The following is a 115,343-nucleotide window of genomic DNA, read 5'->3' as shown; positions in this document are numbered from 1 at the left end:
TTTGCGCGCGAGCCGACGAGCGCCTTAAACCGTTGGGCTTGACTGCGGCGCAGTATGGCGTGATCGCCAACCTGACTCGCGGGTTTGAAACCCCGGCTCAGCTGTGCCAGCAAATGCGTTACGACCGTGGCGCCATGACCCGCTTGCTTGACCGTATGGAGGCCAAGGGCCTTGTGGTGCGCAAGCCGCACCAAAATGATCTTCGCTCCGTACGAGTCTGCTTAACTGGAAAAGGGCGGGCCATTCAGCCCGAGATTGCCCCGGTCATCGACCAGCTTTACCAACAGGCACTGGCCGGCCTGTCCGACTCCGAAGCCCGTCAGCTATCCATACTGCTTAGCCGGGTAATTGCCCGATTAAAGTAACCGTACTGGAGGGGGGCGCCATAGAGCCTGCCCTACACAGTCAATTAAGGAGAGGTATCATGCGTCAGCCTCGCTCTGAGAAAGTGAAGGATATGTCCAGGGATATTATCGAACGCCTGAGATTTTTTGCTGGCGTTAATGGTGAAGGCCATCTTGAACTGCTGCACCGAGGACGCTTTGCCAACGCCAACGTCTACCGTTATAGAGCGGAAGGGTTGGATTGCGTCATCAAGGACTACTCGCACTGCCATCCGCTGATTCGCCAAACGCTCGGTCGGTTTTTTGTGCGCCGGGAAGTCACCGCTTTGCGTCGGCTTACAGGGGTGAGCGGTGTCGTGTCCAATTTTTGCCGTTTGGGAAACTTCACTCTGGCCTACCCTTATGTCGAGGGGTTGTCGCTGCGGGAGTTGCAGAGCCGGGGCGAAGTGCTGTCGGAAGACTTTTTTGGTGAGCTGGAAAAAACCATCATCCAGATGCACCGGCGTGGCGCATCTGGATTTACGAAATTTGGGCAATGTATTGCGTGACCCCGACGGCAAGCCGCACATTATTGATTTTCAGTCGTCCATCAGCTTCCGCTGGTTGCCCCGCTGGTTACAAAGTGCCATGCGCGGTGCGGATGTCTCCGGAATTTATAAAGGCTGGCAAGCCGTTTGCGGTGTACCCCTGCCGAAACTGAAACAGCGCTTTTTCAACAGCTTCAATGATTGGCGGAAAATCTGGGTGTTTCGCGGCTACGACACGTTCACTGCTCCTTTCAGAGGGCTGTTTCGCTGGACGCCGCTGAAAGCAATCTCCATCAGCATGGCGGTGATGTATCTGGTCGGATGCTTTTACCTGTTGCGATGAGAACCACCGCAGGTCTCCGCTTATTGGATGAATAATGAGTAAACTGGATCAAAGACAACGTTGCCTTTGGGTGGCATTTACGTCACACTACCTCTCTGTACAGCGAGCTTTTCGGGGATAATGGATATTTTTAAGGCTTTATTGATAAAGGTACGAGAATAATGATCCGACATTTCACATTCTTGGTAGTAACGCTGGCCCTTTGGGGCTGCGGTGATAACTCGACGCCCGCTCCAGAAACGGCTCCCGAGCCGGACAAGGCGGCCGAACAAACGCTGATGCCGCACATCGTGCCCGCCCCCCAGGATATCCGTATGATGGGCAAGCAGTTGATGTTCGGCAATGAGGTCAACCTCGTGGTGGACTCCGGGGCTCCCGACAGTGCGGCGGCGATCAAAGCCTTGCTGGAAAGACTGAACATCCGTCACAGCGATGATGCAGACACGATCGTTCAGTTGCTTCTGGACAGCCGTGTTGATCGAGGTGATGAAGGTTACGAAATGATGATCACGGATGACATTATTGTTCGCGCACCGACCGACACTGGATTGTTCTATGCGGTCCAAACGTTGCGTCAACTGCTGCCTGCCACCGAACAGAAGGCGTACCTGCTGCCCTGGATGATGATCGCGGATGAGCCTCAGTACGAATGGCGCGGCAGCATGGTGGATGTGGCCCGTAACTTTTTTGAACTGGAGTACCTGAAAACGCACATCGAACGCATGGCGCTGTTTAAGCTCAACCGCCTGCACCTGCATCTGAGCGATGATCAGGGTTGGCGGTTTGAGGTGAAAAGCTGGCCCAAGCTGACGGAAGTCGGGGGTTCTTCCGCGATTGATGGTAACGACGGAGGGTTTTACACCCAGGAGCAGATGCGCGAGCTGGTTGAGTTTGCCGCGCGCCATCAAGTGGAGGTTGTGCCTGAAATTGACCTGCCCGGCCATACTCAGGCGGCGATTGCGTCCTACAATGAGCTGGCCTGTGATGATGTGGTGACCAGCCCCGTGCAGAATAACTGTGAAGACGCGGCCGGTGAGGCGCGCCTGGAGCTGTACGAAGGCACCTGTGTAGGTTTCAGTGCGCTTTGTGCCAGCGAAAAGCCGGATCTGGTTTACGGCTTTGTCGAAGATGTGCTGCGAGAAGTCGCTGATGTCTTCCCTTTCGAATACCTTCATATTGGCGGTGATGAGGTGTTGAACGAGGAAGCTGACGCTTTCCCGGAGTTCATTACCCGAACGGATCAAATCGTGGAAAGCCTGGATCGCAAACTGTTGGCGTGGGAAGAGGCCTCGGCGGGGGATATTCGCTCCAATTCCCTGTTGCAATTCTGGAATGACGACTATGACATTGAGCCAGCGCTGGAGCAGGGCATTCATCGCGTGTTGTCGCCCTGCAGTTATGCCTACATCGATCATGGTAATTATGACGGGCAGCCAGATGTGTATACCTGGTGTCGTGCCGAAGGGGTTCCGCTGGAGCGGGTGTACAGTTTAGTGCCGGAAGATTACTCGCAATCGGTGGGTGTGGAAGCGGCGATGTGGAGCGAGCTGGTGGATAGCGAAGCGAAGGCCGACAATCGTTTGTGGCCACGACTGGCTGCGACCGCCGAGATATCCTGGACGCGCCAGGACGGGCGTGACTACGACGCATTCACGGAGCGTCTGTCAAAATTACGTGGACACTTTGATGCAATGGGTATCGAGTACTATCCGGCGCCAGAACTTGGCTGGGATGAGTGATACGTTTGCTGCCCCGAGCCGATAGCGACTGACCCATAAAAAAAACCGGAGCCTGCAGGCTCCGGTTTTTTTATGGAGAAGCACGGCAAGCCTTAGTCTTGTTGTTCCCTGGCGATAGCTCGGTAGGCAATATCGTTGCGATAGTACACGCCGTCCCACTGGATTTTTTCCACCAGTTCATAAGCGCGTTGCTGCGCTTCACTGACGGTATCGCCCAGTGCCGTAGCGCACAGCACCCGCCCACCGTTGGTAACGACCTGGCCGTCGACTTCCTGAGTGCCCGCATGGAAGACACGCTCTCCCGGTGTTTCTTCGGTGGGCAGACCTGAAATTGCGTCGCCTTTGCGATAGCTTCCCGGATAGCCGCCAGCGGCGAGTACAACGCCAACCGCAGCGCGTTCGTCCCACTCGGTCGTCATTGAACCCAGCTTGCCTTCCAGCGCGGCCAGGCACAGTGCTGTCATATCGGATTTCATGCGCAGCATGATCGGCTGGGTTTCGGGGTCACCAAAGCGGCAGTTGTATTCAATAACTTTGGGTTGCCCGTCTGGTGTGATCATCAGTCCGGCGTAGAGGAAGCCTGTGTAGGGATTGCCCTCAGCGGCCATACCTTCCACGGTGGGGACAATCACCTGCTGCATGATACGCTCGTGTACTTCGGGTGTAACCACGGGCGCGGGGGAATAAGCGCCCATGCCGCCCGTATTGGGGCCAGTATCACCATCGCCCATGCGCTTGTGGTCCTGGCTGGTGGCCATGGGTACGATATGCTTGCCATCGACCATGACGATAAAGCTGGCTTCTTCACCGGTCAAAAATTCTTCGATCACCACACGACAGCCAGCATCGCCAAACGCATTGCCAGAGAGCATATCGCGCACGGCTTCCTGAGCCTGCTCCAGGGTTTCGGCGACGATGACGCCTTTACCCGCCGCCAGGCCGTCAGCCTTGACCACAATCGGCGCGCCTTTCTCGGCAAGATAGGCCAGTGCGGGCTCCACCTCCGTAAAGGTCTGGTAATCGGCGGTTGGTATCTTATGGCGGGCGAGAAAATCCTTGGTGAAGGCTTTCGATCCTTCGAGCTGCGCTGCGCCTCTGCTGGGCCCGAAGCAGGGTAATTGTCGCTCCGTAAAATAATCCACCACACCTTCTACGAGTGGCGCTTCCGGGCCGACGATGGTCAGGCCGATGTGATTATGTTGCGCAAACTCAGCCAGTGCCGGAAAATCCAAAACATCGATAGCGACGTTTTGCAATTTGTTTTCCAGTGCGGTGCCGGCATTGCCGGGCGCCACGAACACCGTTTCCACGTCAAGGCTTTGTGCGGCTTTCCAGGCGAGGGCGTGTTCTCGACCACCGCCACCGATGACCAGTAGGTTCATGGTTTGGACCTTTTGGTTATGAATCGATAGAGAAGAGCGGATGCCGACTCAGGCCGCATCCGCTCTCCGGGTTTATGTCAATGCCGGAAGTGTCGCATGCCGGTGAAGACCATGGCGATGCCATGCTCATCGGCGGCGGCAATCACTTCTTCGTCGCGCATGGAACCGCCGGGCTGAATCACCGCTGCGATGCCAGCAGCCCCGGCGTTATCCAGTCCATCGCGGAACGGGAAAAAGGCATCGGAAGCCATTACCGACCCCTGTACCTCCAGGCCGGCATGTTCAGCTTTTATTCCAGCAATGCGAGCGGAGTTTACGCGGCTCATCTGACCGGCGCCGACGCCAATGGTCTGGTTGTTCTTCGCGTACACAATGGCATTGGATTTAACAAACTTGGCCACTTTCCAGGCGAACAGCAAGTCGCGAATTTCCTGTTCGGTGGGGGCGCGTTTGGTGACGACTTTCAGGTCGACTTCGGCGACCATGCCGTTGTCGCGATCCTGTACCAGCAGGCCGCCATTGACACGTTTATAGTCCAGGCCAGCAACGCGCTGCTTATCCCATTGGCCGCAGACCAGCAGGCGAACATTTTTCTTGGCGCTCACCACCGCAACGGCGTCGTCCGACACGCTGGGAGCAATGATGACCTCCACGAACTGTCGCTCGACAATAGCTTTGGCGGTGTTGCTGTCCAGTTCGCGGTTAAACGCAATAATGCCGCCGAAGGCCGACTCCGGGTCGGTGGCAAACGCCAGGTCGTAGGCGGTCTTCAGGTCCGCTGCTGTGGCCACGCCGCAGGGGTTGGCGTGTTTGACGATCACGCAGGCGGGTGTCTCAAAGCTTTTCACACATTCCAGTGCGGCATCCGTATCCGCCACATTGTTGTAGGACAGCTCTTTACCCTGAAGCTGCCTGGCGGTGGCGATGCTGGCTTCTGCGGGATGTTTTTCCACGTAAAAGGCGGCTTTCTGGTGCGGGTTTTCGCCGTAGCGCATTTCCTGGGTTTTCAGGAACTGGCTGTTGAAAGTGCGCGGGAAGTGCTCGCTTCCGCCCTCGACCTGGCGACCAAAGTAATTGGCAATGGCGCCATCGTAGGCGGCCGTATGCTCGTAGGCTTTGATGGCCAGATCGAAACGGGTGGCGTAGGTCGTCTTTCCGTCGTTGGCATCAAGCTCGGCCAGAAGGCGAGAGTAGTCGCTGGCATTGACAACGATGTTGACGTGGGCATGGTTTTTGGCGGCAGCGCGCACCATAGTGGGCCCGCCGATATCAATATTCTCGACCGCATCTTCCAGGCTGCAATCAGGGTTGGCCACGGTTTGCTCAAAGGGGTAGAGGTTAACCACCACCATATCGATAGCGCTGATGTCATGCGCCTTCATTACGGTATCGTCCTGGCCGCGCCGTCCGAGAATGCCGCCGTGTACTTTCGGGTGTAGTGTCTTGACACGCCCATCCATCATTTCCGGGAAGCCGGTATAGTCGGAGACTTCCACGGCGGGGATACCACTGTCTTTTAACAGCCGGAAAGTACCCCCAGTGGACAGGATTTCCACGCCGCGCTCATGCAGGGCCTGGGCGAATTCCACGATGCCGGTTTTATCGGAAACACTGATGAGCGCCCGGTTCACGGGTGCGAGTTCGTTAGCGCTGGTCATGGTTGGCGAAAATCCCCCAATGCCTGTTTTAAAATAGGTGGTTACAAATGCAAAGGGGGTGGTTGTACCCACCCCCCTTAAAACCTGTGTGTCTGCGTGTCAGAGCAGGTCGTATTGCTTGAGCTTCTTGCGCAGCGTGCCGCGGTTCAGGCCCAACACCTGAGCGGCGCGAGTCTGGTTGTGGCGAGTATATTTCAGAACGATTTCCAGCATGGGCGCTTCCACTTCTGCCATGACCATGTTGTAAACATCGCTGACAGGCTGGCCATCGAGATTTTGGAAGTAGTTTTCCATGGCCTGCTCCACGCAACCGCGAAGCGATTGTCCTTGCATGGTGGTGGTCGTGGCGGGACCGGGGTTGTCCATAGGAACGTCTGCCAAAAGGTTTTCTGCTGTGTTCATGCCGCTTTGTCCTCTCTTTCTATCAGCTGTTCAAAGTATTTCTGAACGCTGTCGAGTTGTTCTTGAGCGTTGTCCATACGGTTAAAGGCCTGGCGAAACCCGTCGCTGTCAGGCACCGTCTGCAAGTACCACCCCAGGTGCTTGCGTGCGATGCGAGGGCCCATAACGGTGCCGTAAAAACCGTAAAGATCTCGCAAATGACTGCTGAGAATGTCGCCGATTTCAGTCAACGACGGTTCGAGAAATAGCTTGCCATAACGCAAGTAATGATCGATTTCCCGAAAAATCCAAGGGCGTCCCTGTGCCGCACGACCGATCATTACAGCCTGAGCGCCGGTTTTATCGAGAACCTCACGCGCTTTGCGCGGAGAGTCGATGTCGCCGTTGGCGAATACCGGGATACTGACAGCCCTTACTACATCGGCCAGTGTGTCGTATTCGGCGTCGCCGTTATAACGGTCGGCGCGAGTGCGACCGTGTACGGCCAGCGCCTGGATGCCGAGCTCTTCGGCCATGCGGGCAATGTGCACCGCATTGCGATGATCGCGATCCCAGCCGGTGCGAATCTTCAACGTTACCGGCAGATCCACTGCCTTGACCACGGCCTCGAGAATGCTCGCTACCAGTGGTTCATCGCGCAAAAGCGCAGATCCGGCGGCCTTTCGACAGACTTTTTTGGCCGGACAGCCCATGTTGATATCAATAATCTGCGCGCCGTTGTCGGCGTTCAGACGGGCTGCGTCCGCCATCATATCCGGATCGCCACCTGCAATTTGTACCGAAATGGGTTCGGCTTCACCAGTGTGATCCAGGCGCAAGCGGCTTTTACGGCTGTTCCAGAGCGAGGCGTCGGAAGTTACCATTTCGGACACTACCAGCCCGGCTCCCAGCTGCCGACACAGTTGCCTGAAAGGGCGGTCTGTCACGCCCGCCATGGGAGCGAGGATCACCTGGCTGTCAATCCGGTGGGGGCCTACCTGAAACACGCGATTTTACCCTGATCCAAAAGTGCCGGAAACGCGCTGCCTGTCTGTTTCAGCACTTTACCGACCGCCTCAGAAAAGGGGGGCTATGATACCCGTTTGATGCCGAATTGGGAACGAGCAAACGCGTAAAACTGGTGTTTTTTTGAGCGAATTTACTAAGGTGCGGAAACGGTCGGCCCAGGGAGGGTAAATCAGGCGCCAGGAATATAGGCGCGATAGTTGACGGCGTCGGGACCGGGATCGATCAGCTCCAGCGTGAGGTGGATTGGCTGGTTGGCGGGCATGATGCGGCGCCCGGACAGCTCTCCGGAGAGGTACTCAGACGGTTTGAACTGTCGCACAGCGAGCATTTCGCCGTCGAGCCCGCTGAATTCCAGCACCAGGTCCGGGAAGGGTTGGGAGAATGGGGCGGTATTGAGCAATATGGCATCCACCATCAATGCACCAACGCGCTCTGGATGATCGCGGACCACCAGATTATAGGCGCGGATACGCGACGGATCGGTCAGGTCCGGCACGGTGCAGCCTAATACGGAGCAGACCGAAACGTACAGCGAGCGGTAGGGTTCCTGCCGACTCAATCGATCAAACTGCAGCCAGGCCATCTGGACGACGGTAAGCGATAAAGCAAGGACTACCAGGGTAGGCCACAACCAGCGCCGTTTGCGTCTCGGCTTGCGATGGCCCTGCATTTCGACGGGGCCGGGATCGAAGTGTGCGAGAAACGGTGTGTCGACCTCTTCTTCGGGGAGGGCAGTCTCTTCTTGGCTTTCGTTGTCGCTGCCTTTGTCGCTATCGGTCAATTGAAATGGCAGGCTGGGGTCGTGTGCCGGGCTGTCGACTTGGGGTTCCGTTTGGGGTGCGGCTTGACTCTCTGGAGGGGCGGGTGCTTCGTCAGACTCTTCCTCCAGCAAACTCATAGCCCAGGATTCGTCGGCGTTCTCTTTTTCTCCAGAGTCCTCCTCCTCCTGAGGCGCACGCTCGAACAGGGACCGAGTGGAGTGAGTGTGCAGTGAGTCACCCACACCGTAGGGGTCACGGACTTCCGGATCGTCCTTCTGATCCATATCATCACTGATCAGAAAGTCATCGTCATCCCCGAGTTCAGCATCAATTTGTGACTGGTCGAACAGGAAGCGGCTGTTTTCCTCCGGCTGGGGGGAAGACTCGGTCGGGGAACTCTGGCTGGTTTCCGAGGGTGATGCCGGGGTTGTAGGCTCGTTCCCGATCAGGTGCTCCCGCGCCTTGAATACACACAGGCAGGCACCGCACCGAACGGCGCCGCGGGCCGATTGCAGTTGCGCAGCTGTAATGCGAAATGAGGTGCCGCACTGAGGACAGCGGGTGACCATTTTGACGGCGGTGGTGTTATTCGGGCCCGGTTGGTGTTGATCCATGGTTGTGTGCCAGTGCTCCCCCGGAGGACGTTCAATGGCGGCGTTTTATGCCGGTCAGCCGAACCCACTCGTCACGCTCGGCCACCGGATCGAAATCAAACCAGGGGCGGTAGGCATCCATGACGGCTTCGGCCTGAGTGGACAGAATGCCAGACAGGCAAATACGGCCGCCCGTCTTGGTCATTTGTTGGAGCTTGGGAGCGAGTTTAACCAGCGGGCCAGCCAGAATATTAGCAAGCATGATGTCAGTCTGTACATTGGGGCAGCGCTCCGGTAAATAGACCGGCATGGCGTCTTCGGCCAGTGCGTTACGGCCTGCGTTGTCCCGGGTGGCAGTTAAGGCTTGCGGATCGATATCCACACCGATGACACGTTTGGCCCCCAACAGCAACGCGGCTACCCCCAGAATGCCGGAGCCACAGCCATAGTCCACCAGTTGCTGTTCTGTCACGTCCTGTCCGTCGAGCCACTCCAGACACAGAAATGTGGTGGGGTGGGTGCCGGTGCCGAAAGCCAGGCCCGGGTCGAGCATTAGGTTGACCTTGTCTGGCTCTGGCGGCGACTGCCAGCTCGGACACACCCACAACCGTTCGCCGCAACGAATGGCGTGGTAGTGGCTCATCCATTCGCGTTCCCAGTCCTTGTCCTCGAGCGGTTCCCAGCGGTATTGAGGGAGTTCGCGGCCCCAGGCATTAGTGATCCGTCCGGTCACCGTAGCGGTGTCAATTTCGGCATCGTACAGGCCGGTCAGACAGACCTGATCCCAGAGCGGCGTCTCCCCGAGTGCCGGCTCAAGAATAGGTTGGTCAGCGTTGTCTTCCAGCGTCACCGAGGCGGCGCCGCTCGCCAGAAGCAGTTCTTCGAGCGATTCGGCGCAGTCCCGGTCAGTGGTCAGTTTCAGTTGCAACCAGGGCATAGTGTCAGCTATTCAGCTTCTTCTCCAGGTAGTGAATGTTGACGCCACCTTTGCGGAACTCATCGTCCCGTGTCAGCCACTGTTGCAACGAAATATTGGTGCGAATGCCTTCGATGATGGTTTCATCCAGAGCGTGACGCATCCGGTTCAGCGCTTCCTCCCGGGTTTCGCCGTGCGTAATAATTTTGGCGATCATCGAGTCGTAATTCGGTGGCACGGTGTAGCCACTGTATAAGTGAGAGTCCACGCGAACACCAAAGCCACCGGGTGGATGGAACCCTTTTACCAGCCCCGGGCAGGGCATAAAGGTTTTCGGGTCCTCGGCGTTGATCCGGCACTCGAAGGCGTGGCCGCGAATAACCACATCCTCTTGCTTGATCGACAGTTTTTCGCCGGAGCAGACACGAATTTGCTCCTTGATAATGTCGATGCCGGTGACCATTTCGGAAACCGGGTGCTCTACCTGAATACGGGTGTTCATTTCGATAAAGAAGAAGCGTCCGTCTTCGTACAGGAACTCGAAGGTGCCGGCGCCTTTGTATTTCATGTTAATGCAGGCTTGCACGCAGGCTTCAGCAGTCTGCTGGCGAACATCGTCCGGGATGCCCGGCGCGGGTGCTTCTTCGATGACTTTCTGGTGGCGGCGTTGCAGGGAGCAATCGCGATCGCCCAGGTGAATGGCGTTGCCCTGGCCATCGGAGAGTACCTGAATTTCCACGTGGCGCGGATTCTGCAAGAATTTTTCCATGTACACCGTATCATCACCGAACGCGGATTTGGCCTCGTTCTGGGTGATGTGTATGGAGTTCATCAGGGACGCTTCGGTGTGCACCACACGCATACCGCGGCCACCGCCGCCAGCGGCCGCTTTGATAATCACAGGGTAACCGATGTCGCGGCCAATCTGCTGGCAACGCTCGCGATCATCGCTCGGCAAGGGGCCGTTGGAGCCGGGCACGGTGGGGACGCCGGCTTTTTTCATGGCGGCAATCGCGGCCACTTTGTCGCCCATGGTGCGAATAGTGTCGGGATCCGGGCCGATAAAAACGAAACCGCTTTTTTGCACCTGCTCGGCAAAATCGGCGTTTTCCGCCAGGAAACCGTAGCCGGGGTGTACCGCCACGGAGTCGGTGACTTCCATGGCGCTGATAATGGCCGGAATGTTCAGGTAGCTCTGCGGCGACGGGTTGGGCCCGATACATACGGATTCGTCGGCCAGGCGGACGTGCTTCAGATCGCGATCCACTTGGGAGTGCACCGCCACGGTTTTGATGCCCATTTCCTTGCAGGCGCGCAGAATGCGCAAGGCAATCTCACCGCGGTTGGCGATTAATATTTTGTCAAACATAAACCATATCCTCGACGCGGGATTTAGACGATCGTGACCAGGGGCTGATCAAACTCAACCGGCTCGCCATCTTCCACCAGAATGGCTTCCACCACGCCGGCTTTGTCCGCTTCGATTTGGTTCATCATTTTCATCGCTTCAACGATGCAGATGACATCGCCGACTTTAACGTGCTGACCCACTTCCACGAATGAAGGAGAGCCCGGGCTCGGTGCACGATAGAATGTACCTACCATGGGCGATTTCACGACGTGACCGTTATGGTTGGCGGCGGGTGCGGGTTCGCTGCCGTTATCGGCCGCCGGGGCTGCCGGGGTCGGCGCAACGGGAGCGGCTGGCGCGGCCGGGGCGGGCGCCGCCGTGTAATAGGTCGCGTTTGGATTATTGCGGCTGATACGGACGGATTCCTCGCCCTCTTTGATTTCCAGCTCGCCGATGTCGGACTCTTCCAACAACTCAATCAGTTTTTTAATTTTGCGAATATCCATTGGGTCCTCTCTTTAATCAACGGATGAATAATTAACGACAGCAGTGTGCCATAGCGTCATGGCGCCTCTGCTCAGGATGTTGATGTGTCCAGTTGGCGAATGGCCGCAGCCATTGCCAGCTCATATCCCTGGGCACCGAGTCCGCAGACCACACCCCGGGCGATATCGGAAAAATAAGAGTGCTGGCGAAACGGTTCCCGCGCATGCACATTAGATAAGTGCACTTCGATAAAGGGAATGGCTACGCCGAGCAGAGCGTCCCGAAGCGCCACACTGGTGTGCGTGAACGCGGCGGGATTAAACAGGATAAAGTCCACGCCCTCATGACGGGCATCATGAATGCGGTCGATCAGTTCGTATTCGGCGTTGCTTTGCAGGCTGAGGCAGTGGTGTCCCGCCGCATGGCATTGTTCGGTCAGGGTCTGATTAATGGTTTCAAGGGTTTGGGCGCCGTAAATGCCGGGCTCGCGCTGCCCGAGCAGATTCAGGTTGGGGCCGTGTAAAACCAGAATGGTCGCCATGATCAATCCCATATCGCCGTTGGCACATTATGGAGGCGAGTTTGCCGGAAAATTGTCACAGTGTCCACGGCCTAATTGGGGTTTTGCCAAATTCTCTCCAAATGGCTGCAAGATGGCAGACGTTCGGCTGTTTATTTTGCTTGTAATACGATTTGAGATGAAATTTGCGCGGGCCGAGTCGTCATTTTGAGCGACAAACCCGGCGTATTGCAGGCAAGATGGGCGATGATGTTCGAAAATTCCAAAAAATGCTGCTAATTTCTCGAAAATTGATAGAAAAAGGCGTTATTGGGGGCGGGCTCCTTCGGCCAAGCGTTCCAGTAAATCCCCTTTTCGTAAAATTTGCGGCAATATGTGCCCCGGCCCCTCGTGGTCGGCGGGGAACCAAAGGTAAAGAGGGACACCACTCCGACCGTAGTCGCTGAGGACTTGAGTGACGGCGGCGTCCCGATTCGTCCAGTCACCTTTCAGGGTTGCGACGTTGTGGCGGTCAAACGCGTCCTGCACCTCCTGAGTATCCAGTGTCACGCGTTCGTTGGCCAGACAGGTCAGGCACCAGTCGGCTGTCAGGTTGATGAATACCGGCTTTCCCTCTGCCCGTAGGGCAGCGAGCTTGGTGGCGGAGTACGCTTGCCAGCGCTCCTCGTTCGCGTCGGGCTGCAGCGCTCGCCACGGTAAAATAATGACAGCCGCCCAGGCAAAACCCACCAGAGCAACGCGCAGCCACTGGGTGGTGGGACGCCGGGGCTGGCGGGTCAGCAGCCAGCCAGCGAAGGCTATGGCCACCGCTCCGGTTCCGACGGCGGCCACTGCGTCGGCGCCCGCCTGACGACTGAGTACCCACAGCAGCCAGACCGCCGTCAGGTACAGCGGAAATGCCAAAAACTGCCGAAGGCTCTCCATCCAGGGGCCGGGGCTGGGGAGGTGGCGGACCAAGGCGGGCAAGTAGCACAGCACCAATAGTGGCAGTGCCATGCCAAAACCCAGGGCGATAAAAACGCTCAGGCTGGTGAGTGCCGGCTGTGTCAGTGCGTACCCCAGGGCGGCACCCATAAAGGGAGCGGTGCAAGGGCTTGCTACCACTGCCGCTAAAACGCCGGTAAAGAAGGAGCCGCTCAGGCCGCCACTGTGTGTCAAACGCTCACCGACGCCCATCCAGCGCGATCCCATCACCAGCAACCCGGACAGGCTCAGCCCAAGAATAAAAAAGAGGTAAAACAGAGCGGCGATCAGCCCGGGTGATTGCAGTTGGAAACCCCAGCCGATGGCCTCGCCGCCGTGACGGGCGGCCAACAGTATGCCGGCGAAGAGGGCAAAACACAGAATCACCCCGGCGGTGTAGGCCCAGCCGTGGAGCGGCAAGCGCTTGCCGTGCGCCTGAGCCAGCCCCATGACTTTAATGGACAGTACCGGGAACACGCAGGGCATCAGGTTCAGGATCATGCCGCCGAGGAGCGCGATCAGTAAAATGTAAGGAAGTGACGCGGACGGGGTCGAAGGAGCGTTGTTGGCGCCACCGCTTGAGGTGGGCGCGGCGTCGGCCGGAAAACCGTCAGTGATTGTTACGCGGCTCTCGGCAGGGTTTATCTGCAAATAATCGGTGTGTGGCGGGTAGCAAAGGCCCGCATCCGCACAACCTTGCGATTGCACCGCCAGAACGAAGGGCGGTGCGTCTTCGGGAATCGTCAGGCGAAGGGTGGCGCTGCCGTAATACACCGCCATGTGTTTCTCAAAGTACTCGTCATACTTTTCCGTTGTGTTGTCGCTAAAACGGGGGGTGAGGGTGAACGGCTCTGGCTGCGCTGTAAACCCGAAACGCTCCTGATAGAGATAATACTCTGGAGCGATCTCCCAGTTCAGGACCAGTTCTCCTTCATAGAAACGGGTTTCGAGCTGGAAGGCTTCGGTTACCGGCAAGAAATCATTGTTTCCGCCGAGCAGGTTGCTGCCCCCGGTGCTGGACTGTTGGTCCCCGAGCAAATTCTGGGACAGGGCTGACTGGCTCCACACGCCAAGTACGGTAAAAAGCACGGTAAAGAGCACGAGCAAATGGCGACGAAGCGCGATCAGCCCCCTGGCGGGGCGAGCATCGGTAACCGGCATGAGGGAGCCGTCTCCTTAGTTTGGGTGACGAAGGGGACACCGGGCGGTATGATGACCTTCGGTATCCCCTGATGTTCACTGTCGTGGGACCCTGACTCTACCGGATAAGTTCGAGTTCGGCCGAATCCAGAGCCCCGTTGATGTACTCAAAACGGATACGCGTGCCCAGGGTCTTGCCGCACAGGTACGCAGGGGGTAGTGTAGCGAATTCCGATCCGAAAAGCCGCCACTGGTTACAGCGGAGACCAAGTTTGTGAGCCGTCTTTGGACACTCTTTCAGCGCGTTCTTTATTGGCGTTCGGCCATAGCGGGCCTGCGCACGGCTGGTACAGGGCTCGCTTTATCCGCGTTTTTAATGGCTTGTGCTGGTCCGCAAGAGAGACCGGTTGTAACCCAGGCCAACACGCCTGCGCCCACGCCTGCGCCCACGCCTGCGCCCGCACCCTCTCGAGAGCCACCGATCCAGCAGTGGCTGGATCAGGCTGATCGAGCACTGTCCGCTGACCGCCTGCTTTCTCCATTGGGCGATAACGCCCATGATCGCTACCGCGCGGTATTGCTCTATGAGCCAGACAACCGTCGCGCCATTTCGGGGTTGCAGGCGATCGCGTTGCGCTATCTGGAACTGGCCCGCCTGGCGGCGGCACGAGGGGCGTTCTCCCAGGCCGAAGGGTATTTGGGGCTGGCCGAGGAGGTGGACCCGGGCAATCCTCTGGTCGCTGAGTTTGCCGAGAGGGTCGACTCCCAGCAGGTGCATCTTCAGCACATCGATATCGAAGCGGAATCGGTAGTTCGTCTCGATCCTGGCGCCTTGGGCGCTCGCTCTGGCCTGATCGTCGCGCAACTGCAAGCGTTGGCTAAACAGGTGCGTGATTCGGGTGAGTTCGTGTTGATTGTGAGCCGCACCGACGCCGAAGGCCGGTGGATTTATCAGCAAATGCGGGACGCGGTGCCGAATCATCTGCTAAGGGGAGATATCCAGCTGGGCTCTCCGCCGAGGGTGGAGCTGCAGCCACCGCTCTGACGTCACGGTTTACGACAATAATAACGGAGGTGTCTTTATGTCGAGCGCTAGCATCAGGAATTTGACCGTAGCGTCGATGCTGGGCGCCCTGGGTTTGCTCGGCGTGAGTGTACTGAGTGTGAGTGCGCTGGCTCAGGATCATCCGGTGAGCGTTGACAATGCGACATTGCGTGAACCCTTGCCCGGTAAAAACGTAACCACTGCCTACTTCGACGTTATCAATGCCTCCGGGAAACCCCGTGAGTTGGTGGCGGTAGAAAGTGGACTGACGGATCGTGTGGAGCTTCACCAGCATCGCCACGAAGGTGGCATGATGCAGATGCGAGAAGTGTCATCCGTTGCGTTGCCGCCAGAGGCAACGGTGCGTTTCGAGCCCGGGGGTTATCACATCATGCTATTTGGGTTGAGTGAACGGCCCGAGCGAGGCCGCCCTGAAACGCTGGTGTTGCGCTTCGCGGATGGTGAAACCCTGGCGGTGGAGGCCGAGGTGGTGAGTGTCATGGATGAAAAGGGTCAGGGCGACGACGGGCATTCGCACCACCACCGCCACTGACCTTGCTTTACCATCCACGCGTTATCCCACGCTTTATCGCCCTTATAGTGGATCGATGATGCTATTCAATGGCCAGATAGGGGCGAAGGGCTTGCGCCCATAACTCATACCCTTTGGCATTCAGGTGTAAACGGTCGTCAATAAACAGTTCCTCGCGGGGTTCGCCTCGCTCATCGAGCAGGACAGAGGCAAGATCCACATAGGTCAGCTGTTCATGGTCGTCGCAATATTCGGCGATGGCCTGGTTTACCGACTGGCTTTTTGCCCAGAGGTGGGCGCGGCTGCCACTGGGCTTGATGCTGATAAACAGGATTTCCGTGTCCGGGAAGCGCTGCTGAACCAGGCCGGCAAATTCCTTGAAGTTGGCCTCAATGGCCTCGGCGGAAAAACCGGCCGCCACATCGTTATCGCCTTCATACAGCACAATCTGTCGGGGCGCGTAAGGGGTGACCATGCGGTTGAAATAGTGCAGCGCTTCGGGGAACGTGGAACCTCCGAACCCGCGGTTCAACCGGTCCACGTTTGGAAAGAAGCTATTCAGGTCCCATAGGCGGATGCTGGAGCTGCCGTAAAAGAGGATTTGTCCTTTTTCGGGGGCGTGCTTTTTGTCCCAGGCTTCGTAGCGAAGGATCTCGTTTTCATACCGGTCCAGATCAATATCGGGCTCCGCAGCCTGCAAGGAGAGGGAGAACAAGAGCAAGGTCAGCAATGCGCCAACAGTGGGGAGGGAGGGGTTCATGGTTGGGCTCCTCAGATGTCACTTGATTGAATTTGCGCTGGACTCACCAGACAACTGTCTACTAAAGTTGGAGCACACTCGCGCATCGGAAAACAAAGGATAGCATTATGCCCGTCTCCAGGTTCAAAGCGTTTTGGTTACACTGGCAGCGCAAGCTTCGCGACGGCGTCTCCGACGCCCGGGAGGATGCTTCCCGCTCCAGCTTATGGTTGCGCGGTGGTATTGCGCTTATCGCCGTATACCTGTTGGTGATGGCGTTGCTGGGCGTGTACTGGAGCCAGACGCCGGATAGCTTTGTTGTAGAGGAGTTCGTGACTCGCCAGGTGGAAGACCGCGGGGGTGAGCGCGAGCGTGGGGCGGTGATGACGTCGGCATTAATCGGCGTCGCTCAGACGTTGCTGGAAAAACCCGGCGGTTACCTGACCAATGATATCACCCCACCAGGGCTGTGGCTGGATAACATGCCCAGCTGGGAATATGGCGTAGTGATTCAGGTGCGGGATGCCAGTAAAGCCATGCGCGAGGCATTCAGTCGCTCTCAGTCTCAGTCCCGTGAAGATCAGGATCTGGCGTTGGCCGAATCGCGCTTCAATTTCAACACCGACAGCTGGATCATGCCCGCCACCGAGGGGCAGTATCGAGAAGGTATCGAATATACCCGCCGCTACCTTGATCGGTTGACGGGCCTGAACGATAACCGTGCTGAATTCTATACGCGTGCCGATAATCTGCGTTACTGGCTCAGTACCGTTGAAACCCGGCTGGGCAGTCTCTCGCAGCGGCTGAGCGCCAGTGTGGGCCAGCGTCGCCTCAACACCGATCTCCCTCCGCGTCTGAGCGAAAGTCAAGCGTCGAACACAACAGATTCCGGGGAAGTAGTGGTGAAAACGCCCTGGCATCAACTCGACAATGTTTACTACGAAGCACGGGGTTCGGCATGGGCTCTGATTCACTTGCTTAAGGCCGCTGAAATTGAATTTGCCGATGTACTTGAAGACAAAAATGCCCGTGTCAGTCTGGGTCAAATTATTCGGGAATTGGAAGCGACGCAGCGCTCCCTGATGAGCCCCATGATTCTCAATGGCAGCGGCTTCGGGCTACTGGCAAACCACTCTTTGGTGATGGCGTCTTATATCTCTCGTGCCAATGCGGCACTGATCGATTTGCGAAGCTTGTTGGATCGGGGGTAGGGTATTGCGCGTTATTTCTCGACGCTGATGGGAGTACCAGCGACGGGAAATAGTTTGCTCAGGGCAACGTCCAGGTAGAGCGCAGCGGCGGGTAATAGTAAGCAAAGCGACAAAACCATAAACCATACCGCATGCTTGGCCAACTCTTTCGTCATAATTTACTTTACCTCATGTTCATGTCGTCGCTTTCTTTCTTATTTATGCGTGGATTGTCATTCCCCTTAAGTCTTTGTTTTACGATGATTTAATCCCATATGACAAACTGACTTTGTAAAATTGTGTCAAGGTTTCACTTGCGGGGCCTGGGCTTCTGTGTCAACAGAAGTCTTACATTAGGCGTTGCAAGCGTTGGCCCTTTTTGGTACCTTTGGTCGCCCCATTCGACCTGGAGCGCCCACCAGCGCGTGTAACGGTCTCCGTTTCCGGCGTCGTCCCCTGAATCCAAGCTGCAGATGTAACCTGCTGGATGAATTTTTTGAACGCAACTAGCTCCCCTCTATTGCTGAACGATTCCACCGCGATGGGCTCTTGCTTGAGCCAGCGAAGCGCGGCGGGCTGGTCGGTGTTGATACTGATTGCAGCGGTAGTGGGAATGGTTGAGGTACTGGCCTACTCTGGGCTGCTCTTCGATATGGGAGAGCTGATGCCCGCCCTGCGCAACACCATTGCGCTGGAGGGGTTGGCCAGCATGGGGTTGGCGGCGTTGTTGCTGTCTGACCTGTTAATTTATCGACATTACCTGTTATTTCTTTCCTTTTTTAAAGCGTTGCGTTCGGCGTTTTTACGCACGCTTCGCACTCTGTATCCGCCGGCTCCAGCGGCGTATACGGCACCGCGCCATGCGCACGGCTGCCGTGCTCCCCCCTCTTTTAGCTGATTCCTCAGCGCTCTACCGAATGCTGCATCGTCACGTGCGCTGAATTGGCGTCAATGTTTCGTTGCGCTTTCTTTCTGCCTGTGTGTGCGTAGGCAGGCCTAGTCAACTTCTGTCTTGAGAGGATATTTCCTCGTGTTAGTTCGTAGCCTTAGAAATGCTGCGCTGGCGATCGCTACGTGTTTAGTGGCGGGTTGTCAGGGCGGCGTGCTCGACCCCAAGGGCCAAGTGGGCGTCGATGAAAAATATCTGATTATCGTGTCAACGCTGTTGATGCTGCTGGTCGTGATTCCGGTCATTGTCATGACGTTGTACTTTGCCTGGAAATATCGCGAAGGAAGAGACGGTGAAATTTATGCACCGAAATGGGCGCACTCCACCCGGATTGAAACCACGATCTGGCTGGTGCCGGTTGCGATTATCGTGGTACTGGGGGGGATAACCTGGTACTCGACCCATGCCCTGGACCCCTATAAACCGTTGGAACATCCGAGTGAGCCGCTGACGGTTGAAGTGGTTTCCCTGGACTGGAAGTGGCTCTTTATTTATCCCGAACAGAACCTGGCATCGGTGAATGAAGTGGTTTTCCCTGTGGATGTGCCGGTGCGTTTCAAGATCACGTCGGAATCCAATATGAACTCGTTTTTCATCCCCCAGCTGGGCAGCCAGATCTACTCCATGACGGGCATGGCGACCGAGGTAAACCTGATTGCCAACGAAGCGGGGAGCTACCAGGGGATATCGGCCAATTTCAGTGGTGAAGGATTCTCGGATATGCAGTTTCGGGCAATCGCAACCGATAAAGCTGGCTTTAACCAGTGGGTGGCTTCAGTGAAAGAGACAGGTGAATCCTTGAGCAAGGCTCGCTATCGAATGTTGGCGCATCCCAGTGAAGATCACCCGATTGAGCACTTTGGTTCGGTCAGCGATGGGCTGTTCCACGAGATCGTTGATCGCTACATGAAGAATTACAACGACTGGAATCGCGACCGTCATATGGAACACGGTTCTCACTCCGGTGACCGGTCCCACGATAATTCCGCGACTCACAAACATCCGGCCGCTGCGCGTGGCACAGATAACGCAGAGGAGGCCTAGGAACTATTATGTCTATATTCGGCAATTTGACGCTTGAGGCCATCCCGTTCCACGAGCCCATCATCATGGGAACGCTGGCGGTGGTGGGTCTGGTAGGGCTGGCGATTGCGATCGCCATCACCCGTTATAAAAAGTGGGGGGTGTTGTGGTTTGACTGGCTGACGTCGGTGGACCATAAACGTCTCGGTGTTATGTACATTGTGCTGGCCCTAGTGATGCTGGTGCGCGGTTTTTCTGACGCGATCATGATGCGAGCTCAGCTGGCGCTGGCAACGAATGGCGCGGAAGGGTACTTGCCGCCGGAGCATTACAATCAGATTTTCACCGCACACGGTGTGATCATGATTATGTTCATGGCCATGCCGTTTATGATCGGACTGATGAACATTGTCCTGCCGCTTCAGATCGGTGCTCGTGATGTAGCTTTCCCTTTCCTGAATAACCTGAGCTTCTGGCTATCCGCAGGCGGCGCTGTGCTAATCAATATTTCTTTGGCGCTGGGGGAGTTTGCCAAAACAGGCTGGATGGCGTATCCGCCGTTGTCGGAGTTGTCCTCCAGTCCGGGGGTAGGGGTCGACTACTACATATGGGCGTTGCAAATATCGGGCATTGGCACCTTGCTGACGGGGGTGAACTTCCTGGTAACGGTATTTCGTATGCGCGCGCCCGGCATGAAACTCATGGATATGCCCATTTTCACTTGGGCGTGCACCTGGGCGAATATTTTGATTGTGGCTTCGTTCCCCATTCTCACGGCTGTCCTGGGACTGCTGACACTGGACCGTTATCTGGATTTTCATTTCTTCACCAAGGCCGCTGGCGGCAACGCCATGATGTATATCAACCTGTTCTGGGCGTGGGGCCATCCGGAAGTCTACATTCTCATTTTGCCCGCCTTTGGTATTTTTTCCGAAGTGATTTCCACATTCACCGGTAAGCGGTTGTTCGGCTACAAATCCATGGTATGGGCCAGCGGTGCCATTTCAGTGCTTGGCTTCATCGTTTGGTTACATCACTTTTTCACCATGGGTTCCAGTGCCGACGTCAACGCCTTCTTTGGCATCATGACCATGATTATTGCGGTTCCCACCGGGGTCAAACTTTTCAACTGGCTGTTCACCATGTATCGCGGCAGGCTGCGATTAACCGTGCCGGTGCTGTGGACGCTGGGCTTTATGGTGACCTTCACTATCGGGGGTATGACCGGGGTGTTGCTGGCCGTACCGGGGGCGGATTATGTGCTGCACAACAGCCTGTTTTTGATTGCCCATTTTCATAACACCATCATTGGCGGTGCCGTGTTTGGTTATCTGGCTGGGTTTTCGTTCTGGTTTTCCAAAGCCACGGGTTTTCATTTGAATGAGCGCTTGGGAAAAGCCTCTTTCTGGTGCTGGCAGGTGGGTTTTTACATCGCATTTATGCCACTGTACGTGCTCGGCTTTCTGGGTATGACCCGACGATTGAACCATACCGATAATCCGGACTGGAACCTCTGGTTGTACATCGCCGGCGTAGGGGCCGTGATTATTATGGCCGGTATCGTGTTGCAGTTCGTTCAGCTCTATGTGGCATTTCGAGACCGCGAACAGAATCACGACCTCAGTGGCGACCCCTGGAATGGCCATACGCTGGAGTGGTCGACCGCCTCCCCGCCGCAGTTTTACAACTTCGCTGTGATACCGCAGGTACATGACATTGACGCTTTTACGGAGAGTAAAGAGCGAGGTATCGCTTATCAACAGCCCGAGCGCTACGTCCCTATTCATATGCCGAAAAATACCGCCGCCGGGATGTTGATCGCCGGTGCATTGACCCTTTTCGGCTTTGCGGCCGTCTGGCACATCGGCTGGTTGTCGGTGGTAAGTCTGGTAGCGGCTCTGGTCTTTTTCCTGACACGGGCCTATAGCCGCAATGTGGATTACTACGTTCAGCCCGATGAGATCGAACGTATTGAAGAGGCCCATCTGGCGCTGGTACAGGAGGCTTCCGCATGAATACCATGAGTCAATCAATCCCCATCAGCCCGGTGGCTGGCGGTGCTAATGGGCCAGAGCACGAGCATCACGATACGGGTGAAACCACACTGTTTGGCTTTTGGCTCTACCTGATGACTGACTGCTTGCTGTTTGCTTCAGTGTTTGCCACGTACGCCGTTTTATTTATGAATACCGCTGGCGGCGTGAATGGTCGGGAAATTTTCGAGCTGAATTATGTGTTGGTTGAAACGGCGGCACTGCTATTGAGCAGTATCACTTATGGATTTGCCATGATTGCGGCTCATCGACAACAGCGCCCGGCCACCCTGGGATGGCTGCTGGTGACGTTTGCACTCGGTGCCGTTTTTATTGGTATGGAGATCAATGAATTTCACCATTTAATTCAGGAAGGGAATGGTCCGTCCCGCAGCGCATTTCTCTCCTCGTTTTTTGCACTGGTGGGAATGCATGGTCTACACGTGACGGCTGGCCTGGTTTGGATGGCGATTATGATGCTGGAAGTCATCAGGCGCGGGCTTGGCAGTAGTACCATCACCAGGCTGAGTTGCCTTAGTCTGTTCTGGCACTTTCTGGATATTGTATGGGTGTGTGTCTTTACCGTGGTTTATTTGATGGGGGTTCTGTAATGAGTGGGCATTCCGCAACTGGACACGACGTTGACCATGGCAGTGTGTCTTCCTATTTGGTTGGATTCGCGCTGTCCGTGATTCTGACGGCTATTCCATTCTGGGCGGTGATGACCGGCGCTTTTAGCAAGAGCGTTACCATTCCGTTAATTGTCACCATGGCCGTGGTGCAGGTGATCATTCACCTGAAATATTTTCTGCACCTTAACTTTTCCATTGCCGGACGTGCCAACAGCTTTGCCTTTCTGTTTACGGCGCTGATCATCATTATGGTGGTGGGACTGTCCGTGTGGATTATTTACAGCGCCAACAGCATGATGATGCATTGAGGGGCATGCACATGAACCGCTATCTCACCGTTATCAAGCCTGGCATTGTGATGGGCAATCTCATTTCAGTCGCAGGCGGTTTCTTTCTGGCCTCGCGTGGTGAGATCGACTGGGGGCTGTTTCTCGCGACGGTGATAGGGCTGTCGCTGGTGGTGGCGTCGGGCTGTGCGATTAATAACCATATTGACCGGGACATTGATGCAAAAATGCGGCGCACCTGTCATCGTGTGACGGTGACGGGTGAACTGTCCGCTTCAGCAACACTGTGGTTTGGCATTGTCCTGGGCCTTGCCGGTGTCGGCCTGTTGGCGGCGTGTACCAATACGACCAGTGTGAACTTTGCCGCGCTGGGGTTTGTCGTTTACGTGGGGGTTTACAGCCTCTACATGAAGCGGCATTCGGTATACGGCACGCTGGTGGGGAGCCTGGCTGGCGCTGTGCCACCGGTTGTTGGGTATTGCGCGGTCACCGGGCAATGCGATGCTGGCGCGTTGATTCTATTGGTGATGTTTTGCCTTTGGCAAATGCCGCACTCTTATGCCATTGCCATCTTTCGCTATCAGGATTATGAGGCAGCCAATATTCCGGTGCTGCCGGTCGCGAAGGGGATCGGTAAAGCCCGGCGTCATATTGTGCTTTATATTGCCGTGTTTGGTTTGGTGACAGTATTGTTGCCGCTGAGTGGCTATACCGGGGGCGCGTTTATGCTGGTGGCTTGCTGCACCAGTCTGTGGTGGCTGGCGATGGCGTTGCGGGGTTATAGGCCGGAGGTGGATTTTGCGGGCTGGGCTCGTCAAGTCTTCGCATTTTCCATTGTCACCATCACCGCATTAAGTATAACGATGGCGCTGGACTTCAAAGCGGTGGCGCCGCAGCTATTGGTGCTAAACCCATAGCGCCCAGGCCAGGCGCCAGGGCGCTATCTCACTTACAACCAGCGCGGCACTCGGCGCTGGTACTCAAGGTATTGCTGACCATATACCGAGGCCAGTGAATCTTCTTCTCGGTGCGCCTGACGGATGATCACGGATACCCCCACCACGAGGCAGATGAGCGTAAAAATGCTGGGAAGCGCCAGGAAGAATCCTATCTGGCCGAGGATCACACCGATGAACAGCGGGTTGCGCGAGCGAGCAAACGGCCCCTGGATCAGTAAAGGTTTAAGCTTGGTGGAATCGATGCCCGAGCGCCAGTCTTCACGCATATAGGAGTGTACGTAACCAATCACACTATAAGCACTCAATAAAATGGCGACACCCAACAGAAGCACAGGGGCTTTGTAAAGGGGGCTGATGATGCCGAGCCAGGGATCGACAGGGAGAAAGATACGGATCACGCATACGCCGAGAATTGCGGCGCGGAACAGGTTGAAAATATGCCGGTTCCACCAGGTGCAAGAGCCTTTTTCCCCGTATTGGATATGGCTCAGTTCTGAGCGGCGCCATAAGCCGAGGCAAATACTGGTATAGCTCAAGCCAATCAGTAAAAAATAAATACCGAGGAAGTGTCGGGTTAACAGCTCGACATCGGGCATAAAATCGCTCTTCTTCTGAGATTGAACCACTATCGCAACGCCGATCGCTTCCTTCTTCAGGCTTATGAGTGTTCCGTCCTGACGTTAAGTCCGGTTGGATAATAGTCTATCGGCTGTATAAAACGCCACAACCTATGTTAAGTCACTCTCCCGGCAACCCTGGTCGTGATGGCGATGCCCGAGAGGTTGGAAAATTTCAAAATCTTCCGTGAAGCCTTGTCAGCCCAAGGGGTGGGCGCTAGGATTAACGGTTCGTTTCGCAACCGAGCATGAGCCGTTCATGGAACAGACTTTAGAGCGCCTCCGCAGGGCGCACCAACCGGTTCCCGTCCCGTTGGAGCTTCCCGGCGAGGATGAACTGGTTGAAGTGGAAGAAGAGTTGTTGCTGCCGATTCCCCGGGAGATGCGGCGCTTTTTGCTGACCGCCAGTGATATTGTGACGGGCTCTCTGGAGCCGGTGACCGCTGCCGACCCTCATTCCCATACCTATTTACCGGAAGTCGCTGCTGTGGCCTGGTCGATGGGGCTGCCACGTTACCTGCTGCCGTTGTGCGAAAGTCACGGAAATTACTACTGTGTCGAGCCGGAAGGTGAGGTTCTGTTCTGGCGCGAAGGTGAACTGACGGACGAGGCCTGGGATGATGTCTGGCAGTGGGCCCGGGAGGTCTGGCTGGAGAGCTAGCCCTGTCCCCACTGCTTTGCAAACCTGTGAAACAAAGCCGTGGGGACAGGGGTCGGCTGACAGATTAATGCCCGCTGGGATTTCCGGCGCCTTGGGGGAAGCGGATGCTCTCCACCATATCCTGTACATGCGGAGGCGCATCGGGGGTGAAGTACCGTACGGTCAGTGCCACCGCCAGATTCAGCAGCATTCCCACAAAGCCAATCCCCTCCGGTGAAATACCGAGTAACCAATATTCCGGTGTGTTGGGCAGCAAGGGGGCAAAAAAGACCCCCTTGAAGATCAGGATATAAGAAGCGGTAAAAACGAGGCCGGTCAACATCCCCGACACCGCGCCCCATTTGTTCATAGGCTTGAAGAATATCCCCATGATGATGGCAGGGAAGAAGCTCGCCGCTGCCAGCCCAAAGGCAAAAGCCACCACTTCGGCCACAAAGCCCGGCGGATTAACCCCCAAATAGCCAGCCAGGCCAATCGCTCCCGCTGCTGCCAACCGTGCAGCCAGTAGCTCGTGTTTTTCGGAGATGCGCGGCATGAGGTTGCGTTTGAGCAGATCGTGGGAGATCGATGTGGAGATCACCAGCAGCAAACCGGCGGCGGTCGATAACGCAGCGGCAAGACCACCGGCGGCGATCAGGGCCACCACCCAATTGGGCAGTTCGGCGATTTCCGGGTTGGCCAGTACCATGATATCGGGGTCGATGGTCATTTCGTTGCGCGCATCATTGCTGTAAAACATCCGGCCATCGCCGTTGTGGTCTTCCCACTGAATCAGCCCCGTCGTTTCCCAGGTTTCCACCCAGTTGGGCATTTCCGAACGAGGCACCCCCTGGCTCTCAGGGCCGTTGAGGGTTTCGATCATATTGGTGCGGGCGAAAGCGCCGATAGCGGGTGCCGTGGTGTACAACACCGCGATAAACAACAGTGCCCAGCCGGCGCTTTTGCGCGCATCCCGTACCTTAGGGACGGTGAAAAAGCGCACAATGACATGGGGCAAGCCTGCGGTGCCGACCATCAATGCGGCGGTGATACAGAACATATCAATGGTGGACTTCTTGCCTTCAGTGAAAGCCGTAAAACCCAGCTCCCGGCTGAGGCCGTCCAGTTTGTCCAGTAGATAGGTACCTGAGCCATCCGCCACGGTATCGCCAAAGCCCAGCTGTGGAATCGGGTTGCCGGTAATCATCAGGCTGATAAAGATCGCCGGTACGGTGTAGGCGAAGATCATCACCACATATTGGGCGACCTGGGTGTAAGTGATACCTTTCATACCCCCCAGAACCGCGTAGAAGAACACAACGCCCATCCCGATAAGCACACCGGTGGTGACTTCGACTTCCAGAAACCGGGAAAATACCACGCCCACACCGCGCATCTGACCGGCGACATAGGTAAAAGACACGAAAATCGCACACACCACGGCCACGGTCCGTGCCATTTGCGAGTAGTACCGGTCGCCAATAAAGTCCGGCACCGTGAATTTGCCAAATTTACGCAAGTAGGGCGCCAGGCATAGTGCCAACAGCACATAACCGCCGGTCCAGCCCATCAGATACACGCTGCCATCGTAACCGAGGAACGCGATCAGGCCCGCCATGGAAATGAAAGAGGCGGCGGACATCCAGTCGGCCGCCGTGGCCATGCCGTTGGCGACCGGATGCACTCCGCCGCCAGCGATATAGAATTCGCCCGTGCTGCCAGCACGAGACCAAATGGCAATACCAATATAGAGCGCGAAGGTCGCGCCAACGACCAGATAGATCAACAGTTGAGCAGACACGGTTTATTCCTCGTCTTCCCGGACACCAAAGCGGCGATCCAGCCGATTCATCTGGTAAACATAGACGAAAATCAGGACAAGAAACGTGTAAATAGCGCCCTGTTGGGCAAACCAGAACCCTAGTTTGAAGCCGCCAAGACGAAATTCGTTAAGCCAGTCCACCAGCAAAATACCGGCGCCGAAGGAGACGATAAACCAGATACTCAGGAGAATGGCCAGTAGCCGAATGTTGGCCTGCCAGTATTGCCGGGCGGCCTCTTTGGATGCAAATGCCATAAAACAGTCCACTTCTTATGATTATTTAGACCGTAAGTGAAAAGCAAAACGCCCCCGGTGTCAATCCACGGTTAGGGTGACGGCGGCTCCTCCAAAGGCGGCAGCTCGGTCGGGATCTCGATAGAAGGTTCAGCGGGCGCGATGGATTCGGTCGACGCCTCAGGTTCCGGATTCGCTGGCGATTCAGAAGCAGATTCAGGTGGCGAACTACCCTCAGGCTGGAAATGTGGTGTTGATTCAGGTGAAGAGTCCGGCTCTCGTGGTGGGGGCAGATCTTCTTTAAGGACGGGCTCCGCATTCGCACCGACTACCTCGAAACGCAGTACGCCAATCATTTGGTTCGCCTCGGTGACCACTTGCACCTGCCAGCGACCGATTGAGTCGGCCGGGAAATTCTTTTTGTGCGTCCAGGCCCGATAACCCTCCTGGCGGCCACCGCTGATGTCCAGGGCAATGCGATCCACTACCTGACCATTACGCCGCCACACGTGATAGATTCGCTCGTTCAAACCGCGGGGCGCACGAATGGCGGTGTAAGCGTACAGCCCCTGGCGGTGCAAGGTTTCATCCGTGAGGGTTTGTACGGACTCACCCGGAGTTTTCTCCAGGACGTCGATATCAAAGCTGATGGACACATCAGTTAACCACAGTGTGGCGGGCGGCACCCACAATCGGCCATACCAGCCGACAACGCCCAGCGTGGCGACCACGGCCACCAGCGCGAGACCCCGCCACCAGCGCCGTGGGGGCAGCGCCTTGATCACACTGGGAATGGCCAGCACGACAGCAGAGCCCAGCGCCCAGGGATAGCTTTGGGCGGTGCTCAAATGCAGGATGATCGGGAGCGCTGTCAACAGCACGGCAAACAGCGTCAGTGAGTGAAACGCTAAAAAAATCCAGCGACGCCTTGCCAAGTGGTTGTAATAAATTGGGTCGATTACCGAAACCAGCGCGGCGGCACTGATCAGCCCCATAAACACAAGTTGACCGCTGTTCCAGGTCAGTGTGAAAAAGAAAAAGGGCAACACAAAAAACAGACTTTCCTGATGCACCATTTGCGTTAAAAAGTGCAGGGCAGGGCGAGGAACCCGCACCCGCAACAAACGCAACGCATTGCGGCGCAAGGTGTTCTCGAACATCAGCCCCAGCCAGCTGGCCAGCATCATCAACGCCACTACCTGCGCGAGCACCGGTTTGCGCTCGACCAGCAGGAAGCTGGCCGCGCCGGAGATAAAACCGGCCAGCGCCAACGCCCGCGGGTGGCGACGGGCCAACTGCACCAGTCCGCTGACCAAGCGGCGATACAAGGCGGGAGGTGGGTTTACGGCCTCTTTGATGGAGTGGTTGTTACTCATGCGATCCATGGCCCTTATTATTGCACAGCGAGACGGGAACCAAGATCACAGCGTGTTTATTGTGTGAATTCGGCGAGTGTTTTACGTCTTGGGAAACACGATACACGGTGGGGTTCATAGCCATAACCAGCCCAGCAGCAAAAGTAAACCGCTGATCCAGGCGCTGAGCAAGACTGGCTCTTGCTGCCAAAATCGGTTCCAGCGCCGCTCCCAGTGTCGCCAGCGTCGTTGCCGTCCGGCCGTGGAAGCCGTAAGGGAGGCACCCAGACCGCCGCGCAACCATCGATGCAGACGCAGAGACAGTATCGGACCCGGGGAGGGGAGCTGTTGGAGTACCGTGGGCACCCGGCCCAACGTGCGTTGCCAGCTCCAGGCGATGACCGCCGCCAGCCCCAGCGGCCATATCAGCGCGAACAGGTTTTCCAGGGAAAAGCTGTACCAATGTGCCTCCCGCAACGGTGGCCAGCTCCAGGGCAGCACTACACTGGCCAGTGCTAATAGGAACACCGGTGAAGTCTGCGTCGCGGCGGTGGGCATGCCATGTGGCGCAGGTCGCATCAGGTAGAGCGCCCGCATCACAACAAGCGCCGTGCACAGTGACCCGACGCTCAGTAGCGCAATGCCAGCCTCCCAGCTCGTTTCGCCCAGTAATGACTTCAGTTCCACCTTGGCGGCCGCCCCGGAGGTCAGTGGCAGCCCTGCCAACGCCAGGGCCGGCAGCCACAACACGAGCCAGAGCCCGCGCGACAGACTACCCGCGGCGGCAAGCCCCGCACCGAGAAACAGAGAGCCTTTGGCCAAACCGTGGTGGACGGCGTACAAACCCAGCAGTGTTGCCCAGGCAGCGCGTTCCTCGGGAAAACGCCAAGCCAGCGCCACAATGATCAACAGATACCCCATCTGACTGACCGAGGAAAACGCCAGTGCGGTTTTGGCCTTGGTGGTCAACAAGCCCACCAAGGCGGCGTAGAAAGCCCCCGTGAACCCAGCCGCCAGAAGCCAGGGGCTCCAGACGGAGAGCACGTCGCTCTGTACGGGCAAAAACTGCCACAGACCCAGAAAGCCCGCTTTGAGCATGGCGCCGGAGAGTACGGCACTTGCCGCGGGTGGCGCGACCGGATGGGCCTGTGGCAACCAGAGGTGAAGCGGCCAAAAGCCCGCTTTGAGCCCGAAACCGACCAGCAGCAAGGCGGCGGTCAGTGGCTGCACGGCGATGTTGTGCCAGTCGTTGAACGCACTGGCACCGCCCGTTTCGTGCAGGCGCAGCATCAGTCCGCCGTAGAGCAGCATTTCCCCAAGGACCGCCAACTGCAAATACAGCCGTCCAGCGCGGCGAGCGGACGGGGTGCGAGGCTGGATAACCAGGCCATAGGCGGCCAGGCTCATGAGGGTAAATCCAATGTAGAAGCTGATGGCATCCGCCGCGATGATCAGCAACAGGTTTCCGGTTAAGGCAAGCAGCCAGAACCCGCAAAAGGGGCCGGGCCGGGGTTCGCTTTGCAGCCGCTGCCCAGCATACAACCCCGCCAGTGACCAGAGCGTGGCGGTAAACAGCAGCAGGGTACGTCCCAGCGAACCGGTATCCCCCCACTCGGCACCGGGCCATAACGCGGTGGCTGGCAGGGCGTCAGGCCAAAGAATGCCTGCCAGCAGGGCGGGCCAGGGGGCCACCGTCAGGTACAGGCGCATCCGTTTCCAGTGCGCCTGCCCTGACAGGTGACCCGCCAGCGTCAGCCACGGAGCCAGCGCCAGTGGCAGCAGTATCACGATAAGCCAGAGCAGCGGCATCAGACGTCAAACTCCCGTTCCACAATAAAGCGTGCCCAGGCCAGTGGGCTGATGTCCAGGCCGGCCAGCAGCCCGACCGCCAGCGCCAGGCCTGCGGTGAACACGGCCGGCCACAGCATCATCCAATGGCACTCCCGTCCCAGTGCGCGACGCGGCGCTTGTGCGATGTCCCGGGAGGGGACGGCAAACCAGCCGCGATACAACAGCGGCAGGAAGTAGGCGGCGTTGAGCAGCCCGGAGATAATGAGCACGCCCAATACCCAATCGTACCCGGACTCCAGGGCACCGAGGCCCAAGTACCACTTGCTGATAAACCCCGCGATGGGCGGTACACCAATCATGCCGAGCGCGCCGATCGTGAACGCCAGCATCGTGAGCGGCATACGGCGGCCCGCGCCGTCGAGTTCCCGAATTCGGTGAATGCCCAGCTGTTCGGCGAAACTGCCGGCACAGTAAAACAGCGTCACTTTCATTAACCCCTGGTGCACCAGGTGAACCAGAGCACCGGTCGCCGCGAGCGGGCTTAGCATGGCAATACCGAGCGCGATATAGGACACTTGGCTGACCGTGGAAAATGCCAGTCGTTTTTTCAGCTCCTGTTGGCGCAAGGCCTGAACCGAGCCGTACAAAACGGTAAAAGCAGCCATCCACAACAACGGTTCGTTGAGTCCCAACGCCGAAACGGTTTCCACACCGAAGACATCGTAGACCACCCGGATCATGCCGAACGCGCCCGCTTTTACCACCGCGACGGCATGCAGCAATGCACTCACTGGCGCGGGGGCGACCATGGCGTTGGGCAGCCAGCTGTGCAACGGAAACAGCGCGGCTTTGACACCCATGCCCGCGATCAACAACACAAACGCCAGCGCTAAATGAGCGCGGTTCTCCGAGGTGGCGGCAAGATAACCGCCCTCCACGAAGTTGGGGGTCCCGACCAGACTGTGCAGCACCGCCGCGCCCAGTAAAACGAAGGCACCCCCGGAAACGGTGTAGGCGAGATAGCGCCGCCCGGCGCGCAACGCTTCCGGCGTGCCTTTGTGCACCACCAGCGGAAAGGTGGCCAACGTCAGTAACTCGTAGAACAACAAAAAAGTGACCAGATTGCCCGCGAGGGCCAGCCCTACCGTCGTGCTGACACACAAACTAAAATACCCAAAGAAGCGCGATTGCAGCGCTGTGCCTTTGAGGTAGCCGATGGCATAGAACGTGGTAGCCAGCCACAGCACCGCCGATAGCGTGACAAACTGTAGCGCCAGCGCGTCCCCTCGCAGAACCAGACCGCCGCCGGGCAAAAACGGTAAGGAGAAACGATAGCTATGCCCTTGGCTCACGCCATACAGCATCCACACGACCAGCACCAGCTTGATGAACACCCCGGCGATATTCAACGCGGTACGCAAGGTGGCTTGCCGGTCAGATAGTGCAAAGATCAGTAGCGCCGGAATCAGCGAACTGAGCACAATCGCCAACGGCAGAAACTGAGTGCTCAGCGGCAGAGACTGAAGGAAGGGAAACGTCACGGGGTTCCTCCCAGCCAGACAATCAGGGACTCGCTGTTGAGCGCCATGCCCCACACCAGCAATGCCGGGAGCATCGCCAGCCACTGCCCGAGCGGATCGGCGGAGAGCGGGCGGCGGCTGTCATCCACCCGGTAAAAGGCCGCCGCCACCGGACGAAAAACGTAGGCGGCGCTGGCCAGTGTGCCGAGTAAGACACCCATTGCCCACCACCAGCGCACCGGTTCGGCAAACAGTGGCATCAACAGCTCCCATTTGGCGATAAAGCCACCACTGGGGGGTAGGCCGATCAAGCTGCCTCCGGCCACGGCAAACGCGAACATGGCCACGGGTAGCCGCTGGGTTGCACCGCGCAGAGCGCTGACGCGGCGGCTGCCAACGGCGGCTTGCAGCTCCCCGGCGGAGAGAAACAGAGAGACTTTGGCAAGGCCGTGGGCCATGACAAACAACCAGAGCGCTTGCTCCAGTGAAGGGGTTTGCCAGCGCAGCAGCAGACCGAGTGCCAATAAGGCATAGCCCAGCTGTGCGACTGTGGAATAGGCCACGAGATTTTTGATAAACGGGGTGCGCAGGGCTGCCCAGCCACCCAGCAAGAGCGCCGCGATACCGGCTACGGCCATCATCAACCCCGCAGTGGGCCGCAGGCTTTCCGGGGCCACCTGGGTCCACAGCAGCCAGAGAATATACAAAGGCCCTTTAACCACCAGGGCAGATAGCAGAGCGCTGACGGCCGCAGGCGCACTGGCGTGCGCGCCCGGAAGCCAGGCATGAAGCGGCCACAGGGCTCCTTTGATAAACAGGCCCAGCGTCATGGCCAGCAGTGCCATTTGCGTGGCTGGTGTGGCGTCGGTGTGGCCGGCCAACGCATCAATATCCATGGTTCCGTACTGGCCATACAGCAGTGCGACACCAAGTAGGTAACACAGCGATCCGGCCAGAGAGAGCATCAGGTAACGCAGCGCCGGGATGTAGGCCTTCGGGCCGGAGAGAGTCACCATCGCCACCGCCGCCAGCCCTAGCAGTTCCAGGGTGACGTACCAGTTGAACAGATCGCTGGACAGCCAGAGCGCATTCAGACAGGCGTGCAGTAGCGAGGACAGTGGCCAAAAATCGCTGTCACGGGTTTTGCTATGGCGTGCCAGCCAGGCGTAAAGCGCCACCAGTACCTGTACCAGGGCGGTGAACACCAGCAACAGCGCGTTGACCGGAAACAATGAAAAACGAATGCCCAGGGGGGAGTCCCAGCCTCCCAGATTCAGTGTCTGGGGGCCGCCATCGAGCACCGATTGCAGAGCGAACCCGGCGGCGACAAGACTCAGGAGTGCCCCGGTCAAGGCCAGCGCGCCAGAGCGCCGGTTTAGCAGTAATAACAGAAGCGCCGTGACCAGAGGGGCGCTCAGGCTCACCAGTGCCCAGTTCATTGGCCACCCTCTGAAGCGCGCTTATCGCGAGACTGAGCACCGCTGATCAGGCGCAACGCAAAAGCGGTAGCACTGGCAGCGACCACCAGCCCTGTTACCACCATAGCCTGTAACACGGGATCGACCGACTCACTACGCCGCGCCAGTGCGATCATAACCGTGAACACGCCTGTGCCCATGATGTTGATGCTCAGCAGGCGTCGAATCGGTTGCTGCAAGCGCAGCAACCCGTGCAGCCCGACCACCCATAGAGCGACACCAATGATTAGAAACCACAGGGGTTGAGTCATGAGCGCAGTTCCTTCTCGTCGGCGACGGCCAGCAGCGTCAGAGTGATGGCAATGGAGAGCGTGGCGGCGATCTCAATCAACAGAATCAACGGTTTCGCCCAACCATCGGGGTAATTCAGCCATCCGGGCCCGATCATCGCTGTGCCGATGGCGACCAGTACAAAGAGGCTCAATCCAGCCAATACGCTCAAGCGGAGTAGCCCTCGCTGCCAGTGCAGCGAAGGGAAAAAGCCGTTTAGTCTCAGAATGATTGCCCCGGCGGCCCACAATGCGCCCGCCTGAAATGCACCGCCCGGTGCGTCAGCGCCTCGCCACAGCACATAGGTGCCCAGCAGCAGGGAAATTGTTGCCAGCCACTGACTCCAGCCCAAGAGCAATGGCCACGGAGGAGGCAGACGAAGGGCGGGCAGCTGAACCTGACGGGTGCCGAGCAGGGCCAATAGCACCACCAGCAATTCGAGCAAGGTATCCCAGGCTCGAAAGTTCAACAGCACGGCGGTTACCGGGTGGCTTACGCCACTGGAGTTCAGGGCGTCTGCCACGCGTTCGGTCATGGACGTATCCATCGTGGCCAGCGGCCATACGGCGTAAACCAGCAGTCCGAACAAGACGATGCCAAGTCCGGTGGCCAGTAATGTGCGAACATTCCAGGCATCGTGTGTATGCTCGGGCCGACTGTACCTGAGCGCGTTCATCAGCAATACGCCAGTGAGTCCCGCCCCGATGGCCGCTTCGGCCAGTGCCAGATCGGGCGCGTTCAATCGCGCCCAGGTAAAAGCGGCGAGCAGTCCGAAGCCAATAAAAGTGACCACGGCGGTGAACAGGGTTCGGGCATGCAGCGCCGCGATGGCCACGCCGATTAGCAAGGTGCCGAGGATGATATCCAGTAGCCACTCAGCCATCGTTGTCCTCCCGTTGGCGCTGATAGCGCGCCAGCACCTGGCAGGCGGTGGCACCGGAAGCCATGACCAAGAGCCATACCAGCAGCATTTGACCCGCCGAGTGCCAGTGAGGCTCACGCAGGATCAGCCCCAGCACGATCAGGCCCAAACCGAGGGTGTCGGCTTTGGTGACGGCATGTAAACGGCAAAAACTGTCGGGCAAACGCAATAAGCCCAGCGCGGCGACCAAAGAAAAGGCCGTACCGATCAGCAGGAAAATCGCGCCGATGATGTCAAGCATCGGACGAGCCCCCGTCATCCGGCCCTTGTTCGGTTGATCCTTTCAAGAGTTGCACCAGCGCCGCCGATAACACGGCGGCCAGCAAGGCAAGGATCAGGGCCACTTCGCGCAGGGCGGGGGTATTGGTGAGTGGGGCAAGCAACAGCAGGGCGGCGGCGCCAGTGGTGCCAAACAATTGGACAGCCAGCAGGCGATCCGTGCGAGTGGGGCCGCGTAGAATTCTCCAAAGGGCCGGTACCAGTGTGAGAAGCAGCAATGCCGCCAGTACCCACAGCAACGTCATAAGCGCTCCCCTAGTAACCGCTCCAGGTGCCACTCCAGCCGGGCGACGGTGGATGACCAGGGTTGCCGACTGTCGAGGATATGCAGATGAAGAATGCCATTGTCAAAATGCGAGGCCATGGTGCCGGGTAGCAGACCGACCAGCGCGGACAGCATTAAATGCACTCGGGGATTGTGGCTATGTAAAGAATACGTGTGCCAGGCCGGATCAATGGGGACTCGGGGATGAAGTATGCGGCGCGCTACGTCCCAGGCGCCCAGGGTGAGTTCACGTAAAAAGAAAGCGATGAACGCGGGCAGGTGCCTCCAGCGGAGCGAGGGCCAGGGCAGGGGCAAACGCCAGGCCAATGTGGCGGCGGCTAACGAGGCGGGAACGCCAAAGGCCCACCCTTCGGCGCCGCTGATTACCGCCCACAGTGCGGCAAACAGCAGTAGCCAGCGAATGAAAAAACCGGCGCTCTGGCCTTGAGGCATTGCGGTCACTCCGACTGTCATAGCCGGAAATATTACGCAACACTGAGTAACAACTCAATTGTTAACGGCGCTCCAGGCTGGCCTGAAAGCGAGAAAGTAACTGAGTATATGTCGGGTCCGCCACCGCGCTGACTGACAGCCATTCGCGTAACAATACCGCCGGTTCGTCGGAGGACTGGCCCAGCCCCTGCTGTAGTTGTTCCATTTGGAAGGCCATGCGCCGGGCTTTGTCTTCCTCGGGCGTGGGCTGTTCAGCGAGGATTTCGGCACGGATGCACAGTCGGCGCAGGGTTTCCTCGTTGTCGGAAATGGCCGAGGCAGATAAACGTTGCGCTTCTTCCAATCGATGCCGAAGAGTGGCTTCGGCGTCTGCTGGCCAACGTTCTACGGCATCCATGGCGATCTCGGCTTCTTCCCTCGCGGCGGTTGCATCACCGCCTTCCAGTGTGGCCAACTCCAGGGCACGGATCGCCTCGGCGGCATTGAACAACTGTTGCCGTTCCCGCTCTTGCTGTTCGGTGCGGGCAGCGCGCTGTTGTTGCTCGATGGACTTCAGCGCTTTTTGAAACGCACTGTTCAGTGCCGGAGCCTGACTGCGGGGTAGATTGTTGAGGTTGCGAAACGCGGATTTTAGCTGTTCGGTTTGGGTGCGGCGCTCTCCCGGCGATTCACTGCCTCGGGTCGCCAGTGATTGTGCCTGCTCAATCAACGCTTCCGCTTCCTTCGCCTGGGCCTGGCGCGCTTCGTCGGCCGCCGCAAACTGTTCCTGACGCCGCGAGAAGATCGCGTCGCAGTGTTGCCGGAACTGCTTCCACAGGGCCTGGTCTTCTCGGGGACGACATTGTCCCGCTTGTTTCCACTGGGCCTGTAGCTGCTTGGCCCCTTCGATAGCGCTGCTCAGATCTTGCTGCTCGCTCAATACTCTGGCCTGTTCTACCAATGCTTCCTTGGTGGCACGGTGAGCATCGTAGGCCTCGCTGAGTTTGGCGTGCAAGGTGTCCATCAATGGCTCGAAGGTTTGCTCCTGGGCTTTGATCGCCTGTCTCGGCACTGGCCACGCATCGCGCCATTCGCGACGGGCCTGCTTGAGCGTGTGCTCGACATCTTTCCATACCGGCGTGTCCCAGTGATAGTTGTCGAGGTACAGCCGGACCTGAGCGATCAATTCATCGCGTTTGGCCTGATTGTGTTCCCGCTCTCGAGATTGGGCTTCGAAGAATTCCTTGCAAGGCTCAAACGCGCGGTGAGACGCTTCCTGAAATTGTTGCCAAAGGTCTTCATCGTGGTGGGGCACACCTTTGCTGACTTCCCGCCAGTCATCCTGCAAGTGATGAATTTTGCGGGCCAGCTCCTCCGGATTCATGGCGTTGTGCTCCAACGCCTGCATTGATCGAATCAGTGCCTCTTTTTTTGGGGTAACGGCAAACTCGTGCCAGTCGCTCAAGCGTTCAATGGCGTTGTCCAGCTCTTCCAGTTTACTCGACAGGTGCGGTGGGAGGTGGTCCAGCTCTGCGCGTTTTTCTTCGGTCGCTCGATGCAACCCTCGCGCCCGACGTACCTGTCCACGACCGGCGGCACTCAGACCCTGGCGGGTCAGCCCCTCAAGTTCGCGCACCTGTTTGCGGCGGAGGCGTTCGTTGGCCCGCACGATTTCTTCGGCGCTGCGCAACGCTTCCAGCGCGGAGCGGATAGTGTCCGGAGCATCATGCCACTGGCCTGCGCCTTTGAGTAAAGGTTTGAGAGCATGTTGAGCCTGTTCGCGCTGTGTCTGATCGTCGCTGTTCAAGCGTTCGACCCAAAGCGGTACGCTACCGCGCTCTCTCAGACGGGCCAACAGGGCGGTGACATGCCGATGTTCCTGCTCTAATGAGGCGAGCGCTTTGTGGGTCGGAATGGTGTGGTGCAGGGCCGCAATGGCGTCGCCAAGGGTTTGTAGCTGCACGTCCCAGTCGGACTGGTTCAGTTGCTCGGTGGTGGCTTGATACAGTGCCCAACGTTGCTGCTGCAATTCGGCTTCCAGGGCGTTTAGCTGAGCGTGTGACTCGGCGAGGTGGGCGGCCTGGGCCTCATCCCGAGCTGCCAGTTCCGCCGTTTCGGCGGCGCGCGCATCGCACTGTTGTTGCCAGAGCCCTAGTGCGCGTTGATAGCGGTTGACCATGGCCTCTGGTGCGGTGATCGGCAGGCCGCTCCAATCCTGTTGCAGTTTGGCGAGTTTTGCGTCGAACAGCGGGTCGTTTTCCAGGCGAAGAAGCTGTTCCAGTTTGTCACAAATAACCCGTGCCTGAGCTTCGGCTTGCGCTTGTTGTGCGTCCTCCGCTTTGAAAGCCTCGAGACGCTGTTTGGCCAGTTTGTACACGGTTTTGTCACGACCCTGGGCGGCTTTTTGCAGTCGTTCCAGCTCGGGGCGAGTGGTGATTTTTTCGGCGGCGGCGAGACGAATCTGAATACTGGCGCCGTGCTCGGCCACATCCAGCAGCAAGGCAGGCTCACTGAGCCGGGCCAATACTTCCTGGCCAGCACGCAGGGAGTAGCTGCTCAGGGTCAGTAATACCTTTTCATCGTTGACGGCGGCGGCGAGCGTTTCCAGTGAGAGGGCTTCATCCTCCAGCAATTGACCGAGACGCTTGCGGGCCGCCTGCTGAATTCGGTGGTTGCCGGTGTCGTCCGTCGCGATGGTGAGCAGTGCGGGGCTGTAGGAAAGTCGTGCCACCACGGCTTCACGTAGCGCCTCCTGAGCATCACTCTGCGCCAGGGCCACAAGCTCGGTGTCAGTGCGGCCGTCCAGTGACTGAACCTGTTCTTCCAGGGACGGTTGGCGGTTACGACCGCCCAGTAAACGCTTCAATGGTGACATAAGAATCCAGGCCTGCTCAGTCGATCAAGTCGTATTGTTCCTGCAGGGTTCCGATGATTTCGGCGCGCGGATGCTCTGGCCGAGGCAGCGGGCGCCCGGTGATCTTTTCCGCCAGTGCGATATACGTATCGGATACACGTTGCATGATATCGCGAGGCAGCACCGTGTTCTCTGCCAGGGTGGTGCGCTCTTCCATGCGGGACTTGTCCAGCAGAACATCCGGGTCGTCGAAGTAGTGTAGCAACTCCTGGCGAAACGCCTCTTTGGATTGCTCTACGACCTCGCCCGTCCGGTAGTGGGCACCATCCCAGATACGGGAGGAATCGGGTGTGCCGACTTCATCCATATAGATGAGTTTTTCCTGTCCCTCGGTATCGCGGACATAACCAAACTCGAATTTGGTATCGACAAAAATCTGGTCGACATTGGCCAGCGCATCGGAAATCACCTTGAAGCCCTGGCGCAGCAGGGTTTCGTAGGCGTCGATATCCTCTGGCCGACGGAAACCGAACGCCTGATGATGGCGCTCAAGGTCGGCGCGGCTGACGTTGACATCATCGGCCTCCGGGACGCCTTCGAGCCCTTTGAGAACCCCTTTGGTCGACGGTGTAATCAGCAGTTCGGGCAGCTTCTGGTCGCGCTCCAGCCCCTCCGGCAGGGTAATGCCGCAAAACGCGCGTTCGCCTTTGGCGTACGCGCGCCACATGGAACCCGTAATGTATTGGCGACCGATGGCCTCTATCATCACCGGGTTGGCTTTCTGCACAATCCACACCAGTGGGTGAGGGATATCGAGAATATGGCTGTCGGCCAGACCGGCTTCCCGGAAGCACTGGAACCAGTGATTGGAAATGGCGTTGAGCGCTGCGCCCTTACCGGGAATACCGTCCAAGCCGCCTTCACCTTTCCACAGGCATTCGAAGGCGGAAATCCGGTCGCTGATCACCATGATGGCCAGCGGTGTATCCGGCGCGACCGGGTAGTTTTTCTCCTGGATTAACCGGGCGCTGTCGGCGGCGGTCAGCCAGTAGACCGAGCGTACCTTGCCGCTGTGCACGGGTTTGTGCGTGCGAATGGGCAAATCATTATTGACGGCCAGTACGGCATCGGCAATAGGCATAGCGTCGAATTCCGGGTTGGTCACAAGCGGTCGCGGCCGAGGCCGCCTCAGCGCCGGATGATAGCAGATTTGCGGCGGGCGGTGTCTTCCTTAGCTTTGTTGAATCGCTGCTCCAGGGATCCGGGAGTGGTGGCTGGAGAGTTCGCCAGTGGTGGGCCACCGTAACGGCGGGAAGTGGCGGGTCAGGGTTGCGCTCCCGGCCTCTGTCGTGGCCTGCTGATAATCGGCTTGAGCCTCGGGGCTCAGCTCCAGCGTTACGCTGTTCAGAATAGCGTCTTGAAGTGCCTGTATGGGGGCCGTGTCGAACGCGGGGTTCAGGTGTTCATCCAGGCTGTAGATGTCCTGGCGCATCGAAATTTCGACGAAATGTTCTTTGGTGATTGGGAAAAAAAGTAGCTGTCTGGGGGACAAGCTTTTACTGCCGTTCGCGTTTTGATTATAGATTTTGCAGTTGGCACTGAACACAGGAAGGTGGTCATGGACTTGCCACTCTGCGGGTCCCCAATGGCGAGCAACGCCGTTGTCCCACTGTCGATGACCAAACCGATCGTTAAAGTAAGTGGTCAATAGGGTTTCAAATGCCCTGGGGTGGAAAAAGGACGCGTCAGGGAGCGCGTGATCTTTCTCGCGGCCCACAATGTTAACGCTCATAAACAGCTCGGCTTTTGCCCCGGTCATCCAGGGACCCCAAAAAGTCCAGGCTCGAAAAAACGGACAAACGGCTCCCCAGTGATTGTTGGCCATGACACCCGATGAATAGTTTCTGAAAACGCCCTCGGATAGAGCGTTACTATCAGGCAGTATCCGCTTTTGCTGAATCTCTCTGTACGACGGACGGTGTGAGGGTGCTCGGAAGCGCAAGTGGCTCTCTGAGATGAGTAAGTCTATGAGCGGTGTCCTTCGTCCGAAGGGTGGCCCCTTAGGTGTGCAGTCAATCTGCTGTTTACGCCACTCAATAGGTAAATACTTGATGCAGTTCCACATGGTGTTATGTCCGCTGCTACCGTTTGAATTGGTGGGTGATGCGTTCCTTCAGGCTTTGACCAATACTGTACGCTGTACCGGATGCACCCACTACGCCGCTGGTTCCGGTCACAATTGTGGCAATGCTTGCCACCACAGGGATGGATGCGCCGAGGCTCGCAGCGCCCATGCCTGCCAAGCCAGTCACGGCAGCTGCACGGGTGATGCCATTGATCCAGACGTTGGTGTGGTAATGGCGATCATAAGAGTCTCTTTTATGAGCCAGCCGCTCAGAGGCCACTCGAGCTTGGCTGAAGGCGCCGACAGGGCTCCATCCTGTATTGGCGGCCTTTTTACCCAAGTTCAAATCCAACTGATGAGCCAGTCGCACTGCGTCCCCTGGCGACGTGGTGGCATGATCCAGATAGATGGTGTGACCGTTAAGTGTTACGCCTTTATCCGCAAGCATTCGCATGGCTTGGGTTAATACGCTGGAACCGCCACGGTCGGCGACCCATTTGATCCCTGTGAGAGATTGGGCGTCCCCCATGCTTTTCGCGAGTAGTACCGCTGAGCCGTAGGTGTTGGTTTGACCAACGGCATTGTACCTGAGCAGCCCCCCTTGTCGATGGTGGCCAGGGGTGAAGTGTAGATCGCATCCGCCTTCTTTGATATCAATGGCGGCCAAGCCCAGCGCTTTAACGATAGAAGGCATGATTTTATTGGCCGCTTTTTGGGCGGAGCTGTAGCCGGAGTCTGATATTGAGACTGTTCGGTTGTCTTTGGCTAAAACATGGCCGTTTTCAACGAGTGAGGTTTGCCAGTTATCGAGATCGGCTTCAACCCTGTAAAGTCCCATCTTGGTGTCATTTTGGCTTGTCGCGTCGAAATACATCGCATCCAGCGCAAGATCCACCAAAATATACTCATCGTTTGGCCGCCGTTCCAGTGTGGCTTTCAGCCCGGGCAGGAAGACATAAAACGAGCCGTCATACCGACACTGGTCGGTGGGTTTGACGTAAATATTGGTTTTCTCGGAGAGTCCGCTGCTCAGAGCCGTTAGCTCTTTAATGGCAATTCTCGCCCAGTGGTTCTTGTGTTGATGGGCGTGAAGTTTATCGTACGCGGGCTTGATGTTCGGTGTGCAGCGAACTTTCTTGCCTGCATGTTGACCAGCAATGAGCGGGTATTGGGATGAGTGAGTGATGTCCATATCCAGTCCTTTTGCGATCCGTTGGTGTAGCCACGAATTGTAAACCCGAAGGTTTGTGAAGGGCTACGCCGTTAACCGTGGGTTGTGAAATCTGTCACAGCCCACGGTTGGGGGCTTCGCTCCTGGCGGCGGGTTAATTGCGCTACGTGCGCAGCGCGGCCAGAATCTCCAGCGCCTGGCTGCGGTGAGCGGGGTCGTAAATATCGATGGTAAACATAAACTCATCCACCGGTAATTCCCGGCACACGGTTTCCAATTGTTCGCGAACGGTGTCGGGTCCACCGACAACCGCCAGGCCCAGGAAGTCTTTAACGGCCGCTTCTTCCTCCGGTGACCACAGCGGGGTCATATCGTCCACGGGTGGTTTCAGCCACAAGGGGTTGCCACGCAGCAAAGAGAGGATGCGCTGGTGGCTGGTGGTGGCCAGGTGGCGTGCCTCCCGGTCTGTGTCGGCGGCAATGAGGGGAAGGCCGAGCATGGCATAGGGTTTGTTTAGGGTTTCAGAGGGCTGGAAACTCTCGCGATAGATGTGCAGTGCTTCGCGTACCAGCCGTGGTGCGAAGTGGCCGGCGAACGCATAAGGCAGTCCACGTTGTGCAGCCAATTGGGCACTGAACAGGCTGGAGCCCAGTAGCCAGATGGGCACTTCGGTACCCGCGCCGGGAATGGCTTTGAGCTTCTGGCCGGGCTTTAGGGGCGCCAGCAGTTGTTGTAACAGCCCGACTTCCTGAGGGAAATCATCGGCGGCGCGCATGTCGCGACGCAGCGCTCGCATGGTGATGGCGTCGGTGCCGGGGGCGCGTCCCAGGCCGAGTTCGATACGCCCCGGATACAGGCAGGCGAGGGTGCCGAATTGTTCAGCGATTACCAGCGGTGGGTGGTTGGGCAGCATGATACCGCCGGAGCCGACTTTGATGCGTTTGGTGCCGCTGGCAATATGTCCAATCAGCACCGAAGTGGCGGCGCTGGCGATGCCTTCCATGTTGTGGTGTTCGGCGAGCCAGAAGCGCTCAAAACCGAGCTCATCGGCTCGCTGGGCGTAGCACAAACTGTGACGCAGTGTATCGGTGATGGTCTCGTCCTCTCGGACAGAGGCGAGTTCGAGCAGGGAGAATTTCTTGTCTTGGAGCAGCATACATCGGTCTCCTTCACATCTGGGTCAGCAACACCTGTAACGGATGTGGAATGGTTACATCATCAATACGCTTAACCTGTGAACGACAGGAATAACCCGTCGCCGTCAGTTTTCCCTCGTGCGCGGGGTTCGCTACCACCTCGGCCCAGGAGAGGCCATAAATCGTTTTCGAGGTATCCACATTGCTGGCTTCATGTCCGTAAGTGCCTGCCATCCCGCAACAACCCGTGTCGATCACATTCAGCGTTTGCCCTAACGTTTGGAACACCGTTTGCCACTGTTTGATGGACCCGGCGGCATTGGTTTTTTCGGTACAGTGAGCGAGCAGAGAAAAATCGCCAGGGCGGAACAAGTCGGTCCGTGCTTCAAGGGTAGCCGTCTGCTGAGAGAGCCACTCCTGCACCAGTGCCACCTCGGGCGCTTCTTGTCCGAGGACTTTGCGGTATTCGCTGCGGTAGGCGAGCGTCATGGACGGTTCGAGCCCTACCAGAGGAATGCCGCTGCGCGCCAGCGCGTTGAGGTGGTTGGCGTTCTTCACGGCCGCCTTGGCAAAGGGGCCGAGAAAGCCGTGGACGTGCAGCGGTTTGCCATTGGGCTTGAAAGGCGCGAGCAGTGGGGTGAAGCCCAGCTTGGTGAGCAGGTCGAGGGTGTCCAGCACCAACTGCGTTTCAAAGTAGCTGGTGAACGCGTCCTGTACGACGATAACGGCTTTTTCCCGCTGTTCCTGACTCAGCGCATCGATATTGGCCGGGCTGGCGTAACGGATGCGGCGTTCCTGCAAGGCGTTATCCAGGGAAATGCCGGTAAGCAGCGGGCTGTCCACCATTCCGGCTAACCGGGCGATGATCGCTTGCATCAGTCGGGGTTTCATCAGGCCGTTGTAAAGCCACGGCGCGCGCGCCAGAGTCGGCATCATAAATTCCAGACCACCAATAAAATAATCCTTTAGCGGTCGCAAATAACGGCTGTAATACAGCTCCAGAAATTTGCTGCGGAAGCTGGGTACATCCACTTTAATAGGACATTGTCCGGTGCAGGATTTGCAGGCCAGGCATCCCATCATGGAGTCGTGGACTTCATGGGAGAAGTCGTAATCCCCGCGCTTTTTGCCCAGCGTGTTTTTTAAGCGTGCAGGGAAACTCAACAAGAACGATTGTTGTCGGACGGCTTCGGCTTCCTCCAGCGGATTGACGTCACGCTCACTTAATTGTTTCAGCCACTCTCGGACCAGTGACGCGCGTCCCTTCGGAGTGTGTGTGCGCTTGCGTGTCCCTTTCCAGGAAGGACACATGGCATCGTTGGGATTCCAGTTGTGACACAGGCCATTGCCGTTACAGTGCATACCGTCGCTGTAGCCTTCCCACACCTGTACGGGAATTTTCCGATCCTGTTCCCCACGCGTGGTAACCCCATCGATTCTCAACAGCTCCAGCTCGGCGGTTGGCGTGGCGATTTTGCCGGGGTTTAATTGATTGCGCGGGTCAAACGCGGCTTTTAGTCGTTGCAATTGCGGGTAGAGTTCGCCGAAGAATTCCGGAGCGTATTCGGAACGCACGCCTTTGCCGTGCTCGCCCCACAGCAGACCCTTGTATTTGCGTACCAGCGCGACCACTTGGTCGGTGATGGGGCGAATCAGGGCGGCCTGCTCGGGGTCTTTCATATCGATGGCCGGGCGCACATGCAAAACGCCCGCATCCACGTGGCCAAACATGCCGTATGTCATGCCGCGCTCGTCCAGCACCTGCCGAAACTCGGCAATAAAATCGGCCAGGTTTTCCGGCGGTACAGCGGTATCTTCCACAAAGGGAATCGGGCGCGCCTCGCCTTCGGCGTTGCCCAGCAACCCCACTGCTTTTTTGCGCATGCCCCAGATTTTTGCCACGGATGCTGAACCCCAGGCGAGACTGTAGCCCAACCTCCCAGGCGAATCGGAGGCTTCCGCGTCCAACTGGTGGGTGAGTCGCTGGACAGCGGTGTTTAAGGAGTCCTCGTCATCGGCGGTGAACTCCACCAGATTGATGCCCTGAATAGACTCGCCGGTGTCCGACGGCGGAAAAAATTCCGAAACGCTGTGCCAGACGATATCGTTCATCGCCAGGTTAAGAACCTTGGAATCCACCGTCTCGATGGATGTGGGCTCGGACTTCATTAATTCGGTGGCATCGCGCAGTGCTGCGTTGAAGTCCCGATAGTTGACCGTGACCAGCGCCGACACCTTGGGAATGGGCAGCAGGTTCAGCTTGGCCTCGGCGATAAAGCCCAGCGTGCCCTCACTGCCGCACAGTACGCTGTTCAGGTCGAACCGGCCGTCCGGGGTGCGCACGTGCGCGAAATCATAACCGGTCAGGCAGCGGTTGAGCCGTGGGAACTTGGCATCGATCAGTGCGGCGTGGTCGGTGTGGATGCGGTTCAGGGTGCGATGTACCTCACCGACCCGGTCATCGCGCTGACAGATGTCGTGCAGCCCGGCATCGTCGACCGGTTGTGAGATCCAGTCGGTGCCGTCGAGGAGCACGGTGCGCAGCGCCAGGACGTGATCGCGGGTTTTGCCGTAGCGACAGGAGCCCTGTCCGGACGCATCGGTATTGATCATGCCGCCAATGGTGGCCCGGTTACTGGTGGACAGGTCCGGTGCAAAAAACAACCCGTGGGGTTTGAGGGCGGTGTTTAACTGGTCTTTAACGACACCACACTGCACACGAGCCCAGCGTTCCTCGATGTTGATTTCGAGAATCTGGTTCATGTATTTGGAGGTATCCACTACGAGACCGTCGGTCAGGGACTGACCGTTGGTGCCGGTGCCGCCGCCGCGAGGGCTGATCACCAGATCGCTGTAGCCCGGCTGGCCGCTCAGTCGAGCCAGGCGAATCAGGTCGTCGACGGTTTTCGGGTAGACGACTCCTTGAGGCAACACCTGATAAATGGAGTTGTCGGTGGCCAGGACGGTGCGGTTGGCGTAGTCGGGGCTCAGGTCTCCCTCGAATCCGGAGTCTTTGAGTGCCTCGATAAAGGCGAGGTAGCGGCTCTGGACCGGGGAGGTATGGCGGATACTCGGTATCATGCGTCGAATGTACAGCTCTTGGGTGTGGGACCGGTATTTTACGGGTTTGGCGGGCTTTCTCCAACGCCCTTCCTCCAATGCCCCTCATCCACGACTTCCCAACTGTAGGGCAATAGACGCCCAGATGGCGATCAGCAGGAGATTGGCGGCCATAAACGCCGCGAAGCGATGGCGAACGTTGTTGTAGCTGAGGTGGATGAGGCCGTGAATGACGCGCAAAACCACAAATCCCCAGGCCAGGGCGATGGGGCCATTCAACCCCAGAGCGAGCGTCGTCACACAGGCCAGATAGAAAAGGACAGGCACCTGAAAGAGGTTGTCGTAGTGCCGGGCGGCCGCCAGCGCTCGGTCTGACGGGGCGCTGGGACCGCTGTTGAGGCGGAAATAGCCCAGTGACACCTCTCCCCGCCGGACTGACCTCACTCGCAGAGCCAGCAGGTACAGGGCGACAAGCAGGGTCCAAAGCATCAAGGTCAGCATGGGTTGCAACATACGTTTTTCTCCGTATCGTCTGTTCTACTGATACAATAGTGCCTTTTCGCCCCGCTGAGCGGCGTTGGGGGCGGTTGAACATCATGATTGCGACAGGACAATAGTAGGACATTTATGATTATCAAACCCAAAGTACGTGGTTTTATCTGCACCAATGCCCACCCCGCCGGCTGTGCCGCCAATGTGCGTGAGCAGATTGATTACACGAAGGCTCAGGGCGACATCAACAATGGCCCCAAAAATGTGCTCGTGATCGGCTGCTCTACCGGCTATGGACTGGCCTCGCGAATTACCGCCGCGTTTGGTGCCGGTGCGAAAACGCTGGGCGTGTGTTTCGAAAAGCCGCCGACCGAGAAGCGCACTGCCTCAGCGGGCTACTACAACACCGCCGCGTTCCACGAGTTTGCCGAGTCGGAAGGGTTGTACGCTCATACGATCAATGGCGATGCGTTTTCCGATGAAATCAAAGCGCAAACCGTTGAACAGATCAAAAAAGATCTCGGCACCGTTGACCTCGTGGTTTACAGCCTGGCCTCTCCGCGTCGCACCGACCCGAAAACCGGCGAGACCTATAACTCGGTGTTGAAGCCTATCGGTCAGGCTTACACCTCCAAAGGGTTGAACACCGACACTCTGAAAATTACCGAGTCGACGGTTGAGCCAGCCAACGAAGAAGAAATTCGCAATACCGTCAAAGTGATGGGCGGTGAAGACTGGGAGTGGTGGATGGATGCGCTGAGCGAGGCGGGTGTGCTCGCTGAAGGGTGCCAGACCACGGCCTACACCTATTTGGGTGACAAACTCACTTGGCCGATTTATGGCAAAGCCACGATTGGCAAGGCCAAAGAAGATCTGGACCGCGCTGCCAAAGCGATTGATGACAAGCTCTCCGGCTTGAACGGTCAGGCGCGTGTGGCGGTGCTCAAGGCGGTCGTCACGCAGGCCAGCTCGGCGATTCCGGTCATGCCGCTGTACATGTCTATTTTGTTCAAGGTGATGAAAGCGCAAGGTACCCACGAAGACTGCATTGAGCAGCTGCAACGTTTGTTCGTGGAGTGTCTGTTCAGCGCTAACCCGCGCCTGGACAGTGATGGCCGTTTCCGCGTCGACGAGTTGGAGCTGGACCCGGCGGTGCAGGCCAAGGTCGAGGAAGTCTGGCCTCAGGTGACCGAGGAAAACCTGTTCGAGCTGACCGACTACAAAGGGTACAACGACGGCTTCCTGAGGCTGTTTGGCTTTGGGGTCCCCGGTGTGGACTACGAGGCCGATATCAGCCCCTTGGTTAAAGCGCCTTTTTAACCACTGGTGAAGAGGTTTGGGGCGGGGCATCGTTCCCGTCTCCCTCTCTCCGTACCCCTGCCGCTAAGTACGCCCTGAAACTACAGTGCCATAACGATTTATGCGTCTAATTCAATTGATTGCCGGTGCGCTCGGTTTTTTTCTGTACGGGCTGACGGTGGCCCTTGTCTTCATCCTGATCATGCCATTGGCCTTGATCAAGTGGGTCGTTCCTGCCTGGCGTCGGCCTTGTAACCGGCTGCTTGATGGCATCGCCAGCGCCTGGATTGAAGTCAATAGCTGGCACCAGCGTTGGCTGACCGGCACGGAGATTCACGTCAGCGGCGATGTGAATGCGCTGAGCCGTAATGAGTGGTACATGCTCATCGCCAATCACCAGAGCTGGGTGGACATTATGATCCTGCTGCGGTTGTTCAATCGCCGCATTCCTTACGTGAAATTCTTTTTCAAGCAGGAATTACTCTGGGTCCCGTTTTTCGGCCAGGCGATGTGGGCATTGGACTTTCCCGTTATGCGTCGGCGCAGCAAAATGTCCCGCCGTCCCGGTGAGGATGATGATCTGGCGCGCACCCGCCGCGCTTGTGAGGTCTATCGTCACAGTCCGGTGACGATTATTAATTTCCTGGAAGGTACGCGTTTCACTCCGGAGAAGCATGCCCGTCAGATGCGTCAGCGCAATGGCGGCACGTTTCAGCATTTGCTCAAGCCCAAGGCAGGGGGCTTTGCCTTTACGTTGGCGGCGATGGATGGTCAGCTTCACAAATTGTTGGATGTCACACTTCACTACCCCGATGGGCCGCCGTCCTTCTGGGATTACGCCTGCGGTCGTGTGCAACGTGTTAATGTGCATTGGCGAGTGCTGCCCATCCCCGATACGATGATTGGCGACTACCCTGGCGATAAGGAATTTCGTGCCCGTTTTCAGCAATGGGTTAACCAGCTGTGGAAAGAGAAAGACCAGCAGCTCGACACAATGAATAACACGCCCAAACATACTGGGGCTGACCTTGGATGAGATCGAACACTGTCTATGGCCGATAATCGCTTTCCGCGTCACTTGTTGAAACCCCGCCACTGGCCGACCTGGCTGGGTTTTGGTATGTGGTACCTGCTGGCGCAGTTACCCTACCGCCTGCAATGGAAGTGTGCCAACGTGCTGGCTCCCTTGTTGCGTCGCAACAAAAAGCGTTTGAAGTACGCGCGCCGCAACCTTGAACTGTGTTTTCCGGAAAAGAGCGACGCAGAGCGTGAGCAATTGCTGAACGACAACATTGCCTCCACCGCGATGACCGTGTTCGAGACCGGCATTGCCTGGTTCTGGCCTAAATGGCGTTTCAAGAAACTCTACACGGTAAGCGGGCTGGAACACTTGGAACAGGCACAGCAAGACGGGCAGGGCGCCCTGTTGCTCAGTTTACATTTCACGACACTGGAAATTGGCACCGCGCTACTGGGGCAAGAAGCGGATTTCGACGGTATGTATCGTCCCCATGGCAATGCCGTCTATGATTACATCCAGCGACAACGCCGTCAGCGTCACACACAGGACGCCATCGCCATCCCCCGGGAAGGCGTGCGCACCATGATCACCCGGCTGCGCAAGGGCCACTTTATCTGGTACGCACCCGACCGCGACCTGGGCGATAAAAACAGCCTCTTCGTTCCCTTCTTCGGTGTACCCGCAGCCACCGTGAGCGCCACCGGTAAAATCATCTCCATGGGCCGCGCCAAAGTCATTCCCTTCTCGCAATACCGTTTGCCGGACGGGAAGGGCTACGAACTGGTTATCCATCCCCCCTTCGAACATTTTCCGACCGGGGATGACTACGAAGACACCCTGCGGGTCAACCAGTTTATGGAAAAGGAAATTCGCAAGCACCCAGCGCAATACTTCTGGGCCCAGCCCCGCTTCAAAAGCCGCCCGGAAGGCGAATCTCCTCTGTATTCCTAACACAAGAGATGAAGCGGTTTCAGACAGAGGCCGGGGAGGTGGCACAGAGGCTCAGGGGCGGATGGGGGCTTACGCAACCCTCGTTTCAGGGAGAAACGTGGGAGCTCCAGGGATGGATACATGCGTTTGCGTAAGCCCCCATCCGCCCCTGAGCCGGGCTCTCTGTACCGGCATTTATCGCAGATAGACGCGCTTTGTTAAGCCTCCGCAATCGCCCCTTTATTCATCCCCTCAAACGCCTGCACCCGAATAACACTCGTCGGATACTCAGACTTCGTCACCGCCGCGATATGCGCCGCAATCAACTCCACCGTTGTGTCCGTCTCCATCAGGTAGCAGCAACGCTGCGGTAAGGTGATCTCGAACTCTCCCTGTGGCGCGGTGTAGGCAAAGCGGTACGTATCGTCCTCTTCTGCGACCAGATCCTCACGCGTCCCGAGATAAATGTCCCGCAGTCGGCTAGCCCAGTCGCCTTCCAGAGCGGGGGAGGGAATATCATCCGCCCAAATGGCGATTTTCGAGCGATGGCCATGAGCAATACGCTGGCAGTTGCCGTCGTGTTTCTTCAGCCCGTGGCTGTAATGATAAAACGCGCTTTCGATAAGCTCGGTGGTAAACGTGAGCTCCAACTGTGTGCCGGTCGGGAACAGCGCGGCGGCCTCAAGCTCCCGGCAGCACCACTGCGCCACACTCTCCCGTGTCAGTTCAACAGTATCGATCAGTGCCACAGCCTGGTGTGGGCAACGCAGCGAGAGCGTTTCGCCACGGTCTCCAAAACGCCAATTGAGTGTTAGGTAATCCCCCTTTTCCTCTAGCGTCAGATTGGGGGATTGCCGGGGCACCAGCAGACGGTGGTCGAGTTCGTTATCCAGCCAGGTTTTCAGTGCTTTTTTTACGGTACTGAAGTCACACACCATGCCCTGATCATCCAACTCGCCCTTCAGTTTTACGTCCGCCAGCCAGGTTTCGCCCAGCAGTCCGCGTCGAGCTTCCAGAAAACTGAAATCAACGGTGGCCAGATTGTCGACAAACAGCAGCATAGAACATCACTCGGGGTTGGATGGGGAAGACGCCATGATAACAGTTGAAGATGTGGCTGTGCAGGGCGGGCGGTTCAGGGGAGGGGGAGATGGTTCACAAACAGGCAGTGCCCGGACGCACAAAACGTCCGGGCTGGAGGGCTTTTAGTAGAGGTAGACCGCGCCTGAATCCGTTGCGCTGTCGTCACCGCGGTCACCATTAATACCGGTGGCGGCACTGTCCTCGCGAGGGGCGCCTACCGCGAGCATCTTGCCGTCGCCGGAGAGGCTGAGGCCGTTGCCAAAGCTGTCATAGGTGTCCGTATTGGCGGATTTAATGTAGGCCGTTTCTGACCAGCCATCGTTACCGCGCTCAAAATAATACACCGCGCCACTGCGTTCTTTGGAGGCATCATCAGAAACCCCGTTTATGCCGGTTTCGGCACTGGCATCGCGCAAGCTACTGATCGCCAGCTGATCGCCGCTGGCAGACAAACGGACCAGATGACCAAAGCGCAAGTTGGTCATGCTGTTGGACGCTTTCAAGAACGCGCCTTGTTCCCAACCGCTGCTGTCACGCTCGAACACATAGACAGCGCCGCTGTAGAGGGCGAGTGTGTCCAGATTGCCAAAATCATGCGCATCGGAGCCATCGCTGACGCCGGTTTGGGTGCTTAAGTCGCCCGGCATTGATACGGCCAGTGTATTGCCGTCCGAGGAAAGACTCAGCGCGGCCCCAAAGTTCTGCCGGTAACCATTGTTAAAGTAGAGGCTGTTGGGAATGTCGTTGTAGGTGCGATCCGGCTTGAGATAGGCGGACTGGGACCATTCGTTATCTGTCCGGTCAAAGACAAACACGGCGCCCGTGCCGGGGCGGTTGGTGTTGTCCTCATCGCCGTCCACACCAGTGGCGATGCTTGAGTCCCCGGGAGCCCCTACCGCCAAGCGGTTGCCCTCGGAGGACAGTGCGAGCGATTCACCAAAGAGGTGATTTTGAACGCTGTTCGAGGGCTTGATATACGCCTGTTGAGCCCATGTGTCACCGCTGTCGGTAAAGACATACACCGCGCCGACGTTGCCGAGATCATTCAGGCTCTCGTCGCCGTTGATGCCGGTGGCGCTACTGGCCTCGTAGATGGCGCTCACAGCCAGGGTAAGACCGTCTCCGGAGATCGCCACACGGTGACCAAAGCGATCACTGGCATTCGGCGGTGGTTCGTTCGCGTCCTCGTCACCGCTGCCATCCTCTGTGGTGTCCTCTTCTTCCTCCTCGCCCTCTTCGGGCGCTGCATCGGCATTGGAGGCTTTCAGGAACGCATTTTGGGTCCAGCCGGACTCATCGCGCTTAAAGACATAAACCGCCCCGGTGTTAACGGCGTCATTGTCGTCGCTGTCCGGGTTTACACCGCTGCCGCTGCTGTCCTCTAACGGAACACCGACAGCCAGTACGTCACCGTTGGCGGAGAGGGAGAGCTGGGCGCCGAACCGGTCGTTGTAAACCGTTGTATCACGGCCGTCCTCATTCTCGGAGGGTGCTTCGGTGTTGGAGGCCTTCAAGTAGGCCTCCTGTAACCACAAGCCGTCGTTTAGATGGAATACATAGACGGCGCCTGCCCCAAAGACGGCGTCGTCGCTTTGGTCGCCGTCGACGCCCCGCGCCTGACTCGCTTCACGAATGGCGCCCACGGCTAACGTTCGGCCATCTTCCGACAGGGCCAGACTCCAGCCGAACCAGTCGGCCTCTCCCGTGTTGGAGGCTTTAATGTAACCAATGGCATCGAGCATTGCGGTTGTGGACAGCTGCGCATTGGAGTCCTGAGACTCGTTGCAGTCCGCGTCCAGACAGGCTTCCACAATGTACATGGCGTCCTGCCACTGGTGTTGATGCACGGCAATCGTGTCCGTGGCTGCTGCGGTGGTCAGGTTGCCCTGTCCTTCCACGACGGAGTAGCCACTGTTGCCATCGGGGTCTTTCAGTAGTCGGTAGTGGTCCGCGCCTTCAACGGCAGTCCAGGAAAAGTGCAGCTGTTTGGGCTCGGTGGAGACGACATTGATGTCGGGCCACTGCGCGTCGGTGATCCCGCCGGTGTTGTCGGCGTTGTCGATGCCGCCACTGTAGCTGGAGCTGGAAGAGCTAGGGCTGGAACTGGAAGAACCGCTGGAGTTGTCGTTATCGCTGCCACAGGCGCTCAGGGTGAGCACCAGCATGAAGGGCAACCAGTAACGGCCCGAGGAAAACATACCTTTGTCTCGAGTGTTGCGCATGCCTGTCTGTACCTGAAATGGGGAGAAGCCCGCGATTCTCGACGCCTGCGAGTCTCGTGTCAAATCAAAGAGGGCGCCGAGGCGTTTGGACCCCCTGCTACGCCAGAAAATTCCCTCCTGCACTGGGAAATCCTAAACGGTGGGCCTGGCTGGGTCTGGGTAGCGGGGGGTGACGGAAAGTTGTCAAGATGCAGATGAATTCGACGACAATTGTGCTAGTATGTCCGATCTTTGTCGTCGTGCCCGGCTTCAAGCCAGGCATAATTTAGGTCCGTGGTTGGCTGGATGCGGAAGCGGAGTCCGTGATGATAACCGTTCGAGAGCTAATGACGTCGGTGGGGACTCAGGTTCGCCCTGACCAACGTTTGACCGAAGTGCTGGTGCTGATGCGACAGAACCGGCACTCTTGCGCTGTGGTTCGCGCCGCGCCGCCAGAGACAGAAAAAGATCTCGGGTCCTGTGAACGTGGCGTTCTCGGTCTTATTCGCGAACAGGACCTGCTGAATGTTCTGCATGAGGTGCTGATCTCTGGCGAACTGGATGTCGGCTGTGCACGGGATGTGATGATGGCCGACCCGATGTGCGTGCCCGCGTCGGCGTCGTTGCTGGATGCCCTCAAGTTGGCGCAGGAATCTGGGCAACGTCAGATGCCGGTGGTTGACGAGCGTCATCAGTTGGTCGGCATGATTACCCAAACCGATATCGCCCAGGCCTATATCCATATTCTGGAGCGTCAGTCCGAACTGGTGACGGCCAACCGTGCGCTGAAGGCAGAGTCGCTTCAGGACTCGCTACTGACGATCGGTAACCGCCGGGCCATGGAACGCGACTTGAAAAGGCTGTTCGCTCAGCCCGGGCGACAGTTTGCGTTGGCGTTGCTCGATCTCGACTGGTTTAAAAAGTACAACGATCTATACGGCCACCAGGCGGGAGACCGCGCGCTGCAACAAGTCAGTGGCGCGATTAAACGACACATGCGCCAAGGCGACTCTTTGTACCGGTACGGGGGCGAGGAGCTGCTGTTGCTGATGACGGATACTGACCTGGAGGGAGCATGGCAGGGAGCCAACCGGGTGCGCGAGGCCGTGCAGCAGCTGGGTATCGAGCATGCGGACAGCCCGCTTCAGATGTTGACGCTCAGCGCTGGCGTGGCCAGTGACCCCAAGGCCGATTTACAGACATTAATTGCCTATGCTGATGCGGCCCTCTATTTTGCCAAAACGCACGGTCACAACTGTGTGGTTCGCTCCAGTGACCAGGGTGTAGAAGATGTGCTGGAAGGCACTCATCCATGAACTCCGCGCGATAAAGCAATCCCCATTCGATTTTGCAAAACGCTCTCCCGACGATCCGTTTACCCATTTACCGCGTATTAGTGATCGATTTTAATCGCGGCGGTGGTTTGCAATCGGTTTCGTACAAAATTCACACAATTTTCACTTGTAGTTCCGGTAGCGATGCGTACACTGCCGCCCTTCAATGATTCCGAAGGAACGCTGTTTTATGTTTCATCCAGCAGTAGAAACGTTCTCCATGACCAACCGGCTGGGGCAGCCGGTAGACTTGGGCGTCAGATTTCTCCCCGGCGAGCATCGCGATACGTTGTTCGTGAGCGCTCCCCGCCAACAGGCCTCCAGCTTCTTTGGTAAAAACGCTGAGTCTTTCCTGAAACAGCTGATGGATTGCCTGCCGTTAAAACCCTCACGCCTGCATATCATTGAACTACGAGGAGAGCCGACGGCGCCCGAATTCTGGCGCTGGCGGGCGGCCGAGTGGGTCGGTACGTCGCCGGTGGCACTGAGCGCCGAACCCGTTGCCACCTCTGGATTGCGCGCTTCCCTGGAGACGCTATTGGCCGACTGCTCGCCGACGGAGGTTATGCGCGCAGAAGCGGGCTAACGCCAAGCGTGCCCGTGCACACTCGGCAGAGGCGCACTACAGCGTGGTTTCACTCGCCGTCAATATTTTGATTGGTGGTGTGTCCCGTGCTGTGTTGGCGGCGCAGTTGTCGAGCGGCGGCCACCATATGGGTCAGTGCGGCTTCGGTTTCCGGCCAGCCCCGGGTTTTCAAACCGCAGTCGGGGTTAACCCACAAGCGCTCTTTCGGTAAGCGACGTTCGGCCCCTTCCATTAATGACACCATGGATTCTACTTCCGGTACATTGGGTGAGTGAATGTCATACACGCCCGGGCCGATGTCATTGGGGTACTGGAATTGCTCGAAAGCGTCCAGTAATTCCCCCTGTGAACGAGAGGTCTCAATGGTGATGACATCGGCGTCCAGTGCCGCGATTGCATCAATAATGTCGTTGAACTCGGAATAACACATATGGGTGTGGATCTGGGTTTCGTCGTTCACGCCGCAAGCGCTTAATCGAAAGGCGTCCACCGCCCAGTCCAGATACGCCTGCCACTCACTACGATGCAGAGGCAACCCTTCGCGCAATGCCGGCTCATCGATCTGAATGATTTTGATATCGGCAGCCTCGAGATCGGTCACCTCATCGCGCAGAGCCAGCGCAATCTGACGCGCCGTGGTGGCACGGGGTTGATCATCTCGCACGAAGGACCAAAAGAGCATGGTAATGGGGCCGGTCAACATGCCTTTTACCGGCTTTCGGCTCAGGGACTGCGCGTAGCGGGCCCACTGGACGGTCATCGCTCGCGGTCGGGACACATCGCCGAAAATGATCGGCGGTTTTACGCAACGCGAACCGTAGCTTTGCACCCATCCAAAGCGGGTAAAGGCGTAACCATCCAGTTGTTCGCCGAAATATTCGACCATGTCATTGCGCTCGGCCTCGCCATGAACCAGTACGTCCAGGCCGATCTGTTCCTGGCGGGCAATGGTGTCGGCAATCTCTTCGCGCATCCGGCTCTGGTATTCCACGGGCGAGAGATCCCCACGCTTCCAGTCACGCCGGGCTTGGCGAATAGCCGTGGTCTGTGGGAAAGACCCAATGGTGGTGGTGGGGTAAAGCGGCAGTTGCAGCAGCGCTTGCTGTTTTTTGATTCTCTGCGCAAATGCGCTGTGTCGATGAGTGTCCCGGGCGGTGATCGCGCAGAGGCGTTCTTGCACCGCTTTGCGGTGGATGCGCCCGGAGGTGCGGCGGGACTCGGCCGCCTTGTCGCTCTCGGCCAAAGCGGCTTTTGCGGCGTCGTCCGGCGCTTCGGACAACAAGCGGGACAGCACAGACACCTCCCGGGCTTTTTGCAGCGCAAAGGCCAGCCAGCTTTTCAGTTCAGGGTCCAGTTGATCCTCTCTGTTGAGATCGACCGGCACGTGTAACAGCGAGCAGGAAGTCGACAGCCACAGGCGCTGCCCCAGACGTTCGTGAATTTCGGACAGTTCATCGCGTACCCGGCGCAAGTCGGTACGCCAGATATTGCGGCCATTGACGATTCCTACGGAAAGAATTTTGTGGGTGGGCAGGCGATCGACCACGTTGCGTAACGGTTCCGCAGAGCGAACGGCATCGATATGCAAGCCTGCAACGGGAAGTTGCACCGCCGTCGCCAGGTTGTCCTTCAGGGCGCCGAAATAGGTGGCGAGCAGTAGCTTTGGCGTGTGAGTCTGAAGTGTGTGATAGGCGTGTTCAAACGCTTGACGCCAGGCATCTGGCAAGTCCAGCACAAGTATCGGCTCATCAATTTGCACCCATTCGGCACCCGCCTCAGCCAGCGCGGCGAGCAATTCGTTGTAGGCGGGGAGCAGGTTATCCAGCAGGCTGAGTCGATCAAATGACCCCGACTTTTCCTTCCCCAGCCACAGGTAGCTCAAGGGCCCCAGAATAACGGGTTTTACGGCGTGGCCCAGGGCGATGGCCTCACGGGTTTCGTCGATGATTTGCGTATAGCTGAGAGCAAACGTCTGCGCGGGATGAAGCTCGGGCACCAGATAGTGATAGTTGGTATCGAACCATTTGGTCATTTCGCAGGCGGCGCTGGGCTCGCCAACTGGGGCGCGTCCCCGTGCCATGCGGAATAGAGTGTCGATATCCACATCGCGGCAGGGCGCCCTGGGAGCGACCACCGGATCGCCCTCGCTGGAGGCAGGAGCGCCGTTGCGGTGACGGCTCGGGACATTTCCGAAGGTTGCCGACAGCGTCAGCACCTGATCGTACCAGGCAAAATCACCAGTGGGCACCAGATCAAGGCCAGCGTCGGCCTGTAGGCGCCAGTGGTGTTCACGCAAAATACGGCCGGTTTCTTCGAGCGATTCCAGGGAGGCTTCGCCACGCCAGTAGGCTTCCTGTGCCCGTTTCAGTTCGCGGTCCGCGCCGATTCTCGGAAAACCAAAGGAGTGAGTGTGAACGTGACTCATAGTAATACTCGACTGTGGGGAAGAAGAGAAAGTGCTTAGCGGGTATTGTGGGAAAAGTGCTATGATGAATCAAACGGGGTTTTTTCAGATTTATTATGAATTTTATTAATTTTTATGTGAGTGCTTGCTAAGCACAAGCGCGGTAGGATTTTTGAGTATGCTGGAAATACGTCATCTGAAAACACTGGTTGCGTTAAGAGAAACCGGCTCCCTGGTCGAGGCCGCTGAGCGCGTACACCTGACGCAATCCGCTTTGTCACATCAGCTTAAAGACCTTGAAGGGCGCTTGGGGGGCGAGCTGTTTGTACGCAAAAGTCGCCCGGTGCGTTTTACCCCCGCCGGCAAGCGCGTGTTGGCACTCGCCGATGACGTGCTCGAGAAGCTGGAGCACGCCGAGCGTGATCTCAATAAGCTATTGCACGGTGAAGCCGGGCGCTTGAATATGGCCATCGAGTGCCACAGCTGTTTCAACTGGTTGATGCCAACGATTGAAAGTTATCGGGATCACTGGCCCGCCGTGGAGCTGGATTTTGCGGGTGGGTTTACCTTTGAACCGCTTCCCGCGCTGGTGCAGGGGGATATCGATCTGGTAGTGACGGCGGACCCACAGCTGATTCGCGGTGTTGAATATGTGCCGCTGTTTTCCTATGAAATGCAATTCGCGCTGGCACGTACCCACCCTTTGGCGAAGCGTGAGTGGTTGAGCCCGGAGGATCTGCGGGACCAGACGTTGATCACTTATCCTGTTGAGCGCGGTCGGCTTGATGTGTTCAAGCAGTTTTTGGAGCCGGCGGGAGTGGAGCCGGGCGCGGTGCGCACAGCGGAGCTGACGTTGATGATGGTGCAATTGGTCGCCAATGAGCGCGGTGTGGCGGCGCTGCCAAACTGGGTGCTGGCGGAGTACGCCTCTCAATCGTTGATTACCGTGCGGCCCGCTGGGGCTCAAGGCATCTGGCCGATCCTGTATGCGGCCATCCGGGAGAGCCAGGTGGATGCGCCCTATATGCAGGACTTTCTGAAACTGGCGCGAGAGCATTGTCTGAAGCACTTGTCCGGGGTCCGGCGCGTCTCTGGCCAGGGGTCGCAGGATGTTGTGAAGGAGTGATCTTTTGAGGGGGGCGTAGACCGGGGCTCTTTGTGCGAGCCCTCAGTTCACGCCGGGGTTTGCTAGCCTAACGCTTTGATAGCGGCTTCATAATCCGGTTCGTCGGCTACTTCGCTCACCAGCTGTGTGTAACGCACTTTTCCTTCCTCATCCAGGACCACAACGGCTCTCGCATCAAGACCGGTGAGTGGTCCTTCTGTCATTTTCACCCCATAGTCTTCTGCAAAAGACGAGCGAAACGCCGAGGCGGGAATAACCTGATCGAGGCCTTCGGCTCCGCAAAATCTCGCCATGGCAAAGGGCAGGTCCTGAGAGACACAAAGCACCACGGTGTTGTCCAGTTGGCTGGCCTGCTCGTTAAAAGCCCTCACCGACTGAGCGCAGGTCGGCGTATCTACGCTCGGAAAAATATTCAGCACTACGCGCTTGCCTTTAAATTCACTGATGCGAATCTCGGACAGGTCGGTTTTTACCAGAGTGGCATCAGGGGCTGAGTTGCCTTTTGCCGGTAAATCACCACTGGTTTTGAATGGGCTGCCTTTGAGTGTAACGGTTGCCATGCTGTGCTCCTTCCGGATGGTATGTGAGGTGGGGCAAGAAACGCTCTGCTGGACAGAGCGCCAAAGTTGCATTACAACGCTGGTGCGATACGAATGCAAGTTTTCCTCGGGGGAATGTCGGCAATGAAAACGGAGCACCGGGCGATGGAGTCCGGTAAAGGTTTTTTGGGGTGGGTAGCGCGCTCGGGTAATCGTTTGCCGGTGCCTGCGCTGTTGTTTCTGTGGTTGTGCCTGTTTTTGATGGGACTTTCCGCGCTGGTGGCCGCGTTTGGTGTGTCTGTCGTACTGCCTGGTCAGGCCGAGCCAGTCAGCGTACGCAGCCTGCTCAGCGCTGAAGGAATACGCTGGATTCTGACCCATACGGTGGATAATTTCGTCACCTTTGCCCCGGTAGGAACGGTGCTGGTGGCGATGCTCGGGCTTGGGGTGGCGGAGCACTCCGGCCTGCTGAAGGTGCTCTTACAGGGGTTGGTGAGACGCACGCCTCGCTGGCTGCTTACCTGGGTGGTGGTATTGGCCGGTATTCTGTCCAACCTTGCCATGGATGCGGGTTATGTGGTGTTGATTCCACTGGCCGCGCTGATGTTTGCCGTGGCGGGACGGCCGCCACTGGCGGGTATTGCCGCCGCGTTCGCGGGCGTCTCGGCCGGGTACAGCGCTAACCTTTTCCTGGGGCCTGTGGATGTCATATTGTCGGGAATGAGCACTGAAGCGGTGGCGATTGTCAATCCGGATTACCGAGTGCCGGTGGCAGGAAATTACTACTTTATTGTGGCGTCCACGTTGTTGTTGAGTGTGCTCGGTGCGGTGGTGACAGAGCGCTGGGTGTTGCCGCACTTGCGGGCGGAAAGCAAAGAGCCCGAAAATGCACAGCATGAGAATGGAGAGTCCGAGGCACGGGTGCCGCCAGTGCTGACTCAGCAGGAGCGTCACGCGCTTTGGGCGGTGGGGGCCTGGACGCTGGTGTTTTTGGTGGTTGTACTGGGGACCACGTTACCTGAGGGGGCGCCATTGCGCGATCCGGCCCGCGAGGGGCTGGGCGGGATGGTGGCTATCCAGGGCGTTGTCGTGCTGATTGCGCTGTATGCCGCTGTGGCCGGGTGGCTGTTTGGTCGTCTCAGTGGGCAGTTCCGCGATGGTGCGGCGGTGATCACCGCGATGGAAACCACGATGAGCACCATGGCGGGTTACCTCGTGCTCATGTTTTTTGCGGCTCAGTTTGTGAACTTCTTCGCCTGGAGTCATTTGGGAACAGCATTGGCGGTGGCGGGCGCCAACTGGCTGGGTGAACTGGCTTTGCCCGGTGGTTTTCTGTTGGTGATTTTCGTGGCGTTGGCCGCTTTTATCAATCTGTTTATCGGAAGTGCGTCGGCGAAGTGGGGTCTGCTGGCTCCCGTGTTTGTGCCCATGCTGTATTTGCTGGGACTGAGCCCCGAAGCCACGCAAATGGCCTTTCGTATTGGTGACAGCACCACCAACATTATTTCACCATTGATGCCGTACTTTGGCGTGGTAGTGGCCTTCGCCCAGCGCTATAAGTCGGACCTGGGAATCGGTACGCTCATGGCCATGATGCTGCCGTACAGCATTGCCTTTCTGCTCGGTTGGAGCGGATTGCTGCTGGTGTGGTTCTGGTTGGGTTGGCCGCTGGGTCCGGATGCACCGATACTGCTTCTCTGAGGGTTTGGCGGTTGCAATGCAGGCGTAAACTGCGGATAATGCGCCCCTCTCGACGCGGAGAGGTGCTCGCGCACCGCGGTCGTGTCGAGCTGCTATGGTGGCCTTGCCGGTCCCCTCGCAACGATCAGCTGTGAACCCCGCCAGGCCCGGAAGGGAGCAACGGTAGCAGTCAGTCGTGTGCCGGGGTGTGGCTGGTAAGGTCGCCTCCTTAAATACCTGAGACATTTCCTTTCCCTTTCCTGTTATCGTTTGTCCGCCCCTTAACCCTCGCAGTGAACAATGGTACATTGGCGCGCTGATTAAGGCGGCTGGCCGAATACAACACGCTGGCTAAACCGTGTCGCCGAACCTCGTGGAGAGCAGCGATGACGCAAGTACAGCGGAAAATTGATCTGGACACCAGTTGGCTGGAACACCTGGAGCCCGAGTTCCAGCAACCCTACATGCAGAGTTTGAGAGACTTTTTGCGTCGGCAAAAACAGCAGGGCAAGGTGATTTTTCCGGCCTCCGAGAACATGTTCAACGCCTTCAACTCAACCCCGCTGGATCAGGTCAAAGTCGTCATTCTCGGTCAGGATCCCTATCATGGCCCTAATCAGGCGCACGGGTTGTGTTTTTCCGTGCAGCCGGGTGTGCCTGTCCCCCCTTCGTTGCAGAACATCTTCAAGGAATTGCAGCGCGATCTCGGTTGCCAGCCCCCGGGTCATGGTTGCCTGCAGAGTTGGGCTGAACAAGGGGTGCTGTTGCTCAATGCGACGCTGACCGTGGAACAAAGCCGCGCCGGATCGCATCAGCGTCAGGGCTGGGAGACGTTTACGGATAAAGCGATTGAAGTGCTGAACCGGGAGAGGGAAGGGGTGGTGTTTTTGCTTTGGGGCAGCTATGCACAAAAGAAAGCCCAGTTTGTGGATCGCCAGAAGCATTTGGTGTTACGTGCGCCACACCCATCTCCTTTGTCGGCGCATCGGGGATTTATCGGCTGTGGCCATTTTTCAGAAGCCAATCAGTATCTTAAGGGTCGAGGGGAGTCAGCGATTGATTGGTGCCTTCCCCCGCGTTGAAAAACAGTGCGCTCAGGCGGTCCGCCCGAACCACCGGTGTTTGGTGCGAGTCAGTTTTTGGAGGTGTTCGAAGCGCTGTTCATCCGACACGTAAAAGTAAAAGTCGTGCTTAGGTTTGCGGGTCAGCCAGGGGCGGATCGTCGAAATTTTTTCAATGGAAAGCTTGGGCAGACCCGCCTTGCGATCCGCGTTAAAGCTCTGGTTCCACTGGACCAGAATGTCGCGCTTGGCGGTGGCAATGGCCAGCTCTTCGGATTCGGCTTTCAGTAACCGGCAGGCCACAAACCCTACGATCGGCTCGGTGCTGCCGTAGTGGTCCACCAGAATGCTGCTTCCAGTCATCACAATTTTAAAGTGTGTCATGTTCAACAATCTTAATCCAATTCGGTATCGCGTCGGTCGGGCTGGGCACTGGCGTAGAGCGGCTCCGTTTGCGGGAGCTGACTGAACAGCTGGTTGAAATGCCGCTGCACGCGGGCAATATTCATCAGCGATAAGCTGCTCGAGAAGCCAAACCATACGTACAGGCCGTTCATGTCGCGAAACATGGGCGGAATGTACCGTGGCGCGGAGATTACACCCTCCAGATAGCGTTCGTACAGCAGTGGTAAATCGTCCAGCGTCACCTTGCCCACGAACAGCATCGGAATAATCTCCGGCACCCCGGATTGAATCGCGCTGCGGATAAAGTTAACGTTCTCAACAAACCCGCGCACGTAGGAAATATCCTTGGTAAACACTGAGCCCTGATCCCCAGCGACCTGCCCGCCGCGAAACACCCGCTGGGTGACGCGATAGCTGTCGTGCTCAGAGATTCCTTTGTCAATAAAATAGCGGTAGACCTCGCAAAAATCCGCTCCCTGCTCCGCGAGATCCACGGCCACCACGCGGTCACTGACCCGCCGGGCGCGCTGGGGAAACGAGCTGAATGTCAGTGTTTCCATCAATACCGCCATCCCTTCCTGAATGGCGGTAATGCGCGGTGATCCCACGCTCAACCAGGTTGCCCAGGGCTGCTCCCGCCCGTTCAGGGTGGTGCCGATATGAACCCAGCCTTCGTGAACTTCCAGCACCTGAATATCTAATTCGGAAAAAAACGCCCGACGGTTCACTTTGATGCCATCTCCACCGGCAGCGGCGTCGGAAACGATGTCGTCACTAATGGTCACGCGCACTCGGTTAGGCCCAAAATAACGCTCCATTCGCTGTCTGAGCATCAAAACGGCGCTCTCGGCGTCAATATCGTTGCTGTAAGGGCGATTCAGGTGCGCTACGGCGGGCAAAGAGAAAATATCACACAGGCGCTCTCCCAGGTTGCGCAACGTCTTCCGGTCGCCCCGGATACGGTCGCTGGCAGAACCATACAGTTGTCGGCTGTAGTCACCAAACTCGGGCCGCCCGCGATGACGAAGAAGCTGTACCACGAGCTGGTACTGCGCCACAGTTGCACGCAGGATGCGTCCCATGGCATCGCCATGCCCCAGTTGGCGGCGAATATCTTTATCCAGTTCCAGCAGCGCCTGGTCGAGCCGTGCCGGGTCAAAACTCAAGGGTTGGCGCTGGTAATAGTCGGCGTCGACCCTGGGTAACGCCTGGCCACCCTTTGCTTTGAAGGCGTGCTCAATCTCCGGCCCCCATTTGATCGCGTCCAGGATGCGGATAGGTCGCTGTAGCGCCACGAGGCGATTGGACAGGGCTTTGAGCGTATTCAGGTAAGGCTGCAACGACATGCAAAACTCGGGCGACGTAACGGTTATTGGGCGGTGTAGAAGCTAGGCATGCGGGTCTTCAGGCCGTAGTATGCTCACAGGATCTAGTGTAGCCTAAACCGTTGGAATTCGGGGGAAAAGCATGGCTTATCAAGTGCTGGAAACCTTGCATCAGTTGCACGATGGCTATCGCCGGGTATTTCGTGTGGCAGGGATGGAGCTGCTGCTGATTCAGGAGGAGGGAGGTACCTTCTTGCTTCGCAATCGTTGCCCGCATATGGCGGCGCCTCTGCATAGATCGACCGTCTTCGGTGGGATCATCCGCTGCCCAACACACGGTATCGAGTTTGATTTGCGCTCCGGCCAGGCGCTGAATGCGCCCGGGGGGTGTGCTCCTCTGGAGCGGATCCCGATCGCCTATGAGGGCAATACGCTGGGGGTCGATCTCGGGGGCGCCGTGTAAACGTGGCGCCCCGGTTCTCGCTGGGCGTTCAGTGGGGTATAATCGCGCGTTTTTTGCCCCCTGTGGGACATTACCCGTGTGCGATTGAGTGCGCCGGTGGGTTTGGTAGCTCCTCCGGAGCGTTTGATTGAGGATCACGACAGTGCCCATCTACGAATATCAATGTCAATCCTGCGGTCATGATATGGAAGCATTGCAGAAGCTCAGTGACGAGCCGTTGGTGGATTGTCCGGCCTGCGGGCAGGCCAGTTTGAAGAAGAAAATTTCGGCCGCCGGGTTCCGGCTCAAGGGCGGTGGCTGGTACGAAACGGACTTCAAGAAGTCCAACCAGAAAAACCTCGCGGGCGAGCGCAAGAGCGCGGGCAGCAGCGGTTCTGAGGCGAGTAAGGGGGGCAAGGGCGCCTCGGGCTCCGGAAACGCGCCGGCCTGACGGCCTCGGGATACATACATTACGACGTAAAACGACGGGAAAGCATTATGCGCAGTGATTACTGTGGCACTCTGACAGCCAAAGACATCGATCGCGAAGTGACCCTCTGTGGCTGGGTTGATCGCCGCCGTGACCATGGCGGTGTCATTTTCATCGACCTTCGTGACCGCGATGGCATCGTTCAGGTGGTGTTTGATCCAGACGCTGGCGAGCACTTTCACTTGGCCGACCGGGTGCGTGGCGAGTATGTGTTGCAGCTGACCGGGAAGGTTAGGGCGCGTGATGCCGCTACGGTCAATCCCAACATGGCAACCGGTGAAGTCGAGGTTTACGGCACGGCATTGACCATCCTTAATGAAGCGGAAACAACCCCTTTCCCGTTGGATGCGCACTCCTCAGTGGGTGAAGACGTGCGGCTGAAGTTCCGCTACCTGGATTTGCGCCGTGCGGAAATGCAAAAGAATCTGCGTTTTCGCTCCAAGGTCACCAGCGTCGTGCGCAACTATCTGGACGATGAAGGTTTCCTGGATATCGAAACACCGATTCTTACCCGGGCGACGCCAGAGGGCGCACGCGATTATCTGGTGCCCTCGCGCACCCATGAAAACAAGTTCTTTGCACTCCCCCAGTCCCCCCAGCTGTTCAAGCAGCTGCTGATGGTGTCGGGTTTTGACCGTTACTACCAGATTGCCAAGTGTTTCCGGGATGAAGACCTGCGCGCGGATCGCCAGCCGGAATTCACCCAGATCGATATCGAAACGTCTTTTATGGACGAAGAAGGCATCATGGCCGTGACGGAGGGCATGGTGCGCAAGCTGTTCAACGAGCTGAAAGAGGTGGATCTGGGCGAGTTCCCGCGCATGACCTACGCCGACGCCATGGCGAAGTACGGTTCAGACAAACCGGACTTGCGGATCCCGCTGGAACTGGTCGATGTGAAGGATCTGATGGGAAGTGTTGAGTTCAAGGTGTTCTCCGGTCCCGCCAAAGATCCCAAAGGCCGTGTGACAGCACTGAAAGTGCCGGGCGGTAATGATAAGTTGACCCGCAAGCAAATCGACGACTACACCAAGTTCGTGGGTATTTACGGTGCCAAGGGTCTGGCCTACATCAAGGTCAATGACATCAATGACCTGGAGGAAGGTCTGCAATCGCCCATCGTTAAGTTCCTGCCCAACGAAGTGCGCAAAAGCATTCTGGAGCGTGTGGGTGCCGAGAACGGCGACCTTATCTTCTTCGGTGCGGACAAGGCGACGGTAGTGAGCGAAGCGCTGGGAGCGTTGCGCTGCAAGCTGGGTGAAGATCTTGGGCTTTACACCCGTGAGTGGGCGCCGTTGTGGGTGGTTGACTTCCCCATGTTTGAAGAGGAAGACGACGGTTCCTGGAACAGTCTCCACCACCCGTTTACCGCTCCGTCCTGTGCGCCGGAGGAACTGGAGAAGAATCCAGGCGAAGCCCTGTCCCGCGCCTACGATATGGTGCTCAATGGTACGGAACTGGGTGGTGGGTCGATCCGTATTCACGATCAGGGTATGCAGCAGTCGGTTTTCCGGGCGCTGGGTATTGGAGAAGAGGAGCAACGGGAGAAGTTTGGCTTTTTGCTGGACGCGCTGAAGTACGGTGCGCCGCCGCACGGTGGTCTGGCGTTCGGGTTGGATCGTCTGATTATGTTGATGATTGGTGCCAGCTCGATCCGGGATGTGATTGCGTTCCCGAAAACGCAAAGTGCGGCCTGTGTGATGACGGATGCGCCCGGGGGCGTGGACGAGCAGCAGCTTCGTGATTTGCATATCCGGTTGCGCAAGAAAGAAAAACCGGTCAGCGAATAGCTCGGAGTATTGAACGTTCTGCAGTGATGCGGCGCCCGGGGTTGGGGAGAAGACTTCCGGGACACGCCGTACATACATCCCTGTAGGCTCGCATCGCGGGTCCCCCGCTCCACGGTCCCGGAAGTCTTCTCCCCAACCCCGGGCTCACCTTGGCACTTCGCAACGCAATAACGAATCTCGAGCGCAAAAAAGTTTGATTGATAGAACAGAAGGTGGAGAAGATTCATGGCTGGCCACAGCAAATGGGCAAACATCAAACATCGCAAAGCCGCCCAGGACGCCAAACGCGGCAAGGTATTCACCAAAATCATTCGCGAACTCACCGTCGCGGCCAAAGGCGGTGCTAACCCGGAAGACAACCCCCGACTGCGAGCCGCAATGGACAAGGCGCTTGGCGCCAACATGAAAAAAGACACCATCGAAAAAGCCATTGCCCGCGGCGCTGGCACCGATGGGGCGGATAACTACGAAGAAATTACCTACGAAGGGTACGGCAACAACGGTATTGCCGTGCTTGTAGAGTGCATGACCGACAACAAAAACCGCACCGTCTCGGAAGTGCGCCACGCGTTCACCAAACGCGGTGGCAACTTGGGCACCGATGGGTCGGTAGCCTACTTGTTTACCCGCATGGGGCAAATCAGTTTCGAAGGCGTCTCGGAAGAAGAGATCATGGAAGCGGCTTTGGAGGCGGGAGCGGAAGATATCGTGGCCAACAGTGACGGTACGCTGGATGTTCGCACGCCGTTCGAAGCGTATTTTACGGTCAAAGAAGCCTTGGTGAAAGCGGGCTTCGAGCCCTCCAGCAGCGAAATCATTATGTTGCCCTCTACCTCCATTGAGGTGGACAAAGATGGCGCGGAAAAACTGCTGGCACTGATCGATATGCTGGAAGATCTTGATGACGTGCAGAACGTGTACACCAACGGCGACATTCCTGATGAGGTAATGGAGCAGTTGGGTTAACCGGGCCAAAGGCTCGACGAGGTAACCATGACCCGCATATTGGGTATCGACCCGGGCTCGCGCAAAACCGGCTTTGGCGTTATTGAGCGCCTCGGTGGGGAAGTGGCCTACGTGACCAGCGGGGTGATTCGGGTGCCTGAAGGGGAATTGCCCGAGAGATTGAAGATTATCTTCGATGGCATTACCCAGATTGCCCAGCAATACCAGCCGGATGTGGTGGCCGTCGAGCAGATTTTCATGGCCAGGAATGCCAGCTCAGCATTGAAACTGGGGCAGGCCCGTGGCGCCGCAATAACGGCGGCTGTAGTGCAGGATCTCGCGGTGTACGAGTATGAGGCGCGCAAGGTCAAGCAATCGGTGGTCGGTACCGGTGCGGCGGATAAGATTCAGGTGCAGCACATGGTAAAGGCCCTGCTGCGTTTGCCCGGCACGCCTCAGGAAGATGCTGCTGACGCCCTGGCAGTGGCGTTGTGCCACGCTAACACACAGGATCACCTGATCGCTCTCTCCGGTAAGCGCAGTTTCCGACGAGGCCGGGTCATTTAGTGTTCTTGCCCCCCACCAGACCTCCGAGCGCTGTAGATATTTACATAACGATACCCGCTCCGTTGAATGTTGGCACTGAGGATCGCTGCCGGGTACAGTCGTCGGGGACTCTCGGAGACATGGATGTCGACGTGAAGCCCCCAGGGACGGGTTTACGGCGGGTCCCCGACGACTGTACCCGGCAGCGAGCCGGACCACACGAAATGAAATATTTATTGAGACAACTCCCATGATTGGACGTTTACGCGGCACATTACTGGAAAAACAGCCCCCGCATTTGCTGATTGATGTTAATGGCGTCGGTTACGAAGTGCAGGCGCCCATGACCACGTTCTATCGCCTGCCCGAGCTGGGTGCGGACGTCACGTTGCACACCCACCTTTCTGTGAGTGAAACCAGTCAGCAATTGTTCGCCTTTGCCGAAGAGCGTGATCGACAGCTGTTTCGTACCCTGATCAAAGTCAGTGGCGTCGGGCCAAAAATGGCCATTGCCATTCTCTCCGGTATGGAGTCGGACGACGTGGTGCGTTGCGTGCGTGAAGACAAGGTGACGGCGCTGACCAAGGTGCCGGGCGTGGGCAAGAAAACCGCCGAGCGCCTGGTCATTGAACTGCGTGATCGCCTCAAGGCGTGGAGCGCCCCTCGAGAGGACTTGGCCGGCGATCTACTGCCCGAGCTGGAAACAGCGGGTAACGGCCACCAGGACGAAGCCGAAAGCGCACTGATCGCGCTGGGGTATAAGCCCACTGAAGCGGCCCGAATGATCGCGGCGGCGGCTCGCCAATCGCCGGAAGCCGGCAGCCAGGAGCTGATTCGCCTGGCACTGAAGTCTCTGAGCCACCTATAAAACCCTCAACCGACTCAACGCCCGCCTCAGGGCCTGATCGGGCCAGCCCCGAGTCTGGTAGCTGGCCCCAGGTCTGGTAGACTGTGCCTCGGTTTGCGACGACTGAGTGATACCCCATGATAGAAACAGATCGCCTGATCGACCCGGCGCCCCGTGAGCGCGAGGACGTGATTGATCGCGCCGTGCGTCCCAAGGCGCTGGTGGAATACATCGGTCAGCCCGCCGTCCGGGAACAGATGGAAATCTTTATTGGTGCCGCTCGCAAACGGGGTGAGTCTCTGGATCATACCCTGGTATTTGGCCCGCCCGGCCTCGGGAAAACCACCCTGGCCAACATTATTGCCACCGAAATGGGGGTCTCCCTCAAAAGCACCTCTGGCCCGGTCTTGGAGAAGGCCGGGGACCTGGCGGCATTGATGACCAACCTCGAACCCGGCGATGTACTCTTTATTGACGAAATTCATCGGCTGAGCCCCGTCGTTGAAGAGATACTCTACCCGGCGATGGAGGACTTTCAGCTCGATATCATGATCGGCGAAGGGCCAGCGGCGCGCTCGATTAAGCTCGATTTGCCGCCCTTTACGCTGGTCGGCGCCACCACTCGTGCGGGCCTGTTGACCTCACCGCTGCGAGATCGCTTTGGCATTGTGCAGCGTCTGGAGTTTTATTCTGTGGCCGATTTGACGCGCATTGTGGGCAGAGCCGCGGAATTGATCGGCGTGCAAATGGATGAGGCGGGGGCGGTTGAAGTCGCCAAGCGCGCGCGCGGCACGCCGCGTGTGGCCAACCGGCTGTTGCGCCGGGTGAGAGATTTCGCGGAAATGCGCGGCGATGGCGTCGTCACCTCCGACATGGCGGATCAGGCGTTGAATATGCTGAAAGTGGATGAGCGCGGTTTTGATCATATGGACCGCCGCCTGCTGCTGGCGCTGATGGATAACTTTGATGGCGGTCCGGTCGGTATAGAAAGCCTGTCGGCGGCCATCAGCGAAGAACGCGGTACGATTGAAGATGTGATCGAGCCCTACCTTATTCAACAGGGCTTTATGGCCCGCACGCCACGGGGCCGTATTCTCACCGCCAATGCCTATCTGCATTTCGGCGTGGATTTACCGAAACGGCTGCGGGAAGAGAATTGAGTTTTATGACACCTGTCTCAAAAACGTCGTTGCCTTCGCAGGGCGAAGAGGATGGCGGCGAATTTTCTCTGCCAGTCCGGGTCTACATTGAGGATACCGACGCCGGAGGGATCGTTTACTACGTCAATTACCTGAAATTCATGGAGCGCTGCCGTACCGAACTCCTGCGCCAGTTAGGGTATGATAAGCCGGCGATTCTGGATGACGGGCTGTTGTTGGTGGTGCACCGAGCGGAGGTGCAATACCATCGAGCTGCCCGCCTGGATGACTCGCTTCTGGTCACGGCGCGGATTGAAAAACTGGCGCGCACCAACGTGCTGTTTCACCAGACCGTATGGCGAGGGAACGAACGGCTGTGTGACGGTCTAATCCGCATTGCCTGTGTGTGCGGCGACAGTATGCGCCCGCGCGCTCTACCAACGGATATGCAACAAAAAATCGCATCCACACTCGGGAGCTGAACACGCTATGCCGCAAAACAACCTGTCTATTTGGAGCCTGATTGCCGAAGCCAGCCTGCTGGTTCAATTCGTGATGTTGCTCTTGTTCCTCGCCTCGATCATTTCGTGGGTGATGATTGTTCAGCGCGGCCTGTATCTGCGCAAGGCCCGCACCATGTTTCATAGCTTCGAACGGCAGTTTTGGTCGGGCATCGATTTAAATCACCTGTACCGGCAGGGTAACGGCAAGACGGCCGAAGGGGCGGAAAACATTTTTCGCGCCGGGTTCAAAGAGTTTACCCGCCTTCGCCAGCAAAGCGGTGCCAGCTCCGAAGCGGTAATGGAGGGCAGCCAACGGGCCATGCGCGTGGCGTTGTCCCGGGAAGAGGAAAAGCTGGAAATGCACCTGCCGTTCCTGGCGAGTGTAGCGTCGGTCAGCCCCTACATCGGGCTGTTTGGGACGGTGTGGGGCATTATGAATTCATTCCGGGGCCTGGCCAATGTACAGCAGGCGACGCTGGCCACAGTGGCGCCGGGTATTGCCGAGGCACTGGTGGCCACGGCCATGGGGCTGTTCGCCGCCATTCCCGCCGTGCTCGCCTACAACCGCTTCTCCGCCCGGGCTGAATCCATGCTCAGCTATTACCAGACCTTTGCCGAGGAATTCTCTTCAATTCTGCACCGGCAGGTGCACAGCAAACAGGTCTCATCCTGATTCAATGAGGTGACCGGAATATGTCCCCGTTTGGGCGCAAAGTCAAAAAGAAACCCATGGCCGAAATCAATGTGGTTCCCTACATTGATGTCATGCTGGTGCTGTTGATCGTATTCATGGTGACCGCGCCGCTGCTTATGCAAGGCGTTAAGGTGGAGTTGCCGCAAGCCCCCTCTGAACCCATCGACGACGATGATACCGAGCCGCTGATTGTATCCATCAAGAAAGACGGCTCCTACTACATTAATCTGGGCGGAGAGCAGGAAGAGCAGCGCCCCTTGGCGGAGATTAAGGAGTCCGTGGGCAAGGTATTGCGCCAGAAGCCGGAAACACCGGTGCTGGTGTGGGGAGACCAGGAAGTGGGTTACGGCGTGGTGGTGCAATTAATGACCGAGTTGCAAAATGCTGGTGCCCCTTCCGTCGGCCTTGTGACCGAACCGCCACAGTGATCACGGATTTATGTTTCTGAAAGCCTATACACTGCCTCTGCTGGTCAGCCTTACGGTGCACGTGCTGGTGTTCGCGCTGGTGTTTGCGACGTGGGAGTCAACGCCAAAGCCTCGGGAGGCCCAGAGGCCACGTGCGGTACAGGCGAAAATTGTGGAGTTGACGAGCCAGAGCCAACGCCAGGCTGAGCAGCAGGCCGCGCAGCAGAAAATTATCGATATGCGGCAGCGTCAACTCGAGCGTGAACGGCAGGAAGCCGAGCGGCAGCGGCAACAGGAACAGGCTCGCCAGCAGGCGCAGCGGGAACGCGAACAGCGCGAGCAAGCCGAGCGCGAGCGGCAGCGACAGGAAGCAGAGCGCAAACGCCGCGAGCAGGAAGCGGCCGAACAGCGTCGTCGGGAGCAGGAAGCGGAACGTCAGCGACAGGCCCAACAGGAGCGCCAGCAACAACTGGATCAGGCGTTGGCCGAGGAGGCGGAGTTTTTCGAGGCGCAACAGGCTGAAAAGGTGGCGCAGAGTTATGTGGACGTCATCTCTCAGCGTATTGAGAACAACTGGAGCCGACCGCCCTCGGCGCGTTCCGGCATGCAGTGTGTGCTGGAGATCCAGTTGGTGCCCACTGGGCAAGTCGTCAACGTCACTGTCGTGGAAAGTAGTGGAAACAGCGCATTTGACCGGTCTGCGGAGCAGGCGGTCAAGCGCATTGATCGGTTCGAGGAGGTGCAGGATATGCCCTCGCAAGTTTTTGAACGTCAATTTCGCCGGCTGCGGCTGGTGTTTAAACCAGAGGATTTGAGACTGTGAGACATTGTCTGACGTTTGTTTGTCTGTTGGTGCTCAGCCTGGGTGCCCATGCGCAATTGACCATCGAGATTACCCGCGGGGTGGACAACCCCACCAAAATTGCGGTGGCACCGCTGGAAATGTCGGGCGGCGCTGCGCTTCCGGAAGATATTGGCCGTATTATTGAGGCTGATCTACGCCGCAGTGGCCAGTTCGCCCCGGTACCTCGCAATGACATGCTTTCGTTTCCGTCCCGGGAGCAGGAAGTGCATTTCCGGGATTGGCGTGTATTGGACACCGAATACCTGATCGTCGGTCGTGTAGAGCAGGAGGCCGGACTGTATCAGGTGCATTACGATTTGTTCGATGTGCTGAATCAGCGCAAAGTGTTGAGTCGGCAGGTGGTAGAAGGTAGAGAGAGTCAGCTGCGCGACATCGCGCACGCGGTCAGTGATCGAGTGTATGAAACCCTCACGGGCATTCGCGGTGCCTTCTCTACAGAAATCATTTACGTGGAAGTGTTGCGCGACCAGTTGCCCAATGGCGGCTTCAATGAAACCTTTCGCCTGATGCGGGCGGACGCCGATGGTGCTCGAGCCTCAATGCTGCTGGAATCCGATGACCCGATCCTGTCACCCGTGTGGTCTCCTGATGGTCGCCGTGTGGCTTACGTTTCGTTTGAAACCTCTCGTCCGGCCATTTTTGTACAAAATCTGGCGACCGGAGAGCGTGAACAGCTGACCGATTTCCAAGGGCTCAACGGCGCACCGGCCTGGTCTCCCGATGGGAACCAACTGGCACTGGTGCTTTCCAAGGATGGCAACCCGGAGATCTATACGCTGGATATTGCCTCGGGGCGTTTCACCCGTCGCACCCAGCATTTTGCCATCGACACCGAGCCGAGCTGGACGGCGGACGGAAAAGGCATTATTTTTACGTCAAATCGAGGCGGAAAACCGCAAATTTACCAGGTAACGCTTGCCAATGGACGTGTCGAGCGCTTAACCTTTGATGGTGATTACAACGCCAGAGGTCGAATTTCACCCGATGGCCGGACGATGGTCATGGTGAACCAGCGCGATGGGGTGTTCCATATCGCCGCTCAGGATTTGGAAACCGGTACTATTCGAATTCTGACCGAGACCTATCTGGATGAGTCACCGAGCATTGCCCCCAACGGTGCTATGCTCATGTATGCTACCCGTCGGGATGACAAAGGGGTATTGGCGGTGGTATCGCTGGATGCGGGCACACGTTACACACTGCCCTCCGAGCAAGGTGATGTGCGAGAGCCAGCCTGGTCTCCCTATTTCGACTAGGGGTCGATCGGGGAGGGCCACCTGACGTTGCTCGGGAAGCCGTAGAAGTTTGTTTTGGGCGGCTCCGTTTGTGGAGCTGTTTTGAGAAGATCAACAACTAATGATGGAGTCACACATGATGACGAGCGTAAAGAAGCAAGGTTTGACACTGGCCTTTGTAATGGCGTTTCTGGCGGGTTGTTCCAGCACGGATACCACTGAAGATACAGATGGCAGCATGGGCGCCGACGGTCAGTCAGGCAACGGTGTGTCCACCGGTATGTCTGATCGCGACAGCGTGACCTCCCGCTCAGGCTCCGATGACGATATGGAAGAGCTGGATACCATCATTTACTTCGACTTTGATCAGGCCACATTGAAGCCGGATTCGCGCGCGCTGTTGCTGGCCCATGCTGAGCGCCTGAAAGAGTCCCCCACCGATGTTCGCCTGGAAGGTCATGCGGATGAGCGCGGTTCCCGCGAATACAACATGGCACTTGGCGAGCGTCGTGCCAACGCCGTGCGTGATTTCCTGGTGTTACAGGGCGTGCGACGCAGTGATCTGGAAGTGGTGAGTTACGGTGAAGAGCGTCCTGTGGCCATGGGCAGTAATGACCGTGCCTGGGAGCGCAACCGTCGCGTGGAAATTAAATACTGAGTCTCGTGATGAAACCGCTAGTCGTCGCTACCTTATGCTCCGCGCTGGGGCTTGCCACACCGTTGTTGCAGGCCCAGGTGCGTGTGGTGGAATCGCAGCCCTCCGGCTCCTCTCAAGGTGGGCAGCAGGGCGCGGGCTCGCAAAATGACAACGCCAATATGCAGGCGGAGTTGTTTTACCAGCTTCAGGCGCTCCAGCAGGAGGTTCTGGAATTGCGCGGTCTGGTTGAAGAACAGTCCAACGAGCTTCGGCGTCTCAAGCAGAAGCGGATGGAGGATTATCTCGACCTCGACCGCCGGATTGGCGAGCTGACCAAAGGGGGCAGCCAGTCCGCTAACCTGGCTGGTGCTGGCGGGTTAAGCCTCGGCGCCGGTAGTGGCTCGGACGACGACTCGAGCGGTGGGGATGAGCGTGCCTCTGAAACGGAAATGTACCGCGATGCCTATCAGTTACTGCGTGATCGCGAAATCGATCAATCGATTGAAGCGTTTAACGCGTATCTTGAGGCTCACCCTCGTGGTAACTTTGCGGGTAACAGCTATTATTGGCTGGGTGAAATCTACCTGTTAAAGGGAGAGCTCGGCGAAGCTCAGAAGTGGTTCGAACAGTTGCTGGAAACGTTCCCCAAAGATCGCAAACGTCCCGATGCGCAGTATAAGTTGGGGCGTGTATATCACCAGCAAGGCAAGAATGATCAGGCTCGTCGCCTTCTGGAAGAAGTGGCGTCGAGTGGCAGTGATGCGGCGCGTTTGGCGCGGCAGTATCTGCAGGAAAACCTCTAGTGGAAAAAAACCAGAAATAAAAGGCGGGGGCCAATGCATGCATTGGCCCCCGTTGACTTCCCTTTATGGCTGTCGGGTCGTGCAGAGCCTCCTGCCCATCCCTGACCCCTGTCCCTAATGATGCTTCCCTTCGTGATATGCCCTCCAGTGCGGCCTGTGCTCTTCCTGAGGCTACTCCTTATCCCTGGCCAGTGTCCCTTTTGCACTACTATCCCTAAAAGCACCAGCATTCCGCTCTGGCACCTGTCTTGCCTCTCGGGTCAAGCTCCTTCGACCCGATCAGAGTGGGGCGCTTCCTCCTGACCCTGCCTGGTCCAAGTCACGTCCTGTGTTCCCTCCTTGTTGATAATTATTCTCTCGCAACGGGAGGTATGTTGATAGTGGCGATAATCGGAAAAACGTGTAGGAAATTGACCATAGCCCGCCGCCGTTACGAAGGCGGCGAACGAGGCTCAAGTGGCGCTTAGACGATACGGTAGCACGGCTTGTAGGCGCGGCCAGGTAGCTTCATCCGATGCTGCGCGACAAACGAGGCGAGCAGTGCATCCACAGGCTGCATGATGGCGGGGTCTCCATGGATTTCAAACAGACCATGCTGCTCGATGGCCCGTATGCCCTCATCCTTCACGTTGCCCGCCACAATCCCTGAGAACACCCGGCGCAGGTTGGCGGCCAGCTCATGCGGGGCCTGGTTCTTGTGCAGCTCCAGAGCGCGCATGTTCTCATGGGTAGGGATGAAAGGCTGTTGGAAGTCCGAGTGAATTTTCAGTTGCCAGTTGAAGTAGAACGCATCGTCGGTATGTTTGCGGAACTCACGCACATGGCGCACACCCTCTCGCATTTCCCGCGCGACACTCACGGGGTCGTCCACGATGATTTGGTAGCGCTGCTGCGCTTCTTCCCCGAGTGTGATGCCAATGAACTCGTGAATGCGCTCGAAGTACTCCGCTGCGTGTTCAGGACCGGTGAAGATAAGTGGAAACGGAATGTCGCGGTTGTCCGGGTGAAGGAGTATACCGAGCAAGTAAAGAATTTCCTCGGCGGTCCCGGCGCCGCCGGGAAACACGATGATGCCGTGACCCGTGCGCACAAACGCTTCCAGACGCTTTTCAATATCCGGCATGATCACCAGTTCGTTAACAATCGGGTTGGGCGCTTCGGCGGCAATAATGCCGGGCTCGGTGACGCCGAGGTAGCGGTTACCGGTGATGCGTTGCTTGGCATGGCCAATGGTGGCGCCTTTCATGGGGCCTTTCATGGCCCCCGGGCCGCAGCCGGTGCAGATATCGAGTTCACGCAGGCCCAGCTGGTAGCCGACTTCCTTGGTGTAGTCGTACTCTTCCCGGCTGATGGAGTGCCCACCCCAGCAGACAATCAATTTGGGGTCTACGCCTGAGTGCAGGGCGTTGGCGTTGCGCATGATATGAAACACGGCGTCGGTGGTGCCTTCCTGGGTGTTGAGATCAAATTTTGGGTTATCGCGCATTTCGGCGCTGGCGTACAGCACATCGCGCAGAACGGCGAACAGGTGTTCGGCGATCCCGCGGATCATTTTTCCGTCCACGAACGCACTGGCGGGGGCGCCTTTGATATCCAGTTTGATACCGCGCTCCTCTTGCAGCACCTGGATGGAAAAATTCTTGTAGCGTTCCAGCAATTCCTTGCCGTCGTCCATGTAATTGCCACTGCTCAGCACCGCCAGTGCACAACTGCGAAACAAGGTATAAAGCCCACTCTGGCTGGCATCGAGCAACTTGGCCATTTCCACCTTGGAAAGCACTTTCAGCGGGCCGACAGGCGATACCACCGCGTCAATGGTCTCCGCTTCGTGGTGTGGTGTCGGGTGGCTTGAGTGACTGTACGTATGGTTGGTTTGGTTCATAGTGTCTCGCTGTCCAATGATAAGTCGTTGTTCGGATTACGGGCGTTAAGGTTATGTGGGTGATTGCATCCTACGAGTGTAGCGGTAATTGTCGACGGTGGGGAGGGCTTATGAACATTGGTTGAGGGGGGTATACTGTTCGTTTGTGAATGATAGGTAGAGAGTGGATATGTCTTTGCTGCCCTGTGTAGAGATCGAACCTTCCGAGTCTTCCGAGCCGGCCAATGCCAGTGTCATCTGGCTGCATGGCCTGGGTGCCGATGGCAATGACTTTGCGCCGGTGGTACCTCACCTGAAATTGCCGGAAGACTGTCACCCCAGGTTTGTCTTTCCTCATGCTCCCCGTATTCCGGTAACCATTAATGGCGGGATGGTAATGCGGGCCTGGTACGATATCCGTGAACTGTCGATTGATCGCAAAGTGGACGTGGATACTCTGCGAGCGTCCGCCCAAGCGGTGCACGCGCTTATTGAGCGTGAAATGGAACGCGGTGTTGATCCACGTCGCATCGTACTGGCCGGTTTCTCCCAGGGGGGTGCCGTGGTTTACGAGGCAGCATTGAGCTACGGGTATGCCTTGGGCGGCCTGCTGGTGCTGTCTTCCTACTTTGCCACTGCGGAGACACTGAATCGTAGTGAGGCTAACGAGGCGTTACCAGCGCTGATTCAGCACGGTCGACAGGACCAGGTGGTACCGGAGGTGTTGGGGCAGCGCGCTGCAGAGCGCTTGCGCGAATGGCATTATCCGGTGGTGTACGAGCCGTACGATGTAGAGCACGGGATCTGTCCGGAACAGTTGCCGGTTATTCAACGCTGGCTGAGTGAACGGTTGGCCTAGAGCAGGGCACTTGGCTTTCGAGCCCGGTTCAGCGCTATTGGAGCCGCTGAACCGGCGTGTGAAGCGATCAAGTGAGTGCGTGAAACCGTGCTCAGGCCGCGAGAATGCCTTCGATTCGGTCCAGCTCCTCGGTGCTGAATTCGCGATTGTTCAACGCTTCAACCGAGTCTTCGATTTGTGCTGGGCGACTGGCGCCGATAATGGCGCTGGTGACAGCGTCATTGTTCAACACCCACGCCAATGCCATTTGAGCCAGGCTTTGACCCCGCTCCTGTGCGATCTCGTTCAGCGCCGCCGCTTTGCGCAGACGGTCAGCGCCGATGTCATTTTCGCTCAGGTAGATCTGCTCGCTGCGAGAAGCGCGTGAGCCGTCGGGAATACCTTTCAGGTATTTGTTGGTCAGTACGCCTTGAGACAGTGGCGAGAACACAATAGAACCCACACCCTCTTCTTTGAGGACATCCGTCAGCCCGTCCTCAATCCAGCGATCCAGCATGTTGTAGCGTGGCTGGTGAATCAGCAGGGGCGTGCCCAACGATTTCAGAATGGCGATGGCCTCACGGGTTTTTTCCGGGGTGTAGTTGGAAATGCCCGCGTATAGGGCCCGGCCCGAGCGCACAATGGTGTCCAACGCGCCCATCGTTTCTTCCAGCGGCGTCTCGGGATCCATACAGTGAGAGTAGAAAATATCGAAGTATTCCACTCCGGTGCGTTTCAGGCTTTGGTCGCAGCTGGCAATGAGATATTTGCGTGAGCCACCGATGCCGTAAGGGCCGGGCCACATGTCATAACCGGCCTTGTTAGAGATGATCAGTTCATCCCGGTAGGGCGCCAGATCCTGCTGGAAAACCTGCCCAAACGTGGTTTCGGCCGAGCCGTAGGGGGGGCCGTAATTGTTGGCCAGATCAAAATGAGTAATGCCGAGATCAAATGCCTTCTGGATCATGGCGCGGGCGTTGCTCAGAGAGTCCACTCCACCGAAGTTCTGCCACAGACCCAGAGACAGCGCTGGCAGGCGCAGGCCGCTGCGGCCACAGCGCGGGTAGGGCATATTTTCGTAACGAGAGGGGGAGGGACGGTAAAGAGGGTTGGGTTCTGTAGTTAGCATAGCACTCGCTCTAGTTCAGTATTGACCGTGCGCGCTATGGTAACGCAAAAGGTGGTGCGGTTGTTACTGATCCACCACCCGGAAGCCGTGTTGACTCAGGCTCCGGGCGGCGGAATGATAATCAGCCCCTGGCGGCCCAGACGCTGCACCAGCCACTGCCTTTGACCTGTTTGTTGGGGAACAGGTTGCAGCCGACCCACTCGGCTTCCAGGTCGCCTTTGGCATGGATACAGTTGTTGCAGTGCTGACCTTCGATTTCACTGTCTTCCACATACTTCAGTGCTTTGGCTTGAGGGTCCTCCGGTGAGAGGTGTTCCTCTTGAGCCTGAATCATGTGCACGGGGATCAGGGTGGCGCCGGCGGTGGCCGCCGACAGCTTTAAAAAGTCTCTGCGCTTCATCGGATATTCTCCTGTTGTTGGCTTTACTCACGGTGTTTCATGTTGTTATGAGGTACATGGTTATAGGGTAAACAGTTATAAGGCAAACTTTACCATATTGATAGACAGCCTGGGATTTTGCCAGCTTTGGGTTCGCATTGGTATTACCCTCGTGCTTTGGAGGGCTGAAGTTCTCAAAAGTTTTGTTAAGGTAGGCTTGTTAACGTTGCCGGAAAAGGCTGTGTTGGAAGGCCGTTTGTCCAGAGGTTGGTGGTACGCCGATACGGCTGGTGGGGCAGTATCGGCATGGAGCCTATTAGCGCAAAAGTTTCAATAGCGCGTCTGCCGTTGGCGCTGATGAGGAAGGGTTCTGCCCGGTGACCAGGTTACGGTCAGTCACCACATGCGCGTGGAAGTCATCGGCTTTGGAATATTGCCCGCCATGATGTCGCAATTCGTCCTCCACGAGAAAGGGCACCACGTCGGTCAGCGCTACGGCCTCCTCTTCGGTGTTGCTGAAGCCGGTGACGTGTTTACCGCTGATCAGTGAACGCCCATCGGGCTGCTTGGCGTGACGCAAGACCCCGGGCGCGTGACAGACCAGCCCCATCGGTTTGTCGTGCTCGTAAAAATATTCCAGAAGACGGATGGAGTCGCGATCTTCGGCCAAATCCCACAGCGGGCCGTGGCCGCCGGGGTAAAAAATGGCGTCGTAGTCCTCGGGTTTGATTTGATCCAGCGGCACAGTTTCGGCGAGTTGGCGCTGGGCTTTGTCGTCCGCGCGGAAACGCTCGGTGTCGTCCGTTTGGGCATCCGGCTCGTCGCTTTTGGGGTCTAGCGGAGGCTGGCCTCCGCGCGGAGAAGTCAGCGTGACCGTGGCTCCGCTGTCCACGAACCGATAGTACGGTGCTGCAAACTCCTCCAGCCAAAACCCGGTGCGTTTCCCGGTGTTGCCCAGCTGGCTGTGTGACGTTAATACCATCAAAACGTTCATCGCGTTCCTCCCGGTGGCGTGATTGATGTGAACAAATCCCGGTGTCCTGTTCTGAGGCTTCGAACCTGGGGTAAGAGTTCAATCCAATTGCATAAATTTTCGGGCCAGTGCCGCATAGTGGTCATTGGCCTGCCAGGCTCGCCCCGAGGGCAGTTGATAGTCCTGTTTGCCTCTTGCACTGTAGTCTACGCCGACGCCAGCTTCCCGGTTCATTTGATAAAACCCGTTTTTTACCACCGCAGGGTTAGTGAATACGCCTTCGTGGACGCTGCGCTCTTCCTCGGCAACATATTCCAGAATATCCGGCACGCCGGCGCGATTGTCCGGTCCGAATAGTACCTGCTTAATCGCCTGAATGTGCCGCATACCCTCACACAGCCCGATGCCGCCGGTGTGAGGGCAAATACGGACATCTCTTCCTTCCTGTCGGGCTTTTTGAGCCAGCAGCAAGATGGCCAGATTGTCACCGATGCCTCCGACTCGTGCGTAATCCATTTGAATGACGTCAATGGCATATCGCTCGGGGCCGCCGGTCGGTGCCCTGGCATGCAATAAATCCTTGAACGTGACCGGAGAGGCGCCCTGCTCGCCGGTAGAGACAGGTACCCGCAATGGTGGATCGTAAGCCTCAAAGGCGCGGTTGAGCGCCTGCTGCAGTTCGACGTGGGCGAGGGCGCTATGCGGGTTGCAGGGCTCCTCGAACCACTCGATGCGAAACTCGGGATTGGCGTTATAGAGCTTCAGTGCCAGTTGATGTGCGAAAATAAACGCAGAGCGCGGGTCGAACACCTGATTACTGTCGATAGCGACTTTCATCGTTTGCGGGCGAGTATCTTCCGCGGCAATAGTGCGATACACCAGCAGTAGACGTTCAGCATCTTCATTCGCTGCCTCGAGCGCCATTCGATCAATATCGTCGCGGCTCAGTGGGATGCGCGCTTCATCCGCGTTGATGCGCGCCGCGCTGTAACTGGCACCCACCTTAATCTTGATCTGAGGCCATCCGTCCCCCAGCATTTTCCGGGTTTGTGCGATCAGCCCTTCCTGACTGATGCCGCTCCAGCCTGCGGTGTTATAAGCCAGAAGCCCTTGTTGATAGATCGATTGGGTTCGTGCCTCTTTGCCCTGTTGCGCCTGGCGCAACATATCGAGCGCCTCGGCCGGGGACAGCACATCGCCGATGGGCTCGAAGTCGATGAACGCCAGCAAATCCTCTGGGGTCATTTCAGTGATCAATTGCCAGGCGGGAATCTGCTGAATCTTGGCCGACAGATCCCACAGGGCGTTGGCGACAGCGCCGATCGCCATGCGTGACATGCCCACACCACCTAGCCAGCTGTAGTCGGAATCCTGCAGCATGCGTTTGCAAAACCGTCCCAGGTTTCCGTCGAGATGTAGCTCGTTGGGAGCGGGTAAATTTCCTTCCTGCAGAAGATAGCGATTCGCTACGTCCCGGGTAACGGCGCACAGTTCTTTTAAACCGTGGCCGTTAGTGAAAATGATGCTGGTGCCTCGGAGTTCAGGGTGATCCGTCAGAATCTCCAGCACCACGTTGGCGTAAGTGGGCCCGCCTTGAGCGATATTGCGGGCATCGCCGCCAAAGCCGGTGGGGGGAGCGCCAATGGGCAATACCTCAATACCCGTAATCGCGACCATGATGAAAACCTCTACGTTGGTTGATAAACACCGGGGCTTTTATGACGTTGTAATACCCCTCGCGACAGTATAGCGCAGGGTGTTGAGTGACGGGTTGGTGGCACTGATTACCGCATTATTCGTCAAAACGGTTTATTGATGCGACGAGTCGGACCGGGTTGCCATTCGTGTGCCGCTATCCGTGTCTATACTGTTGCCGGGCGGCGTTCCGGCCCGGCGAATCAATAAAAAACCTCAGGGATGCACCGGTTCCAGCACCGGCCCCATCGGGATGACGGGGCGCTATCGCTTCGGAGATCGTTATGCAGATAAAAAGACTCATTACTCCGGCGGCCGTTTGGACGGTTTGCCTGTTTGCCTCCCCGGTGTTCTCACAAAGTGAGCCCAGCGCTTCGGACTTCCAGAGAGAAGTCGTGGCGGATGGACTCGACCTTCCAATGGAATTTGAGATTGCCGAAGATGGCCGGGTATTTATTGCCAGTAAGTGTGGCGGTTTTTATGGCTGGGACCTGGACGTCGGTACGCCAGTGTTGACGGCCACTGTACCCAATGTGCGGTGTGAATTTGAAGACGGTTTGTTGAGCATGGCGCTCGACCCGGCTTTTACCTCGAACAGCTATGTGTACTTCCAATACACCGCACCGGGCAGTTTGACCCGTGTGTCCCGCTACACCGTCAACCCGGATAATTCGCTGGATCTGGCCTCTGAATCCGTATTGCTTGAATGGACCACGGGGGATGAAGCCCATGGCCATATGGGCGGTACGTTATTGTTTGATAATGATGGCAACCTCATTATCACGACCGGGGATAACAAAGCCGCTGGTGGTTATTTTCAGCCGGCCGCTCAAGGCACCTCGGCAAACACCAATGACTTGCGAGGCAAGGTATTGCGCATTACGCCCACCAGCGCCGGTGGCTACACGATTCCCAGCGATAACCTGTTTGCCGGTGATGCACTGCATCGCCCTGAAATTTACGCCATGGGTTTTCGCAATCCTTACCGGATGAACATTGACCCACTGACCGGCTGTCTTTACGTGGGCGACATCGGACCCGATGCCAATGCCGCCAGCGCAGAAGGCCCGATGGGCATGGATGAACTCAATGAAATATGCGCTGCCGGCAACTATGGCTGGCCCTACATCATCGGGCTAAACGAACCCTACGCGGGCTTTGATCCGAATAATCTCGTGAATAATGCGTCGGATAATACCGGGGCGACCCATCTCCCGAATGCCACCAGCGCACTGTGGACCGTGTTGCACCGCGCTACCATGGCGGGGCCAGTGTATCGAGTTGATGAATCCATCAGCAACGAATTCAAGTTGCCCGCTTTCTACAATGGCAAGCTGATTTTCTGGGATTTTAACAGCAGCCGTTTTTTCACCTTGGATCCGGCGTCCCCACAAACGCCCCCGGTTGCCAGCGAAATGCCGCTGAATACCCAGGGCTTTCAAGGGGCGATTGATGTGGAATTGGACCCACGGACCCATCAGTTGTATGTATTGCAGTGGGGCTCCGGGTGCTGCGACAAGGAGCCATACGGTGGTGGTGCTTTGTACCGTTTTGATTACATTGGCAATCGCGATGAGGGCGAGAATCTGGCGTTAACCGGCACGGCAACGGCGACCTCCTCCACCGGTGGAAATCTGGCTCAGTATGCCATCGATGGTGATCCGACCACGCGCTGGGAAAGCGAATGGTCCGATCCGCAAGCGCTGACCGTCGAATTGGCCGAAGCCTCCGCTATTAGCTCCGTGGCCATTGAGTGGGAAGGGGCCTATAGCTCCAAGTATGTGATTGAAGGTTCAATGGATGGCAGTACCTGGGATATTCTGACTGAGGAAACGGCCGGTTCTGGTGGCTCCAGGTTGCATATTATCGAGACACAAACGGCCTATCGTTTTGTCCGTATTACCGGCACCGAGCGTGGTATGGGGGCCTATGGACACTCCATCCTGGAGTTTGCCATTTATGGGGATGAATCCGAAGAGCCTGCGGAATTAACCGAGCACGCGTACCTCAATATGCCGCGCGAGTTGGATGCGAACTTTACCGGCGTACCGCTGCTGTTGTCCCAGACCGGGGCGTTTTCTGACACGGCCGCCCTGGTTCCGAGTGATCACCTGATCCCCTACGAACCCAATGCGAAGCTCTGGTCGGATCGAGCGCTCAAACAACGCTGGCTTTCATTACCGGAGGATACGCACATTGACTGGCATGCGACAGAGAACTGGTCGTTCCCGCAGGGCACCGTCGCGGTCAAGCACTTCGAACTGCCGCTGCTCAATGGCAATACATTTCTTACACAGCGGCTGGAAACCCGTTTGCTGGTGGTGCAGGCCAACGGACGCGTTTATGGCGTCACGTACAAGTGGCGTGAGGACAACAGCGATGCCGAGCTTCTTACGGCGGAGTTGCTGGAAGACATTATTATTACCGATGCTGATGGCTCTACCTGGACCCAAACGTGGGCTTACCCGAGTCCGACGCAGTGCCTGGAATGCCATAACCCGCAATCCAGCCAACTGCTGGGCCTGAACACCCGTCAGCTCAATCAGGACTTCTTGTATCCGGGTGCCGGCTCAGAAAATCAACTGGTGCATTGGAATAACCTCGCGGTGTTTGCGCCCTCGTTTAATAATGCGGAGGTTGACGGTTTTGATCATATGGTTTCCATTGACGATGCCAGCGCCACGGATGAACAGCGAGTGAGGTCATACCTGGACGCCAACTGTGCGCACTGTCACGGCACCGGTAACGGCGGGTCTCAATGGGATGCACGCTACAACACCTCTCTGTCCAACATGCAGATGGTGGGGGAAGAAACCACGGGTATCCGCAACTACCTGAACGACTATGGCATTGACAATGCGGAAGTGGTGCATCCGGGTGTAGCGGCAGATTCCATTTTGTACATTCGGGATAAAAGCGTTGATCCCAGCGATCGAATGCCGCCAGTGGGCCGAGCGCTTGAGCACCCGGAGTACATTCAGGTACTGGAGCGCTGGATTAATAACCTCGGCGATGGAGGCAGTGGCGGCGATCCGGTGGAACCGGTACTGGTCTCTCAAGGGGCCGCAGTGACGGCCTCTTCCGTGGAAGGCGATTATGTCGGCAGCAATGCAACGGATGGCAATCCGGACACGCGCTGGTCGAGCGAAGCAAGCGATCCTCAAACACTGACCATTGATCTTGGTGAGTCCTACCCGCTGCACAGCATCCGTTTGCTCTGGGAAGCCGCTTATGCTGAAGCCTATACGATTGAAGGTTCGGTAGATGGCAATAACTGGGAGGTGGTGTATGAGCATACCGGCGGCACTGGCGGGGAAGAAATCATTGAAGGCCTGTCCGGCGACTATCGTTACTTGCGTTTGACGGGCACGGCCCGGGGCACCATCTGGGGTTATTCGCTCTGGGAGTTTGAGGTGTTCAGCGCAGAGGCGACGGACTCTGGCGGCAGCGGCGGGAACGAGTTGCTGTCACTCGGTCAACCCGTCAGTGCCTCGTCCGAGGAAGGCCCCTATGTGGCGGAAAGCGCTGTGGATGGAGATCCGAATACGCGGTGGAGCAGTGAACATACCGCGAACGAATCTATACAGGTTGATCTCGGAGCGTCGTACCCACTCAGCCGGATCGTGCTCAACTGGGAAGCGGCGTATGCCACGGGTTATGTGATTGAGGTTTCCGATAATGGCAACGACTGGAACGTTCTGTATTCCACCACTAATGGCGAGGGGGGTGTCGAGGACATTACCGTCAGTGGCAACGGGCGTTACGTGCGCCTGACCGGCACAGAACGCGCCTTGCCTTATGGCTATTCCCTGTGGGAATTCAGTGTGTACGGCGGTGGCGAGGGCGACACTACGGGTCCGGTTCCAGCACCGGAGCAATTGACGCCGTTGTTGGTCACCGCTTCCAGTGGCGAGGGCAGCGCGGCGAATGTGATCGATGGTGACCCTGCCAGCCGATGGGAAAGTGAACATCAGGTGGACCCACAATATCTGGAGCTGGATATGGGTGACGATGTGTATTTCACCCGGCTGGTGCTTGACTGGGAGGGCGCGTTTGCCACCGAATATCACATTTCCGTCTCCAGTGATGGACAGAACTGGGAGCCGGTGTATACCGAAGACAACGGCACCGGCGGGCAGGATATCGTATCGCTGAATGGTGACCCCGGTCGCTACCTTCGCATCACGGGTACGGAGCGGGCACTGGCGGCGTACGGCTATTCGTTGTTTGAAGTGTCGGTGTTCGGCCTGTATGCGGATGCGGGTCTGCCGATGATCGACATCGTTTCTCCAGTGGCTGGAGCAACACTGTCCGATGCGGCTGACGTATCTCTGGAAGTCAATCTGTCAGACAGCAGTTGGTTGTCGAACGGTGGCGGTTACCGTTACACGCTGGATGACGAAACCCCGGTCACCGTAAACACCACGGCTCCTGTTAATCTGGGGATCTTATCCACGGGGGCGCACGAGTTGAGCGTCACTCTGGTGGATAGTAGCGGAGCGGCCGTGAGTGTACCCCGTCATGCCCGGTTCAATGTGGTGTGCGGTAACGATTGTCCGAGCGTGCTGGTGTTCTCCAAAACTTCCGGTTTCCGCCATGGCTCCATTCCTGCGGGGATCGCTATGGTGGAGCGCATTGCCGATGAGCATGGTTTCTCGGTGACTGCTACAGAGGATTCCAGTGTATTCAATGCCGCGAGTCTGGCCCAGTACTCAACGGTGGTGTTTATGAACACCACCGGAGATATTTTCAGTAGCGCTGAAAAAACGGCTTTCCAGGATTACATCGAAAATGGCGGTGGCTACGTGGGCTCTCATTCGGCGGCGGACACCGAACACAGCTGGGCGTGGTACACCGATACGCTGTTGGCGGGAGCGCGGTTTATTCACCACGGCGATGGCATTCCGGAGGCCACGGTGGATATCGAAACCCCCGCGCATACATTGGTGGATCACATCGGCCTTGAATGGGTACTGGCTGATGAGTGGTATTTCTGGGAAAGCAACCCTCGTGGGGCCATTAATGTGGAAGTGCTGGGCACTCTGGATCGCTCCAGCTACGCGTCCAATTATCCGGTGGAAGACCATCCGGTTATTTTCACCAACGAGGTCGGTAATGGCCGGGTGTTCTACACCGCCGTGGGTCATGTGGATGCGAACTTTTCAGACCCGAACATGGAAGAAATGATCCGCAAGGCCATTGAATGGACGTCGCAATAACACGCTAGAAACCTATAACAAGCCAGAAACGAAGAGCCCGGCGTAAAGCCGGGCTCTTCCGTCACGTCATTTACTGCTCAATTCACTCGTCCCAGTCTGGCGCGAAGTCCGGGTTGGCGATACGCTCGCCGGCGTCCAGAGCGTCGATTTTTCGAATCTCATCTTCCGTTAATGTGATGTCAAGCGCTTCCAGGTTGGCTTTTTGGTGCTTGGGTTTGGTTGAGGAGGGGATAACCACCACGTCCTGCTGAGCGACCCAGGCCAGTGCGATTTGCGCGGCGGTCACTCCGTGTGCGCCGGCAATCTCCTTAAGCACAGGCTCCTCCATCACTTTGCCCACAGCGAGTGGCATATAACCAGTGACTTGCAACCCTTTGTCCTGGCAGTGCTGAATCAGCTTTTTGTTGGCCAGGAATGGGTGTACCTCGATCTGGTTGGTCACCAGATTCTCTCCGCCCGGTGCGGAAAGCGCTTCGTTCACTTGCCGGGTCGTAAAATTTGAGATGCCGATGTGTTTGGCTAAGCCCTGCTCCCGTGCCTCGTTCAGTTTTGCGATGTAGTGCTTCATCGGCACTTCATCGTTGGGCGATGGCCAATGAATCAGGGCGAGATCCACGTAATCCAGGCCGAGTTTCTTCAAACTGGTTTTCAGTGAATCGATAACCTGATTGCCGGAAAGCTGGTCGTGCCACACCTTGGTGGTAATAAACAGTTGTTCCCTGGGAATACCACTCTCGTGGATGGCGGCGCCGACATCTTCCTCGTTTCCGTACAATTGCGCTGTGTCGATATGCCGGTAGCCCAGCTGCAAAGCGGAGCTGATGGAGTCCTTGACGTCCTGGCCCTTCAGACGGAAGGTTCCCAGGCCGATGGAAGGTAGGGGATGAGTGCGACTCATGGGGTTCTCCTTCTAATACTCAATGGTTTCAACAGTAATAGGTGCCGTTGGAGGGGACGGATTTCAACCGAACGAGGGCGGTTTTTTCATTGCTTGTGGCTATTGGGTAGATAAATTAGCTGCATACGTATGCAGCCGATGATGAATACGTATGCAGTGGATTGAGCTCGGCGAAGCCGCTTTCTAATATTCTCCTGACTAATCATAACAACCTTGTTCCTGGAGTGAGCACCATGAAAACGCCAACCGTTCGTCCTTCCTATTGGTTTCTTCTCGTCCTCCTACTGATCACCAGTCTATCCATCGGGTGTGGCGGCTCGTCAGATCCGCCGACCCAGAACCCGGAAGCGGGTAACCCTCCTGCGGAAAATGAGGAGGATAATAGCGATCGCGATGAACCGACGGTGTTGACCTGCGATAACCCGAATTACCAGACAGCGATGAACCTCAGGATTTATCAGGTAATGACGGAAGCGTTTGTCGATGGCGATCCGGGGATAGGCTACGGTGACGGGTATGGCACCAGCCATCACAGTGGTGATTTGCGCGGTATTATTAAGAGTCTGGAATATATCAAAAGCCTGGGTTTCAACGCCATTTGGCTGACGCCCGTGTTTGACAGTGTGGCGTTGTCCGACCAAGACCTGGCGGCGGACAGGCTCGATGCGACTGGTTACTACGCCAGCAACTACTTTGCCATTGATCCCAATTTCGGCACGCTGGATGACGCTCGAGAGCTGGTGGATACTGCCCATGAACTGGGCCTCTATGTGTTCTTTGATGGCGTGTTTGGGCATTTTAAAAACAATGCCGAGAGCTACCCCTCTCCAGAGGGGGCGAGCGTGAGCACCACGGGTGAGTCGGTGGCAAGTACCGGTCGGCTGGCGGAGTATCCGGAAGATCTGGCCTTTTTCAAAACCGTGGCCACCTACTGGATTCGCGAATTGAAAATCGACGGCTGGCGGCTCGATCAGGCGTACCAGGTACCGCTCGATGCCTGGGTTGAAATACGGCGCGCTGTAGAAGACGCGTCGGCGGAAGTGACTTATGTTAACGCCGAAGGGCGCACGGTTAACCCACTGGGTTATATGGTGGCTGAAATCTGGAAAAGTGAGAGCGACATTGCAGCGGAGGCGTATGGGCCGGAAGATCGGCCCGCGTTATGTTCAGCGTTTGATTTCCCGATGCGCTACGCCTTAGTGCAGACACTCGCGGTGGAAGAAAGTGGCACCGCGAACCCGGTGGCTGCGCGGTTGAGAGCCGGTTTTAATACCCGAGAACACTATCCGGCGCATGCGATTCCCAATGGTTTCCTGGGCAATCACGATCTGGTGCGCTTTGGCGATTTACTGCAGCGAGGCGGCATTGCCGAGCCGGACGAGGACGCTTACTGGGCAAGGCATAAAGCCGCTTTCAGTTTCCTGGCAGCCTATAGCGGTCCCATTACGCTCTATTACGGTGAAGAGATCGGTCAGGAGGTGCCTGGCTATGACGAAGCCGTAACCGCCAACTGCGCCGATCAAGGGCTGTGCGATGATCATGTGGCCCGCACCAGCGGCTTGGTCGAAGGGTTACCGCGTGCGGCGGGGGAACCCGCTTTTGTGGCTAATGACGCGCAAGCTGACTTGCGGGATTACCTCTCCGAGTTGATGCATCTGCGTGCCGAGCATCCGGCACTTTATCGCGGTGAGCGCAGCGCCATCAATTTGCCCGCCGAGGTGGCTTCAGCGTTATACGCCGACTACAAACGCTACGAAGACGATGTGATGGTTTACTGGCTTAACGTCACGGACCAACCGGTCACTACCGTCGTGAGTGCGTGTGCATTAGGCAGCGAAGGCACCCTGACTGATGCGCTCAGCGGCGAGGTGATTGAGCCAGCAGACGGTCAGTACGAAATTCAAGTGCCCGCGACCACCGGCGTGTTTATGCGCGTCAATAAACCCAGTAGCGAAGGGCCTGCCTGCGACAGTGATGCCGAGCCGGTGCAACCGGAGGGGCCGCTGGCGGACTGCGGCTTGCCCGGCGTTGATGGCGATGGGCCGCTGGGCAGCGCGATGTTCATTCGAGGCTCTTACACTGGAGGGGATAACTTCGCGGCAACACCCGCGGATCGAGCCTTCTCTTACAAAGGAGACGATCTTTATCAAGTGATCGTGTCAGAAAATGAGGCGTCGACCTACGGTTTCAAATTCGCCAGTGACGACTGGCGCTATGAATTTGCGGTTGCTGGCAGTGCGGAGGTGAGAATCGGAGAAGAGCAGCCAATGGCCTTTGCGTCCGGGCCGGGAACGGAATCGTACCTGAGCGTGCCCGAGGCAGGCGACTATGTTTTCAGCTTCAGAGTCAACAGCAGCCTGGATGGCGGTGAAATGATGGTCAGCCAGTGCCCGTAGGGCGAACGCGCCCGTAAAGTCGCACCGCATCGGGTCCGGCTGTCCCCCAGAATTCAGCGCCAGTGGGCGAGCACTGACAAGCGTTCAGAGTTCCCCGCTGTCCTTGGGAGTACCAGTAGCGCAGTAACTGAATATTGGCGGAACCCGTCGCGCCGCCTTCCGACAGTCCATACTGGGGGGCAAAGTAGCGAAGCCGATAACCGTCGGGTGTGGGTGCCGTGAGGATTAACGCTCGGTCAGTCATACGTGTGAGTTCGGCGGAGTCTGGCCGCGCCTGAGTCAAAGCCGCCTCATCCTTTAGTTCCAGAATGAGGTAATCCTGCTCGCCACCGCTGAGCACGGCGTTTGCAATGGTTTGCCCAATAACGGCTTCCCATTCGGTGGGGCCGGACGACCAGATGTGTTGGGGCAGGGGCAAGCTTTCGTAGCCATAACCTTCATCATCCACAAACAGCTGAAGCGTTTCACACGCGGTATGAATAATAGGCAGCGGGCTCTTGGCGTAATGTTCAGACAGTACCCACCCGACGGCCAGCGTTCCCGAGCCGCAGCGCAAAACGTCTTGACCGTGTTCAAAAAACTGGACGCGCAGGGGAGCGTCGTGTGAATGCCGCGCAGGATTTTCCAAAAGCACGAGGGTTTGACTCACCGTATTGGACAGTGCGCGCAGGGTGGTGACAGCGCCCGGATTTTCGTCGAGAAAAATCCAGTGGGGGGCGCCTTGAGGACCGTCCTGTTGTGCGCCCACAAAGGTCGACAATTGGTAATCTGGCTGCATGGTGTCTCCCGCTGGCGCTACAAACCCACCACGCGAAAAAGCTGTACGCTGAACAGGGCGTTTTTATCGGTCCAGCATTGTACCGCCTCGTACCCCGCCCGCCAGCATAGGGACTGGAACTCCGGCACGGTATATTTGTACGAGTTTTCAGTGTGAATGCTTTCCCCCTTATCGAACGAGAAACGGGAGGCACCGATGCGCAAGTCCTGCTCGCGGGTGCTGACCAGATGCATTTCCACGCGACCTTTTTCGGCGTTGTAAAAAGCCTGATGCTCAAAGGCGCTGGTATCCACCTCGGCACCCAGCTCCTGCTTCATGCGTTCCAGCACATTGAGATTGAATTGCGAGGTGATTCCGGTCGAATCGTTGTAAGCGGCGTTGAGTATTTTCGGGTCTTTTTTCAGATCGACGCCAATCAACAAAGTGCCGCCGGGCCCCAGCAGATTTCTGAAGTTTCGGAGCAGTGCCTGGGCCTCGGTGGGCTCGTAGTTGCCAATACTGGAGCCGGGGTAAAAACCCATTCGCTGCCCATCGGCTGATCGTTCCAGCGTGAGCGGCTCGCACAGGTCAGCACACAGACCGTGTACTTCAAGCCACGGGTAATCCTGTGCCAGGCGATGGGTCGACTCGATCAGAAAGTCCCGGGAAATATCGATACCAATGTAAGTTTTGGGCTTCAGGCCCTCCAACAACACCCCAATTTTCCGGCTGGCGCCGCATCCGAATTCCACGAGTTCACAGCCAGCGCCGGAAAGCGCCGCAATTTCCTCTCGATGCTCGTGCAATATGCCAATTTCCGTTTGAGTAGGGTAATACTCCGGCTGCTGACAGATTTGCTCAAACAGCTCGGAGCCTCGTTGGTCATAAAAATATTTGGGGGAAAGCTGCTTCGGCGATTGTGACATTCCTTCGACGACATCGGTGTAAAAGCAGGAGTCTTCAGGCGAGTAATCGTGAAACTGGGTGGCTGTCATTGACGAATTCCTTCTGCGAGTCGAACGCCGGTGAATTGCCACCGGTCGGGGGGGTAAAAAAAGTTCCGGTAAGTGGAGCGAATGTGGCCCTCTGGTGTGACGCAGGACCCGCCGCGCAGCACCATCTGGTTGATCATAAACTTGCCGTTGTACTCACCGACGGCGCCGGGCTCAGGCTCGTAGCCGGGGTAGGGGCTGTAGCTGCTGGAAGTCCACTCCCAGACATCGCCAAAAAACTGATGGTGTTGCGCGGGTTGTGGGTGTAAGTGCCCGGCGTCGCTAAAATTACCGGCTATGGCTTCTTGGTTGGCCGCCAGCTCCCACTCCATTTCTGTGGGCAGTCGGGCTCCCCGAAAACGCGCGTAGGCATCTGCCTCGTAAAAACTGAGGTGAGTGACCGGTTCGTCGCGATTGAGATCGCGCTCCCCGGACAGCGTAAAGTGTCGCCACTGACCGTCGTCGTAGCGCCAATACAAGGGATGGGACCAACCTTGGGCCTGGGCTTCTGCAAAGCCGTCCGATAACCAATACTCCGGGCGCTCGTAACCGCCCGCTTCAATAAACGCCAGAAATTCACCGTTGGTAACCGGACGGGACGCCAATCGATACGGATCGACATACACCTTATGCCGTGGGCGTTCGTTATCGAACACGAACGCTTCGCCAGCGTGCCCGACTTCATGCACACCGCCGGGGTAGGACAGCCACTCCATCGGGGGTGCGGCGCTCGCGCTCGATAGCGTTTTACGGTAGGTGGGTTTCAACGGATTCAACGACAGTCCGAATTTCAGGTCCGTTAACAGCAGTTCCTGGTGCTGCTCTTCATGGTTGCACCCCAACTCCACCAGTTTGGCAACATTCGGCCACACGGAGTCCGGACAGGTCGTAATCCACTCCAGCATGGCGGTATCCACCGCGTTGCGGTAAGCCATGACTTCCTTAATGGTGGGCCGCGTCAGCAGCCCACGCTGTGGCCGCGAGAACTGATCTCCCACCGAGTTGTAGTAGGAGTTGAACAGGTGTTTGAACGTTGGATGGAAGGGCTGGTAATCGGTGTGCAGGGGAATAAGGATGAACGTTTCAAAAAACCAGGTAATGTGGGCGAGATGCCACTTCGGAGGGCTGGTTGCCTTGGTGGCCTGCAGGCAGTAGTCCTCCGGGAGTAGAGGCTCGCACAGCTTGATAGACCTGGCGCGAACCGTCCGGTACAGACTGCCCAAAACCTCCCGTTGCCGGGCTGGCTCCAGTTCCCTCCATATCTTCCGCTCTGTGCAATCTTTCCGCTCTGTGCAGTCTTTCCGCTCCGCGGGTGCGGAAAGAGAATTCTGCTGAGGTGTCGCTAGCTCACTGCCCCTGATCATGGTGCATCCCCAGATCGGTCAATAAAGTGTGTGGCGTCGCATCGGTGCTTTAATGCTACCACCCTTTTTTCGATCATCGCAAAAGTGAATGTAACGTCAGTTACGCGACGACGCGTTATACCGATCATGTGCCAGTTGGTTTTCAATAACGAATGACTAGTGGACCTATCGTCCGGAGGCAGGTTCAAACTTTCTGATAGAGGGCAGATCGCTGCGCGCTTCGTCCAGAGGAACCCAGAGCTGAATCTCTCCCCATCCGCTTCTTATATCGAACGACGCGCTGTATCGCTCCAGGATTAGCGGAACATTGGGGGTGTGTCGAAGGGGTGTCAGTTGTCGTGACGGCAGGCTGTTAGCAAACACGGAATGTGTGGTGGTTCGCAAATTTGATAAATGGCCGGTATGAGAAAAGATCGCATAGTGCTGTGATGGTATTTCCAACGGCTCCCAATCCGCGTTGATGATGGCCAGGTTCTCGACCTCTACCGCCGTGAGATACTCGAATCCCGCGCTGTTGCCCGCCGGCTGCATAAGCGCCCCGAACAGGTGTCGATCAACCTGGCCAGGAAACCACCCCCGGTAGGGGGAAAACCGTTCCAGCAGGGTTGGTATAACGTGGTAAGGAAGACCTTTCAAGCGAGATCGCAGGCCAGCCAGCTTAATGGCCGGCTGGCGCCGAATGGCAACCATTGTGGGGCCACCCGTCTGGCCCGGAACCTGTGAGGGTGCTGGCGAGCGCCGGGACGGTAATGCCTGTTGGGGGGAGCTGACCTGTGCCATAAGGGGTGTCATATGCGAGGTAGATGCCAAGAATTTGTTAACGCTGTTAACAGTGCGAATTGAGTTTATTGTTAACGGTGTTAACATGTCAACCATTGCACTCAAAAATACCGGTTAAGAGACCTCGGTTATGACCAAATTACCCAAAAAGGCAAAGCTGACGCCGACGGAGGTGGCTGAAACTGCCCTGGACATCGTTAATCAGAATGGGCTTGAAGGGCTGACGATGCGCACGCTCTCAAACACTATGGGGGTTCAGGCGCCGGTGCTCTATCGTTTGATTGCGGATAAGCACCAGTTGCTTGATGAGATGGCGGAGGTGATGGTAAGCCGGGTGACGATTGAAGATTTGGGGCATGGTGAGCCCTATGAAGATATTGCGGAAAGCATTCGTCGCCTCAGGCGTGTACTGCTGGCGCAACGTGATGGTGCGAGGATTATCGGTGGCAGCTTTTCTGCCAAGCACAATACCTTGCGCACGGCGGAGGTAATGTTGGGTTTGATGGCAAGAGTAGGGCTGAGCACTGGTCGAGCGCTGCAGGTGATGATGACGGTTTTTAGCTTTGTGCTGGGCGAAGTGCTTGAAGAGCAGGGGTTGCCCAGTTACAGAGAATGGCCCGACGAACTTGTGCTGTCTTCGGCCCGCGACGTGTTGGACGATCCGTTTTTTACACGGCTGACGTATGACCTCATTGCCGAGAGCCTGTTTCAATTTGAAGAGCGGTTTGAAGCCGGTCTGGCCTTGTTGCTGGCTGGAATTCGGGTGGAAGTTGGCGGATGAATTATGGTTTTGAGTCGGTATATCTGCTATAAAAACAGTCCGAGATCGCATTCTGAACGATGCTACCGCGATAGAACGTGAGGGAGTGCACCCGTCAGGGTCAGTGTGGAGGCAGCATGGCAGCAATTATTCCGAGCCTGAGTACCATTCGAGGAATGACAGCGGGAGAGCGCCGTTTTGGGCGCCGTCTTGAAGCCCTTCTCGAGGATGATTACACCGTATGGTACGACGTCCCGGTCGGTCGCCAGAGACGGTATCCGGATTTCATTATTTTGCACCCGTCTCGCGGGTTGCTTTTTCTGGAAGTCAAAGATTGGAAGTTGGCGACCCTGAAAAAAATCAGCAAAGATCGCGTCACCCTGCAGACGCACAATGGTTTGGATGTGGTCAGCAATCCTCTGGAGCAGGCCAGGCAGTATGCCCAGACTACCGTTAATGTACTGAAAGCTGACCCTCAACTTCGCCAGCCAGAAGGTCGCTATCAAGGTCGGCTTTGTTGCCCTTACGGTTATGGTGTGGTGCTGACCAATATCACCAGACAGCAATGGAACAAGGCGCTGCCCGAGGACCACCAGGAACTGGTGCTGCCTGCTCACAGAGTGATCTGTAAAGACGAGATGACTGACTCCGTTGACGCAGAGGCGTTTCAAAGTCGACTCTGGGGGATGTTTGAGTACCGTTTTGGCGAGAAGCTTTCCCTGCCTCAGATCGATCGTGTTCGCTGGCACCTGTTCCCCGAGGTTCGTATCAACGCACCTCAGCAGGACTTGTTCGGAGGACCTGATGAGGAGACGGATGACTCTCCAGAAACCACCTCAAACGTTAGCCAGGCTCTTGTCCCGGAAATTGTCCGGGTGATGGATATTCAACAGGAGCTATTGGCAAAAAGCCTTGGGGATGGGCACCGTGTCATCCATGGGGTCGCGGGCTCCGGAAAAACTCTGATTCTTGGTTATCGCTGTCTGCATTTGTCCCAAGCCACTAGTAAGCCCATTCTCGTACTCTGTTTTAACATTACGTTGGCGGCACGCCTGAGGGTCTTTATGGCGGAGCGGGGCGTTGATGAGCAAGTTCAGGTTTACCATTTTCACGAGTGGTGTGGTCTTCAACTGAAAACGTACCATGTGGATACGCAAGAGGGTGATAGGGCTCATTGGGAGCGGCAGGTAACCAGCGTGATCGCAGGGGTGGAGAAGGGTGACATTCCACGAGCGCAGTACGGTGCCCTGATGATTGATGAAGGTCATGACTTTGAGCCGGAGTGGTTGAAACTGGTGGTTCAGATGATCGACCCGGATACCAACTCATTACTCTTACTGTACGACGATGCTCAGTCTATTTACACTCGTCAACAGCTCAAATTTCCTCTCTCCAGCGCGGGCATACAGGCGCGTGGTCGTACTACGATTCTCAAGCTTAATTACCGTAATACGCGGGAGATACTGACGTTTGCTTATGACTTCGCCAAAGAATACCTGCAAGCCCAGGATGCTGATGACGATCATGTGCCTCTGATCCAGCCAGAGATAGCGGGCGCCAGCGGACCTATGCCGGTTTATCGATCTTTCAACAATACCAATGACGAATACCAATACATCGTTCGATGTGTCGAGAAATGGCGTAGCGGAGGCAAACCGTTGAGTAGTATTGCCATTATCTACGCGCATCATTACCAGGGTGCAGCGCTAAAGTCAGCACTGGAACAGGCTGGAATCCCCTCGGCCTGGCTAAAATCTTCCACCCACAAGAAAGCCTATAACCCCACCGAAGAAAAGGTGACGCTATTGACTCGTCAAAGTAGCAAAGGCCTGGAGTTCGACACGGTCGTTTTAAGTGGAATTGGAGGTCTTAGAGACGGCGAAGACGATATGGCCAAAGAAATACGCCTTCTGTATGTAGGAATGACTCGCGCCAAGCAGCAGCTTTTGGTCACCAGTGGGGGAGCCAATCAGTTCACTGAGCGGTTTCAGCAACTGACTCAGGACGCGGCCTGACTGCGTGCCTCGGTAGACAATGACTCATCTCCGGCTTGGCGGCTAAAGGGCTGGAGTACTCGTCAAGCTCATTGACGGCCCGGTTCAAGACATCGTTTGGATTTCTGTCCAAGTAATCGAGAACGGATTGAACGTCACGTTCGTGTGACAGTAAATCTCTCCCCTCCTAGGAAATAGAGACGGTATTTGAATTTGAGTTTTTCCTTGACGCAGCCTCTGGCCCCGGTTCGGAGGCTGCACGAGGAGCTAGCTCTAGAGGCATTGTCCACTGAGCCTTGTGTTTGAGACGAGCTCGTAATACTTACAGCCATTGTTAACGCCTCCCAATTAAGGCGGGTCAAGGGTGGTTGTCAGTGACCAATAAAGTTTGAGACTAAACGCGTAGGCAATCCGCGACTTCCAAAGAACCGATAATACAATAAAGTTTGAGACAAGTCTTTATTCTACGAAAGATTCCAATAATTGAAAACAATAGAGTTTGAGACTGATTCGTGATTTTGCGTTCTAGCAGATTTCTGGCGTGATATTTAGCTAATATCAACCCATTTTAAAGCGGTCAGATAGATTCCGATTAGATGGACGATATTTAGCCAGTTGGCTGGATGGTGGGGTGTTCAGGGGGAGGAATCAGGTCATGTAGACTGGGACTTCGACCTGCGGAGCTGTCGCGGAACTTCCGCTGGGATTAACGAATACAGCAAATGGGAATTGTTCTTATATAGCCAGAGGTAGGCAGATCCGAGTGCTGTTCTAATGTCATTCCTGCTGCAATTCGGGTGCTCTGTCATGTAATCGATGATCATTTCCCTGTAGTGGCACTGCTTTTTGTAGAATCTGATTCTCTTCCTCAGTGGAATCAAATATTGATGAGCCGTGAGCTCTTGTTCTACGAGACCAAGAGATACACTGCAAGAAGTGGATATAGCATCAGTGCTTTCTCCGATGTGTAACTTTCTCCAGATCGCTCTTCGCTTATCTTCAAACAGCAGTTGAGGTCGAAGTTTTACGTTAACCCCCATACCAGTTGCCAATGCCTTCGTTTTCACGAAGGACAAACCTGAAAGCTTTGATGCTTTTCGAATGCTATTCCCTTTCTTAAGTAAGGGGATAGCCTTATCGATAACCGACTGTTCGTCATCGTCTGTGTGTTGATTGTCGGGATTTGAACCAAGTTGGTCTGCTCTACAACCATCAGCTCTAAAGTTTATGTAAGAAACCATAAAGTCGCTCCACTCGTTAAATAGGAAACCTATAATGAGAAGGTGTTTTATTGGAAGGTAGTGAGATGGTCGACGGTAGAATATTGAAGACGGATAAGAAAGATCATTGCTTGAGTTTATCATTCTCTCTACGGTTCCATATACGGTAAGGCTTTCCCAGAATCTAAGGAGTTTTGATTTTAGCTCTCTCTGTCGTACTTGGCCGCACTTCGTAATCAGATCTTTTCTGATAAGCTTTGATCTGTAAATATCGGCGGCAATAGCTGCGTTAATAGAGCCCCCACATTGGAGTCTCATCATATCGCTGCTCAGTCGAGCTAATTGAACGTCTCTATGCGAAGCGTAACGAGCTGAATAAGAGGGGTGTCCAGTAGGTGGAATTTCCATTGCGGACCTTCTAGGAGCGATTGATTCTAGCTGAACGTGATGTAGTTCGCATGCCCAGACCCCCGGAGCCTGATGATCAACATGCCAGAACGTTGTACCATATATGTCATAATCTTCGAGTGCGCATAGAGGACAATATCGCAGTGGACGGTCAAGGGAAATGCGTGATGCGGAGATTCCGGCCATAGCATGCGGGATCCGCTTGGTCCCCAGTAACATTGATTGCTTTATCAATTGAGATCTTTCATTTGATAGCCACGGCTCATAATATGAAAACAATGTGGTGTCTATTGCTTTGTCCCTTTCCAGTCCAAAGACATCGGTGGCAGTAGAACAAACACTTGGTAGATCGGCGTGTAGTTGATGGCTTCTATCGCCTACTATTCTAGTAATGGCTTTTGCGTCAGTCGGGTATCCAAGGTAATGAGAGGCTCGTGCGACAATGCTATAAAAGGTCTCCCTAGGAAAGGGCATCATGAAAAACGAAATCAACTGTTTAATACGCATTCTTGAAGTCCTATATATCGGGCGAAGTTGGTATCGAGTCAACCCAAATGAACTCGTATTAGATCTGTTAAAAAAATATTGAAAGGAACGCCGCAGGGCGCATAGAAAATCTTTTTCCAGGACCCTGAAGAATATATATGGTGTTCCTGGTTTCGAATATGCAGTTCTCCCTGAAGTCGACAAGAGCCGTAGATCTTATGCATTCCCCTGGGTTTGCTCGATGCAGCTCGTCATGAATCACGTGATTCGAATACACTCCATGAGGTTGATTTCCTTGGCGCTCGAAAAAAATTCGGTCATTTTCTGTGACCCTAAAATCAACCCATGTCCAATCAGCGATAACGCAAATTGGCTTTCTTCGTTGTTCAGCCTTTAATCTATCTATGATTTCTTTAACTAATCCCTCGCTGGCTCCAATATCAAAGGGAGACCCAGATCCTGCGGTAAGGTCGGAAATTTCATCGATTGGTGTAATTTTATTTACCTTTTTGTCTTCGGCCATACTGTTGTCCTCTGCTTTTGTTAGAAAAAGGTGCGATTGGCATTTCAATGATTCCTTCTGTAATCTCTGAAGGTTCACCCATCCCAGATTCGATCATTGATTGGAATATCCTGTTCTTTCATAAGAAAGCGCAGTGCTGCTATGTAGCTTATTGCACTTTGACCCGATGTACTTTCAGCTATGTGAAGTAGGGAGTCCTTAGTTCGATGTTTCGAAACATAATCTTTATCTCCTTGTCGTGAGAAAATATTATCTATCTGTGAATCGTTACTGATAAAATATCGAAACTCTTTGTTAACCTGGATTCGAGCGTTCTTATTGGAAATTTTTAAATCGGACATTCTTTGATGAACTAGATCGCTTAGTAAATTTCTCATTTTATTGATTGTCCGTTCGAGGTTGGAATTATTGTTGTTGAGAAGTGCTGAAACACTCATTATTTCTATATCCGAAACCGCTTCTGACAGTGGTGAATTTGAACTGGCATCTGACATGGGTTGGCGGCAGAATCGGCACACTCCGTCCGGCGAAGGGAGTGGTAGATCATAGATATCCCATATAGACTGATCGCAGTGAGGGCATTGCCTATTCAGTGTCCGTCTATGGTGACGGCAGTGAAGCACGCTGGGGAGTTGATGTTCTCGATGCCAGTAGGTTATCCCGTAGTGGTCGTAGTCAGAAGAGGCGCACTCTTTACACCATCTCCAACTCTTGCAGAGTTCTGAGTGATTCTGGACCGTCGAAGTCAGTGTAAAGCGCTTCTTTGCGTCTGGAGCCCACTTCATTCCGATGACGTTGGACTGAACTTCAGTGTTTAAGAATGGCCTGAAAAACGGCCACAACGTATATCGGTTGGCGAACTCTTCGACAGATAATGTGTCTTTAAATACGCTGTAGATATCAGTGTACGCGACGCGCCATGGAGTGGTTGAATCCAAGCTCCGATAATCGCGAGTTATGATGTTACGTCCGGACGAAAGGTTGCACTTCCCTGACAATCGGAGAAACCTAGTGAAAGTACTGACGATATGCTCATCAGGCAACGGTGTTGGAAAGAAGGAAGTTTTTCTGTTCATTGGCTGGTTGAATTCCTATATAGATCAGTTTTCAGAAACCGAAGGGGGGTTCTTAGGGTTGAGGAACGGCAGCTGATTTGGATCGGGTTTGGGTAACCTCGATTTCGAAGCGCGTTTAACCTTCGGTTTTGTTCCACGATGTTTAGCGTTAACCAGTTCTCTCATGGCGGGGAGGAAGGACTCGTGTGACGCCCCCTGTGACTGATGAACATGCCTCAGGAGGTCGATCGCAGGAACTGGCTTGGTAAGCGCCTGGTTGTACTCGTGAAAAAGATGCGCGACCTTGGCGATGAGCGCCGGTATCCCGGCTGTGCAATAGTGGAAAAGCTGCTTGAAATCCTGATCTATAACAAGACCATGTGTTAGCGACGTTGGAAAGAACGCCTCGAATAGTTCTAAAAACGCTTCATCGTTGATATAGTGGCCCTGAAATTTGTATTCATGATCTGATAGCATACGTCGAGCCGTGGTGAAGTCTGGAGGTTTTCTAGAATTTGTATGGCCACTGGCCTGAAATATTTCCATCCCATTGGATTCGCAGCTTAGTAGACACGGTATCCCAATCTTGTTGAACAATGCCTCGATGGTAATTAGGTTTGGGCAATTGGATTTTGTACCGTATGTTTTAATCCACTGGATTTCGTCAATGTGAACAAGCCCTATGTAGTGCACGGCGGCAACCCTCTGAACACCGCTCAAAAAATCATCGACGGATTTGTATTTTGCGTTTGACCAATGCTGGCGGTAATCTGTACCTAGAGCGTTGTCAACAGCCTCGAAAAAATTCAGTGCTAAGGACTTGAATGAGGGTGTGGATGGAAAATCCAGAGAAATCCACGTAATCTGCTTTTGAATAAACGGGGATCCTCCGTACTCTGAGTGATTTATAACCTGAGGTATCAGGTTTAAAACATTTCGAATGGTCGTGGTTTTTCCAGTGCCTGAGGGGCCATGTGCCACGCAGGAGTCTGCTGTCGTTCTCCCGGTGACTTGATTTCCGTTGAACTCGGAGGGTTTTGTCCACCCCTGTTCTGCGATGTCATGTAGACGACGCTGTGCATTTGCAGTGAACGGATTTTTGTCTCTGTATCCACACAGTATTTTCTCTAGGATTTTGTAGTAGAGTGAAACGCTCGATGGATGAGGAATGTGTTGATTTCTCAACTGTTCGAGAATTGTACTTCTGAATAATCTCGGAATTTCATTGAAGTTACTGGGTACCTCCACCCGTCTCGTAAGTCGATGAGCTATCGTGTCGGGATCCATGATTACGGAGACTGCTTCGATTAGCGGATTTCCGTTCAGAGAAGTATCGGGCTTTTCATGGTATTGTGCGTCGATTACCCACGGGGATTTACTGTTCATAGTTGTTATAGGCCTCTTCAATAGGATTTATGTTCATTTCCGTTGTAGGATCCAGTGCGATACCTCCGTCAGATAACTGTTTTACTGTTTCTGCATCATTGACTCGCTGATTGATTTCAGCATGCAAGGACTTTTGATCCTTGACGTCGCGTGGTATGCCTTTGGTGCGGTCAGGGCTTTTCCTCATAGAGGCTTTCGCACGCCTTATAGTGTCAGCGTCTTCAGCCATGTTTTTGGCTCTGACGTTTGCTTTTTTAATTTTGTTCTCATGTATAGTTTGTTTCTCATTTTCCAGTTGATCGATAACAATATCCCAATGTTGATTCATATATTGCTCATCAATGTCCTGAAGTACAAAAGATAAAATCTGGCCCTCATCGGTACGATAAAATATACAATCGGTTGATGATTGAGTTACCCTCACCAGAATGTCAAACCGTCCATTTCGGCTAGCCGTCGTATACCAGTTTTGTTCCTCAGCGTACGGATGATGATAACGAAGTCCTCGAAATAGGACGCAGTTCTCTGTTACCCGAGCTCGCTCCTCCGGTAGAACGGACCAACGTACTTGCTTCATTTGTTCCTCAGTCTCAATTGGGTACCCACCATTCATCCTCCGTTCGAGCCCAAATATGAATTGGTCATTGGGATTCGAGCCAGTGCCATGTGCCGCCATGTCGAAATCCCTCGATTTTATTCGGTTTTTGGTACTGTTTGCTCCCAGCATCTCACGTATTAGAGAGCGATAGAGGTCATCGAGAGTGAACATGGCACCATTCGCAGGGTGTTCCGCTTCTTTTGCTGTATCCGGGGTCACGCTGCCAGGTAGTCTGTTGACATTTGGTGTCAGTGATCCTAGCGCCCGCTCCACGATGGATTTGCAGTCTCCTCGGTAGGCGGGTGTCCACGATCCAGTCTCAATGTTAGAACCCGCCCTCAGAACGCTCTCAGCAAACTTCGGACTGTTCTCGGTACCATTGTCCATAACTAACTGGAGAGGGCGATGATGCGCTGGCCACTGATGATCCTCAATCTCGATCCCAAATCGTGCGGCAAAAGGAACTTTTGGCATCATTGCGTTGTATAGGGCTTCGGCGAATGCCGACTGTTTCGTTCCAGTCAAAGAAATGTAGACCCCCGCATATAGCGTGGTCCATACATCTACAACGATGTAGACCGTTGGTCTTCCAATCGAAAGAAGGATTTCGCCGGTGTACGGACTGATGACATAGACATTGATGGTTGTGGAGTCAATTTCGTAACGGTGGGTCGGCCCAACAACTCCATCTCGTGCGCTCCCAGGTTTTTGTGAGTAATCTTTCGCATAGGTAATTTCTCCGACTCGACGTCTGAGGACTGTTTCAACGCCAATAATTTTTCGAATGTGGTATTCGATCTGCCTTTCGGAAAGTCGTTCTTTCTCAGGTAATGGCTCTCTGTAAACACTGGGTTTACTGGGGTCGGATGATTGGATTTCTACCATTTGATAGCAGGCATTATAATAATCCACTAGAGAGCGAATCGTTGGCCTGCCGAAGATTCTCATATACTCGTTCAATAAGGTACTAATGCGGTCTTTGTCAAGCAGTGTTATCCCGCGACTCTTTGATAACGAGTTCTCATTGTTTTTGCCGCCCCGTCCTCGTTTGCTTACAGGGCTGTCTGTGTCCGAGAAAACTTTGTAATTATTTCCACAATGTCGAAGTTTGAATGGGAGTAAGGCATTTCTTGTTTGTCCCATTGTGATAAAACGGTTTAGCGCACTGTAGTAAGCTGATCGGACGATTAAGGTTTTCTCGCACAGTTCTTTAATCTCTGGCGCTATTCCATATCCATAAAGGTACTTTCTTATAATCTCATCCGACGTTAGACTTGAGATAAGGTCCATTTTTTGGTCGCGCTTATCCAGCCATTTTGCGCGACCTTTCATACGCAATTGATCATCGCTCATTGTTATTTCTATTGGAAGCTCTATAGATTCATCGTGAATCATCTGCTCTCTATGGATGTGGTCCAGGAACTCTTCGATTTTCCATGCTCGTGGCTTAGATATATGAGTGGCATTAAGCGATTTTGTCATATCGGCTACAGCGCACCAGGAACCTTCCAGCCAAACATGACAGACTCGATAGACGATGGATTTGTTCTTGTTTCGGTAATGCATGCCCTTAGGTATCATATGTTCATCTCCACGGCTCTGTAGAACTCAATTCGATTGTCGAGATTGATGGGAAGTACTCTGTAAAGAATCGCGTTTTTAAAAATCGTGATGGCGCGCTTTGATGTAATTCCCATAGATTGAGAGGTCGATTCGATGATCGTTCGTAGATCCACGAATCGGTTTTCACACCATGTGGCGATAAATGATTTCGAGAACTGGCCTAGGACATCAAGTTGAGCGTCAGGGTCATACTCAAACCGACATAAATCAAGGTTGTATGCGATGGGTTTAGTGGCGTCACGTTCCGTTATGACCCGGTACTCAACGTTACGGCGTCTCCAGAACTCTTTCTCAATATCCAGTTTTTGCCAGGTCCGCCGAACGCTCCGGTTCAACTCCAGGGGATAAATGGAGTTGTGGTATTTGAATGTATAGGCCGTTGAGATTGTCTCGCCTGTCCTGCAGTCTAGGTGGTTGACCAAGAAATCGGTGGACATAACGTGTGCGTAGCGGATACGAGATTTTCTGTCCCATCCGTTTGGGTGAATGACTCCCAATTCGTCAGAAATATCAATAGTTTCCTCGATATCGAGTGGGAATTGCTCATAGATTGCCGTTGCGTTCGATCGCCAGAGCAGCATCTGGTAGGCTCGATACTCTCCGTCGGACAGCAATGTGATGGGTCGATTTTGACGCGGGCACAGATGTAGATGGCGGCGGCCGACAAATTTTGTTTGGGATACACGCACGAACGAGCGATACTCGCCTATGGAGGCGCAGAGCGTCCTCCATTTGCCAAGCTCTTTCATGGCTTGGTCCGTGTTTAAAGCGTAGTTTTTAGTCATCGGTTAATCGGTCTCTAGTAGGTTACTTTTTTAGGAATACCATAAATTCAGCGATTGTCGAGACCGGGATTTATGCTGTAAGTCATTGATTTATATACTGTAATATATAAATCGCAGATCGAGAGACTCGCGTAGGATGGGACCAATGAAAATGGATCAAGGATTTTTTCGAAGGTTTTCAATGACGTAGATAAAGTAGAGCGAATCACCTACCGGCATGTAGAATAGGAATATTAAAAGTAATATATACAACTTGTAGTTATTAAACTTATTGGGGTTAATCCAACATGGTCTTACCAGCGGGAAGAAATTTATATGGTGGTCCTAATAAACGGTGAGTTTACCGAGATTTAGGTTTCGAAAAGGACTTTACAGTAGCATTGAGGCCAAGGTTGCTGCTGGATACCTCGACCGAAGATCATGAGTTGTCATCACAGGATATCCAGCAGAGCTGGGTGTCAATGGCCATCTACTTTAATCCCAGGGACGGTGGGTTAGTTTATATGGCCATTAGCAAACATAGGACTGGAGAGCGCAGAGTTCTGAATAATTTATAGGCGCTGTGGTCGAGCTCCTCAATTATACATTCACGTCATCTTGGCACATTGGGCAAGTGACCGTGCTTGGTCTCCCGGAACTTATGTCCACCTCCCAGCAATGACTACATGGGCGGCAGTATGCCCAGAGAGTGGTTCTTGCCTCTGGCGGAGGGGTATTCGGTGGACGGGGAGGTGGTTTGGGTTGGCGTACAGGGCGCTGCCGGTTACTTTTCATTCCGGGAGTTCGGTGCCGTTCTCGCAGCTTACGCTTCTCCCGGAGCTTACGCTCCTCCCCTAGAACCTCTGACGTCAATGCGTCCTTGAGCGCTGTTTCGATTGCCGGTGCATCCCGGTGATAGATCCAGGTACGCTTTATCTTACTGTCGTAGAGTAGCTCTCGGATGTCATTCTCCGTAGGGAGCCAGTTCTCTTTTGGCCTTGCAATCTCGGAAAAATCGATTTCGATACAGCTGACGCTCAGTCTGGCGTATGCCTGCTTGGCTTTAGGCCGTGGGAGGCCAGTCATATTGAGCTCAATGGCGAGCGGTCCGAATCCGTCGAGGGTGCAAAGCAGACTTGGTTGGGCGTCTGGAGACAGAGTCGGGTTGTAAAGAATTTTGGTGATAACTAGGGTGGCGCCCGCTGCGACCACTTCCTGGTGCTTTCGGCGTAAACCTACAAATCGGCCATGACGCTCTGCATGGATGGTCAACGGTGGCAGATTGAGTTTTTTCCCGTCTGAAAGCAGTTGACCGGCCATTTTTTGTAGGGCGACGTGGTATCCCTGGGTACAGGGTGACCGCCCACCCGGCCCAGTCTGATGGCCATCATGAGCGAAGTGGTGGACCAGCACCTGGCCTTTACGTGCCACCAATGGTCCCAAGCAGCTAGGGCAAAGCGCCTCGCAAGCCCGGCCGGCCTGTACTTCATTGATTGAAACCAGACGCCCCTGAATCAGGCCAAATGGCAGTTTCATAGTGTCAGACACTCCCGGCGATCGTTAAACACCTCTGTCACCTGATATTGACAACGTGCTTGGCGGTTGCCTGAACTTCTCCAGCTTTCACGATCCTGCAGATCAGCTCGTGACGCCCTCGGTATGACGTATGCTCCCAGTGCATTAGATCGTTGGATGTCGCTTGATGGCCCATGTCATTAGCCGCCTCAGCTTCGTCTCCAGAGTTTATGGCTTCCCACATCACGGTATACGGAGGAGGGACATTCGTTTGGGCTTTAAATCGAAGATGAACTCTCTTGGGAAGAAACCGACCACTACGAACGTTCTCACTCTTAATAAAGCCACCCTTTGATCCGGCAATGCCCATGGTGAGCTGAAGGTCATGGGGGTAATGGCTTGCCTGGCTCTGGGATGCGTTGGCGATCGCTTGCGGCGTCCAGAATGTGTGCTGAAATATGTAATGCCAAGCCTTGTTCGCCTTTTCATCGTTGCAGTTGTCATCAAATAGTACAGCCAGCTTGGATAATACTGATCCAAGGCGTCGCCTCAGGTTCTTCACCTGCTTCAAGAACTTAGGCTTATCGGTAAGCTCTTGCGACCGGTCTACGGGGTTGTAGACCGTGCAACCCAGTTTCAAACGGGACTCTATAGCCCGTAGCGTGTCATAGAGTGCAATGTCATCTCGATCATTGTTGGGCCGGTAGCACTCGGCGACGAGTGTAGAGATGATGAATCCGCCGGGTAAGTTCCAGCCCTCCCGGCCCTTGGTAAAGGCTTTTATCCAGCGGACAATCCGCCGCATCTGCTTAGGGGCAACCTGGGGGGTCACAAAGAGCCCCTTTTCGGGGCTTTGAGTGGATACTTCCCCAATAAACCAGTCGGTCACGGTCTTGGGATCCCTCGGTGTCCAGTCGGCTCCGGCATGTTCAATAGTCTCTTGGCCGAGCCAGTTCTCACGTCGGCGATAGACCGCGATATCAACGTGATATCCTAGTGAATACCAGATGGTGACCGCGTTGGTCCTGGCCTCGGGGTCCCGAGAAAAGCCGTTCGCCTTCCGTTTGATGGCTTCCGCCACCCGTTTTCGGGCTTCCAGCGGCGAGGCCGGAAGGTCATCCTCCTCAAATATGACGGCGATATCAATATCGTAGTCGTTGTTGGTGGATTTGTTCGCGGTATGCATCGCAATACTCCCTTGCAGCAAACTTTTGGCGAAGGTCGGTCGGCCCATTTCCTGTAGGCCGTCGGTCAACCGTTTCAGGTTTGTATCGCGGAGGGATCGTAAACGGTCGAACTCGTCTTTTAGCCGAACATGATTCTCGTAGAAGGTGTTCAGCTCACTATGCATATTGTACTGAGGCATTGTCGGCTCCTTGTGGTACGTGAGAGGAGAAGGTAGCTGACAGGGCCTCGGGGCTATTTAACGTCAACGACCAGGCGTAGCGGGGGCGGCTCTTTGCTGAGAAGTTGTAAACCATGATCTCCGGGTCGATTCTCTCGCTGATGCGCTGTCCCAGCGCGAAGCAGAGCGATATTGGTCCGGCATAAAACAGGTGGATGCGCTGGCGGTTTGGAAACCGGTTTTTCGTCTCTTCCAAGGCGCGTCGGAACTCGGTGCAGATCTTCTCGACTTGGTCCAGGTTAGTGACCACTTCCCTTTGAGGGTGGCGAGCGTTGATTTCTACTTTTGCCAGAATGTCCGGTATATCTAGCTCATCAATCTCGGCTTGATGGATGGGGTAGCTAATACCAAAAGCAATAATTATGTCCCCGCTGGCATCTGATGGCGTAATCTGGTCTAACGTAGAATCGACCTCCAGAGACTCCTTTCCCGCTGTCAGGCGGTTCCAGCGATGGGTCTGATTGCCAAGTTCATAGAGATCTACATTGAACTTGTTATCTGAAAGCAAATAACCGAGGTAAAAGGCAAGGGGAACATGGGGTAATCCGTAGTAAGCGATCAAGGAGCCGGACGCGGAGCCCAGTAGCCCTCCGAGTTCTTGGGGGACCTTATCCAGTCGTCGGATGACTGAGCGATGGTCGTTTAGGAGGCCATTGGCGTAGGAGTCGCTGTGGTCGACGTCGATTTCCCGGTAAGTTTCGAATCGTTGAGCCAGGGGTAAGTCCTTCTTGAGATCATATTTTGGGAAGGTCCCCAGAGAGTTATGACGGACGCCAATAACCTCCTTACGCTTTGGAGCCCAAAGGTGGTTGATGACGACCAAAGCTACCCCTGGGAATATAAGGAGCACACTGAGTATCGGCATAGGTTCTTGCGTCGGCAGTCGTCCTAAGTCAATTTCCTCGAGGAGTAAGTTAAGTAAATCAACATAAAATGGTGGGGATATTAGGTAGATTCCCGCGACAACAAGGATATAGCCAACCCAGCCGGTGGCGCGTCGAAAGTGGAGTCTCAAAAGCAGTTCTAGGAAATCAGTAAAAATTTTCAAAGTTTTCACCCGGTCAAGATATTAAAGATAAGGTATCATCATCAAAATGATGATGTCAATAGATCATATTGACGGATATTGGTTCAATCGGGTATCCTCTCTAACTTATTCTCATAACGAAGAAGATATATCCGTGGAAGACTTAGCCCAGGCACAGAAAGAGCGTTTGGCCCACATCGATTTCAGGCTCTACTTTCTGGGATCGGTGGGACGAAATGATTTGGTCAAGCGGTTTGGTATCAAGGAGGCCGCTGCTACTAGGGACTTGGCTCAATACCGGGAATTAAAGCCCGGCAATATCGAGTACGACACGAAGGCCAAGCTTTATAAGGTGACGGAGGGATTCCAACCGCTATTTGACTATCAGTCGGAGCGGGTGCTGTCCGCGCTGTCGAAAGGTGTGGGTGACGATACCGTGTCTGCCCAGAAGCCGTTTATACCCTGTGAGACGCCTTCTCAGCTCAGTAAACCAGACCTGGATGTCCTCTCCGTACTAACTCGAGCGATCTATAAGAAACAAGTCGCTCAAATCGAGTATCGTTCAGTATCGAGCGGCTTCACTACTCGAGAGGTTGTCCCTTTCTACTTGGTTGATAACGGGCTGCGCTGGCATATCCGAGCCTATGATCGCAGGCGCAATCGCTTTACAGACTTTGTGCTGACTCGGATTACTCGGCCAAAGCTACTCCCGGATAGCCCAATCGAAGATCACGAGCTGTCATCGGAGGACATTCAGTGGAATCGGATTGTGGAGCTGGAGATCGTTGCGCACCCGCAACTGGACCATAAAGAGACGATAGAAGCGGACTATGGGATGGAAAATGGGGTGCTGCCGCTAAAGATCCGAGCAGCGGTAGCCGGCTACTTGCTTCGGCGATGGAATGTGGACTGCACCTCCAAAGGATCGCTTAGAGGAGCAGAATACCATTTGTGGCTAAAAAATAGGCAAGCATTGTACGGTGTTGATAACCTGAAAATCGCCCCTGGCATTGAGCAAGACCCGGTGCAGTAACTGAATAAACCTGCAGATTTAACGGTATATACTATTGGGGCCGCAATTTGTCTACACGCCTATCACCAGACGCTCGTTTCAACACCCTTTCGAGTGAAGGCGTCTCACGGTGAAAAGGCCGGCGCTATTTAGTCTTCTCGCCGCAATACAGGTGTTCTGTAGCCGTTAAGCGTTTAAGTAAAAGCTTTTGTATGTAATTTGAGAGATAGCCATGCTTGTTGATTCGTCAGAAAAATTTCATTGGTATGTAACGTTGGGAATTTTTTCATCGGTAACGGCCATATTGCTTGTAGTTGGACAAATTCATGCACGAATGGAAGCCTCTTCGGTGTTTGATAGGGCTTATTTGCCAGTGTTGTCTTTTACGGAGCCGGTATTCGCACCAATGGTGGGGTTCCTTGTGATTGTTAAAACCTGTGTTTTCGCATATCAGAAAACAGGTGATGATCGCTGGATTCTTTCCAAATCTTTCTGGGGGAAACAACTAATTGTGGCTGCTACGATTTTCCTTACTTTTCTTTTTGCCATGACTTTACCAAGCGTTTTTCCTGGTTGAAAGCGTGCTTAGTTCCGAATTTTAGGGGTTAGTGAATGAACAATCTAGTTGAGATAGTACTGTTTCCCATACTAGATTTCCTTGGTTGTTTTAGGAACCTTAATTCCCCGGATTTGGATAAATCGATTAACTTTATCTAGGTTTAGGTCGAGGGGGGGGGATTGAAGATTGATTCAGCTTTTCTAGATACGGAAACCTTAATTCGTGCTGCGGAATCGGAGGACGAAGTGGGAACAGTCCTTCGTATGCATTTGGTGCTTGATAATATACTGGATGCTTTCCTTCGTGAGAAAATAACGGAGGCTATGAGACCATATATAAAAATTCCAAAGTACTTCGGACAGAAGATTCCCTTGGTTACGGCATTTGGTATGCCTATCCCCTTTGTCAGAGCGTTGCGGGTAGTCAATACCATTCGAAATGAATTGGCACATAACACCAAGGTTCTCTCGATGGACCACCTGAGCAAACTTGCGCAGCAGGTTAACCTACTAAGTGAGATCGATCCGTCGGTCAAGCCACTTAATAAACGATATATAGAGCTACCCGTTGCTCGGCCTGGTGAACGTATAACGTATGGCTGCGGAGATTTAAGGCTCGATTTCGTAATCGCAGCCATGGCTATTATTCATGCAATGGTACCGTGGTTAGCCAAGCAGTAATAAGGCGCGCACTCATAGTGAGTGTGTGAGGATCCTTAACTAAGAATAAAAAATCTCTGTTTATTCAAAAATGTGATAATTCTAATGTTGTGACGTGGTTCACATTCTCGGGTCGACATGATTAAATCTCCAGCGGAGCAGCTGGGAGACATCGATCGTATGGTGAGTGTTCGCATTACACCCTTCTCTTGAGTTAGTCCTAGCCGTTATTCCCCTGAATCTCGGGGTGTTTAAATAGTAGTATCTACCTCATACGTCTTAATTCTGCGAGGATAGTGTTTTATGGCTCGTTATTATGTGAATCGGAACGCTCAAGCGAACGGTGATCACGAGGTGCATGTCACCGGATGTAATTGGATGCCTGATCCGGGTAATCGTAGCTACTTGGGTGAGTTCAGTAGCTGCGCGCCTGCCGTCAGAGAAGCAAAGAAAACCTATGCTCGATCAAATGGCTGCTTTTACTGCTGTAAACCTTGTCACACGTCTTAAGTTACATTGTTTTTAGATATTTTTTTCAAATTTTGATTTAAATCTCTTTTAGGATTATTGGAATGAGCGGAAAAGATCAACACGTCATACCACATGAATCTGGTTGGGCCGTCAAGGGCGCAGGCAATGATCGAGTGACATCCGTGCACAACACACAGCAGCAAGCAATAGATGTCGCGCGAGAGATTGCGCGTAACCAGCAGTCGGAGCTTGTTATTCATCGACCTAATGGTCAGATCCGAGACAAGGACAGCCACGGTAATGATTTCTTCCCACCAGAGGGATGAGCTCTGAGTATTACGGAGCCGGGTAAATTTTCTATCTGGGAGTAGAAATTATGGATTGGAGTGTGATGTTGTCCTTAGCGGAGTTCTTTAACGGTACCCCGCTGCAAACAGCTGGATATGCTTCTATGGCAGCGCTATTTTTCCTCTTGGTGACCAGGCGATCCTTGTTTCTTATCAGACCTCTTGCCAGGCTTTTAAGCTCTTTAGTCATGCAACTTCAGAGAAGTGTTCGAGAACTGCTATCATTGCCTGCTGATGTTGCACGGAGGCTGGCTTCTATTGAACCGTACTTTGCCATCGTTTCTTCTTTGGCGATGATGGTAGCCGGTGTTTCTATCGGGGGGGTTGCAGTTTTGGCTTTGAGAACCTCTGGTGAAACGGTGGCAGAAATAACTCAGCTGTTCGCCTTGGGTACATTGCCGTTGTCTGCCCTTTATTGTCGAATCAGCTTCTGCGAGCTTTGCAGGGCGGTGGACAGGGGTCGTTCTTGAAGTCAGGGAATTGAAGTTTAGTAATTGCTTTTAAAGGCGAGCTGTATCAACTTAAATGATCATAGTGTATGTCTATTTTTGAGATAAGAGTAATGATGCGCTAAAGCAATGCGGAATAATTGTTGAGGGTAATAAAGGTTGTACAATTTTGATCCAGAAAACTGGGAAACGAGAGTAGTCCTCCCGGCGATTTTGAGGGGCAGAGATTTAATGGTGGAGCTTCTTCAGAATTAATCGCTAGAAATGATTTTTAGCGCCCCCTCTAGTTGGCGGCAAATATTCTGCAGTGTATAGCCAAGCTCATTAAACAAGCGAGGGAAATCTCCGGTTGTGGTGAGGTGACCAATTTGCAATGATTTGGCCCCGAATGGAGGCGGCTACCAACCATCCAGATAGGGGTGCACATCGGCCAGATCAATGATTCGGCCAACGAGCATGTCTTCAAGTGCTGTATACCTGCCAAAGCCTTGGTTGGGGCGCTGACCCCACTTTTGCCACGCTTCCTGTGAAGTGAACAACATCTGTAACGCTTTGTATATGCGTGCTACGTATGAGAGTCGCTCCAGGCTATTTCAGCATAATCGGAAGCGTTCACCCCGCTCAGAGCGTTGGCGCCATGTGTTTAGGGTAGTCCCGCTACTGGCCCCGCCATTGTCAGCACCGATGCTAAATCCCTCAGTTGCGGAAAAAATAGACCGGTGTTGACAACATCGTCCTCCGACTGCTGCAGTTGTCTGTTCTCTCGCTCTAAGTTGCACCGGCGCGAAGACCGATTCGATCGGTTTGGTGGTCCTTAGATGACCCTGATACTCGGCCTGAAAATCGTAGAACGCCAGCATGCGCTTGTTGTCTATGTGAAGGCATTCCATGGACTTGGAGTACTTGGTCGAGTCCTGGCGTTACAAGCGTCATACACCAGACTTTATTATAGCCCTGGAAATAACTGTGGTGACCGTAGTGTATATAGTAGATATGCTTGCACTTTAGCCACATTTAGCCCTAGAATGCTTACTCATATGAACGATTCTCTGAAAGGAGGTAATTGGTATGGTTGGTCCACGGTTGCGCTAGAAACGCTCGATTTTTGCCTACGGTCTATTGGGTAGAATATAGTAGGCCAGACTTGACGTGACAGACACCATAAAAATCCGTAATTGCCAGATGAAAACTGGACAATTACATGAAAACTCTACGCCTACTAGATGATAAGAACATTACTTTTGATAGGTAAAACTGCGCTACCGGTTTTCCAAAACCTATCTATCTTGCTAAATGTGAATTGTCTTTGACGCATCGTAAGTAGGGATGCGGCCCTGTTCGGACGGATATCCTAGCTGATTACTTACCAATCGGGTATTTCCTATCTTGAAGTCGTCACTGTAATGGTTGTGGCCATAGATCCACAGCATGGGCTGGTACTTCTGGATTATAGAGTCCACGTTCGCTTGAAAGTAGCAAGCCATATCATCAAGAGCAAAGTTTTTGTTGTGCGTTTTAAGCCCTGGTGGGAAATGAGATACGACAACGGTTTTCTTGGAGTCACCGCTCGAAAGCTGTCTCTCCAAGTATGACTTACTTTGTTTGAAACGATCTGCAGCATCTCTAGGCGTAAACCGATCATTTTTTATGGTGCTTATCAAGCGAAAATCATTGATGCCTCGGTCGGCTACAGCCATTGGCCGATCACTATTTCCTAGTACTGAAAAATCTGTCCAGAGCGTGGAGCCTATAAACCTGACTGAATCGATCACCACCGAATCGTTTTCCAAAAAATGTACTCGATCATTGCCATCGCAGGCGGATCGATACTCGTCTATTTGCTGATCAATATTATGTTGGTAGTACTCATGATTACCTGCAATCCAGACGATATGAGACGTAGGGTGCCGGAGCGACAGGTCGAAGATTATATCCAGGGAGTGTTTTCCCGTAGCTATGTCCCCCGCAAGCACGATGACGTCAAGATCTGCGGGAAACGACAAAGCCCTCGACCTGTCGGCGGTAGAAAACTCTAGATGGAGATCTGAAGCGATTGCTAGTCTCATTTGTTCCTACTAATCAACGAGGAGCCAAGTACTGTGTTTGTATCACTAACGTAGGCTGAGCGCACGCAATTTGCAAGCACAGAAATACCGTAAGCTGTTGATTTTACAGAATATTTACTTTCCCGGATAATATGTGGTGGGGAGTGGTAAGTCGTTGAACTTTATAGATATTTCCCACCGACTGAGACCGGATGAGAATTAATGCGCCATAACTTTGATAAGCTTATTAACTTACTGGCCACCCGGTAATAACAATATATTATAAAAATGATGTTGCGCGAGATCGTTAGATTCAGCGCATTTGGTAGTAAATTCGGCTCCTGGGACTTTCCATACACGGTGTCACGGGCGAGGCAGCCCTCTCTTCGCTGCCAAAATCGAGATAGGATGGTCTTTGGGAAAGTAGAATCCCCTTTCTCTCATACGAGAAACGGGATGTTCAGCTAGCTGTCGAGACAGCGAAAAGCTTCCCTCGGCCTGCTGCTGGAGGATCTCCTCCCGCTCTTCGGCTTGTGAAAGGCGGCCTTTCTCACACTTGGGATTTTCCACGACGTACTACCTCTGAGCGATTGATAGCTAGAACGAGAAACTGGGGGCCCATTTTATCAGATGGTCAAAAATTAGTCATTGCCGCGGGTGAGGCTTAGAGCTTGGCGAGTAAGGTATAGGAGCTTGTTGTATTCTCCATACTGCAGCGATAGAGTAAGTGGGCCTGGACCCTTTTGGCAGCACGCGAATTAAGCGAGGGGTTGGCGGAGATCAGCAGCCTTTACTCCTAAGACGCCGCGACTGACCAGGCTACCATAGATGGTGTCCCGGGGTTAGTCTCTGTTTGTTCGGAGGATATGGAGCAGAGAAACACCAAATAATGCTTTCGTAGAACGACGCCATGGTAGGACCCTACGTTGATAGCCCCAAAAGTGGTGTGCCGCCCTTATTTCAATGGGGCTGCGACACAGATGTGGATCTATTGCGAGTTCTGGGGTGACCAATTGTCGGCTCCCGACGCGTGACCTAAGATGCGTCGAACCTTCAGTCCGAACACCGTTATTCATTTTAGCTATAAAAGCCCGCCCGTAAGCTTAATCCAAATCGGAGCTTTTAATTGTTCAAATAGGGAAATTGCGGTAAAGCCTCTATAGTGGCACAATAATCAATATGAGATGCTTTAACGATGTCGCTTAGGAAAGTCAATAATTCGGGCTCTAGGGGCCTATTTCACTCATCACTTGACTAGTTCAGGATTTATATGTCCCTGCTATTTGGGCGTACCCGCCTTCCCCAGTATTGGCTTCTCTTTTACTTTTATATTTTTTTTTGGCTTGGCAACTATAGTGGCCGTCGGTGCCCATGACTACTTACCAAAACGCCGTGTGGCGCTTGATTTGGATGCCTATGTTTACTCTGATGATT

103 protein-coding genes, 1 other RNA gene and 3 pseudogenes (2 of these 107 only partly in view) are annotated in these 115,343 nt (G+C 55.5%); 48 read left to right on the top strand and 59 right to left on the bottom strand.

Translation table 11 applies throughout. From position 1 onward, the window contains the following. The 4 genes from ACQCLF_RS01385 to ACQCLF_RS01370 form a co-directional block, all read left to right on the top strand. A protein-coding gene (locus ACQCLF_RS01385) for a MarR family winged helix-turn-helix transcriptional regulator (RefSeq protein ID WP_426984446.1) crosses the window boundary here: on the top strand, window positions 1-365 show its 3' portion. Its footprint begins 94 nt before the window's first position; only the last 365 of its 459 coding nucleotides appear in the window; its start codon lies off the left edge, out of view; it ends in the stop codon at window positions 363-365. A 59-nt stretch (window positions 366-424) separates the two neighbouring features. After that, window positions 425-892, top strand: a complete 468-nt coding sequence (locus tag ACQCLF_RS01380) for a hypothetical protein (RefSeq protein WP_426984445.1) — start codon at window positions 425-427, stop codon at window positions 890-892. Continuing rightward, window positions 873-1,214 (top strand): hypothetical protein, encoded by a 342-nt coding sequence (locus ACQCLF_RS01375; RefSeq protein WP_426984444.1) that lies wholly within the window; start codon window positions 873-875, stop codon window positions 1,212-1,214. The genes ACQCLF_RS01380 and ACQCLF_RS01375 overlap by 20 nt, the downstream gene beginning before the upstream one ends. A gap of 161 nt (window positions 1,215-1,375) precedes the next feature. After that, the gene (locus ACQCLF_RS01370; RefSeq protein ID WP_426984443.1) at window positions 1,376-2,953 is read left to right on the top strand and encodes a beta-N-acetylhexosaminidase; all 1,578 of its coding nucleotides are present in this window, start codon (window positions 1,376-1,378) and stop codon (window positions 2,951-2,953) included. Between the two features lie 92 nt (window positions 2,954-3,045). On the opposite strand, the gene purD is transcribed toward ACQCLF_RS01370, so the two are convergent. The 10 genes from purD to ACQCLF_RS01320 form a co-directional block, all read right to left on the bottom strand. Continuing rightward, the gene (gene purD / locus ACQCLF_RS01365) at window positions 3,046-4,335 is read right to left on the bottom strand and encodes a phosphoribosylamine--glycine ligase (RefSeq protein ID WP_426984442.1); all 1,290 of its coding nucleotides are present in this window, start codon (window positions 4,333-4,335) and stop codon (window positions 3,046-3,048) included. Between the two features lie 77 nt (window positions 4,336-4,412). Continuing rightward, a complete protein-coding gene (gene purH / locus ACQCLF_RS01360) occupies window positions 4,413-5,993 on the bottom strand; it encodes a bifunctional phosphoribosylaminoimidazolecarboxamide formyltransferase/IMP cyclohydrolase (RefSeq protein ID WP_426984440.1) in 1,581 nt (526 codons plus the stop codon). A gap of 99 nt (window positions 5,994-6,092) precedes the next feature. Further along, entirely contained in the window at window positions 6,093-6,395 is a 303-nt protein-coding gene (gene fis, locus ACQCLF_RS01355) for a DNA-binding transcriptional regulator Fis (RefSeq protein WP_426984439.1), read from the bottom strand. Next, the gene (gene dusB, locus ACQCLF_RS01350; RefSeq protein WP_426984438.1) at window positions 6,392-7,381 is read right to left on the bottom strand and encodes a tRNA dihydrouridine synthase DusB; all 990 of its coding nucleotides are present in this window, start codon (window positions 7,379-7,381) and stop codon (window positions 6,392-6,394) included. Before dusB ends, fis begins: the two co-directional genes overlap by 4 nt. 191 nt (window positions 7,382-7,572) lie before the next feature. After that, on the bottom strand, window positions 7,573-8,778 hold the full coding sequence (locus tag ACQCLF_RS01345) for a DUF3426 domain-containing protein (protein WP_426984437.1): 1,206 nt from the start codon (window positions 8,776-8,778) through the stop codon (window positions 7,573-7,575). Window positions 8,779-8,809: 31 nt separating this feature from the next. Then, window positions 8,810-9,694 (bottom strand): 50S ribosomal protein L11 methyltransferase, encoded by an 885-nt coding sequence (gene prmA / locus ACQCLF_RS01340; protein WP_426984435.1) that lies wholly within the window; start codon window positions 9,692-9,694, stop codon window positions 8,810-8,812. A 4-nt stretch (window positions 9,695-9,698) separates the two neighbouring features. Further along, entirely contained in the window at window positions 9,699-11,042 is a 1,344-nt protein-coding gene (gene accC / locus ACQCLF_RS01335; RefSeq protein WP_426984434.1) for an acetyl-CoA carboxylase biotin carboxylase subunit, read from the bottom strand. Between the two features lie 23 nt (window positions 11,043-11,065). Beyond that, window positions 11,066-11,530 carry an acetyl-CoA carboxylase biotin carboxyl carrier protein gene (gene accB / locus ACQCLF_RS01330; protein WP_426984433.1) on the bottom strand — a complete coding sequence of 155 codons (465 nt, stop codon included), beginning with the start codon at window positions 11,528-11,530 and terminating at the stop codon, window positions 11,066-11,068. A gap of 71 nt (window positions 11,531-11,601) precedes the next feature. Further along, complete coding sequence (gene aroQ / locus ACQCLF_RS01325; protein WP_426984432.1) at window positions 11,602-12,051, bottom strand: type II 3-dehydroquinate dehydratase; 450 nt, start codon at window positions 12,049-12,051, stop codon at window positions 11,602-11,604. Between the two features lie 285 nt (window positions 12,052-12,336). Further along, window positions 12,337-14,154 (bottom strand): protein-disulfide reductase DsbD family protein, encoded by a 1,818-nt coding sequence (locus tag ACQCLF_RS01320; RefSeq protein WP_426984431.1) that lies wholly within the window; start codon window positions 14,152-14,154, stop codon window positions 12,337-12,339. A 253-nt stretch (window positions 14,155-14,407) separates the two neighbouring features. Here ACQCLF_RS01320 and ACQCLF_RS01315 point away from each other — a divergent pair, with 253 nt between their 5' ends. Together ACQCLF_RS01315 and ACQCLF_RS01310 are read left to right on the top strand one after the other, a co-directional pair. Continuing rightward, complete coding sequence (locus ACQCLF_RS01315) at window positions 14,408-15,178, top strand: hypothetical protein (RefSeq protein WP_426984430.1); 771 nt, start codon at window positions 14,408-14,410, stop codon at window positions 15,176-15,178. A gap of 37 nt (window positions 15,179-15,215) precedes the next feature. Beyond that, entirely contained in the window at window positions 15,216-15,731 is a 516-nt protein-coding gene (locus ACQCLF_RS01310) for a copper chaperone PCu(A)C (RefSeq protein WP_426984429.1), read from the top strand. A gap of 61 nt (window positions 15,732-15,792) precedes the next feature. On the opposite strand, the gene ACQCLF_RS01305 is transcribed toward ACQCLF_RS01310, so the two are convergent. After that, window positions 15,793-16,470, bottom strand: a complete 678-nt coding sequence (locus tag ACQCLF_RS01305) for a GDSL-type esterase/lipase family protein (RefSeq protein WP_426984428.1) — start codon at window positions 16,468-16,470, stop codon at window positions 15,793-15,795. A 107-nt stretch (window positions 16,471-16,577) separates the two neighbouring features. On the opposite strand from ACQCLF_RS01305, the gene ACQCLF_RS01300 reads away from it, so the two are divergent. From ACQCLF_RS01300 to cyoE, 7 genes are all read left to right on the top strand, one after another. Next, the gene (locus ACQCLF_RS01300) at window positions 16,578-17,660 is read left to right on the top strand and encodes a DUF2333 family protein (protein WP_426984427.1); all 1,083 of its coding nucleotides are present in this window, start codon (window positions 16,578-16,580) and stop codon (window positions 17,658-17,660) included. Between the two features lie 475 nt (window positions 17,661-18,135). Then, entirely contained in the window at window positions 18,136-18,537 is a 402-nt protein-coding gene (locus ACQCLF_RS01295; RefSeq protein ID WP_426984425.1) for a hypothetical protein, read from the top strand. Window positions 18,538-18,669: 132 nt separating this feature from the next. Further along, on the top strand, window positions 18,670-19,632 hold the full coding sequence (gene cyoA, locus ACQCLF_RS01290) for a ubiquinol oxidase subunit II (protein WP_426984424.1): 963 nt from the start codon (window positions 18,670-18,672) through the stop codon (window positions 19,630-19,632). A gap of 8 nt (window positions 19,633-19,640) precedes the next feature. Next, on the top strand, window positions 19,641-21,626 hold the full coding sequence (gene cyoB, locus ACQCLF_RS01285) for a cytochrome o ubiquinol oxidase subunit I (protein WP_426984423.1): 1,986 nt from the start codon (window positions 19,641-19,643) through the stop codon (window positions 21,624-21,626). Beyond that, complete coding sequence (cyoC, locus tag ACQCLF_RS01280) at window positions 21,623-22,255, top strand: cytochrome o ubiquinol oxidase subunit III (protein ID WP_426984421.1); 633 nt, start codon at window positions 21,623-21,625, stop codon at window positions 22,253-22,255. The genes cyoB and cyoC overlap by 4 nt, the downstream gene beginning before the upstream one ends. Further along, window positions 22,255-22,584, top strand: a complete 330-nt coding sequence (gene cyoD / locus ACQCLF_RS01275; RefSeq protein ID WP_426984420.1) for a cytochrome o ubiquinol oxidase subunit IV — start codon at window positions 22,255-22,257, stop codon at window positions 22,582-22,584. Before cyoC ends, cyoD begins: the two co-directional genes overlap by 1 nt. 11 nt (window positions 22,585-22,595) lie before the next feature. Beyond that, on the top strand, window positions 22,596-23,480 hold the full coding sequence (gene cyoE / locus ACQCLF_RS01270) for a heme o synthase (RefSeq protein ID WP_426984419.1): 885 nt from the start codon (window positions 22,596-22,598) through the stop codon (window positions 23,478-23,480). A gap of 32 nt (window positions 23,481-23,512) precedes the next feature. On the opposite strand, the gene ACQCLF_RS01265 is transcribed toward cyoE, so the two are convergent. Next, window positions 23,513-24,118 (bottom strand): methyltransferase family protein, encoded by a 606-nt coding sequence (locus ACQCLF_RS01265; RefSeq protein ID WP_426984417.1) that lies wholly within the window; start codon window positions 24,116-24,118, stop codon window positions 23,513-23,515. Between the two features lie 280 nt (window positions 24,119-24,398). On the opposite strand from ACQCLF_RS01265, the gene ACQCLF_RS01260 reads away from it, so the two are divergent. After that, window positions 24,399-24,800, top strand: a complete 402-nt coding sequence (locus ACQCLF_RS01260; RefSeq protein ID WP_426984416.1) for an SMI1/KNR4 family protein — start codon at window positions 24,399-24,401, stop codon at window positions 24,798-24,800. Between the two features lie 64 nt (window positions 24,801-24,864). Here ACQCLF_RS01260 and ACQCLF_RS01255 read toward each other — a convergent pair whose 3' ends face one another. The 18 genes from ACQCLF_RS01255 to ACQCLF_RS01170 all read right to left on the bottom strand — a co-directional run bounded on the left by ACQCLF_RS01255 (window position 24,865) and on the right by ACQCLF_RS01170 (window position 46,006). Further along, complete coding sequence (locus ACQCLF_RS01255) at window positions 24,865-26,580, bottom strand: sodium:solute symporter family protein (protein WP_426984415.1); 1,716 nt, start codon at window positions 26,578-26,580, stop codon at window positions 24,865-24,867. Between the two features lie 3 nt (window positions 26,581-26,583). Next, entirely contained in the window at window positions 26,584-26,856 is a 273-nt protein-coding gene (locus tag ACQCLF_RS01250) for a DUF4212 domain-containing protein (RefSeq protein ID WP_426984414.1), read from the bottom strand. A gap of 71 nt (window positions 26,857-26,927) precedes the next feature. Then, window positions 26,928-28,211 carry a DUF5924 family protein gene (locus ACQCLF_RS01245; RefSeq protein WP_426984412.1) on the bottom strand — a complete coding sequence of 428 codons (1,284 nt, stop codon included), beginning with the start codon at window positions 28,209-28,211 and terminating at the stop codon, window positions 26,928-26,930. 114 nt (window positions 28,212-28,325) lie between these two features. Continuing rightward, window positions 28,326-29,999: a complex I subunit 5 family protein gene (locus ACQCLF_RS01240; protein WP_426984411.1), complete on the bottom strand. Its 1,674-nt coding sequence runs from the start codon at window positions 29,997-29,999 to the stop codon at window positions 28,326-28,328. Then, window positions 29,999-31,522: a complex I subunit 5 family protein gene (locus ACQCLF_RS01235; RefSeq protein ID WP_426984410.1), complete on the bottom strand. Its 1,524-nt coding sequence runs from the start codon at window positions 31,520-31,522 to the stop codon at window positions 29,999-30,001. Before ACQCLF_RS01235 ends, ACQCLF_RS01240 begins: the two co-directional genes overlap by 1 nt. Continuing rightward, the gene (locus tag ACQCLF_RS01230; protein ID WP_426984408.1) at window positions 31,519-32,940 is read right to left on the bottom strand and encodes a complex I subunit 5 family protein; all 1,422 of its coding nucleotides are present in this window, start codon (window positions 32,938-32,940) and stop codon (window positions 31,519-31,521) included. Before ACQCLF_RS01230 ends, ACQCLF_RS01235 begins: the two co-directional genes overlap by 4 nt. After that, the gene (locus ACQCLF_RS01225; RefSeq protein WP_426984406.1) at window positions 32,937-33,230 is read right to left on the bottom strand and encodes an NADH-quinone oxidoreductase subunit K; all 294 of its coding nucleotides are present in this window, start codon (window positions 33,228-33,230) and stop codon (window positions 32,937-32,939) included. The genes ACQCLF_RS01230 and ACQCLF_RS01225 overlap by 4 nt, the downstream gene beginning before the upstream one ends. After that, complete coding sequence (locus ACQCLF_RS01220; protein WP_426984405.1) at window positions 33,227-34,132, bottom strand: hydrogenase subunit MbhD domain-containing protein; 906 nt, start codon at window positions 34,130-34,132, stop codon at window positions 33,227-33,229. Before ACQCLF_RS01220 ends, ACQCLF_RS01225 begins: the two co-directional genes overlap by 4 nt. Further along, window positions 34,125-34,412 (bottom strand): cation:proton antiporter, encoded by a 288-nt coding sequence (locus tag ACQCLF_RS01215; protein WP_426984403.1) that lies wholly within the window; start codon window positions 34,410-34,412, stop codon window positions 34,125-34,127. Before ACQCLF_RS01215 ends, ACQCLF_RS01220 begins: the two co-directional genes overlap by 8 nt. Further along, window positions 34,405-34,695 carry a monovalent cation/H+ antiporter complex subunit F gene (locus tag ACQCLF_RS01210; protein WP_426984402.1) on the bottom strand — a complete coding sequence of 97 codons (291 nt, stop codon included), beginning with the start codon at window positions 34,693-34,695 and terminating at the stop codon, window positions 34,405-34,407. The genes ACQCLF_RS01215 and ACQCLF_RS01210 overlap by 8 nt, the downstream gene beginning before the upstream one ends. After that, complete coding sequence (locus ACQCLF_RS01205) at window positions 34,692-35,168, bottom strand: Na+/H+ antiporter subunit E (protein ID WP_426984401.1); 477 nt, start codon at window positions 35,166-35,168, stop codon at window positions 34,692-34,694. The genes ACQCLF_RS01210 and ACQCLF_RS01205 overlap by 4 nt, the downstream gene beginning before the upstream one ends. 61 nt (window positions 35,169-35,229) lie before the next feature. After that, window positions 35,230-38,022: a DUF349 domain-containing protein gene (locus ACQCLF_RS01200; RefSeq protein ID WP_426984399.1), complete on the bottom strand. Its 2,793-nt coding sequence runs from the start codon at window positions 38,020-38,022 to the stop codon at window positions 35,230-35,232. 16 nt (window positions 38,023-38,038) lie between these two features. Next, complete coding sequence (locus tag ACQCLF_RS01195) at window positions 38,039-39,142, bottom strand: phosphoribosylaminoimidazolesuccinocarboxamide synthase (protein ID WP_426984398.1); 1,104 nt, start codon at window positions 39,140-39,142, stop codon at window positions 38,039-38,041. A 90-nt stretch (window positions 39,143-39,232) separates the two neighbouring features. Beyond that, the gene (locus ACQCLF_RS01190) at window positions 39,233-39,793 is read right to left on the bottom strand and encodes a hypothetical protein (RefSeq protein ID WP_426984396.1); all 561 of its coding nucleotides are present in this window, start codon (window positions 39,791-39,793) and stop codon (window positions 39,233-39,235) included. Window positions 39,794-40,142: 349 nt separating this feature from the next. Continuing rightward, window positions 40,143-41,318, bottom strand: coding sequence for a hypothetical protein (locus ACQCLF_RS01185; RefSeq protein WP_426984394.1), 1,176 nt, complete (start codon window positions 41,316-41,318; stop codon window positions 40,143-40,145). A 142-nt stretch (window positions 41,319-41,460) separates the two neighbouring features. Beyond that, window positions 41,461-42,453, bottom strand: a complete 993-nt coding sequence (locus ACQCLF_RS01180; RefSeq protein WP_426984393.1) for an LLM class flavin-dependent oxidoreductase — start codon at window positions 42,451-42,453, stop codon at window positions 41,461-41,463. Between the two features lie 13 nt (window positions 42,454-42,466). Next, window positions 42,467-45,514 (bottom strand): D-2-hydroxyglutarate dehydrogenase YdiJ, encoded by a 3,048-nt coding sequence (ydiJ, locus tag ACQCLF_RS01175; RefSeq protein WP_426984392.1) that lies wholly within the window; start codon window positions 45,512-45,514, stop codon window positions 42,467-42,469. Window positions 45,515-45,598: 84 nt separating this feature from the next. Further along, the gene (locus tag ACQCLF_RS01170; protein WP_426984391.1) at window positions 45,599-46,006 is read right to left on the bottom strand and encodes an MAPEG family protein; all 408 of its coding nucleotides are present in this window, start codon (window positions 46,004-46,006) and stop codon (window positions 45,599-45,601) included. Window positions 46,007-46,120: 114 nt separating this feature from the next. Between ACQCLF_RS01170 and fabV the strand changes: the two genes are divergently transcribed. The 3 genes from fabV to lpxL all read left to right on the top strand — a co-directional run bounded on the left by fabV (window position 46,121) and on the right by lpxL (window position 49,256). After that, window positions 46,121-47,305: an enoyl-ACP reductase FabV gene (gene fabV / locus ACQCLF_RS01165; protein WP_426984390.1), complete on the top strand. Its 1,185-nt coding sequence runs from the start codon at window positions 46,121-46,123 to the stop codon at window positions 47,303-47,305. A gap of 100 nt (window positions 47,306-47,405) precedes the next feature. Further along, window positions 47,406-48,320, top strand: a complete 915-nt coding sequence (locus ACQCLF_RS01160; RefSeq protein WP_426984389.1) for an acyltransferase — start codon at window positions 47,406-47,408, stop codon at window positions 48,318-48,320. Window positions 48,321-48,335: 15 nt separating this feature from the next. Further along, the gene (gene lpxL / locus ACQCLF_RS01155; RefSeq protein WP_426984388.1) at window positions 48,336-49,256 is read left to right on the top strand and encodes an LpxL/LpxP family Kdo(2)-lipid IV(A) lauroyl/palmitoleoyl acyltransferase; all 921 of its coding nucleotides are present in this window, start codon (window positions 48,336-48,338) and stop codon (window positions 49,254-49,256) included. A gap of 197 nt (window positions 49,257-49,453) precedes the next feature. Here the strand turns inward: lpxL and ACQCLF_RS01150 are convergent, their stop codons facing one another. Both ACQCLF_RS01150 and ACQCLF_RS01145 read right to left on the bottom strand, forming a co-directional pair. Next, window positions 49,454-50,296: a 6-carboxytetrahydropterin synthase gene (locus tag ACQCLF_RS01150; RefSeq protein ID WP_426984387.1), complete on the bottom strand. Its 843-nt coding sequence runs from the start codon at window positions 50,294-50,296 to the stop codon at window positions 49,454-49,456. A gap of 144 nt (window positions 50,297-50,440) precedes the next feature. Then, window positions 50,441-52,540, bottom strand: coding sequence for a hypothetical protein (locus ACQCLF_RS01145; RefSeq protein ID WP_426984386.1), 2,100 nt, complete (start codon window positions 52,538-52,540; stop codon window positions 50,441-50,443). A 305-nt stretch (window positions 52,541-52,845) separates the two neighbouring features. On the opposite strand from ACQCLF_RS01145, the gene ACQCLF_RS01140 reads away from it, so the two are divergent. Beyond that, window positions 52,846-53,835: a diguanylate cyclase gene (locus ACQCLF_RS01140; RefSeq protein ID WP_426984385.1), complete on the top strand. Its 990-nt coding sequence runs from the start codon at window positions 52,846-52,848 to the stop codon at window positions 53,833-53,835. A gap of 208 nt (window positions 53,836-54,043) precedes the next feature. After that, entirely contained in the window at window positions 54,044-54,439 is a 396-nt protein-coding gene (locus ACQCLF_RS01135) for a hypothetical protein (protein ID WP_426984384.1), read from the top strand. A 49-nt stretch (window positions 54,440-54,488) separates the two neighbouring features. Here the strand turns inward: ACQCLF_RS01135 and metE are convergent, their stop codons facing one another. After that, window positions 54,489-56,864 (bottom strand): 5-methyltetrahydropteroyltriglutamate--homocysteine S-methyltransferase, encoded by a 2,376-nt coding sequence (gene metE, locus ACQCLF_RS01130; protein ID WP_426984383.1) that lies wholly within the window; start codon window positions 56,862-56,864, stop codon window positions 54,489-54,491. 157 nt (window positions 56,865-57,021) lie between these two features. On the opposite strand from metE, the gene ACQCLF_RS01125 reads away from it, so the two are divergent. Next, window positions 57,022-57,969 (top strand): LysR family transcriptional regulator, encoded by a 948-nt coding sequence (locus ACQCLF_RS01125; protein WP_426984382.1) that lies wholly within the window; start codon window positions 57,022-57,024, stop codon window positions 57,967-57,969. A gap of 62 nt (window positions 57,970-58,031) precedes the next feature. Here the strand turns inward: ACQCLF_RS01125 and tpx are convergent, their stop codons facing one another. Next, window positions 58,032-58,529 carry a thiol peroxidase gene (gene tpx / locus ACQCLF_RS01120; protein ID WP_426984381.1) on the bottom strand — a complete coding sequence of 166 codons (498 nt, stop codon included), beginning with the start codon at window positions 58,527-58,529 and terminating at the stop codon, window positions 58,032-58,034. Between the two features lie 123 nt (window positions 58,530-58,652). On the opposite strand from tpx, the gene ACQCLF_RS01115 reads away from it, so the two are divergent. The 3 genes from ACQCLF_RS01115 to ung all read left to right on the top strand — a co-directional run bounded on the left by ACQCLF_RS01115 (window position 58,653) and on the right by ung (window position 61,270). Then, complete coding sequence (locus tag ACQCLF_RS01115) at window positions 58,653-60,209, top strand: AbgT family transporter (RefSeq protein WP_426984379.1); 1,557 nt, start codon at window positions 58,653-58,655, stop codon at window positions 60,207-60,209. A gap of 104 nt (window positions 60,210-60,313) precedes the next feature. Further along, window positions 60,314-60,409: signal recognition particle sRNA small type (gene ffs / locus ACQCLF_RS01110), an RNA gene on the top strand. 165 nt (window positions 60,410-60,574) lie between these two features. After that, complete coding sequence (gene ung / locus ACQCLF_RS01105; RefSeq protein ID WP_426984378.1) at window positions 60,575-61,270, top strand: uracil-DNA glycosylase; 696 nt, start codon at window positions 60,575-60,577, stop codon at window positions 61,268-61,270. Window positions 61,271-61,282: 12 nt separating this feature from the next. On the opposite strand, the gene ACQCLF_RS01100 is transcribed toward ung, so the two are convergent. Continuing rightward, window positions 61,283-61,633 carry a hypothetical protein gene (locus ACQCLF_RS01100; protein ID WP_426984377.1) on the bottom strand — a complete coding sequence of 117 codons (351 nt, stop codon included), beginning with the start codon at window positions 61,631-61,633 and terminating at the stop codon, window positions 61,283-61,285. 11 nt (window positions 61,634-61,644) lie between these two features. Further along, entirely contained in the window at window positions 61,645-63,000 is a 1,356-nt protein-coding gene (locus ACQCLF_RS01095; protein WP_426984376.1) for a flavohemoglobin expression-modulating QEGLA motif protein, read from the bottom strand. Window positions 63,001-63,121: 121 nt separating this feature from the next. On the opposite strand from ACQCLF_RS01095, the gene ACQCLF_RS01090 reads away from it, so the two are divergent. The 14 genes from ACQCLF_RS01090 to ACQCLF_RS01025 all read left to right on the top strand — a co-directional run bounded on the left by ACQCLF_RS01090 (window position 63,122) and on the right by ACQCLF_RS01025 (window position 74,322). After that, entirely contained in the window at window positions 63,122-63,442 is a 321-nt protein-coding gene (locus ACQCLF_RS01090) for a Rieske (2Fe-2S) protein (protein WP_426984375.1), read from the top strand. A 142-nt stretch (window positions 63,443-63,584) separates the two neighbouring features. After that, complete coding sequence (locus ACQCLF_RS01085; protein ID WP_426984374.1) at window positions 63,585-63,872, top strand: FmdB family zinc ribbon protein; 288 nt, start codon at window positions 63,585-63,587, stop codon at window positions 63,870-63,872. Window positions 63,873-63,919: 47 nt separating this feature from the next. After that, window positions 63,920-65,701 (top strand): aspartate--tRNA ligase, encoded by a 1,782-nt coding sequence (gene aspS, locus ACQCLF_RS01080; RefSeq protein ID WP_426984373.1) that lies wholly within the window; start codon window positions 63,920-63,922, stop codon window positions 65,699-65,701. Window positions 65,702-65,926: 225 nt separating this feature from the next. After that, window positions 65,927-66,667, top strand: a complete 741-nt coding sequence (locus tag ACQCLF_RS01075) for a YebC/PmpR family DNA-binding transcriptional regulator (protein WP_426984372.1) — start codon at window positions 65,927-65,929, stop codon at window positions 66,665-66,667. Between the two features lie 27 nt (window positions 66,668-66,694). After that, entirely contained in the window at window positions 66,695-67,213 is a 519-nt protein-coding gene (gene ruvC / locus ACQCLF_RS01070) for a crossover junction endodeoxyribonuclease RuvC (RefSeq protein ID WP_426984371.1), read from the top strand. A 229-nt stretch (window positions 67,214-67,442) separates the two neighbouring features. After that, the gene (gene ruvA / locus ACQCLF_RS01065) at window positions 67,443-68,060 is read left to right on the top strand and encodes a Holliday junction branch migration protein RuvA (RefSeq protein ID WP_426984369.1); all 618 of its coding nucleotides are present in this window, start codon (window positions 67,443-67,445) and stop codon (window positions 68,058-68,060) included. A 116-nt stretch (window positions 68,061-68,176) separates the two neighbouring features. Next, window positions 68,177-69,199: a Holliday junction branch migration DNA helicase RuvB gene (gene ruvB, locus ACQCLF_RS01060; RefSeq protein ID WP_426984367.1), complete on the top strand. Its 1,023-nt coding sequence runs from the start codon at window positions 68,177-68,179 to the stop codon at window positions 69,197-69,199. 5 nt (window positions 69,200-69,204) lie between these two features. Continuing rightward, on the top strand, window positions 69,205-69,660 hold the full coding sequence (gene ybgC / locus ACQCLF_RS01055) for a tol-pal system-associated acyl-CoA thioesterase (RefSeq protein WP_426984366.1): 456 nt from the start codon (window positions 69,205-69,207) through the stop codon (window positions 69,658-69,660). 7 nt (window positions 69,661-69,667) lie between these two features. Further along, window positions 69,668-70,354, top strand: coding sequence for a protein TolQ (gene tolQ / locus ACQCLF_RS01050; RefSeq protein ID WP_426984364.1), 687 nt, complete (start codon window positions 69,668-69,670; stop codon window positions 70,352-70,354). Between the two features lie 20 nt (window positions 70,355-70,374). Then, complete coding sequence (gene tolR / locus ACQCLF_RS01045) at window positions 70,375-70,803, top strand: protein TolR (RefSeq protein ID WP_426984362.1); 429 nt, start codon at window positions 70,375-70,377, stop codon at window positions 70,801-70,803. A gap of 10 nt (window positions 70,804-70,813) precedes the next feature. Further along, complete coding sequence (gene tolA / locus ACQCLF_RS01040) at window positions 70,814-71,605, top strand: cell envelope integrity protein TolA (RefSeq protein ID WP_426984361.1); 792 nt, start codon at window positions 70,814-70,816, stop codon at window positions 71,603-71,605. After that, window positions 71,602-72,903, top strand: coding sequence for a Tol-Pal system beta propeller repeat protein TolB (gene tolB / locus ACQCLF_RS01035; RefSeq protein WP_426984360.1), 1,302 nt, complete (start codon window positions 71,602-71,604; stop codon window positions 72,901-72,903). The genes tolA and tolB overlap by 4 nt, the downstream gene beginning before the upstream one ends. A 118-nt stretch (window positions 72,904-73,021) precedes the next feature. Continuing rightward, window positions 73,022-73,540 carry a peptidoglycan-associated lipoprotein Pal gene (gene pal, locus ACQCLF_RS01030; RefSeq protein ID WP_426985217.1) on the top strand — a complete coding sequence of 173 codons (519 nt, stop codon included), beginning with the start codon at window positions 73,022-73,024 and terminating at the stop codon, window positions 73,538-73,540. An 8-nt stretch (window positions 73,541-73,548) separates the two neighbouring features. After that, window positions 73,549-74,322, top strand: coding sequence for a tetratricopeptide repeat protein (locus tag ACQCLF_RS01025; RefSeq protein ID WP_426984359.1), 774 nt, complete (start codon window positions 73,549-73,551; stop codon window positions 74,320-74,322). Window positions 74,323-74,785: 463 nt separating this feature from the next. Here ACQCLF_RS01025 and ppnN read toward each other — a convergent pair whose 3' ends face one another. Continuing rightward, window positions 74,786-76,204: a nucleotide 5'-monophosphate nucleosidase PpnN gene (ppnN, locus tag ACQCLF_RS01020; RefSeq protein WP_426984358.1), complete on the bottom strand. Its 1,419-nt coding sequence runs from the start codon at window positions 76,202-76,204 to the stop codon at window positions 74,786-74,788. A gap of 169 nt (window positions 76,205-76,373) precedes the next feature. On the opposite strand from ppnN, the gene ACQCLF_RS01015 reads away from it, so the two are divergent. Beyond that, a complete protein-coding gene (locus tag ACQCLF_RS01015; RefSeq protein WP_426984357.1) occupies window positions 76,374-77,042 on the top strand; it encodes an alpha/beta hydrolase in 669 nt (222 codons plus the stop codon). A 91-nt stretch (window positions 77,043-77,133) separates the two neighbouring features. Here the strand turns inward: ACQCLF_RS01015 and mgrA are convergent, their stop codons facing one another. The 4 genes from mgrA to ACQCLF_RS00995 all read right to left on the bottom strand — a co-directional run bounded on the left by mgrA (window position 77,134) and on the right by ACQCLF_RS00995 (window position 81,179). Continuing rightward, window positions 77,134-78,150, bottom strand: a complete 1,017-nt coding sequence (mgrA, locus tag ACQCLF_RS01010; RefSeq protein ID WP_426984356.1) for an L-glyceraldehyde 3-phosphate reductase — start codon at window positions 78,148-78,150, stop codon at window positions 77,134-77,136. Window positions 78,151-78,271: 121 nt separating this feature from the next. Then, window positions 78,272-78,550 carry a high-potential iron-sulfur protein gene (locus ACQCLF_RS01005; protein WP_426984354.1) on the bottom strand — a complete coding sequence of 93 codons (279 nt, stop codon included), beginning with the start codon at window positions 78,548-78,550 and terminating at the stop codon, window positions 78,272-78,274. 295 nt (window positions 78,551-78,845) lie between these two features. Continuing rightward, entirely contained in the window at window positions 78,846-79,523 is a 678-nt protein-coding gene (locus ACQCLF_RS01000) for a type 1 glutamine amidotransferase domain-containing protein (RefSeq protein ID WP_426984353.1), read from the bottom strand. Between the two features lie 78 nt (window positions 79,524-79,601). Further along, on the bottom strand, window positions 79,602-81,179 hold the full coding sequence (locus ACQCLF_RS00995) for an enolase C-terminal domain-like protein (RefSeq protein ID WP_426984351.1): 1,578 nt from the start codon (window positions 81,177-81,179) through the stop codon (window positions 79,602-79,604). A gap of 302 nt (window positions 81,180-81,481) precedes the next feature. Between ACQCLF_RS00995 and ACQCLF_RS00990 the strand changes: the two genes are divergently transcribed. Further along, on the top strand, window positions 81,482-86,416 hold the full coding sequence (locus ACQCLF_RS00990) for a discoidin domain-containing protein (protein ID WP_426984350.1): 4,935 nt from the start codon (window positions 81,482-81,484) through the stop codon (window positions 86,414-86,416). Window positions 86,417-86,498: 82 nt separating this feature from the next. Here the strand turns inward: ACQCLF_RS00990 and dkgB are convergent, their stop codons facing one another. Next, a complete protein-coding gene (gene dkgB, locus ACQCLF_RS00985) occupies window positions 86,499-87,314 on the bottom strand; it encodes a 2,5-didehydrogluconate reductase DkgB (protein WP_426984349.1) in 816 nt (271 codons plus the stop codon). 233 nt (window positions 87,315-87,547) lie between these two features. Between dkgB and ACQCLF_RS00980 the strand changes: the two genes are divergently transcribed. Beyond that, entirely contained in the window at window positions 87,548-89,710 is a 2,163-nt protein-coding gene (locus ACQCLF_RS00980; protein ID WP_426984348.1) for an alpha-amylase family glycosyl hydrolase, read from the top strand. Here the strand turns inward: ACQCLF_RS00980 and ACQCLF_RS00975 are convergent. The 4 genes from ACQCLF_RS00975 to ACQCLF_RS00960 all read right to left on the bottom strand — a co-directional run bounded on the left by ACQCLF_RS00975 (window position 89,694) and on the right by ACQCLF_RS00960 (window position 93,513). After that, window positions 89,694-90,488, bottom strand: coding sequence for a PhzF family phenazine biosynthesis protein (locus tag ACQCLF_RS00975; RefSeq protein ID WP_426984347.1), 795 nt, complete (start codon window positions 90,486-90,488; stop codon window positions 89,694-89,696). The genes ACQCLF_RS00980 and ACQCLF_RS00975 overlap by 17 nt on opposite strands. A 17-nt stretch (window positions 90,489-90,505) precedes the next feature. Beyond that, complete coding sequence (gene egtD / locus ACQCLF_RS00970; protein WP_426984346.1) at window positions 90,506-91,462, bottom strand: L-histidine N(alpha)-methyltransferase; 957 nt, start codon at window positions 91,460-91,462, stop codon at window positions 90,506-90,508. Further along, window positions 91,459-92,682, bottom strand: coding sequence for an ergothioneine biosynthesis protein EgtB (gene egtB, locus ACQCLF_RS00965; RefSeq protein WP_426984345.1), 1,224 nt, complete (start codon window positions 92,680-92,682; stop codon window positions 91,459-91,461). Before egtB ends, egtD begins: the two co-directional genes overlap by 4 nt. A 306-nt stretch (window positions 92,683-92,988) precedes the next feature. Then, on the bottom strand, window positions 92,989-93,513 hold the full coding sequence (locus ACQCLF_RS00960) for a GyrI-like domain-containing protein (RefSeq protein ID WP_426984344.1): 525 nt from the start codon (window positions 93,511-93,513) through the stop codon (window positions 92,989-92,991). Window positions 93,514-93,733: 220 nt separating this feature from the next. Here ACQCLF_RS00960 and ACQCLF_RS00955 point away from each other — a divergent pair, with 220 nt between their 5' ends. Continuing rightward, entirely contained in the window at window positions 93,734-94,384 is a 651-nt protein-coding gene (locus ACQCLF_RS00955; RefSeq protein WP_426984343.1) for a TetR/AcrR family transcriptional regulator C-terminal domain-containing protein, read from the top strand. A gap of 116 nt (window positions 94,385-94,500) precedes the next feature. Beyond that, window positions 94,501-96,378 (top strand): 3'-5' exonuclease, encoded by a 1,878-nt coding sequence (locus tag ACQCLF_RS00950; RefSeq protein WP_426984342.1) that lies wholly within the window; start codon window positions 94,501-94,503, stop codon window positions 96,376-96,378. A 632-nt stretch (window positions 96,379-97,010) separates the two neighbouring features. Here ACQCLF_RS00950 and ACQCLF_RS00945 read toward each other — a convergent pair. The 10 genes and pseudogenes from ACQCLF_RS00945 to ACQCLF_RS00900 all read right to left on the bottom strand — a co-directional run bounded on the left by ACQCLF_RS00945 (window position 97,011) and on the right by ACQCLF_RS00900 (window position 108,388). Beyond that, the gene (locus ACQCLF_RS00945; RefSeq protein ID WP_426985216.1) at window positions 97,011-97,898 is read right to left on the bottom strand and encodes a TnsD family Tn7-like transposition protein; all 888 of its coding nucleotides are present in this window, start codon (window positions 97,896-97,898) and stop codon (window positions 97,011-97,013) included. Window positions 97,899-98,024: 126 nt separating this feature from the next. Beyond that, window positions 98,025-98,459: pseudogene (locus ACQCLF_RS00940) on the bottom strand (TniQ family protein); the annotation flags it as partial. A gap of 100 nt (window positions 98,460-98,559) precedes the next feature. Further along, on the bottom strand, window positions 98,560-98,994 hold the full coding sequence (locus ACQCLF_RS00935; protein WP_426984340.1) for a DUF6957 family protein: 435 nt from the start codon (window positions 98,992-98,994) through the stop codon (window positions 98,560-98,562). A 74-nt stretch (window positions 98,995-99,068) separates the two neighbouring features. Beyond that, entirely contained in the window at window positions 99,069-99,488 is a 420-nt protein-coding gene (locus ACQCLF_RS00930; protein WP_426985237.1) for a hypothetical protein, read from the bottom strand. A 108-nt stretch (window positions 99,489-99,596) separates the two neighbouring features. Further along, window positions 99,597-100,070: pseudogene (locus ACQCLF_RS00925) on the bottom strand (TniQ family protein); the annotation flags it as partial. A gap of 24 nt (window positions 100,071-100,094) precedes the next feature. Further along, window positions 100,095-101,435: an ATP-binding protein gene (locus tag ACQCLF_RS00920; RefSeq protein ID WP_426984339.1), complete on the bottom strand. Its 1,341-nt coding sequence runs from the start codon at window positions 101,433-101,435 to the stop codon at window positions 100,095-100,097. Further along, window positions 101,425-103,515, bottom strand: coding sequence for a hypothetical protein (locus tag ACQCLF_RS00915; RefSeq protein ID WP_426984338.1), 2,091 nt, complete (start codon window positions 103,513-103,515; stop codon window positions 101,425-101,427). Before ACQCLF_RS00915 ends, ACQCLF_RS00920 begins: the two co-directional genes overlap by 11 nt. A 95-nt stretch (window positions 103,516-103,610) precedes the next feature. After that, window positions 103,611-104,405, bottom strand: coding sequence for a TnsA endonuclease N-terminal domain-containing protein (locus ACQCLF_RS00910; RefSeq protein WP_426984337.1), 795 nt, complete (start codon window positions 104,403-104,405; stop codon window positions 103,611-103,613). Between the two features lie 1,588 nt (window positions 104,406-105,993). Then, on the bottom strand, window positions 105,994-107,301 hold the full coding sequence (locus tag ACQCLF_RS00905; protein WP_426984336.1) for a nucleotidyltransferase: 1,308 nt from the start codon (window positions 107,299-107,301) through the stop codon (window positions 105,994-105,996). Then, complete coding sequence (locus ACQCLF_RS00900) at window positions 107,279-108,388, bottom strand: SAVED domain-containing protein (RefSeq protein WP_426984335.1); 1,110 nt, start codon at window positions 108,386-108,388, stop codon at window positions 107,279-107,281. Before ACQCLF_RS00900 ends, ACQCLF_RS00905 begins: the two co-directional genes overlap by 23 nt. Window positions 108,389-108,521: 133 nt before the next feature. Between ACQCLF_RS00900 and ACQCLF_RS00895 the strand changes: the two genes are divergently transcribed. From ACQCLF_RS00895 to ACQCLF_RS00875, 5 genes are all read left to right on the top strand, one after another. After that, window positions 108,522-109,400: a WYL domain-containing protein gene (locus ACQCLF_RS00895; RefSeq protein WP_027330160.1), complete on the top strand. Its 879-nt coding sequence runs from the start codon at window positions 108,522-108,524 to the stop codon at window positions 109,398-109,400. Window positions 109,401-109,611: 211 nt separating this feature from the next. Next, window positions 109,612-109,956 (top strand): hypothetical protein, encoded by a 345-nt coding sequence (locus tag ACQCLF_RS00890; protein WP_157209867.1) that lies wholly within the window; start codon window positions 109,612-109,614, stop codon window positions 109,954-109,956. 161 nt (window positions 109,957-110,117) lie between these two features. Then, entirely contained in the window at window positions 110,118-110,618 is a 501-nt protein-coding gene (locus ACQCLF_RS00885; protein WP_157209868.1) for a hypothetical protein, read from the top strand. A 551-nt stretch (window positions 110,619-111,169) separates the two neighbouring features. Continuing rightward, on the top strand, window positions 111,170-111,394 hold the full coding sequence (locus ACQCLF_RS00880) for a DUF2188 domain-containing protein (RefSeq protein WP_426984334.1): 225 nt from the start codon (window positions 111,170-111,172) through the stop codon (window positions 111,392-111,394). 50 nt (window positions 111,395-111,444) lie between these two features. Continuing rightward, complete coding sequence (locus ACQCLF_RS00875; protein ID WP_426984333.1) at window positions 111,445-111,885, top strand: hypothetical protein; 441 nt, start codon at window positions 111,445-111,447, stop codon at window positions 111,883-111,885. Window positions 111,886-112,262: 377 nt separating this feature from the next. Here ACQCLF_RS00875 and ACQCLF_RS00870 read toward each other — a convergent pair whose 3' ends face one another. The 3 genes and pseudogenes from ACQCLF_RS00870 to ACQCLF_RS00860 form a co-directional block, all read right to left on the bottom strand. Then, window positions 112,263-112,406, bottom strand: a complete 144-nt coding sequence (locus tag ACQCLF_RS00870; RefSeq protein WP_426984332.1) for a hypothetical protein — start codon at window positions 112,404-112,406, stop codon at window positions 112,263-112,265. Between the two features lie 225 nt (window positions 112,407-112,631). After that, window positions 112,632-112,769 (bottom strand): annotated as a pseudogene (locus tag ACQCLF_RS00865) (IS256 family transposase); the annotation flags it as partial. Window positions 112,770-113,153: 384 nt separating this feature from the next. Next, the gene (locus ACQCLF_RS00860) at window positions 113,154-113,930 is read right to left on the bottom strand and encodes a metallophosphoesterase (RefSeq protein ID WP_426984331.1); all 777 of its coding nucleotides are present in this window, start codon (window positions 113,928-113,930) and stop codon (window positions 113,154-113,156) included. Window positions 113,931-115,264: 1,334 nt separating this feature from the next. On the opposite strand from ACQCLF_RS00860, the gene ACQCLF_RS00855 reads away from it, so the two are divergent. Beyond that, on the top strand, window positions 115,265-115,343 hold the start of the coding sequence (locus ACQCLF_RS00855) for a GGDEF domain-containing protein (RefSeq protein WP_426984330.1). Its footprint extends 1,106 nt past the window's final position; the window shows 79 of its 1,185 coding nt (coding positions 1-79); it begins with the start codon at window positions 115,265-115,267; the stop codon falls past the right edge of the window.

Source organism: Marinimicrobium sp. ARAG 43.8 (assembly GCF_050113635.1).
GTDB lineage: Bacteria > Pseudomonadota > Gammaproteobacteria > Pseudomonadales > Cellvibrionaceae > Marinimicrobium.
This window is presented reverse-complemented; position numbering and strand designations above follow the sequence as displayed.

Coding starts and splice junctions, on each gene's coding strand:
- ACQCLF_RS01380 (WP_426984445.1), top strand. CDS start 425: ATGCGTCAGCCTCGCTCTGAGAAAGTGAAGGATATGTCCAGGGATATT.
- ACQCLF_RS01370 (WP_426984443.1), top strand. CDS start 1,376: ATGATCCGACATTTCACATTCTTGGTAGTAACGCTGGCCCTTTGGGGC.
- purD (WP_426984442.1), bottom strand. CDS start 4,335: ATGAACCTACTGGTCATCGGTGGCGGTGGTCGAGAACACGCCCTCGCC.
- purH (WP_426984440.1), bottom strand. CDS start 5,993: ATGACCAGCGCTAACGAACTCGCACCCGTGAACCGGGCGCTCATCAGT.
- fis (WP_426984439.1), bottom strand. CDS start 6,395: ATGAACACAGCAGAAAACCTTTTGGCAGACGTTCCTATGGACAACCCC.
- ACQCLF_RS01345 (WP_426984437.1), bottom strand. CDS start 8,778: ATGGATCAACACCAACCGGGCCCGAATAACACCACCGCCGTCAAAATG.
- prmA (WP_426984435.1), bottom strand. CDS start 9,694: ATGCCCTGGTTGCAACTGAAACTGACCACTGACCGGGACTGCGCCGAA.
- accC (WP_426984434.1), bottom strand. CDS start 11,042: ATGTTTGACAAAATATTAATCGCCAACCGCGGTGAGATTGCCTTGCGC.
- accB (WP_426984433.1), bottom strand. CDS start 11,530: ATGGATATTCGCAAAATTAAAAAACTGATTGAGTTGTTGGAAGAGTCC.
- aroQ (WP_426984432.1), bottom strand. CDS start 12,051: ATGGCGACCATTCTGGTTTTACACGGCCCCAACCTGAATCTGCTCGGG.
- ACQCLF_RS01320 (WP_426984431.1), bottom strand. CDS start 14,154: ATGCCGGTTACCGATGCTCGCCCCGCCAGGGGGCTGATCGCGCTTCGT.
- ACQCLF_RS01310 (WP_426984429.1), top strand. CDS start 15,216: ATGTCGAGCGCTAGCATCAGGAATTTGACCGTAGCGTCGATGCTGGGC.
- ACQCLF_RS01305 (WP_426984428.1), bottom strand. CDS start 16,470: ATGAACCCCTCCCTCCCCACTGTTGGCGCATTGCTGACCTTGCTCTTG.
- ACQCLF_RS01300 (WP_426984427.1), top strand. CDS start 16,578: ATGCCCGTCTCCAGGTTCAAAGCGTTTTGGTTACACTGGCAGCGCAAG.
- cyoB (WP_426984423.1), top strand. CDS start 19,641: ATGTCTATATTCGGCAATTTGACGCTTGAGGCCATCCCGTTCCACGAG.
- cyoC (WP_426984421.1), top strand. CDS start 21,623: ATGAATACCATGAGTCAATCAATCCCCATCAGCCCGGTGGCTGGCGGT.
- cyoD (WP_426984420.1), top strand. CDS start 22,255: ATGAGTGGGCATTCCGCAACTGGACACGACGTTGACCATGGCAGTGTG.
- cyoE (WP_426984419.1), top strand. CDS start 22,596: ATGAACCGCTATCTCACCGTTATCAAGCCTGGCATTGTGATGGGCAAT.
- ACQCLF_RS01265 (WP_426984417.1), bottom strand. CDS start 24,118: ATGCCCGATGTCGAGCTGTTAACCCGACACTTCCTCGGTATTTATTTT.
- ACQCLF_RS01260 (WP_426984416.1), top strand. CDS start 24,399: ATGGAACAGACTTTAGAGCGCCTCCGCAGGGCGCACCAACCGGTTCCC.
- ACQCLF_RS01250 (WP_426984414.1), bottom strand. CDS start 26,856: ATGGCATTTGCATCCAAAGAGGCCGCCCGGCAATACTGGCAGGCCAAC.
- ACQCLF_RS01245 (WP_426984412.1), bottom strand. CDS start 28,211: ATGAGTAACAACCACTCCATCAAAGAGGCCGTAAACCCACCTCCCGCC.
- ACQCLF_RS01240 (WP_426984411.1), bottom strand. CDS start 29,999: ATGCCGCTGCTCTGGCTTATCGTGATACTGCTGCCACTGGCGCTGGCT.
- ACQCLF_RS01230 (WP_426984408.1), bottom strand. CDS start 32,940: ATGAACTGGGCACTGGTGAGCCTGAGCGCCCCTCTGGTCACGGCGCTT.
- ACQCLF_RS01225 (WP_426984406.1), bottom strand. CDS start 33,230: ATGACTCAACCCCTGTGGTTTCTAATCATTGGTGTCGCTCTATGGGTG.
- ACQCLF_RS01220 (WP_426984405.1), bottom strand. CDS start 34,132: ATGGCTGAGTGGCTACTGGATATCATCCTCGGCACCTTGCTAATCGGC.
- ACQCLF_RS01215 (WP_426984403.1), bottom strand. CDS start 34,412: ATGCTTGACATCATCGGCGCGATTTTCCTGCTGATCGGTACGGCCTTT.
- ACQCLF_RS01210 (WP_426984402.1), bottom strand. CDS start 34,695: ATGACGTTGCTGTGGGTACTGGCGGCATTGCTGCTTCTCACACTGGTA.
- ACQCLF_RS01205 (WP_426984401.1), bottom strand. CDS start 35,168: ATGCCTCAAGGCCAGAGCGCCGGTTTTTTCATTCGCTGGCTACTGCTG.
- ACQCLF_RS01200 (WP_426984399.1), bottom strand. CDS start 38,022: ATGTCACCATTGAAGCGTTTACTGGGCGGTCGTAACCGCCAACCGTCC.
- ACQCLF_RS01195 (WP_426984398.1), bottom strand. CDS start 39,142: ATGCCTATTGCCGATGCCGTACTGGCCGTCAATAATGATTTGCCCATT.
- ACQCLF_RS01190 (WP_426984396.1), bottom strand. CDS start 39,793: ATGAGCGTTAACATTGTGGGCCGCGAGAAAGATCACGCGCTCCCTGAC.
- ACQCLF_RS01185 (WP_426984394.1), bottom strand. CDS start 41,318: ATGGACATCACTCACTCATCCCAATACCCGCTCATTGCTGGTCAACAT.
- ACQCLF_RS01180 (WP_426984393.1), bottom strand. CDS start 42,453: ATGCTGCTCCAAGACAAGAAATTCTCCCTGCTCGAACTCGCCTCTGTC.
- ydiJ (WP_426984392.1), bottom strand. CDS start 45,514: ATGATACCGAGTATCCGCCATACCTCCCCGGTCCAGAGCCGCTACCTC.
- ACQCLF_RS01170 (WP_426984391.1), bottom strand. CDS start 46,006: ATGTTGCAACCCATGCTGACCTTGATGCTTTGGACCCTGCTTGTCGCC.
- fabV (WP_426984390.1), top strand. CDS start 46,121: ATGATTATCAAACCCAAAGTACGTGGTTTTATCTGCACCAATGCCCAC.
- ACQCLF_RS01160 (WP_426984389.1), top strand. CDS start 47,406: ATGCGTCTAATTCAATTGATTGCCGGTGCGCTCGGTTTTTTTCTGTAC.
- lpxL (WP_426984388.1), top strand. CDS start 48,336: ATGGCCGATAATCGCTTTCCGCGTCACTTGTTGAAACCCCGCCACTGG.
- ACQCLF_RS01150 (WP_426984387.1), bottom strand. CDS start 50,296: ATGCTGCTGTTTGTCGACAATCTGGCCACCGTTGATTTCAGTTTTCTG.
- ACQCLF_RS01145 (WP_426984386.1), bottom strand. CDS start 52,540: ATGCGCAACACTCGAGACAAAGGTATGTTTTCCTCGGGCCGTTACTGG.
- ACQCLF_RS01140 (WP_426984385.1), top strand. CDS start 52,846: ATGATAACCGTTCGAGAGCTAATGACGTCGGTGGGGACTCAGGTTCGC.
- ACQCLF_RS01135 (WP_426984384.1), top strand. CDS start 54,044: ATGTTTCATCCAGCAGTAGAAACGTTCTCCATGACCAACCGGCTGGGG.
- metE (WP_426984383.1), bottom strand. CDS start 56,864: ATGAGTCACGTTCACACTCACTCCTTTGGTTTTCCGAGAATCGGCGCG.
- ACQCLF_RS01125 (WP_426984382.1), top strand. CDS start 57,022: ATGCTGGAAATACGTCATCTGAAAACACTGGTTGCGTTAAGAGAAACC.
- tpx (WP_426984381.1), bottom strand. CDS start 58,529: ATGGCAACCGTTACACTCAAAGGCAGCCCATTCAAAACCAGTGGTGAT.
- ACQCLF_RS01115 (WP_426984379.1), top strand. CDS start 58,653: ATGAAAACGGAGCACCGGGCGATGGAGTCCGGTAAAGGTTTTTTGGGG.
- ung (WP_426984378.1), top strand. CDS start 60,575: ATGACGCAAGTACAGCGGAAAATTGATCTGGACACCAGTTGGCTGGAA.
- ACQCLF_RS01100 (WP_426984377.1), bottom strand. CDS start 61,633: ATGACACACTTTAAAATTGTGATGACTGGAAGCAGCATTCTGGTGGAC.
- ACQCLF_RS01095 (WP_426984376.1), bottom strand. CDS start 63,000: ATGTCGTTGCAGCCTTACCTGAATACGCTCAAAGCCCTGTCCAATCGC.
- ACQCLF_RS01090 (WP_426984375.1), top strand. CDS start 63,122: ATGGCTTATCAAGTGCTGGAAACCTTGCATCAGTTGCACGATGGCTAT.
- aspS (WP_426984373.1), top strand. CDS start 63,920: ATGCGCAGTGATTACTGTGGCACTCTGACAGCCAAAGACATCGATCGC.
- ACQCLF_RS01075 (WP_426984372.1), top strand. CDS start 65,927: ATGGCTGGCCACAGCAAATGGGCAAACATCAAACATCGCAAAGCCGCC.
- ruvC (WP_426984371.1), top strand. CDS start 66,695: ATGACCCGCATATTGGGTATCGACCCGGGCTCGCGCAAAACCGGCTTT.
- ruvA (WP_426984369.1), top strand. CDS start 67,443: ATGATTGGACGTTTACGCGGCACATTACTGGAAAAACAGCCCCCGCAT.
- ruvB (WP_426984367.1), top strand. CDS start 68,177: ATGATAGAAACAGATCGCCTGATCGACCCGGCGCCCCGTGAGCGCGAG.
- ybgC (WP_426984366.1), top strand. CDS start 69,205: ATGACACCTGTCTCAAAAACGTCGTTGCCTTCGCAGGGCGAAGAGGAT.
- tolQ (WP_426984364.1), top strand. CDS start 69,668: ATGCCGCAAAACAACCTGTCTATTTGGAGCCTGATTGCCGAAGCCAGC.
- tolR (WP_426984362.1), top strand. CDS start 70,375: ATGTCCCCGTTTGGGCGCAAAGTCAAAAAGAAACCCATGGCCGAAATC.
- tolA (WP_426984361.1), top strand. CDS start 70,814: ATGTTTCTGAAAGCCTATACACTGCCTCTGCTGGTCAGCCTTACGGTG.
- pal (WP_426985217.1), top strand. CDS start 73,022: ATGACGAGCGTAAAGAAGCAAGGTTTGACACTGGCCTTTGTAATGGCG.
- ACQCLF_RS01025 (WP_426984359.1), top strand. CDS start 73,549: ATGAAACCGCTAGTCGTCGCTACCTTATGCTCCGCGCTGGGGCTTGCC.
- ppnN (WP_426984358.1), bottom strand. CDS start 76,204: ATGAACCAAACCAACCATACGTACAGTCACTCAAGCCACCCGACACCA.
- ACQCLF_RS01015 (WP_426984357.1), top strand. CDS start 76,374: ATGTCTTTGCTGCCCTGTGTAGAGATCGAACCTTCCGAGTCTTCCGAG.
- mgrA (WP_426984356.1), bottom strand. CDS start 78,150: ATGCTAACTACAGAACCCAACCCTCTTTACCGTCCCTCCCCCTCTCGT.
- ACQCLF_RS01005 (WP_426984354.1), bottom strand. CDS start 78,550: ATGAAGCGCAGAGACTTTTTAAAGCTGTCGGCGGCCACCGCCGGCGCC.
- ACQCLF_RS01000 (WP_426984353.1), bottom strand. CDS start 79,523: ATGAACGTTTTGATGGTATTAACGTCACACAGCCAGCTGGGCAACACC.
- ACQCLF_RS00995 (WP_426984351.1), bottom strand. CDS start 81,179: ATGGTCGCGATTACGGGTATTGAGGTATTGCCCATTGGCGCTCCCCCC.
- ACQCLF_RS00990 (WP_426984350.1), top strand. CDS start 81,482: ATGCAGATAAAAAGACTCATTACTCCGGCGGCCGTTTGGACGGTTTGC.
- dkgB (WP_426984349.1), bottom strand. CDS start 87,314: ATGAGTCGCACTCATCCCCTACCTTCCATCGGCCTGGGAACCTTCCGT.
- ACQCLF_RS00980 (WP_426984348.1), top strand. CDS start 87,548: ATGAAAACGCCAACCGTTCGTCCTTCCTATTGGTTTCTTCTCGTCCTC.
- ACQCLF_RS00975 (WP_426984347.1), bottom strand. CDS start 90,488: ATGCAGCCAGATTACCAATTGTCGACCTTTGTGGGCGCACAACAGGAC.
- egtD (WP_426984346.1), bottom strand. CDS start 91,462: ATGACAGCCACCCAGTTTCACGATTACTCGCCTGAAGACTCCTGCTTT.
- ACQCLF_RS00960 (WP_426984344.1), bottom strand. CDS start 93,513: ATGGTTGCCATTCGGCGCCAGCCGGCCATTAAGCTGGCTGGCCTGCGA.
- ACQCLF_RS00955 (WP_426984343.1), top strand. CDS start 93,734: ATGACCAAATTACCCAAAAAGGCAAAGCTGACGCCGACGGAGGTGGCT.
- ACQCLF_RS00950 (WP_426984342.1), top strand. CDS start 94,501: ATGGCAGCAATTATTCCGAGCCTGAGTACCATTCGAGGAATGACAGCG.
- ACQCLF_RS00945 (WP_426985216.1), bottom strand. CDS start 97,898: ATGATGAGACTCCAATGTGGGGGCTCTATTAACGCAGCTATTGCCGCC.
- ACQCLF_RS00935 (WP_426984340.1), bottom strand. CDS start 98,994: ATGGCCGAAGACAAAAAGGTAAATAAAATTACACCAATCGATGAAATT.
- ACQCLF_RS00930 (WP_426985237.1), bottom strand. CDS start 99,488: ATGTCAGATGCCAGTTCAAATTCACCACTGTCAGAAGCGGTTTCGGAT.
- ACQCLF_RS00920 (WP_426984339.1), bottom strand. CDS start 101,435: ATGAACAGTAAATCCCCGTGGGTAATCGACGCACAATACCATGAAAAG.
- ACQCLF_RS00915 (WP_426984338.1), bottom strand. CDS start 103,515: ATGACAAAATCGCTTAATGCCACTCATATATCTAAGCCACGAGCATGG.
- ACQCLF_RS00910 (WP_426984337.1), bottom strand. CDS start 104,405: ATGAAAGAGCTTGGCAAATGGAGGACGCTCTGCGCCTCCATAGGCGAG.
- ACQCLF_RS00905 (WP_426984336.1), bottom strand. CDS start 107,301: ATGCCTCAGTACAATATGCATAGTGAGCTGAACACCTTCTACGAGAAT.
- ACQCLF_RS00890 (WP_157209867.1), top strand. CDS start 109,612: ATGCTTGTTGATTCGTCAGAAAAATTTCATTGGTATGTAACGTTGGGA.
- ACQCLF_RS00880 (WP_426984334.1), top strand. CDS start 111,170: ATGAGCGGAAAAGATCAACACGTCATACCACATGAATCTGGTTGGGCC.
- ACQCLF_RS00875 (WP_426984333.1), top strand. CDS start 111,445: ATGGATTGGAGTGTGATGTTGTCCTTAGCGGAGTTCTTTAACGGTACC.
- ACQCLF_RS00870 (WP_426984332.1), bottom strand. CDS start 112,406: ATGTTGTTCACTTCACAGGAAGCGTGGCAAAAGTGGGGTCAGCGCCCC.
- ACQCLF_RS00860 (WP_426984331.1), bottom strand. CDS start 113,930: ATGAGACTAGCAATCGCTTCAGATCTCCATCTAGAGTTTTCTACCGCC.